Here is a 115,343-nt window from a genome sequence, read left to right as displayed (position 1 = left end):
CTGAATGTTAGAATATAATATTCAGATTCAAAAGAATCCAATAGTAAAATTATTTAGCAGTATTTCTAATTTTCTAAACAAATATATGTATGAGAAATCTATTTACTTTTCTATGTGCTTTGTGTCTTAGCTTTTGTGCTATTGCAACTTTTGCACAAACCCAAGAAACCGAACCTAATGACGGTTTTATTACAGCAAATATTATTAGTTTTGATTCTGAATTAAAAGGTACGAGTGTAAGTAGAAACGAAGATTTTTTTAAAATTACAGTTTCAAAACCAATGATTCTGAACATTTCCCTAAGTGGTATAAGCTTGGGACAATCAATACAAGTTCAACTTTATGACATCAATCAAAAGTCCATAGAATCTAAATTCTTTAAAAGTTCTGATGAAAAGGCAGTACTTAGCCAATTAGTTTGTAGCACAGGAATATATTACATTAAAGTAAACAGTGTTACAGGTTCATCAAATTATACGTTGAAGGTTAAAAGTGATGTTTCTGATATTTACGAATGTAACAATTCATTTAATGATGCCAAGGAAATTCCCTTAAATAAGGAAATTAAGGCTTCGATTAATAATGCTGGCGATGAAGATTTTTTTAAAATAAATGTTAGAGAACCATCAGTAATCAATATTTCTTTAGAAAATATTCCTGTGGATCAAAGAATGAATCTATACATATATGATTCCAATCAGGTATATATAGGTAAAGAGACAGCTTCTGAAAATGGTAAGAATGTATATTTTAGCAAATTAGTATGTGGAGGAACATACTATATTAAAATCTATTCGATAAATAATGTTGCCAACAATGCTCAATATACATTGAAGGTACAAATCGATGTTTCAGATGTTTATGAATGTAATAATTCTTTGAGTGATGCTAAACAAATTGCATTGAATACTGCTATAAAAGCTTCAATTAATAGTACCGAGGATGAAGATTTTTATAAGATAAATATTTCAAAACCAAGTGTAGTGAATGTTTCTGTTGAAGGTGTTGATGCAAATCAATTAATGTATATTGAAATGTATGATGCCAATCTGGTAAAATTAGGAAAGACTTATAGCAGTAAAGGGAAAAGTGTTTTTTATAATCAATTACAATGTAGTGCTGGAGTTTACTATATTAGGCTTTATACTTCAGCAGGTGTAGCGAGTACCTCCCAATACACAATGAAAGTACAAGCAGATGTTTCAGATGTATATGAGTGTAATAATACTTTTGACGAAGCAAAAGAAATAAAACTAAGTACAACAATTAAAGGGGCAATTAATCCAAGTGGGGATAAGGACTTTTATAAATTTACACTTCTCAAAAAAAGTACAGTTAATTTTAGCTTTGTAGATATACAGAGTGGTATGACAGCCTATTTGGACTTATATGACCAAAACCTGAAAAAGATTGTTGGTGGTACAAATCCTAATAATTTGTCGTCTATTCAAAAAGTAGTTTTAGATGCAGGTCAATATTTTATTAGAATATTTTCAAATCAAACTAACCCTGCACTATATAGCTTGACGGTAAACCCTGATGCATGTCCTCACACAGCTAAAATAAATACGCCGAATGGAACAAGCTTTTGTTCTGGGAGTTCAATAAATATAGTTGCAGAAGGAAGTGGCATTACATCACCTTTTACATATAAATGGAAACAAGGGAATACTGATGTTAGTACTGGAGCAACATTAAAAGTAACACAAGCTGGTACTTTTAATGTTGAAGTGACAGATAAAAATGGGTGTGTTGTTTTTTCATCCATTACAGTAAGTGAAATTGCCAAACCAACCCAACCCAAAATCACAGCGAGTAATAGTACAATATGTTTAGGCAGTAGTGTTACTTTAACTTCAACTACTTGCACAGGTGGAACATTAACATGGACAGGCGGAGTAACAGGCAGTTCAATAACCGTTTCGCCAACTGCTACTAAATCCTATAAAGTACTTTGTACGCAAGGAACGTGTAAAAGCGATTCAAGTTTAGCCACGACAATTACAGTGATTGCTAAACCCACTCAACCTAAAATCACAGCGAGTAATAGTACAATATGTGGAGGAAGTAGCACAACCTTAACTTCAACTGCTTGTGCAGGAGGAATCTCAACTTGGACTGGCGGCTTAACAGGCAGTTCAATTACAGTTTCGCCAAGTGTTACTAAATCCTATAAAGTACTTTGTACACAAGGAACTTGTAAAAGTGATTCAAGTTTAGCTACGACCATTACAGTGATTGCTAAACCAACTCAACCCAAAATCGCAGCGAGCAATAGTACAATATGTGCAGGCAGTAGTGTTACTTTAACTTCAACCGCTTGCACAAGTGGAATATTAACATGGACGGGTGGTTTAACAGGCAGTTCAATAACTGTTTCTCCGAATGTTAGCAAATCTTATAAAGTACTTTGTACGCAAGGGACTTGCAAAAGCGATTCCAGTGTAGCCACGACAATTACAGTAATTGCCAAACCAACACAACCCAAAATCACAGCGAGTAACAGTACAATATGTGCAGGAAGTAGCGTAACCTTAACTTCAACTGCTTGCACAGGTGGAGTATTGACTTGGACGGGTGGTTTAACAGGCAATTCAATAACTGTTTCGCCAACTGCTACCAAATCCTATAAAGTACTTTGTACGCAAGGAACGTGTAAAAGTGATTCAAGTTTAGCAACGACAATTACAGTGATTGCCAAACCCACACAACCCAAAATCACAGCCAGTAACAGTACAATATGTTCAGGAAATAGCACAACCTTAACTTCAACTGCTTGTGCAGGTGGAGTATTAACTTGGACAGGCGGAGCAACAGGTAGTTCAATTACAGTTACTCCCAATGTAACCAAATCTTATAAAGTGCTTTGTATGCAAGGGACTTGTAAAAGTGATTCCAGTATAGCCACAACAATTACTGTTACCCCCAAACCAACTCAACCCAAAATCACAGCGAGTAACAGTACGATTTGTGCAGGAAGTAGTGTTACTTTAACCTCAACTGCTTGTACAGGTGGAGTATTAACTTGGACAGGTGGAGCAACGGGTAGTACAATAACAGTTTCACCAACAGTTACCAAATCCTATAAAGTACTTTGTACGCAAGGAACTTGTAAAAGTGATTCAAGTTTAGCAACGACAATTACAGTGATTGCCAAACCTACCCAACCCAAAATCACGGTAAGTAATAGTACAATTTGTTTGGGAAGCAGTACGACATTGACTTCAAGTGCTTGCACAGGTGGAACATTAACTTGGACAGGCGGCTTAACAGGCAGTTCAATTACTGTTTCACCAACTATTAATAAATCCTATAAAGTACTTTGCACGCAAGGGACTTGTAAAAGTGATTCAAGTTTAGCCACGACAATTATTGTTATTGCTAAACCTACACAACCAAAAATCACAGCGAGTAGCAGTACAATATGTGGAGGAAGTAGCACAACCTTAACTTCAACTGCTTGTGCAGGTGGAGTATTAACTTGGACAGGCGGAGCAACAGGCAGTTCTATTACTGTTTCGCCAACTGCTACCAAATCCTATAAAGTACTCTGTACGCAAGCAGGTTGTAAAAGTGATTCAAGTTTAGCAACGACAATTACAGTAATTGCTAAACCTACTCAACCCAAAATCACAGCGAGTAACAGTACAATATGTGCAGGCAGTAGTGTTACTTTAACTTCTACCGCTTGCACAGGTGGAACATTAACTTGGACAGGTGGAGCAACAGGCAGTTCAATAACCGTTTCGCCAACTGCCACCAAATCGTATAAAGTACTTTGTACTGTAAATGGTTGTAAAAGTGATTCATCAACAATAATGAAAATCAATATTCTTTCTATCCCTAAATCACCTATTATATCCTCAAATATCTGTAATAATATATTAATTAAACAGTGGGATAAAACTTTTAAAGGAGATAAACACAGAATATTGACTTCCGTGCTAACAATTGCAAATGGTGAATATTTACTTGGTGGATATACATTGCCAGAAGAAGTAGCGACGGGAGATAAGTTAGGACTTGATTATTTAATTATTAAAATTGATTCAAAAGGAGAAAAGATTTGGGAAAAAACTTACGGGGGGAAAGATTATGATTATCTTACTTGTATGGTTGCAACTCCAGATGGTGGTTTTTTGCTAGGGGGAAATTCTTTCTCTGGAATTGGTTTAGATAAATCTGAAGGCAATAAAGGTTACATGGACTTCTGGGTAGTTAAAATTAATAAAGATGGGGTGAAAATGTGGGATAAAACATTTGGAGGTGATGACTATGACTATATTTCAACAATAGTAAATATTGATAATGGTGGTTTTTTGTTAGGTGGTTCAACTTTTTCAAGAGCTATTGATAAAACTGGGCCTTATGGTTTCATGGATTATTATGCAATTAAAATCAATGAAAACGGTATTAATATTTGGGAAAAGAAGATAGGGGGACGAGATTATGATTATTTAAAGAGTGTAGTAACAACTAATGATGGGGGTTTTTTATTAGGGGGGAAATCAATGTCTGGTATTGGGGGTGACAAATCTGATAACTCAAGGGGCTTAGATGATTATTGGGTGGTTAAAATTAGCAGTTCTGGTATTAAAGTTTGGGATAAGACTTTTGGAGGGGTAGGTTATGATAATCTTTCAAATATAGTTAAATCGGATGATGGAGGTTTTTTACTTGGAGGATATTCAGGTTCAACCATTAGTGGAGATAAGTTGGGTGCGTCAAAAGGGGATTATGATTTTTGGGTGGTTAAGATTAATAGTAATGGTGTTAAACTTTGGGATAAAACAATCGGAGGTAACTCTGTAGACTATTTGCTAACAACAATTAAAACTAATGATGGAGGTTTTTTACTTGGAGGATATTCTGAGTCAGGTTTAAGTGGTGATAAATCTGAAAAATTAATAGGTCAAGCGGATTATTGGGTGGTTAAAATAAGTTCGAGTGGGAATAAATTATGGGATAAAGCTTTTGGAGGAAGTGCTGAAGATATTTTAAAGGCTATGGTTATTACTAATGATAATGGTCTTTTATTGGGAGGATATTCTACTTCGTCTGATGGGGATAAATCAGAGATGTCATTAGGCTATGATTTTTGGATAATAAAATCGAAAATTTGTGACAATAAAGAACTCACCGCCACAGGCTGTACAGGTACAGTAAATTGGAGTAATGGAGCTACTGGGAATTCAATTACGGTAAGTCCTACGGTGGCTACAACTTATACGGCTACTTGTACTGTTAATACTTGTAAGAGTGCTACCAGTAATGCCATTACAGTAAGTCCAGATGTAATTCCGAATGGAAGAGTAGTGTCAGATATACCCAATGAACCCGAACCATCTTTCAATTTTAAAGTTTTCCCAAATCCAGCAAAAGATGAATTAACAATTCAGACAGATTTAGAAGGAGAAGCTACTTTCCATTTATATAATAGCATTGGTCAAAGTGTACTTGAAAGGACTTTTGAAAAACAGACAAAGATTGATGTGAAAAACCTGAGTAAAGGCTTATATATTTATTCAATCCAACACCAAGATGCCAAAACAAATGGAAAGGTTTTGTTGGAATAAAAGCAAAATATTTTAATTTTACTGATAGCATGGCGTTGGTCATGCTATCTTTTTTTCTTATCAGTTAATAGTATTTCACCCTTAAAACAAAAAACTATGTCCACTACACATGACACTGGGCATGCTACTAATCTTGCCAATTTCCAAAAGCTTATTTCCTATTGTTCTGCCATGGAAGAAGCTTATAATCCTTCAAATCCTGCTCTGTCTATTGCTCATTTACAAATGCTATCGTCGGAAGGTAGACGTATTCTTACAGAATGCGAGCATAAAAGAATAGATTTTAATAGTGCAGTTTATGTTAGGAAATCTGCCTTTAAGCATCTTAAAAGTTTGAGTACAAAAATTGTGAATTCCTTAGCCATTTCTGGAGTAAGCAATTCTACTATTGATAATGCCAAAAGAATTAATCGAAGAATACAGGGTAAACGTGCTAATGCTTCCAAGGCTAAAGTAGGAGTGGAGGATAATTCCGAAGACATCAAAACGATTTCAAGTTCTCAACTAAGTTTTAATTATTTAGTAGAGCATCTTTTTGCGATGATAAGTTTGCTTAAATCTCAACCAATGTATCAACCTAATGAAGTTGAATTAAAAGTAGAGACATTAGAAGCTTATTTAAGTGAATTAAGAGAGAAAAATACCACAGTCATGCAGGCACATACTACTTGGGCAATGATAAGAATGGAAAGAGTGAAACTTTTTTATCAAGAAAAAACGGGTTTAGTAGATACGGCTTTGGCTGTAAAGGCTTATTTTAAATCTGTTTATGGTACACAAAGCTATCAATATACCTTGGTGAAAGGAATAGCTTTTAGAAATATTAAACTTCGATAGCTTTTTGATAAACATTGAGGAGCAATTAGGAACTAAGACGTATTGATGCTGATTCTTGCTTACTAAGAATAAAAATGGATAACCAATAATTAGAAACACCTTACTGCTATAAAAAACAGATAATCCACTTTATGATAATGAAAGCGTGTATAAAAGAAATTCTTAGCCCGAACTTAGCATTAACTAAGCACTAAGAGGGAATAGATGAGTGCAATAAGGAAACTGTTTGTCTTATCAAAGAAATAAGCTTTAGCATCAAGAAAACTCTTTTACGCATAGTAGAAGTAATATTACTCATGAAGGAAATAAGTGTATTAATTAAGGAAGTAAATACATACATTAAGAAAATAGGCTTACTTAAAGAAGAAATAGACTAACGCATAAAGAAAATAAGCCAACGCACGAAGAGAATAGAGTATTGTAATAAAGAAATAGGCTTTCGTAACATTAATATAATGAAGTACTATCTAAATAAGAAAAGTCATTAGAGGAATATCTTCTAATGACTTTTTCATTTGGACTATCACTTAATTTATAAGCCTTGTTGATACTTATTCAACCGTTACCGATTTTGCCAAGTTTCTTGGTTGATCTACATTACAGCCTCTCAGTACAGCAATATGGTACGAAAGTAACTGCAATGGAATCGTTGCTACTAAAGGAATCAGAGCTTCGTGCATAGCAGGGATTTCGATGGTATAATCTGCCATAGTCGGAATCAATTTATCGCCTTCTGTAACGATGGCAATTACTTTTCCTTTTCTTGCTTTTACTTCCTGAATATTAGAAACCACTTTTTCATAAGAACTATCTTTGGTAGCGATGAAAACTACGGGCATTTCTTCGTCAATTAAGGCGATTGGCCCATGTTTCATTTCTGCCGCTGGATAGCCTTCTGCATGGATATAAGAAATTTCTTTGAGTTTTAAAGCTCCTTCTAAAGCCACTGGGAAATTATAGCCACGACCTAAATAAATAAAGTTTCTTGCATCTTTAAATTTTTCGGCTATGATTTTAATTTTCTCATCAGTTTTCAGAACTGTTTCTATTTTAGAAGGAATTCTTTCTAATTCAAACAATAATCTTCTGAAAGTATCTTCGTGCAAAGTTCCTTTTTTGCGTGCAACGGCAATTGCCATTAAAGCTAATACTGTTACTTGTGCTGTAAAGGCTTTGGTGGAAGCTACTCCAATTTCTGGCCCAGCATGAGTGTAAGCTCCTGCGTGTGTAGCTCTTGGAATAGACGAGCCAACTACATTACAAACACCAATGATAGTAGCTCCTTTTGATTTTGCCAGTTCTATCGCTGCCAAAGTATCGGCAGTTTCGCCAGACTGTGAAATAGCAATGACAAAATCACCTTCTTTGATGATTGGATTTCTGTAACGAAACTCCGAAGCATATTCTACTTCTACATTGATACGAGCCAATTCTTCAAAAATGTATTCAGCCACCAAGCCAGCGTGCCAAGAAGTGCCACAAGCTACGATAACGATACGTTTGGTCTTTGCTAATTTATCAACATAGTCACGAAGGCCGCCCAAAACCAAAAGTCCATTATCAGCATTTACTCTACCACGCATACAGTCGGCTACTGAACGAGGTTGCTCATAGATTTCCTTGAGCATGAAATGGTCATAACCACCTTTTTCGATTGCTTCTAATTCTAATTCTACGGTTTGGATATAAGGAGACTGAAGGATGTTATCTATATTTTTTACCGTCAATTCACCATCACGTACTACTGCCAATTCGTAGTCGTTTAGGTAAACTACTTCGTTGGTATATTCAATAATAGGTGTTGCGTCGGAAGCAAAGAAGAATTCTTTTTCGCCAACACCAATTACTAAAGGCGAACCTTTACGAGCCGCAATTAATTGAGAAGGGTTAGTAGCATCCATAATCACGATAGCATAAGCTCCAACTACTTCTTTCATTGCCAAACGAACGGCTTCTTCTAACAAACAACCAGTATTTTGTTGAATATCTTCAATGAAATGAATGAAAACTTCTGAGTCTGTATCTGAATAAAAAATATGTCCTTTTTTGATAAGATTCTTCTTGATAGAAGAGTAGTTTTCTATGATACCATTATGGATAATGGCTAAATTTCGAGAAGCAGAGTAATGAGGGTGAGCATTTACATCGTTTGGCTCGCCATGTGTTGCCCAACGAGTATGCCCAATACCAATGTGGCTTGATAAATTTTCTTTTAAAAGAACTTCTTCAAGGTCTTTTACTTTCCCTTTTTTCTTGTAAATGTTTAAGCCATCATTTAATAAAGCAATACCAGAACTGTCATAGCCACGATATTCTAAACGTTTTAATCCTTTAATAATCAAAGGATAGGCTTCACGATGCCCAATATAAGCCACAATGCCACACATATAATGATAGTTTATTGGTTATTATTTTCCCCAAATTTATTATTAAAAACATAAACATAACAAATATGTACAGAAATAATCAGTAATATATTGCCAAAAAAAAGAGCGTAGCACCATTTTAATGATACTATGCTCTAAATTTCTTTGGACTCTTCGGTATTTTTACTTGGCTACATAAGTATAATATACTTTGAGTTTGATATTACTTTTATCAAATATAGCTCTGGTTACTTCTTGTGCTAATACACTTTTTCCTAATGCAACAGACCTTACACCCGTAGTTGTATTTGTGGCAAATAACGTTGGCGTAATTATCCAACCATTATTTGAGATTCGTCCTGCTAAAATATTTTGTAAAGAACTGGTTACATTAAAAGTGTATAAATTACTCTTGCTTACATAAGAAGCTGAAGTACCTTCGCCTGTAACAAACTGTAAGCTTCCTTCGCCAGTAGTGGTACTTCTAAGCGGTCGATTACTACTGGTTGACTGAACGAGTACTAAATCTGTCGGGAAGGAGTATCCTCCGGGGTTTGACTTTGGTTCTAACACCAATTCAGCTTTGTTGAAAGCAATATCTTTACGATTTTTAAGATTCGTCAAAGTTGGGAATTTCACTTTCATTGCCAAACCTGTTCCTAATTGTAGGTAGGCTTCGTTGTTGGCATCTTTCGTTGATAGTCCGTCGCCTGCTTTGGTTAATTTTGTTAAAGCCCCAATGCGTGAAGCTGTAATTTTATTGAAACGAGCATTGAAAGTAGTCCCGTCTGAACTGGTGAGAGCTACATAGAAATTATTTGCTTTGGTAGTATCTACGGTAACGGTACTATCGGCTGTATCGGCACTGTTTCGTACTGTGTAAGTATATTTATAATGATAATACAATTTCAGTACTGCTTGTCCTGCCGCAAAACCTACAATCGCTGCATTTTTGGGACTTTCTGAAACCAAAGCAAAACCTTTTACCGCATCTTTAAAACCAGTACCTACTAAAGCCTCACTCTTGGCACCATCTCTTTGGCTTTCCAAAAACTTCACAAAAGATGGTTCGGTAATTGGAATTACTAAAGAATCATACTTGCCAGTAGTTCCAGAAACTACTCTGCTATCTCTGATTGGTCTAACTTTTACATTAGTCAATTGTCCGAGTGGAGTAGTTTTTAAAGTCGGAGCTGCACTATTGCTATAATAAGCAGTAGTTGGGTCTAAAGTTGAGCTTGAAGCAAACTGATATAATTTGAAAGTCTGATTTTGTAGTGTATCGCCTTGATAAAAACTATAAGGCAAAATAAAACGAATAGAGTCATTTAGCGTTGGGTACGTAATCCATTTTACGTTACTCTTGCTGGCTGTATCAACTTCTGAACGAATAGTATCAGATGATAAGTTGGCAATTTGAAAGTAGCAGGCAGCTTCAACAGTACCTAAATTTGGGTCTGACAAACGACCTACCAACATATTATTCGGACTGTATGTTGCAATAGAATCCAACAAAACAGTGGACGCATCAACAGTAAGCGTATCAGTGTAGAGTAGCCCAATATCTTGGACAAAAATCTCAGAGCCAATTTCTTTAGGGTCTTCACAAGCCGATAGAAATACGAAAAAAGAAAAGACAACACCAATAATGAATGCTTTACGCACTTGCCAATTCTGTGTAAATATTGTAGTAGCTGTCAATACTTTCTTCTGGAACGTATTCCAATTTTTTTTCGGGTAATTCATTAAAAATAGTGTTAAATTTCTCTGATACTTCTTCTTCCATCGTAATCACGACGTCGGCGTATTCAACGCCAATCTTAACAAAACCTTGATAATCTGCTGATTCCAAACTTCCGAGCATATCATCTTCTACATTCAACATTTTTACTTTTTCATAAAGCCCTTCAAAAGCGAATTTATGAGCAAACTCACTGTTAAATACAGAAAACACCGTTTTAGAGTCCTTGAACATTGGGTCATTTCTGTATGTAGTTTTTAGATACAAAGGTATCAAAGCTGTCATCCAGTCATTACAATGTACAATATCAGGCGACCAGCCCAATTTCTTTACAGTCTCTAAAGCACCTTTACAGAAAAAGATTGCTCGCTCGTCGTTATCAGCATAGAATTTATCTTCTTTGTCGGTAAAAACGTACTTTCTTTGAAAATAGTCTTCGTTATCTATGAAATATACCTGTAATTTTGCTGATGGCAAAGACGCTACTTTGATGGTCACGGGTTTATCATCGTCACCAACAGGTACTGTAAAACCTGATAATCTTACTACTTCATGAAGACGGTTTTTACGTTCGTTAATTAACCCAAAACGAGGTACTAAGATTCTGATTTCAAACCCTTTTTCCTGCATAGCAGCAGGTAGTTTTCTAACAAAATTAGCTACTTGAGTCGTAGAGAGAAAAGGGTCAACTTCACTGGCAACGTAAAGGATACGCAATTTAGACATTGTTGTCGTTGTTAGGAGCTTTGATGCTGTTAAAAAGTGTTAAAGTGAAAATGTTAGTCGTTGAAGAAATTCTTTCTATTCATAAATGATAAAATCATTCAACAACACTCCAATTATCAGCCCTTAAACGTTTCAAACAGAAAGCCAAAGCAAGAAGGATTCACATAAAAATTATGCAAAAATATAAAAATTTTATGGAAATTCCACAAAAAATCAAACGTGAATGTGTTTTGAGCAGTCTTGCAGCCTTTTTAATGAGAGGCTTTTTGTAGATTTGATTTTTTTATTGTAGCATTTCAGTCCATTATCATTGAGAAAAAACAAATTTATGCAAGTATTTTTCGAGATTCAAGCCTTACAAACATACCTCAATAAAGAGCGTCTTCAAGCCAAAACGATTGGTTTTGTACCCACAATGGGAGCTTTGCATGAAGGGCATTTATCGCTTATCCAAACCGCTAAAAGCCAGAATGATATTACGGTATGCAGTATTTTTGTGAATCCAACACAATTTAATAATCCAGACGATTTAGCTGTTTATCCGAGAACTTTAGAAGCCGATTGCCAACTACTCGAACAAGTACAATGCGATGTAGTATTTGCTCCGAGTGCCGCCGAAATGTACCCGAGTTTACCTAACATAAAATTTAATTTTGGAATTTTAGAAACGGTAATGGAAGGTAAATTCAGACCGGGGCATTTTAACGGCGTTGGAATTGTGGTGGCTAAATTATTCAATATCGTTCAGCCAACAAAAGCTTATTTCGGACAAAAAGACCTCCAGCAGTGTGCTGTAATCAATTGTTTGGTGCGTGATTTGAGTTTTTCTTTGGATTTAGTGATTTGTCCGACGCAAAGAGAGCAAGATGGTTTGGCGATGTCGTCACGAAATAGAAACCTTTCAACCGAACAGCGGGCTTTAGCTCCTGCCATTTATAAAGCACTTCAACAAGCCAGCCAACAACTCAGAACTCAACCTGCACAAGTAGTGAAAAAAGCGATTGACGATTACTTTGCTTCTACGGATGGGATTGAGTTAGAGTATTTTGAAATTTCAGATTTTGAAACATTATTACCCGTCGAGGAACTTTCAGAAGGGAAAACAGCTTTGTGTATTGCAGCTTATTTAGGCAAAACTCGTTTGATAGATAATGTAATTATTTGAAATAATGAGCAACCAAACAAGCGGTAAAAATACCTTATCTTTGTACTTTCATTGACAAGTGGTGTGAACCATTTGTTATTCCACGATTTTAAAATTTTGTTATGTTTCTTCATGTTATGAAATCTAAACTCCATCGGGTAAAAATTACTCAAGCGGAGTTGAATTATGTAGGGAGTGTCACTATCGACGAAGATTTAATGGACGCTGCCAATTTGATTGAGAACGAAAAAGTACAAATTGTAAACAATAATAACGGCGAACGATTTGAGACTTATGTTATCAAAGGTGAGCGTGGTTCTGGAATGGTTTGTTTAAATGGTGCGGCAGCTCGAAGAGCTCAGATTGGTGATATTGTTATTATTATTGCCTACGCAATGATGACTGCCGAGGAGGCTCGTGTTCACAAACCAAGTTTGGTTTTTCCTGATGATAACAATAGATTAGTAGGCTGATAAGAGATATGAATTATGAGTGATGAATGATAAAAGAAGAACCTTATCATCAATTGTTTAAATTTAAAACTTAACTCATAATTCAACATTCTTAATTTTGTATTTGCTTTGTTTGATTGAGTATCGGTATTAAGCTATTAAATATTTAAGATAAATTATACCGATACTCTAAACCTCTTTTGTTGACTTCTATTATGAAAAAGATTCTTCAGTACACCGTTTCGCTGGTTTTGGCTGGTGCTTTACTTTGGTTTGTCTTCAAAGACATTAGTTTGTCTGAAATGCTCGACCAATTCGCCAATGCTGATTATAGATGGCTTTTGCTTTCGGCTTTGTTTGCCATGACCGCCCACGTGAGTCGTGCTGCTCGTTGGAGAATTTTAATGAAACCACTTGGCTATCAGCCTTCGCTCTTTAATACTACTTTAGCCATTTTTATAGGTTATTTTGCCAATTACATCATTCCCCGAATGGGCGAAGTTTCTCGTTGTGGCAGTTTGAGAAAAACCGACAATATCCCTTTTGAAAAATCTTTTGGAACAGTACTTACCGAGCGAATTTTTGATTTAATCAGTTTGCTAATCGTACTTACACTCAATTTAATTTTTGAATTTAACAAACTACAAAATTTCTTCATGGAACAGTTTGCTTCTAAAGTTTACATACTTTTGGGCTTACTGGCTTTTTTGTTTGTGGGGGGTATCGTAGGTATTTATTTTTTCAGAAAATACCAAGAACAACTTTCTACTGTGCCGTTTCTTAGTAAAATCATTACTTTTATCAACGGACTTTTAGATGGTTTGATGAGTGTCCGCCACCTCGAAAACCCCATTGCTTTTGTGGTTTATTCTATCACAATTTGGGTGATGTATTTGCTTTCGGCTTATGTACTTTTCTTTGCTATTCCACAAACAGCCCATTTAGGTTTGTTGGCTGGCTTAACGGTACTTACGATGGGTTCTTTCGGAATGGCAGCTCCTACACAAGGCGGTATTGGTCCATTCCATTTTTTAGTTGGAAATGCTTTGGTACTTTATGGCTTACCTCAAAAAGATGGAATTATGTTGGCTACATTTATTCATGGCTCGCAAATGATTACTTTATTGGCATTAGGTGCTTTGAGTTTCCTGATTACTTTATTTATAAAACCGAAAACTAATGACTGAAAATAAAATTGTAAGCCTCGGCGAAGCCATCGAAAGAGTAAAGGCTTGGCAGAGTAAAGGCGAAAAGATTGTCTTTACAAATGGTTGTTTTGATATTGTTCATTTAGGGCATATTGATTATTTAGAAAAAGCCCGAAATTTAGGCAACAGATTGGTACTTGGCTTAAATACCGATGCTTCTGTAAAACGTTTGAAAGGAGAAAGTCGCCCCGTAGTGAACGAGTATGCTCGTGCAAGAATGATGTCGGCATTTGAATTTGTAGATGCTGTTGTACTTTTTGACGAACCCACACCGCTCACTTTAATTGAAGAAGTAAAACCTGATATTTTAGTGAAAGGAGATGATTATACAGTTGAAACTATTGTAGGAGCAGATTTCGTTATAGGAAAAGGAGGGGAAGTAAAGACAATTCCTTTGGTAAAAGGCTATTCAACTACTTCATTAATAGAGAAAATTAAACAAATTTAATAGCTATGATAGGCATATATTTAATTACTTTAGTTTTTGCAGGAATCGGGATGTTCGTGCAATGGAGATTAAAAAGCAAATTTCAACAATACTCTGAAATTGGTTTAGCCAATGGACTTTCAGGAAGAGAAATCGCTGAAAAAATGTTGCGTGATAATGGTATTTATGATGTAAGAATCATTTCGGTAGAAGGGCAATTAACAGACCACTATAATCCATCTGACAAAACCGTAAACCTAAGCCCAGATGTTTATTATGGTAGAAGTGCTTCGGCTGCGGCAGTTGCCTCTCACGAGTGCGGTCATGCGGTTCAACACGCAAGAGCTTATTCGATGTTAGAGTTTCGTAGTGCGATGGTACCTGTTTTAAGTATCGCTAACAATTTTATGCCAATTGCCTTGATGATTGGTATGATGTTGTTGTACTCAACAGGAAATAAATTAGTTTTAACAATCGGCGTAGCAATGTTTGCTTTGGCTACTTTGTTTAGTTTCATTACTTTACCCGTAGAATTTGATGCTTCAAGAAGAGCTTTAGCTTGGATGAGTGAAAGAAATATCGTAACTCAACGTGAACACGAAATGGCAAAAGACGCTCTTTGGTGGGCAGCTATGACTTACGTAGCAGCAGCTTTAGGAATGTTAGCTCAGTTACTTTACTATATGTCGCTACTTTCTGGTGGCAGACGAAGTGACGATTAAAGAAAATCAAGAGTAAAATACCGCAATCAAAAAAGCCTTTCAATACTCTTGAAAGGCTTTTTTGATGATAAATGATATACAACAATTATTTCGATAATTTACTGTGTTTGTAACCATACATGAAGTAAATCACTAAACCAATTGCCAACCAAATGATAAAGATTGTCCAGTTTGTAATACCTAATTCGGTCATTAAGTACAAATTGGTCAAAACACCTAAAACAGGTAACATTGAAAATTTGTGCATATAAGCCAATACTGACAAAACTAACCAAGTAAGCCAAAATACTACCAGTAAAGGTTTTTCGTGAATTTCACTAAAAAGTTTGTTTTCATAAAATACAAAACTGATAGTAATGACGAATAATATTCCTACCAAATACTGTCCATTCAAATAAGGAATCTTAAATTTTGCATCTTTAGATAAACCCTGATAGTCTAAGTACAAAACGCCACCACAAACTAAAATAAAGGCAAAGAAAGTACCCACACTGGTTAAGTCAACAAAAAAGCCCATATCCAAAAACAACGAAGGGATAGCTACCACCAAACCCGTAATAATAGTAGCAAAACTTGGTGTTTTGAATTTAGGGTGAATTTCAGAAAAACGTTTCCAAAGTAATCCATCACGACTCATTGCCATCCATATTCTTGGCTGTCCCATTTGATACACCAACAAAGCACTTGTAATAGCCACTACGGCAGAAACAGAAATAACACCTGCCATAAAGTTGAAGCCAATTTTTTGGAATACATAGGCCAATGGGTCATCTACTTTTAATTCAGTATAATTTACCATTCCTGTCAAAACCAAGGTAATGCAAACATAAAGTACCGCACAAATTACTAAGCAATAAATCATGGCTCTTGGTAAATCTCTTTGAGGGTTCTTACATTCTTCAGCCGTAGTTGAAATAGAATCGAAACCAATAAAAGCAAAGAAAACAGAGGCAACTCCCCCCAAAACTCCCTGAGCTCCATTCGGTGCAAAAGGTGACCAGTTTTCGGGTTTGATATAAAAAGCACCTACCGAAATCACTAATAATATTACAAGTAATTTTAGAACCACTAAAAAGTTACTGGCAGTTCTCGATTCTTTCATTCCTACATAAACCAATGAGGTTACTAAAATCGTAATTACACCAGCTGGAAGGTCAATTAAAAATTTAAAACTACCTAAAATAGGAGCGTGCTCATAGGCTTTTGCGGCAAACAAATCAGCATCAGTTAAAGTTGCGGAAGCGTTTTGGCTCGCTAAAAATGCCCGATGAGCTGTACCGTAGTCAATTGTCAGATAATCAGGAAAATTGATGCCGAAACCTGCGAGCATTCCCACAAAGTACTCCGACCAAGAAATTGCCACTACCATATTTGAAACAGCATATTCAAGAATCAAAGCCCAACCAATTATCCAAGCAAATATTTCACCGAAAGAAACATAAGCATAAGTATAGGCACTTCCCGAAACAGGAACCATTGAAGCAAACTGAGCATAACAAAGAGCCGTAAAAATACAGGCGATAGACACAAAGACAAAAAGTAAAGATACTGCGGGGCCACCTTCAAAACTTGCTCTACCAATTGTACTAAAAATACCAGCACCGATAATTGCCGCTACGCCAAAGGCTGTAAGGTCTCTTACTCCGAGAATTTTTACTAAACCACCGCCGCCGTGTGAATCATCATTCTGTTTTAAAACGTTTTGAATGGATTTACGCCTGAAAATTGAATTATTTATCATAATAGTTTGGTGTTATTGCTTGTTGACAAAGCTTTAATTGGGGTTATTTGAATTACAATAATTTGTGTTCGGTTCTTTTTCAAAAAATCGACTTAACTTTGTAAGCTAACATAATTAAACGTATTGAATTTTTAGAAGGTTAATTTCATGAAATAAGCGTGAAATTAATTAAACACAGATTTGGAATTAGCTCTAAAATAGCTAAAATAACTTTATGAATCAAATTGCAGTTGTCATTTTAAATTATAATGGACAAAAACACTTAACTGATTTTTTACCTTCCGTTATTCAAAACTCTTCAAATGCAGCGATTTACGTAGCTGATAACGCCTCGACAGATAAGTCATTAGAATTATTGAAGACAAATTTCCCTGAAGTAAAAGTGATTGCTCTTTCAGAAAATCATGGATTTGCTCAAGGCTACAACGAAGCCCTTAGTCAGATTGAAGCAGAGTATTATGTTTTGTTAAATTCAGATGTGGAAGTAACGCCAAACTGGATTGAGCCAATTATTGATTTGATGAAGAAAAACCCGACAATTGCAGCTTGTCAGCCCAAAATTAAAGCCTTTCATCAGAAAACTCACTTTGAGTACGCAGGTGCGGCAGGCGGTTTTATCGACCATCTCGGCTACCCTTTTTGTAGAGGAAGGATTTTCTTAGATTTAGAAGAAGATTTAGGGCAGTTCAACAATAATCAAGAAGTGTTCTGGGCAACGGGTGCTTGTATGTTTGTCAGAGCCGAAATATTTCATCAAGTAGGTGGCTTTGATGGTGATTTCTTCGCTCACATGGAAGAGATTGACCTTTGTTGGAGAATGCACCACGCAGGCTACCAAGTATTCGTTTGTGGCGAATCAGAAGTATATCATGTTGGCGGTGGTACTTTGCATAAATCAAATCCGTATAAAACTTTTTTGAATTTCAGAAATGGTTTAGCAATGTTGTATAAAAACCATCCTGACAAAGGTTTTGCAAAAGCAATTTTCTTGCGACTTGTCTTGGATGGTGTTGCGGGAGCAAAGTTTTTATTTTTTGATACTTGGCAAGACTGTTGGGCAGTAGTAAAGGCTCATTTCGATTTTTATGCTAATATCCGTAAATGGCACAATAAAAGAATATCAATCCAGAAAAGAAATAACATTAAAGCTATATTTCCTGAAAAGATAATTTGGCACTACTTCGTAAAAGGAAAAAAGAAGTTTAAAGATTTACCGAAGTTTTAGTTTAAAGTTCCCAAACGGTAGGATGATTACACTGACGAAGATGACGGCGAATGTTCATCCAAAAAGCCAGTACTAAATAAATGATAATCGGAGAGCCAACCGTGATGAAGGAAACATAAACAAAATATAAGCGAATGCTGCTGGTAGAGATACCAAGCTTTTCACCAATACGAGTACAAACACCAAATACATGATGCTCTACAAAGTACTTCAATTTTAGAATGTTTGTCATGGTAGTCGAAAGTAAATTTCTGAATATTAATCAATTACAGGATAAAACTCACATAAAGTTACTTTGTTTTCACCGTAAGTCAAAATATTTATTTTTTTATAAAAAGTTAAAAATGAAGACTAATACTATTTTAATCTTAAAGAATGGTGAAAATTTACAAAATATTATAAATATAGTTATATTTTAAATTTTTGTTTCAAAAAAAAAACGAGTTAAAAATAGGAATACACAAAATTATACTTACATTTGAGCATTAATAGTAAAAAGAGTGCCAAGTTTTTTAATGCAAAGTAATTAGTTTTCAAGAGTCCGTTGCTTCCCTTAGATTCACATTCTCCTTGATTATCACAATACTACCAGTATCAATCTTAGACTTTTAGGGCTATTAATTTGCAAAAGGTAAATTGCATACTTTACCCAGATGCAAACTTGTGTATCATTATCAACCATTCTTTTTTACGTCATGCAAACAGGAACAGTTAAATTTTTTAATGAAAGCAAAGGCTTCGGCTTTATCGTTGACAGTGCAAGTGGACAAGAGATTTTCGTTCACGTAACAGCTTTAGGTGGTATTCATTTACGCCAAGATGACAAAGTGTCATTCGATATCGTTGAAGGAAAAAGAGGTCTTAACGCTGCTAATGTTAAGAAATTGTAGTGTAATCAAGTGCTGTGAATTAATTCGAACAATCGAATTGTAGAGTAAAGTTCAGTACGAGTAAAATTTGTTGAATTATTAAAAGTTTTGGTTTCATTACAGATGTAGCAGAACTTATTTGAGAAACTGTTTGCTATGTTGTAAGAATTTTTTAAGTAGAATTCTAATTTTAGGTTAATATATTATTTTCATATCCGAGAATAAAACAGCGTATATTTACGAAAGCGAGATAAATCTTTTACCTAAAAGATTTTAACATATTAGTTTTGCATATATTGATACCAGTATAATCAGAACAAACCGATAGTATTTTTATTTTTTTTTAATTTTTTTTTATATCAATTTTTATGCAAACTGGTAAAGTTAAATTTTTCAACGAATCTAAAGGTTTTGGATTTATCGTTGATGACGAGTCTAATGAAGAAATCTTTGTTCACGTAACTGGATTATCTGGAACAACGATTCGTGAAAATGACTCTGTTTCTTTCGACGTACAAGAAGGAAAGCGTGGCTTAAATGCTGTGAATGTAAAGAGAATCTAATTTTTTTTAGATAGATAGTCATTTAAAACCCCTGCCTTTAGGTTGGGGTTTTTGTTTTTTGGCTATTTTCGCAAATAATAACAAAACAAAACCAATCAAATTTTTATGATGACACAAGTTGAACATATTGGTATTGCTGTCAAAGATTTGGCAGTATCCAATGAACTTTTCACCAAACTTTTGGGCGTAAAACCTTATAAAGAGGAGGGAGTTGCCTCTGAGGGCGTAATGACTTCTTTTTTTCAAGTTGGAAAAACAAAAATTGAATTACTTGAAGGTACAAGTCCCGAGAGTCCGATTACAAAATTTATTGAGAAAAAAGGCGAAGGTATTCATCATCTTGCTTTCGAGGTTGAGAATATTTATACCGAAATGGAACGCTTGAAAAATGAAGGATTTACTTTGTTGAATGAAGTGCCAAAACCGGGAGCTGATAATAAATTGGTGTGTTTTCTGCATCCGAAAGGGACAAATTCTGTATTGGTAGAACTTTGCCAAAATATAGATTAGGCTGGCTTAATTGAACATCAATCAAACCAGCCTAATACTTCTTAATATCTTTTTACTTTCAATTCTTGTAATCCACCATCAAAGTTGATATTGATTTTTTTGGTGGATTTCTCGAAATTAGGGGTTTCCCAATGTCCATTTTTCTGAATAAACCCATCAAAATCTTTTGAGTTTAAACCTCCATCAACATCAATTCTACAACCCACTGACTCGGGAATATTGAACTCTATTGACGTTAAACCTGATTCAACTTGCACATCCAAATTATTGACTTTATCACCCAATTTTACGTCTGTTTCAGTAACACCAGTTTTGATAGATAAATGCTTGATTTTATAGTCACTTAAATCAAAATCTGCTTTTCCTGCACCAAACTCAAAACTCATATCCCAAAGTACTGATGGATTAAGTTTTAAATTAATTTTGTTGTGATTGTCGTCACTAAAATTGATGTGGTCTTTTTTACCTTTCAAAGCAAATTTAATATCAGGGTTGGTAGAATCTCCTGTCTTTTTCAAAGAGATATTGCCAAAATTTAGGTCAGCATCAGCTTCTACTAAATCTTTAGAAGTACCTTTGATGATGAATTCAGCAGCACCTCCCGAAAAATCAAATTTAGCATTTTTGATTAATGGATTCATTGCTTCTACAAGTCGCTGTTGCGATTCTCGATTGCTGTAATCCTCATTATCTTCGTTGTCATCATTGTTATTATCGTCTTCATTTTCGTCCGTTCCGATATGAATATCGTGGTCGTTGAAGGCTGTTTCTACTTTTTCTTGACAACTTCTGATAAGTACCGTTGGAATAGCAACACATAAAAGTACAATGGTTACTACTGTTGCCGAGCGGCTACTTTTTCCCAAGAACGCTACTAAGCCCAAGTAAATTAATAAGAGTGGCCATAGTCTTGAGATTTCATGCCAATTGATATGAAACCAGCCAAACTCTTTTCCGAGAAAGAGCAAGCCGAGGAGAATTAAAAATCCGCCAGAAAATAAACTTTTAGAATTCATGGTTAAAGGATTTATGTGTTTTAGATACTTTCATGGTTTAGAGTAGTGCTAAGTTTATGGCTTAGAACTCACTTTTATCTTTGTTAAAATTGATTTTATCCTTGTCTTTGAAGATGATATAACCACCTACTGCAATTAAAATCAATGGCCAGAATTTACCAAAATCAAAGTCCGGAATCCATTCGTCTAAAAGGAAAATCGTACCGAGTACAATGAGGATAAGTCCCCAAACTTTATTTGAATCTTTTTTCATGTTAGTAAATGTTGAGTTAAAGGTTGAATCAAATGGTACTTCTGAAGTTTCCCATTGATGTTTTACTGGTAAAGCTATCCACAAGATAATATACATCCAGAAAAAAATACCATGTGTGAATATTAATCCTAAAAATAAAAGTACTCTGACAACGGCTACATCAAGCCCAAAACGCTCTGCTAAGCCAGCAGCCACACCTCCTAATTGTCCTTTTGAAGGTATGCGATAAAGTGATTCTTTCATGTTCTTATTGGTTAAAGTCTTTGTTTAGAGTTTATTTGAAAGTTTTGAGGTTTAAACAGATAATTTTTAACAGCTTTTGTTTTTTTATTTGTTTGATGGACGAAATTTATCACTGTACTGAGGAATGGCAACTCTAATTTGAACAGACGGTATGATTGTCTTTATGAATGGATTTTTTTGATGGCGAGTTTTTGAAATAAAAAAAACCTTTAAGCGTTTTACGTCTTAAAGGTTTTGGAAAGTGCTTATTCAAAATCAAGGTTTTGTGATTTTGGTCTTTACCTCATCAATTTTTTTCTTTTGGGTGGTCAAGCTTTCGTTGATATTCATTTGCTCTCTTCTGTTTAGCTCTACTTCCATTTGTAGTTTTTCGTACTCAACACGGTTTTCTTCTAATTTTTTCATCAATTTTTCTCTCTCTTTCAAATTACTTTCAATCGCACGATTGAGTTTATCAGAGTTGAAGGTAGCTTTTTGTTGTTTATCCTGCATCGCAGTGATATTTTCTTGCTCGGTTTTGATGGTTTGATGTTGCTTGAGCAACTCCACGAAATCAATCAGTATTTTTTCGGCTGCAAAAGTGCGTGGGTGCGAATTATTAATAAAAGTACCATCACTTTGTGCCAAAGACATAAATATCTTTGTTTTGCCTCTATCATAACTTACTTTACTCATCAGGGTCAAAGGATTCGCCGTAATAGTCGGAATCCTTGCATTCATTACCTGAAAAATATTTGTTTTTATCACTTCTACATAGCCGTACTTGTAAAGTTCTTTTTGCCAGAGTTGTCTAACGAAAGCATCATCTATGTTTACATAAGTATAAAAACCTTCTTTAGTAGCTCTATCAACTTCCTGAGTTCCACTCAATATTTGAGCAGTCTGTCCATAAGAGCGACTCAGCGTCAATAGAAAGAAGAGTATTAAAGCAACATTTTTCATATTTTCTAATTTTTAGTTAAGGGTTGTCAGAAAATCTTAAAGCAATTCAGAGGTACAATAAAAGTACTTCTTAAAACAAAGGATAACTATTAGGTAAATTACAAATTTAATAGAATCAGACAGCTTAGGATTGATAATAATATAATTTAAAATAGATTTACTTGAAATAATTCTCAAATACCATGAAAAAAATATTTATTCTTTTATTCAGTATTGTTACACAATCTTTACAAGCTCAGCAAAATGATTGGACTTTAGCTCCTTTTACGAAGCCTAAAGAGAATCCAATTTTATCAGCTGATTCAAGTTATGAATTTTTTTGCCCAATGAAAAATACTTCTGTAAAGTGGCAAAAAGCAGACGTTTTTAATCCTGCGGCTATCGTCAGAAACGGAAAAGTTTATCTTTTATTTCGAGCCGAGGATACTCCAGGCACAAATATCGGTTTTCGTACTTCAAGGATTGGTTTAGCGGTAAGTACAGACGGTATTCATTTCAAAAGACAAAAAACACCTGTACTTTTCCCGACCAAAGATGAATTTGCGAAATACGATAATCCGGGCGGTTGCGAAGACCCTCGCATTGTAGAAAGACCAGACGGTACTTATGTAGTAGCTTATACGGCTTGGAACAGAGATGTTGCTCGTTTGTGTATTGCATCGTCGAAAGATTTGGTTCATTGGAAAAAGCACGGCCCAGCCTTTGGAAAAGCCTATGATGGAAAGTTTGTGAATATCTGGTCGAAGTCTGGTTCAATTGTTACTCAAATGAAGAATGGGAAAATTACTGCTGTGAAAATCAAAGGAAAGTATTGGATGTATTGGGGCGAAAAAGGGGTAAACTTGGCTACTTCCGATGACTTGATAAATTGGACTCCTTTAGTAGAAAATGATGGTTCGTTGAAGTATGCTATCAATATCAGAGCAGGAAAGTTTGATAGTGATTTGACCGAACCCGGCCCGCCAGCTTTGCTAACCAAACAGGGCATTTTACTTTTGTATAATGGCAAAAATGCTTTGGGTGAAAATACAGACAAGAATCTTCCTGCCGAAACGTATTCAGGCGGACAAGTACTTTTCGATGCCAACGACCCTACTAAAGTATTAAAAAGAAGTGATAATTATTTTATCAAACCAGACTTGCCTCATGAAATGCGTGGACAGTACAAAGCTGGTACAACTTTTATTGAAGGCTTGGTCTATTTTCATAAAAAATGGTTTTTGTATTATGGCACAGCCGACAGTATGGTGGGTGTAGCTGTAAAAGATGCTTTGTAAATCAATGAAAATTTCAACACTTATTTTGGCGGCTGGAAGTTCGAGTCGCTTAGGTCGTCCAAAACAATTGCTCAGATTTGAAGGTAAAACCCTCATAGAAAGAATTACTCAAGTAGCCTTGAGTGTTTCAGACCAAGTATTAATTGTTTTAGGTGCGAACGAAACACTCATTCGTCCACATCTTGAAGCACTCGTTTTGGCAAATACATCAAAATTAGAGATTTCGTTCAATGCCGATTGGGAAGAAGGCATGGGCAAAACCTTGAGTTTTGGCGTAGAAAAACTTGCCAAAAATGCTGATGCAATACTTGTGTTACTCTCTGACCAGTTATTTGTCGATGAAGTACTTTTGCGGAAAATGATGCAAACTTTTGCAGAATCTAATTTGCCAATTGTTGCTTGTGAATATGCCGAACAATTGGCTGTTCCGATACTTTTTGATAAAACTGTATTCGCCGACCTGATGAGTTTGAATGGTGATAAGGGAGCAAAAGTACTCCTAAAAAAGTATAGTGATAAGCTGGGAAGTGTACCGTTTCCGTTGGGTATTTGTGATGTAGATACTCCTGAAGACTTGAAAAAATATGAATTATCTTGATTTAAAACAAAAAAGTCGAAGTTTTACCTTCGACTTTTTGAAAAATAACCTTTAAAAATTTAATCTTTATTTGGCGGAAAAAAAGACAAACAAGATTATTTTTTGTACTGTTGAATAATTAATTGTGGTTAAGTAGTTAGAAATCGGCTCTATCAAAATAATTATTTTTCTAAACCTTTGAAGAGTAATAGAATTAATTATTAAATTAATATAAACGTCTAAAGAGATTGCAAATTTATGCAAAGTTTTAAGACTCTCAAATAGTCAGTTTGGCTATTTATACGTTTAAATTACGCTTGTTCTCATACCCTTTATTATTTCTATGGAATCACTCTCTGAAAATTATTTAAGACAACTTTTACAGAAATGTTTGGACGCTGTTGGTCAATTGGCTGGCGAAGCGTCAGTAAAATCTGTGGAAAAATACTTAACAGACTTAGGTTATTTAGGTATTCGTTCTACACTTCCGAATGCTGTATTTCATATTCTTGATATGAAAACGCTCACTTTTAAATTTGTAGCCAATACAGAAGAAGCACTCGGTATCAGTCCCGACGAGCTTCTTCAAAAAGGTATGCCTTTGGTTTTTAAGACTATGGCTACACATTCGCAAAACATTAATGCTGTACCAGAACTGCTAAAGTTTATGTTTGATGCCATCAAAGACGCTCCACGAAATCTTCGTGAGAGTTTTATTTGTTATGGCTATGGCGTGCAGTATTATCGACCCAGTAAAAAAATCTTTCATTCTTTGGTACAAGTAATCGGTTTGGAATTTGACGAAAACGGATTGCCAACTTTATGTTTTGTCATCGACCAAGACGTTGAGCATTTAGTGAAAAAGTTAGACCATTTTTGGGGGCGAATTAGTTTTGGAAAAGGCAAGCGTATTGTTACTTACTCGTCTATCGAAAAGCAAACTAAAATACAGGATATTTTTACCGACCGAGAAGAGGATGTTTTGAAGTTGTTGCTGAAAGGAAACGAATCGAAACAGATTGCGGATAAATTATTTATTAGTCATAACACGGTAGATAATCACCGTAAAAATATGATTAGAAAACTTGATGCCAGAGATACCACCGCTTTGGTTCAACTTTCTAAATTGCTTGGGATTTTGAAATGAGCAAAGCAATAAAAAAATAGTCCTGAAGTATCATTTTTTAACTACTTCAGGACTATTTTTTTTAATACGAATCAGTTGCAAGTTTAGTCAATCTGATGATGTTTTTTGTTATACTCTACTGCAAAAACGATGATTTCACCAATAATTCCTACGGTTGCAACAAAAGTATCGCCTAACCAAATTAGGATGAATGCAAAAACAATAAAAAGTGTAATTAATTGAGCTGTCGAAAGCTCGTTATCCTCAGAATGATTTGATAAATTTGACATATTACTTTAAGAATTAGTTGGAAATAAATTTATAACAAGGTATGAAAAAATATGAAATTTTCAAGTGTTTTTTGCTTTTAATCTTTAGTTTTTTTCAGTTTATTTCCCCGTCAGTGGCTCAACGATATGATAGAAGTGTTTCAATTGGCAGTAGTAACTTAAAGCTCAAGAACTCGAATTTTTACATTGCCCACATTCTTGATGAACGTACTTTTAAACGAAGAATCGGTTTTGTTTTCAACGAAAATAAAGAAGAAATAGAATTGGATGTTGTTGGCGGACTTGTAAAATCAAGTACTGATTATTTATCGAATTTTTCTCGGAAAAGTACTAATGCTTATCCAATCGTTTTGAAAATTAAAGAATTGAAAGTATCTGAAAAAATGGTAAATAATAAACTTATCAATGGCGAAAGCAACATCAACCTTGATTTTTACTATTTAAGAGATACTTCACTTGTTCATTTAACGGCTTTTCAGTCAAAAATTACTTTTACTCGAAGTTTTGGAGAAGTAAATCACTACGACTATTTAATAGGAAGACTATTAGAAAAAGCTGTTATTTACTTCGATAAATGGATGAGTGCCAATTATGATAAAAATATTTTATTAGTAAAATCACTGAAATTAAATATTAAACCCGACTGGCGAACGGATAACCCTGTGAGTGGCGATACTGTGTTTTGGTCACCCAATTATCAATTGGCTTGGAAAGATTTTCAAGGTACAAAGCCGCCTACTTCAAAATATACAGCACAGGTTTTTACCAATTTTGAGTACAGTGCCAAAGCCGATATTAAAGAAGGTGTATTGATAATTGATGTACAATTCAAAACTTATATGCTGAAAAGTTCTTCGTGGACAACTGAAACAATTTCAGCTTACGGGCTTGCACACGAGCAATTGCACTTTGATATTACGAAGCTGGTTGTGGAGAGATTTAAACAAAAAATAAGAGATAAACTCACTATTGAAGATTACGACAGCGAATTACAGCTTACTTTTATAGAAATGTACCGAGAAATGAATCGTTTACAAAAAGAGTATGATGCAGAAAGTAATCATAGTATTAATTTTGTAGGTCAGCAAAAGTGGCAATCATTGGTGGCTGGCGAACTAAGAACGATTCGATAGAAAATTTAAGAAAAAATGCGAAAATTATCCATGGATGACCTCAACCGACTTTCGGCAGAGGAATTCCAACAAGTAGAAAAATTTCCTTACTATTTAATTTTAGATGACATCAGAAGTATGAACAATGTCGGTTCTGTATTTAGAACGGGCGATGCTTTCAAAGTCGAGAAAGTTTATTTAGGAGGTATCACAGCTACACCACCACATCGTGAAATTCAGAAAACCGCTTTGGGGGCAGACGAAACCGTAGCTTGGGAACACGTAGAAGACGTACTGACTTTAATAAAACAGCTTCAAGCCGAAGGTATTATTGTTGTGGCGGTTGAACAAGTAGAAAATAGTGTATCTTTACTTAGCTTTGAGCCAGAAGTCGATAAAAAATATGCGTTTATTTTTGGTAATGAAGTATTTGGCGTAAATCAACAAATTGTAGAACAAGCCAATTTTTGTTTGGAAGTACCCCAGTTCGGAACGAAGCACTCTTTGAATATTTCAGTGACCACAGGCGTAATCTGTTGGGACTTTGTAAGCAAATATTTAAAAGGAAAAAATAATTAATATCACTTATTCAAAAACTTAACACAAAAAATTTTTTTGGAAAGAACCTTATTGATACCTTCGTTTTTATAAATAACAATTATTTAACATTAAATTAATATTGAATATGAAATCGACCAACGAGATTCTTGCCAATGAAATTTCAGCCTTTATTTTAGGTAAGTTGAAGGGCCTAAATACAAAAAGTGCAAAGAAGTTAGTGAAAACTGTGGATGGTGCTGCGAAAGAAGTGGTAAAGAAATATGCTAAATTGAAGAAAGACGAGATAGAGGAAAAAGAGAAAGAAGCCAAAAAAGAAGCTAAAAAAGCAAAAGAAAAGGCCGAAAAAGCAGAAAAAGAAAAGGCAAAAGCTGCTGCCAAAGCCGCTAAAGATGCTAAGATTTCACTTGTAACAAGTAGCGAAGAAGTATCTGAGAAAAAAACAGGAAAAGCTGCTAAAGCGAAAAAACAAGCCGAGGAAGCTGCACCCGCAGTAGAATCAGAAGCTACCTCTACCGAAGAAGTTTAAGAGCCGATTCATACCGACTATCAAAGAAAAGAAAGAGTTTATCAAAAATCTATATCATTTTTGATAAACTCTTTTTGTTTTGTGTCGTCGTTGTAATTCTTTTTGCTTTTGAACGACTAAAGTGAAAACATACTTAAACCAAACTCACCAATGTCCAACATTTTAGAAGCTCACAATGTTGTCAAACGCTATGCAGGACATACTGCTTTGAATGACGTAAGTATTGAAGTGCCTAAAGGTTCTATTTTTGGCTTACTGGGGCCAAATGGAGCAGGGAAAACCTCTTTAATTAGAATTATTAACCAAATTACTGCACCTGACGAAGGCTACATTTTACTTGGTGGTGAAAAGCTACAACCCAAACACATTGAAGCCATTGGCTATTTGCCAGAAGAGCGTGGCTTGTATAAAAAGATGAAAGTAGGGGAGCAACTTTTGTACTTAGCTCAGTTGAAAGGCATGAGTAAAGCAGAAGCCACTGAGAAACTCAAACAATGGTTTATCAAATTTGATATTAAAGATTGGTGGAATAAAAATGTGGAAGACCTTTCAAAAGGAATGCAACAAAAAACACAGTTTATTGCTACGATTGTTCACGAACCACAACTGATTATTTTGGATGAACCTTTTTCTGGTTTCGACCCAATCAATGCCAACCTACTGAAAGACGAAATTTTAGAACTCAAAGAAAAAGGAACAACGATTATTTTTTCGACACACAGAATGGAGTCTGTCGAAGAACTTTGCGACCACATTGCCCTCATCAATAAATCAAAAGTAGTACTTCATGGAGCAAAAAAAGAAGTAAAAAACCGCTTTAGAGACAATTCTTATACCGCAACTTTTGAAGGTACTTTACAAGAATCACCTTTCTTTAGCGTAGTTGATACTAAACCTTTAGAAGATAATATCACACAAGTACACTTGAAACTACAAGATGATGTATCTGTAAATCAATTGATTAATGCTTTGATTCAGCAAGTTTCTTTAAAATCATTCAATGAAAATATTCCTTCTTTCAACGAGATTTTTATCAAAGTTGTAGGCGGTGAGGCAAATGATATTCTTTAAGCATTATTTTACGATTTTAAAATTCCCAAAACTATGAATAAGATTTTACTCATCATCCAAAGAGAATACAGTACAAGAGTACGCAAAAAATCCTTTTGGATTGCTTCAATATTAGTACCTATTTTGATAGCTGGCGTATATGCTATTCCGCTTTATTTATTTTTGAATTCAAACGATAGCAAAACCGTAGAAGTGATAGATGAAAGTGGTTTGTTCAAAAACAAATTACAGTCGGAAGAAGAACTTTCTTTCAAATTTATCAATCTTAGCTTTGAACAAGCCAAGAAAAAACTTTATGAAGGCGATGCCGATATTGTTGTAGAGATTCCCAAAGACATTCTGGATAATCCGAATGGCGTAAAAATGGTTGGGAAAAAGAGTATTGGACTTTCTACACAGTTCAGTATTCAAGGAAAAATTCAGAATGAACTTCGCAATATTAAATTGCAAAGAGCCAACATTGACTTAAAAATATTAGAGGCGAATAAAGTAAACGTAAATGCTCAAACTTTTACGCTGGATGAAAACGGTGGCGAGCAAAGTAGTAGCTCGACTGGAGCGATGATTTTGGCAGGTGTTTTTGGAATGATTCTTTATATTTCAGCCTTCTTATACGGTTCGCAAGTAATGAACGGCGTAATTGAAGAGAAAAGCAACCGAATTATTGAAGTAATGATTTCGTCGGTTCGACCTTTTCAGTTGATGATGGGCAAAATCATTGGTGTTGGTTTGGTGGGTCTTACACAGTTTTTATTGTGGGGAACGCTTACTTTTGCGGCTTCAAGTGCTACCACAAGTATTATGTCTGGCAAAATTCAAGAGAAGATAGAAACCTTACAAAAATCTGGTGCAGGCAAAGATGAAATCAAAAAATACCAAGACAGCGTAAAAGATAGTAACCCACTTTCAAGCGTAGCCCAAACGGTTGAAAATATTTCTTTAGCCAAAATTGTTATTTGTTTCTTCTTGTTCTATTTGGGCGGATACTTGTTGTACAGTTCGCTTTTTGCAGCCATTGGCTCGGCAGTCGAGAATGCTACGGAAGCACAGCAATTTATGTTTCCAGTAACTATTCCCATCATTTTATCTTTCATTTTAGCACAAGTAATTATCCAAAAACCAGATAGCTCAATTGCGTTTTGGGCATCTATTTTCCCTTTAACTTCACCGATTGATATGATGGTTCGTTTGCCATTTGGTGTACCAAACTGGGAAATTGCCCTGTCGTTTGCTCTTTTGGTATTAGGATTTTTTGGTACAACTTGGTTTGCAGGCAAAGTATATCGTGTAGGAATTTTGATGTATGGCAAAAAGCCAACTTGGAAAGAAATCGGCAAATGGGTGTTTTATAAAGGCTAATCAAGTTTAGTATTTAACTTTCATAAAAAAGGCTTTTAAGAATCAATTTCTTAAAAGCCTTTTTTATGAAAGTAGCGAAGATTATTTCGTATGATTCAGCAATCCTAAGTCTGGTTGCGAGTACTTTAGGATTTTTATATACATATCTGTTTTGGTTTGATACACGCCTTCAATACTTGGAATACGTTGATTGATAACCTCCAATAAGTGATTATTGTCACGGCACATCACATCTACTTGAATATCAAAATCACCTGATGTAATAGCTAAAAAACTTACTTCTCTGAATTCCTGTAATTGAGCCGCTACTGATTCAATCATATTGGCAGGACGCACAGAAATTTTTACATGAACATAAGCATGAAAGCCCACTCTTGCTGTATTTACACGTCCTACAATCTGGATAGTTTTGTCTTCAATTAATTTACTGGCTCGGCTACGAATGGTGCTGGCAGAAGTTTTTAAGTTTTCAGCCATGTCGGTAAAAGAACGCCGACCATCTTCTTGCAACTGTCCCAAGATGGCAAAATCTAATTCATCAAGTTCCACAGCTGGATCATTTGTATTCGTTGGTTGTGTTAGGCTCATAAATTTTGGAAAGGTAAGGAATGAAAATCCGTATTTGAAAATATGTAGTAAAATAAAGCGTTCCTACATTAATATTTTCAAAACTTAGACGAAAAAATTTCAAATATTTTAAAAATTTATTTAAAATAGGGTATTATAAGTAATTTTTACTAATTTTTTGAAGCTGTTTTTTGAGGAAAAATTAAAATCGAATCTTTTGATGTGCTTGAACCTATGAAGACTTTTCGGAGTTGAATAAGTATGCCTCTTACTAAAAATAGATTAAAAGCATAATGAAATTTGATATGACTTCCACTGCCACTACATACCAAGCCGCTACAACGGTGGCCGAAATTGTTGAAAATCACTTTATTTTTCATCATCAAAAAGCAATTAATTTTGATGGAAAAGCTTTCGCTTATTTGCCCAATGCCCAAGTAATTGAAGCAATGGTCGATGTAGCATTTTGGGCAAGTCTTCGTAGAGAAGAAGGTCGTTCGCCCAGAATTTCTATTGCCTTTCTTGCTCCAGAGCAATCTGAACAACCTTTTGTTTTTCAAGAAAGATTAGCTTTTACTTCGGATATTCTTACCAAACTTGCTCCTGCCGTAGAGCATTCAGGGATTCACCTTGGCGTTTGGGAAGAAAATGGTGAACTCTATTTATGGGGAACAACTACCAGTATTCCAAGTTTATGTTTTGTATTAGAAGTAGTAGAACCCGGACTTTTAGTAATCAAACATCGTAGAACAGACGGTTTCGGAAAATTCATCAACGTTGCCGTTCTGAAAGGCGACCAAATCAAAATTATTGATGAAAATAGCGGTGCTTTGCCCGATTGCCCAGCTTTGTTAGGTTCAATGATTGGAATTGCTTCTACTACTTCTTGGAACGACTCATTAAACGTACTCGTACAATTGGCGGTTGCTATGCGTCAGCATCAGCGTGGAGGTACTTTATTGATTGTACCTGCCAAAAGCGAGCGTTGGCGAGAGTCAATCATTTCACCAATTTTATACAAAATAAACCCTGTTTATTCTGGGCTTTCTATTTTACAGAAAGAAGTGTTGGTTGGTCAGCAACAAGAAATTTGGCAAGGAAGGCTCAATCAGGTAATCAATGGTTTGGCTGGTTTGACCGCCGTTGATGGAGCAACTATTATCAATGACCAATTTGAAGTATTGGCTTTTGGTGCAAAGATTAGTCGTTTGCCTTTAGGGAAATCTGTCGAAAAAGTTTTAGTGACTGAACCCGTTTTTGGAAATGAACCAGTAGTGATTCATCCAGCCCAAAATGGTGGAACAAGGCATTTGTCAGCAGCACAATTTGTTTTTGACCAAAAGGATTGTATCGCTTTGGTGGCCTCGCAAGACGGTAGATTTACGATTTTTTCTTGGTCGCCGTGCGAACAAATTGTTCATGCACACCAAGTAGATGCTTTGCTGATTTAACAAGTAATACTGAGACCGTCGTAGGCTAAACGAACAAAGGGAGGAAGTTCTTCTTCTACTTCACGATGCAAGCCCATTTGATGACTGATGTGCGTAATGAATCCTTGTTCTGGCTGTACTTTCTTGAATACTTCTATGGCTTCGTCTAAAGTAAAATGAGAAATGTGTTTTTCTTTTCTCAATGCTCCAATTACTAACACTTTCGAGCCTTTTACTTTTTCTAAAGCTTGGTCAGAAATATAATTTACATCAGTAATATACGTGAAGTCGCCAACTCGAAAACCATATACAGGAAGTTTGTAATGCAACACTTCAATAGGATTAAAAGTGATGCCTTCTACAACAAATGGCGAGTGATAAATTTCGTTGAGCGTAATTTGTGGCGTACCGGGATATTTAATTTCGGCAAAAGCATAAGCAAATTCTTGCTGAATTTGTTCTAAAACTGTTGGGCGAGCATAAATAGGCATATCCTTTTTCTGCGAAAAGTTGTATGCACGTACATCGTCTAAGCCTGCTGTATGGTCTTTGTGTTCGTGAGTGAAGATAACTGCATCTAAATTTTGGATGCGTTCACGAAGCATTTGCTGACGAAAATCTGGGCCAGTATCAATTACAAAACTTTTGCCTTCGATTTCGATATGGATAGAAACTCTGAGACGTTTGTCTCGGAAGTCAAGAGAACGACACACTTCACATCCGCAAGCAATTACAGGTACGCCCTGAGATGTTCCAGTGCCTAAGAAGGTGATTCTCATAAAGTGATGAATTATGAGTTATGAATTATGAATTATGAAAATATGTTCTTCTTTAATTCTTGATAATTCATAACTCATCTTTAGAAACCTATTCGGTAAGAGATTTTACTTGAGCAACCAGTGCGTCAAAATTAAGCGGTTTCGCTAACATATCATCAAAACCAGCTTCTTTGAAATCTTCCATTGAATAGTTGCGAGCATTACCAGTAATGGCAATCATCGGTATTTTTGCTTTAGCTTCATCTTTCAAACCACGAACCGCTTTGGCACATTCCATACCGTCCATAACGGGCATATTGATGTCGAGTAAGATGATGTCAAAATCTTCTTTTTCAAGAGCATCTAATACTTGTTGTCCATTCTTAACAGAATGAATTTCAAAATTCTGAAACTCTAAAATCTTTTTAGCAAGGTTCTGGATAACTGAGCTATCTTCGGCAATCAGGACTTTCTTCATATTAAGGTTAATGATTGATTAATGTGGTAAAGATAAGTAACAGGAAACAATTATCAATTATCAATTATTAATTAAGCGTGTTTTTTTGTGATATTTCTTGATTTTCTACACGAGTTTTTCACTCTATCAAGTATCAGATTTCGCCTAAATTATGAAAAATATTTAAAATATCATTCATTTAGTTTCCGCCTCTACGCTATTAAAGTTGTACAATTTGAAAAATACCTACGATTTTGGGGAGTTTTTTCACAAAAAAGTCGCTTATCTTTCGATAAACGACCTTTTACTAAAAAATAAGAATTTACTTTACAGTGAATGGAACGGCAACTTTGTCCCACAATAAAGTTACTTCACCTTTATCAGTAGCTGAAATAGTGAAACGTTCTGTCATATCATGGGCTTGTGCTGGAGCAGTTACTCTGAGTACGTCTTCCGATTCTTTGTAGTCGTAAGCACCCCATTGTTTAGCTACTTTATTAAAAATAATTACCCATTCTTTTTCACCAGGAATTGTGAAAAAGCCATATTTGCCAGCTTTCAAGGTTTTTCCTTGTACTGTTACGTCTTTTGATACTTCAAAAGTGGTAGCTTCGTTTGCTCCTGTTCTCCAAACTTTACCATAAGGTGCTAAGCTGCCAGCCCATACATTTCTACCTTTTACGCCTGGTTGAGAGTATTTAATTTCTAAAGTAGTTCCACCAATTTTGGCAACAGTTACGGCAGGGGGTGAGGGCATTTTAGCTTTGTCGCTGTTCATGTCGTGTTGAGCGTTGCTCACAAAAGCCACTAAGGCAAAAAAGCTAAATAAAAGTAGTTTTTTCATGTTGTTAAGAAAAAGTTTAATTTTTAATAGATTACTTCAGCAAAGTAAACGTATAAGTTTTTATAAAGTTTTACTAAAATGGAGTTATTTTCTTCTCTTTTTGTTATTTTAACACATATCAATATTTTATCCGAGTAAATGAAGAAATCTCTTACTTTTAATAACCCTGTATTAACCTATTTTGATGCACAATTTGAGCAAGAAAATGTTCGGCGAGAACGACAAAGAGCTGGGGTTCTCTTTCTGTTTTTTTTTAGTAGCCTTGTAGGCTATGGTTTGTTTGCTAAAACTGTTTATCAGTTGAATTATTTGAATGGACATGAAAATGTGCCTCAAATAGTTTTTATATACTTAGCTTTTATGACTTTCTATGAGCTAACTTTTTGGCTTACGATGAAGTACCTCTTAAAAGTGATGAATCAAGTACCCATACTGGCAAAATTCGGTAATGCTACTTTAGAAATTTCATTACTTACTTTAGTGACGTACATGGCTGGGCAAGAGTACAACCATCCGATTCTCGCAGTACTTTCGCCTTTAATTTACATTTATTTTATTTTTATCATTCTTTCAACGCTGAGGCTGAGTTTTGCTATTTCGTTGTGGACAGGCGTTTTGGCGGGTGTCGAGTACTTTATTCTTAGTTATCATTTTATCGAAACTGGAACAATTGTTTCAGAGCATGATATTTATACCAAGCAATTATTCCCTTACTTATTGAAAGGACTTTTTCTGTTTTTTGGTGGATTGGCCGCTGGTTATGTAGCTATACAAATTCGGAAAAGTATTCAGCTTTCTATCGAAAGAATGGAAACCCAAGAACATATTGTAGAAATGTTTGGGCAACAAGTTTCGCCAGAGGTAGCACAATTGATGCTGGAACAAAATGGAATTTTGAAAGCCAAACACGAAAAAGTAAGTATTATGTTTTTGGATATTCGCAATTTTACGGTGTATGCCGATACGCATTCGGCAGAAGATGTAATGACTTATCAAAATGCTTTTTTTGAAGTAGTTGCCAATACTGTAAACGAGTATAATGGTATCGTAAATCAGTTTTTGGGTGATGGCTGTATGGTTACTTTTGGAGCTCCCATTCATTTAGAAAATCCTTCTGACAATGCTGTGAAGGCGGCTTTGAGTATCATTGAAAAAATTCAAGGAATGAATGAAGCCGCACTTATTCCACAAACGGGTATCGGCATTGGTATTCATACGGGCGATGCCGTGGTGGGAAATATTGGTACTGATGCTCGTCAGCAGTATAATATTACTGGAAATGTGGTGATTCAGGCTTCGAGAATTGAGCAATTGAATAAGAAGTATCAATCTCAATTGTTGATTAGTCAGGAAGTAATGGATGAAATCACAGCGATTCCGATTGATACCGTCCAAGTTGGTTCTGTAAAACTAAAAGGAATGGCGAATGAAATGTTTTTGTGGAAATTAGCGTAAAAGAGAGTGATTGGTAATTAGTATTTTAAGGTTTTGATTTTCAGTAATTTGAAAAAAATAAGGCTTTCTTGAATAGATTTTATTAGTAAAGTAAGTGGTTAAAATTAATTTAATTTTAACCACTCAAGGATAAGGATTAAGCTAAAAATAAAGTACAGTTTTTGAAAATTTAATAGCCATTTTGCCTACTGCCTACTGCTTACAGCCTAAAGCGTGCATGAGTAATTTTAGAAAAACAATCCTGCTTTTACAGAAAATAAATTATCTTCTTCTGAAATTCCATACATTCCCGTAATCACAACCATGTTGAAAGGGGCAAGCCAAACGCCTGCACCGTAGCCATGATGCCACTTTTCAGAATTTTCTTTAGGATTCCATACTCTACCAATATCATTAAATGCCAAAACGCCTGCATAAGCTGGGAATAAATATGATTTGATATTGAGTACTTTTATCCGTACTTCGGTGTTGTTATAAAATGACGATTTCCCTGAAAAACGAGTACGTCTTAGACCTCTTAAATTGGTTAAACCGCCTAAAGTATTTGCTTGATACAGTTCATAGTCGGCAAGGTTCATGCCGCCGCCAAAGCGTGTGGCTAAACTCACAACGGCTGGTAACTTGAAAGTATAATAAAACGATAAATCAGTTTTTAAATTGGCATAATCATTTTTGGTAAGGTCATTCGCTCCTCTTTGTAAAGTAGCATCAAAATTCCATAAAATACCTCTGGTCGGGAAGATGATATTATCACGGTTATCGAGTACAAAACCTGTTTTTAGACCAATGTAAAATTTGTCTTCATAGATTTCATTGCCATGCGGAGCAAAATCATTGATAAAACGTTTTGGATTTTCTTTAATGTGCCATTCGTTTTTGATAGCTCCATAATACAAGGTCAGCTTATTGAATCTACTTTTAAAAAGTGCCGTAATTTCCTCGTTTTCGTATTGAATCCTGTAATAATCAATGCCCTTTTCTTTTTTGTAAACCGATTCATTGCTGAGTCCGAAGAAGTTATCGACCAAACCGCCTTGTTGTAAATTAGCTTTTAATTCAAAATCTGTTTTGCCAATTACGTCCATAAATTCGCCTTTGTAAAAAATATTATAAGAATTTGTGCCAAAAGCATAATTTCCAGAAATACTGTGTTGCGAAGCAAAAGGCTCTTTTCTGAAACCCTGACGTGTCCACTGAAAACCAGTTCCTACAAAAATACCATCATCAACGTTGTAGTTGAAAGAAGCCAAGGGAGCGAGTCTGTCATATTTAAAAGCCTCACGATTGTAGTCGTTTACATTTTTCTTTTTACTGGTCAGGTCTTTACTTTCGTTGCCAAGATTCAGTACTGTATTTTCTTTTTTATCATAAATCAGTGTTTTTTTGCCAAAGCCAGCCACAGAAGATGAATCACTGAAAACATCTTTTCCTTTTCCGCCTATCAAGCGTACTTTAATACCTCTGTTAGCAGCCCCAAAAACCCTGAAATTGTCTTCGCCGTCTAATCCCCAAATCCTAATTTCCTTCGTTAATTTGGGGTCAAAAGTTCTTTCATAAATTATTCTACCAATTTCTCCGTGTTTCTTTTGGTCAAAAACGGTCACTTTCGTTACGCCATTTTCCAATCGGTTTACCCAAAAATACTCATCTTTGTCACTTCCTAAAATATCTACTTCTTTGCTCAAAAACTCATATAATTCTTTGGTATAAAGTGGTAAATCATCTCGGCGTTGTTTAAGTTTTTTGGCAATAATTTCAGAATGTGCAGGAAAATTTGGGAAATGCGTAACGGCTGAATCTATCACCGCATCGCTCATTCGTGCTTGCAATTCCTTTGCCATCGAAAGCCAGTCGTTTTCAGAAGATTGAGTTAAAAACGAGCGGTCGAAGTAACGGGCATTAAAAGCCAAACCTGCTACATCACGGATTTTGTAATTGAAACCTTGAATTTTGGGTAAAATCCATTTTCTCGAAATAATACTTGGCAAAAGTCCTTCATTCACAAAAAAAGCTTGGTCACGGTCACGAGGAATCGGTCTGAATGTCAAACCTTTGTCTTTTCCGTTTTCGTAGCCAGCCCAACGCCATTGGTCTTCGTGGCGGTCCCAGTCGCCAATCAGCATATCCAATAATCTTGCCCTAATTACTTCTTTTTCGTCAATGGTGTTGTGGTTATCTTCTGCTAATTTTTCAATTACTTTTTGTGTATTCTGGATTTTTTTTGAACCTGCAAAATTTCCTTCTGGACGTTCTTCAAAAAGAGCTAATTGGTTAGTAAATAGTCTTTTATAGTTGCCTAAAACATTGCTTTCTGGAATAATCACCAAAGAAGGATTGGTATGCAAAACGCCTGCGGCTTCTGCCAAGTGCGAGGCAACCAAAGCCGCATAGGGATGCGATGCCGAAATTTGGTCTGAAACAATATCAGTTGTAAATCGGCTACGAATGGCTTCGGGAACGGCTCTTTCTGGATACTTTTCTACCGAGCGAGTTACAAATTGTTCGCCTTTTTTATTCTGATAACGCAATGAAAGCGTTTGATAGCCACCACCTCTTTGTATTACTTTTAAGCCTCCTTGTTCTTGTTCAAAATCAAGTGTTTTGGGTTTGATGGCGGTTGTCCAAACATCACGATAATTTTTACCCAATAACCAATTTTTTAATTTACTTCCCTTGTAGTGTGGATTTGGTACGATTCCTTCCGTTTTGATTTTCGCCGTTTCAATGTCTTTTGGGTCAATTTCATGTGTATTCAAGGTGATTTCACTACGGTAAAGCTCTTTACCATTTTCGCCATCACCAGCAAAAAAAGTGATGGTAGTTTGATTATCATAAAAATCTAAACGAGCAAAACCTACTTGTGAACTGGCAAATTTTGAATCTTTACCCTTTTTCACGGGCGTATTTTTTGAACCTGCCCCCGAAGTAATATAATTGATAGAGTCTCGCTGAATCAATTGCAAATTATGTTCGTGTCCGTTGGCATAAATTACATTTTTGTATTGTTTGAAAATACCTACCAAACCATCACGCATCTGTTTATACTTAGGGTGCGGGATGTCTTGTATATTGCCAATCAGCGTTCTGTATAAGGGATAAATTGAACCTACGGCAGGCAAAGGAATATTTACGCCTAATTCATGAAAGGGCAAAAGATGGTCTTGTAAAGTAAAATATCCGCCATGCGAACCATGTGAGTACATCGGGTGATGCCCAACAATTAATACTTTTTTATGACGGTTTCTATCTAAAATATCATTTACACTCACCAGCATTTCTTCCAGTGATTTTACTTCACATTCAGAAGTAGCTTCTGGTTTTTGCCACGGATGAAGCCACCACTGCGTATCTAAAATTACAGCCGTAATTTGCTCGTTCAAGATTACTTCGTGGGGTGTCGGACAGCCTCCTTTAGGATAAAAAACGTCTTCTCTTTGTAAAAACTCTGAAACAAATTTTTCTTGATTTTTAATGTACTCCCAACCTTTTTTTCCGCCTTGCTGCCAATCGTGATTACCGGGAATGATAAAAGGCTTTCCATCGTAGTTTTTCAGAATACTCAATTGGTCTGCCAAACGTTCTTCGTCCACTTTACGAGTAGGTTCGTCGAGGTTACTCAAACCTTTTGGATATACATTATCGCCAAGAAAAATTACCGAAGAGTTTTTTCCTGCTTCTTGCATCTGTCTTTTCAGTGGCGTGAGTACTTGGTTTTTGCCCGTTTTAGGCGGTTCGCCTGCATCACCAATCAAGAAAATAGAATAATTAGCTTTGTTTTGTGCAAAGCTAATCGTCACATTCAACAATATAAAAGCAAATATTGCTATACTTTTGAATATGTACTTTTGTAAAATCTGTTTCATATTTTAGAGAATTAATAGCTTTATATGGTTTAGTAATACTTATTTTAATTGTGAGTTAGTGAGTTGTGAATTAGTGAATTAATTATTAGTTCATTTCTCATTCACAACTTAATTGTGTACGAAAGTTTTAAGGCAATTTGGGATTTCTGATTTCGGATAAATATTTCCTCCAAAAACGTTTTGTTAAGCTGAAATCCGAAAACAATAGTTTTTATAATCTTTCGTACAGCCCTAATTCACAACTCACTAATTCACAATTCACCAACTCACTCAATCACTTCTTATAATCAAAAGCTAAAATATAGCCATCGCCGCCGTCGCCTTCTGAAGAAATATAAAGATTACCGTTTGGCGTAAAGCAAATGCCTTCGGGTTGTCTGAATAGCGAAGAGTTCAAATCAATTAAGACTTCTTTTTCGCCATCTTTTGATAAAATCAACAGTTTTTTTCCTTGCGAAGCGACGATAAAAATCTCTTGAGTAAGCGGATGAATGGCTATGCCCGAAGGACGAAAAAGTTTTCCTCCAATTTTTGTTTTTACTGCTTCTTCTGGAATTGAAATGTATTTTGACAATACTTGATTTTTGAAACTATAAGCGTAAATCGTTTTTTTATCGTCTTTGTCTTTAATGCGAACTTTGGCAGCTAAAAGTAAATTATCGGTAGTGGGGTCGTAGCTAAGTCCTTCGTATTCAAGTACATCAGGATTAGTACAGTCGATTTGTCTTTCAAAAGCTTCACCAATTTTAAAGCCCTTTATCATACCGTTACTTTTCAGTACAAATACCTCATTTCCAACTACTTCTATGCCTTCGTAGTCGCCTGTTTTGCCAAAGGGAATTTTTTCGCTGATTTCTTTTTTATCTAAATCAAAAATAAATACTTTGCCTTGTTCGTCATTAATGCAGGCTAATTGATTAGTTTTATAGAATGACAAGCCCGAAATTTCTTGAAGACTGTTAGGGAGCTTAATTTTTTGACTTGGATTTTCCAAATCATATCTCACAGAATATGCGTCCATGGTTTCTTCACTGAGTTTTTTTTCGTGATGCTTTTTCTCTGAATTACAAGAAGTAAAAGCTAATGGAACAAAAGTAAGTAGAAGTAGAGTTTTGAAAGAAATCATCATATTTTAATTAATTACAAGTTGATTATGCAAACTGAATTGCTGATAAAGGTACAAGAATATGCCGAAGGAATTTTAAAGAAATTACCTGTTGAATTGATTTATCACAATGCACAGCATACTCATCATGTGGTAAAGAAAGCGGAGGAAATTGGTAAAGCATCTGACCTTTCGGATAAATCTCTTGAAACCATACTAATTGCTGCTTGGCTACACGATATTGGCTATCAAGAAGGTTGTATCAACCACGAGGAAAGAAGTAAACTTATGGCGAAAACGTTTTTGTTGGGGCTGGAAGTTCCAGAAAAACGTATTGAAAAAGTTTTAGGTTGTATAGAAGCAACCAAAATGCCACAAAATCCACAAAATAAAAAAGAAATGATTTTGTGTGATGCCGATTTGTCGCATTTGGCTTCGCCTGATTTTATGAATTATTCCGAGGCTCTTCGAGTAGAATTATGTTCTATTTTGAAAGCGATTGACGAGAAAAAATGGTGGGAATCAACTGTTGATTTAATTCAAAATCATCAATATTATACCGAATATGCCCGTGAACATTTTGAACCTTTGAAACAAGAAAATTTAAAAAAGGGAATTACTAAATTGGCTGAATTTCAGCAAATGAATTTAGACAATGTTTCAACAGAAAATATTTCATTAAAATTTGAGGAATTACAGGAAACAAAGTCGGAGAAAAAATTAAGAAAAGAAGAAAAAATAAAAAAACCTGAGCGTGGTATAGAAACCATGTTTAGAACTACTTCGGCAAATCATTTACAGTTGTCGGCAATGGCTGATAACAAAGCAAACATAATGATTTCCGTCAATTCAATTATTATTTCTTTGGTGCTAAGTGTGTTGGTAAGAAAACTGGAAGATTGGCCAAATCTAATCATTCCTACGGCTTTATTAACAACGGTTTGCTTGATTGCTACGATTTTTGCTATTCTGGCGGTTCGTCCGAATGTTACTTCTGGTAAATTTTCACGAGAAGATATTGAGCAGAAAAGTGCCAATTTGTTGTTTTTTGGCAATTTCCACCAAATGGAATTGAACGATTATGAATGGGGAATGAAAGAAATGATGAATGATTCTGATTTCCTCTACGCCAGCATGACCCGTGATATTTATTATTTAGGTAAAGTATTGGGCGAAAAATACAAATTTCTTCGTTTTTCTTATACGGTATTTATGTTTGGTTTTGTAGCATCGGTTATTTCTTTTGCTATTGCCGTTACTTTTTTTAAGTAGATTTTTTATCAGAATGTCCTAAACTTTTTTCAGGACAAACTCTGTCTCTTACAATTTGTTTGAGTTCTTTTGCTTCTGGAAAATGACCTTCTCTTTTTCTATCAAAAATAAGGTCATTTTCTAAAAACACTTGAAATCGCCCCGATACTTCGCTTGGGCGTAAACTTACTTCTCCTAATTCCTCAACAAAAGTCGTCAGTAATTCCTGTGCCATCCAAGCCGAACGCATCAGCCAGTTGCATTTTGGGCAGTATTCTATGGTTATTTTGGGTTTCATATTTTAGCTTTTTAGCTGTGAGCCGTGAGCTATGAGCTACGAGCTTTTTATTTTTTGATAAATAAGCAATTTAAAAAGCTCACAGCTCAAGGCTCATAGCTGATATCACAAATTCCACCAATAAGTAAGCTTCAATACAATCGCTCGGTTTTTGATATTTAGGTTTCCCGGAATGTAATTATCGGTATAAACCAAAAATATATCCGAAGCAGGTTTGTAACGCCATTGTACACGGCTATTGATATTTACGTTTTGTACTTGTTCGTTGTACTGAATAAAAGTAGTCCAGAACAATCGGTTGGTAAAAGTAATATCAATTTTCGGACTTACTAACCAGAATTTTGATTTTAGTATTTGGTCAGCTTGGTCTTTCACAGGTACTTTCACATCTTCGATACTCACATAATTTATGTTTGCCGATAAACTTACGTAAGGCTGAAAACGGTAGCCCACATCTCCCGAAAGACTGAGTAACTTGCCATTGCCATAATAGCCACCATAAGTACCCGTAAAACCAAAAGTATATCTTTTTCGTGGCGTAGAAAGATAATTTACATTGAATGTATTGAATCTATGCTCGCTTCCTTCAGCCAGTAAATATTTGTTGCCTTCATTAGTCGGGTCGAAGGCAAAAGGTAAGCGAATATAATTAGTTTCGTAAAAAGCATAAAAGCTACTTCTATCTTTTAAAGCAACGATATAATAAAACTGATTTTGTAAATCCGTCATTACTTTATCGGTGTTCCAGTAAGCATAAGAAGCAATCGCTGGGGCATGATATTGGATTTTGCTACTTGGCGTTTGGGTATAAATATTATACTGAATCGGAATGTTTACTTTATGATAACCCGTTCGAGGCACATAACCGATTTCTGGATTATAATTTTTACCCACGTATTCGTATTGAACTGAGCCGTTAAATGTTAAACCATTGTAAAAAACATTGAAGGCACTTACATAATCATCATTTTTGACATTCGGGCTATATGATTTTAAGTACATGGCTTTCCCCAACCATAAATTACTTGAAGAAGCTAAATTGTACTCTAAACCAATGTTGCGGTTGTAATCTGAAAAGTCTTTGTTGATATTGGCATCATAATTTAAGGATTGCTTATTCAGCATCATCAAGCCAATATTCGAGCGTTTGAATACTTTTTGTTGAAGTACCAAAGCCGAAAAATTTTGAGCAGGACGGTTTTCTGCTGAATTTATTCCTGTTTGGATATTCATCGCACCGATTCTAAGGTTGTTGTTGATTTTACCACTCAGCCTTGCACCGTAGTCAATCGGAACACCCAAACCGATTCTTCTTGAGAAAAATGGACGAATGCTACTCAAACCAAAATTATTGAAGAGGTCGGCATTTTCTAAGAAAAACTGTCTTCTTTCTGGAAAAAACAATTCAAAACGGCTAAGGTTGGTTACTTGTTTATCGACATCAACTTGCGAAAAGTCGGGATTGATTGTTAAATCTAAATTCAACGCAGACGAAACGGCAATCTTGGCATCTAAGCCAAAATCTTTTCGGAAAGTAGTAGCCGAGCCATCTTGAAAGTTTTTGCTCATTCCCCCCAAAGTATAGGGAATTACCGAAATGTTGTTTTTGGGAGTAGGAGGGGGAGTATCCCAAATCAGCACGCCTGTATATGCCAAGGTAATGCTAAAGTATTGTCGTGGAATTTTTGCCCAAGTAGATTTTTCTCCAGATTTTAAATCTAATCTACTAAAATTTATGCCCCAACGGGTTTCTCCAGCTTTGTAGCGTAAAGTTTTGAATGGAATAGCAGCCTCGAAAGTCCAGTGGTCGCCATGATATTTAGTTTCAGAATGCCATTTATTGTCCCAATTGGCATTCAAGTTTGTACCTTCCGAAATGATACCATCAAATTGTGCTCCTGCGGCATTTACACCAAAAACAAAACCATTGGTTAAATCATTGAAAGGCTCTAAAATCAGCCAAAGGTTGTCATTATTACCAAAGCTAAAATCTCTTTTCAAAGATTCTACCACAAAACCTTTGTTTTTTACTTGTTCGTAGCAAATGGCACTTACGTACAAAAAGTTATCGTCGTAAGTTAATTTTACTTCAGTTGGTACATGGCTCAAGGAAGTATCCATTGGTGTCATCATCCAAAAGTCTTTTCCAGTTTCTGTATTTTTCCAAGCTTCATCATCCAAAATACCATCAATTCTAATTTTAGAGTGAGTAGGTTTGATATGATATTGAAACGATTCGTTTATCTTTTGAGCAAAGGAAGGTAAGCTAAATATGAGGAATAAGTAAGGTAATAGTTTTTTCATTGTTGACGGACTAAGCGGTTGAAATATAGACAAAGTTATTAAAATTATTGTTAATTAAAGAAAATAAGTGTTAAGCTGAGTGTCTGTCCTGACTCAGGTCAGTGAAACATTATTATTCCCAAGCATTTTTTTTATATTACAGATTTCTGAGTGTTGAGTTTGGCGAGTTTTTTTGCTATTCTTGGCATAGTTGATTAATTTGTATAAAATATTCATCCTAAAAACCACATAATATGACTCCCACTCCTCCGAATCAAGGAAAATTAGTTCGTTCTATTGGACTAACGTCTGCCACTGTACTTATCATTAGTTCTGTGATTGGTACAGGTGTTTTCAAAAAAGTAGCACCCATGTCAGCAGAGTTACAATCGCCATCTTTAGTATTGATTGCTTGGTTGGTAGCCGGATTAATCAGCTTGGCGGGAACGCTTTCTAATGCCGAAGTAGCCAGTATGTTGGCAGATTCTGGTGGAGAATTTGTTTACTTTCGTAAAATCTACAATCGTTTTTTTGCCTTTTTATTCGGTTGGACAAATTTTGCTGTTATTCGTACCGCTTCAATCGCTTCTATTGCTTATGTTTTTTCACAATCTTTAAATAGCGTATTTCCTTTTCCGACCACTGCTGCTTCTTTATCCGAAATCTCCTTTATAGGTTTACATCCTTTCGATAACCTCAGTGTTAAGATAGTTGCCATTTCTTTAATTATTTTCTTGACGTATTTCAATTATAAAGGATTAAAACTGGGCGAGAATTTGAGTAGAGTACTAACAACCCTGATGATTACGGTGATGTTGCTAATTATCGTTTTGGGTTTATTATCAAGTGTCGGAAGCTTAGAAAATATTACAACCAATAGTGTAAGATATAATGCTGATGAGATGTCGGGTGCTACGCTTTTCAAAGCATTGGCATTGGCTTGTTTGAGTGCTTTTTGGGGTTATGAAGGTTGGGCGAGCGTTGGTTTTATTGGTGGTGAAATGAAAAACCCACAGAAAAATTTACCTTTAGCACTCATCATTGGTACGCTAATTATCATGGCATTGTATATGTCGATGAACTTTGTGTATTTGTATATTTTACCAATTGATGAATTTATTCAAATTTACGAATCTAAAAATGGGATTGCAGCCGTTGCAGTGGTTAATCACTTTTTAGGTTCTTGGGGAGGAATACTGATTTCTGGGTTGATTTTAGTAACCACTTTCAATTGTGCAAGTACTACACTGTTGTTGGCTTCGAGGTTGTTTTATGCGATGGCAAATGATAAACTCTTTTTCAAAAGCGTAGATTATATTCATCCCAAGTATAATACGCCTTCAAGAGCCTTGTTTATTCAAGCTATTTGGACTTCCCTGTTAGTGATGTCGGGAACATTCGACCAGTTGACAGATATGTTGATTTTTGCAGCCTTTATTTTTTATGGTGCAACCGCTTTTGGGGTTTTTGTTTTGCGTAAAAAAATGCCCGATGCACATCGCCCCTACAAAGTAATAGGCTATCCAATTGTGCCAGCTATTTTTGTACTTTTTTGTATTGTATTAATCGTAAATACATTAATTGAAAAACCAGAAGAAGCACTTAGTGGATTAGGGTTAATGGCAACAGGTTTACCATTTTACTTTTATTGGACAAAAAATAGTAAAGCTGATAGCGAGGAGCAATAATTGTTTATGTGAGAAGTGATTAGCACTTTTATGTATTTATACAATTGTAGATGGTTGAAGTTGGTGAAACGTTTTAAGTTTATACATATCAAAACAATACTCACCATATCGCCAAGCTTTTTACGTTGTGCGTAATGCAATTAGCGACCATACAAAATTGGACTGTGAAACCTGACATAGACAAAATTTGTTTAAATTTGTCTAAATGTATTAGCTAAGTACGATGAGAGCAAAATATATAAATCCCTTTACAGACTTTGGATTTAAAAAAATCTTTGGTGAAGAAGCCAGTAAGCCTTTGCTTATTGACTTCTTGAATGCTCTTTTACCTCAAACCAACAAAATTATTGACCTTAATTTTAAAAATACCGAACAATTAGGACAAACCGATTCCGACCGAAAAGCGATTTATGACATCTATTGCGAAAATGAAAATGGTGAGAAGTTTATTGTAGAACTTCAGAAAGCCAAACAAAACTATTTCAAGGAAAGGACTATTTATTATTCGACTTTTCCAATTCGTGAACAAGCAGAAAAAGGGGAGTGGAACTATAATTTGAAAGCTGTTTATTGTGTTGGGATTTTAGATTTTAAGTTTGGGGACTATGAGAGTGAACATGAACGAAGTGAATTTGTTCACAGCATCAAACTTAAAAACCAAAATGGCAAGGTATTTTACGAGAAACTGACTTACATTTATCTTGAAATGCCAAATTTCAATCTGAGCGAATCTGACTTAGAAACCCGTTTGGATAAATGGTTGTATTTCATCAAACATTTGGAAGACTTTCAAACAATCCCAACAATATTTAGTGATGAAGTATTTACTCAAGCTTTTGAGAAGGCAGAATTGGCAAATTATGGACAAGCAGATTTGGATAGTTACGAAAATAGTTTGAAAACTTACCGAGATTTGAAAGGTGTTATAGATACTGCTTTTGATGAGGGAAAGTCAGAAGGAAAGATAGAAAGAAGTGTAGAGGTTGCGAAAGCTGCCAAGCAAATGGGGCTTTCGACAGCAGACATAATAAAGCTTACAGGACTTTCTGAAAGCGAAATCAATCAATTGTAGAACACAAATACACAAGCTCAACATTAGCCTGTCGCTATGGTGTTGGTACTTCATGATTTGGTGTACTTACTTCAAGGTTTGAAAATGAGTATTCATGCTAAAATTCAAAACTTATCACTTCAAGAAACAAAAAATCGTCAGCCTATCATAAAGATAAACTGACGATTTTTTTATATTAAAGAGATTACTCTTGAGCATCAAGAATAAACTATTTCTTGTAAGTAACAGATTTCACTGCTTCAATAGTACGAGCAACGCTTGGAAGAATGGCTTCTAACAAAGTTGGTGCATAAGGAAGTGGTAAATCTAATGAGTTTACACGAATTACTGGTGCATCCATGAAATCAAAAGCCCAACGCTGAACGTTGTAAGCGATTTCTGATGATAATGCAGCAATTGGGTTTGCTTCTTCTACTACTACGCAACGGTTTGTTTTCTTCACTGAATTAATCACTGTTTCGTAATCAATTGGTCTAACCGTTCTTAAATCAATTACCTCAGCATTGATTCCCATTTTAGTCAACTCTGCTACTGCTGGCATTACTACTCTTGAAAGCATTTTACCAAAAGTAACGATTGTAACGTCTGTACCTTCTTTTACGATATGTGCTTTTCCGATTGGTGTTAGGTATTCGCCATCTGGTACAAGACCTTTATCGCCATACATCAATTCAGATTCCATGAAAATAACAGGGTCATTATCACGGATTGAAGATTTTAATAAACCTTTTGCATCAGCAGGATTTGAAGGAACTACAACTTTCAAACCAGGAGTATTGGCATACCAGTTTTCAAAGTTTGAAGAGTGCTGTGACGACAATTGACCTGCGTTTCCAGTTGGGCCACGGAAAACGATTGGACAAGAGTACTGTCCACCAGACATTGACATCATTTTGGCAGCCGAGTTGATTACTTGGTCGATGGCTACCAACGAGAAGTTAAAAGTCATAAACTCAACTATTGGACGCAAACCATTAGCGGCTGCACCAACAGCAATACCCGCAAAACCTAATTCTGCGATAGGTGTATCAATAACACGGTCTGGACCAAATTCATCCAACATACCTTGTGATACTTTGTAAGCACCATTGTATTCGGCTACTTCTTCGCCCATCAAAAGCACTGACTGGTCTCTACGCATTTCTTCGTTTAATGCTTCACGAAGTGCCTCTCTGAATTGTATTTCTCTCATTGGTTATTTTTATCGTTGTGAGGTTGAGAATCGCCGAAACGATTCTGTCTTCAAAATCTGCGTAAAATTAGATAACAAACCTCAGACTGCCAACGCCCAAATCAGTAAATTATCACTTAAATTGATTGAAATGATTTTTTGAATTTTGAAAAGTATGGAATTGTATTGTAATGTTGAGTTTATAGAAGTATCTTTTTCTTAGATTGCTTGTTTGATTTTTTCTATTTTAGGGAATTAAAATTGGTTTTTTACAATAATTCAAGATAATTGCAAACCCAAAAATCGATATCAGAACTGATTAATACCGATTTTTGGGTTGAAGGTTTTTGGGAAGAATACCTTTGATTGGACAATTTTTACTAAATTCTACTTACAATTACTTATAGTAATTTTTCCATTAACTTTCAATGTATTGGTCGAAGTATTATAAGTTGAAGTTGCAGTAATACTCTTTTCAGCAGGGAAAGTAGTAGTGCCTTTACTTGGAGTAAATGTAGTAGTATAAACTTTTCCATCGTAAGGAACTTCCACTACATAAGGAACATTATTTTCTAATACAACAGTTGTTGTTCCCTCCTTCACGTAGGCATTAATCGCTTTACTAATATTCTCACTTTGTTTATAAAGAGAAACATAGCCTGAGTATTTAATCGTAACATTTTTGTTGCTACACTTAGCATCCATTACAAAATTTACATTGATTTTTTCTGGAATTACAGGAGGTGCAACAGTAACTGTAATAGAACCTTTATTACATGGATTAAAGAGTTCAGTTTCTGTTACTTTATCATATCCTCTGCCATTGAAGACAACTATTCTTACGTTTGTATTTGGAACACGTGGAATAGTTGTAATAAAACCATCATATAATTCTACTCCAGCACTCCAGCTTGTATTATAATAAAGACCACTTAAATATTGACCACGAGCATCTAAAATTTCAACCCAATAAACCTTTCTGGCATTAGGGTTGGGCATTTTTATGGTCATAGTAAGAGGCGTATTACAAGTTGCCGACCACCAGTCAACATTCCAAGCAGACAAGTGCGTTACTTTAAAATCAGCTTTCAATTTACCATCTGAACCAGAGGTAACAGTTGCTAAACTTTCATATTTCCACTGACCTGTTTCTTCGTTTAAGCTCCAAACAGGAATAGTTTCGCCTGCTTTAACAGTGCCTCCAGTTGTCGGATTAATCAATCCACTGTTTAAATCCATTTTTACATCTACCGGTTTTGAGAAGCTTTTAACTTCTTTTCCACCTACGAACATATCAACATTCAAAAAGCCTGCTGTTTGAAAGACAACTCCTCCATTGATGGCATTACCATTTTCTCCAATGACATTCGGAGCTGCAAAACCGCCGGGGAATGATAATACAGAGTTTTCTGTGTTTGTTCCGTAGTGTACAATTCTCGACTCAAGTTGATTACCAGTCAAAACATTTCCAGAAGCATCTAACAATTGTGTACCAGATGTTAATGAAACATTTGAAGATTCTGTCATTGTTGACGTTTTTGGCGTAACAATAGATATTTCAGGAGTTGTATTGTTGGTTAAAGAAGATTGTTTCACTAATGCAGAAGTTCCTTCAGCAGGATTAGCATACTCTACTGCTTGTACTTGGAATTCCATAGCATCTGCACTCGTAATCGTAATCTGCTGTGAGACAGGTGTAAACCCTGAAATTTCGGCAGATACTGTAAAAGAAATGGGATTTGCTGGTGTCGGTATCGCTTTTGTATCTAATGCTAAAGTAATCAAACCATTCGTGGCTTTAAAATCCTTACTACCTTCACTCATAACAACTAATGCTGCATCTTTTCCGCTAATTTTTACAGAAAAATTAGTGGGTTGATTTGTAGCAGTAGTTTTAGCATTAACAAATCGAATTAATACTGGGGAGGTATAAATATCTGAGTTTACGACTAATCCAACATCATCTAAAGGGTTTATTTTTTGACAAGCAAGTACCAATGAGAGTCCTAATACTAAAAATAACATAGGACGAATGAGAGATATGAGTTTAGTTTTCATGTTCTAAAGAAGAATGTGTTAATAATAATTTGTTTAATCTAATCTGAAAGCAATTCTTAAATTCATAATTGGCCAATAATGCCAATCTTTCATGTTTTCCTGTACTTTTGATTGTTGTTCGCTCATGCTACTTAAACGTTCTTTTCCTGTTAGGCTAACTTTAGGCGTATTCATATAGTATGAACCCAATTCAAAGCCAAAACCAATTCTACTTTTAGGAATGGTTCGCCCCAATCCAATACCTGCAAATGGAGCGATAGACTTACCATAATCTACTGTAAGGGTAACATTTCCAATTTCATCAGGAGTAAATGTTTTGCTACCAAAAGTATAAGTACCCTTTGGAGTAACCACTACCGATAAATCTCCTTTATCAATATAAGACGCACCACCAAATATTTTAAAACTACTTTTCTTGAAGGGAAAGAACTCGGCTGAAAGCCCTAAAACCGACATATTAGCACTTCCACCAAGTTTAACTTCTTCATTTGAAGCTTTTGCACTGGTATTTAAGTCGTATTTAAAATAACTGTAACCTAATCTAAGAGCCAATTGAGGACTAAGACCATAAGCAAGCGTAACGCCTGGGGTTGTTCCCAGATTTAGAGCAAGCCCTAATTTAGAAGATGTTGACTTTTGAGAAATGCTTCTCTGTGTTGAGTCTTGAGCAACAACGATGTTGATGCTACTTATCAAACCTACACAAAAGAGAAATAGATTAATAGTAAATTTTCTTTTCATGAAATTATTTTGTTTTAGTTTTTATTACTTACTCCACTTTTAGGTATTAATAATACCGATATTGAATTTTCAAAATGATGTACGGGTAGTTTCAAACGATTTAGGATATGGAGGGTATTGAATCAATAAAATCTTGAAAAACTTTTGATTTATATGAGTGTTCATAAACTTAATCTTTGCTTTAAATACAAAGCCCTACATAAACTCTTACAAAGAATATTGTGATGAGCCATGTAGAGCTTAATGATGTGTTAGAGATTAATAATAAAGAATAAGTGTTTATAATCCTAATCTATCATAGTTGTATTCAGTTTATTGAAATGATGAGTAAAGGACTTTGTGATATATTCAAACGGCTACTACTTGAATATTTTTATTTATTCATTTTACTTTTTTACTTGGATAGAAATTGTAGTAGGTCTTGATTTGATAGGACAAAGATTATATTAATAAATAGTTTTATACAAAAAAAAGGCATGACAAAAAGATGACAAAATATAACTTTCTGGTATATAGCGTTTTGTATTAACTATCTATGCTCTGTCATTTGTTTTTCGGCGGAGTCGTAGCCGGGTTTGATGAATGGTATTTTTATTTACGCCAATCATATTTGCCATTTCTTGAGTACTTAGACCAAGTTTTTCGAGCATCAACAAGCGTGTTTCTGCATTAGTGAGTTCTGGGGTTTTTTCTTTTTGGATTTGAATATAGCCGGGATATACTTTTTCAAATATAATTTTGAAGTTTGTCCAGCCTTCATCTGTGAGGATAGTGGATGTAATGAGTTGTTGTAAGTATTCGCTCTGGCTATCATTGGCAGACAGCTTTTCATTTTCTTGTCTGAGATTTTCCATTAATTCAGACATTTTACGGAAATGATTGGTAAGAGAGTTTAGTTCATTTTGGGCTGTTTGTAATTCTATTTCTTTTTGACGGTGTTGTTGATGTAAGCGACGTAGATTTACATAAGCAAAAGCAATAACCAATAATAGTATGGCAAGTACTGCGTTACGGAGGTATTTTTGTAATTGTTTTTCATTTTCTACCATTTTTAAATGCCCAACATACTTCTCCATTTCGTATCGAAGTTTTATTTGAGATAGCTTTTGGGTATCATTACGTCGATAAAGACTGTCTTGAAGTGTTTGTGCAAGATGTGTATAGCGTAGTGCATTAGCAAAACTACCTTGTTTTTCGTGATATTCTGCTAAGTATTTGTACAGTCTGAGAGGCTTAAAATAATCTAACAGACCTTTTGGCCTTAGATTATTTTTGATTGATACGGCTCGTTCCAAGAGTAAATTAACTTCATTTATTTTTCCCAATTTTAATTTAATTGGAATAAGTACCAACAAAGCATCAAACTCAGCTTGTTGCGAAACAGTAGTATCTACTGAAAGCTGTGTTTTGATAAGTCTATATCCTTTACTTGCATAAATTTCACTTTCATCAAATTTACCTTGTTCTATAAGCAGAGAAGCAATGTCAATCGAGGCAAAATTGAGCCAAAAATAATTCCAGTGTTGACGCTCCGGATTATCGGTATGAAAGTTTTGATGATACTTTAATATTCTTTTGGCATACGCTATGGATTTATTATAGTCCTTTTTATCTTTCCAATAGGTTTGTAGATAACTTAATACTTGTGTATAATGAAAACCTCCTTCAGTAGTTGGTTCTATAAATTGTTCAGCTATATGGAGATATTCGTACGCCTTGTCAAAATCTCCTAAATCCCATAGAGATTTACCAAAGTTGAAAAGTATCGCTGTAATATTATACTCCCTAAACTTTTCAAAACCAATACTTTTTAGCTGTTCAAAGTTATTTTGTACTTCAACATAATACTGTTCATTCGATAATTTTTTACCCAAATACAAACTGTTTATTAAATAACATGAGGCTACTATTTGTTCTACCTTATACCCATGTTCGCTTGCCAGCCTTTGCATTTCAGTTAAAACATCATTGAAATTCACACCTTTTGATACTCTAAAACCTTTCTTACCAGATACAAGATAGGTATAATATTTTAAAGCCAGTTCTGTATGATAATCATTCTCGCTCTGGGCGATGTTTTCCATTTTTGTGATGATATCAGATAATTGCTTTACATCTTCTATTTTCCAAAATTGATATAAATGAACAAAATGATAACGTTCAGCAGGAGTCATTTTACGAAAACTACTTTCGTTAAATGAAGTTTGTGAGAAAGATAAATGCCTTGAATAGCCAATAAATAGCAAAATTGTGATGAAGTAAAATAACGTTTTTTGAGAGAGTATTTTAAAGAATAAACAATTTTCCATTTTCTAATTAGTAGTAAAAACATATTTAATTAAATAGATTTTACTTAGGCCTTTACTCTGAATTTAGCTTAAAGATTTGCAAAAGTACTATTAAGTCTATTACCAAAATTCTTTTTCTTTAGTTTTGTCTTTATAAAATACAATATTATTGTGATAAAACGTATAGTTTTTGACATGACAAGGATAAATATAGCTCTGCAATGTCTTCAAAGAATCTACGCTGAGAATACCAATTAGTATCTACCATCAGTTTGCGATGAATCAATGAAGTAAGTTAAACAAAATAAAGGAAACAGTTAATTTCATCAATGAGCCGAATACACATTTTAATCGGCATTATGTATAATTGGCAATTTGACAAATGGATTCAGTTTTACCAGATTTAGTACAAAAAAATATCTTGGTTCAAACAGGAGGCGGACGAAGTACGAACTATTATATTTGTTTGGAGTAAGGATTCCCCCCACTTGACGTTTGTTTCATTACACCAAGGGGTAAGCCTAATTGAAATAGATTTTCTTTAATAAAGTTTTGCAATTCGACAAATTTTAAAATACGTTGCATTTTTGCAATGTAACATTGCAGTTCACAACGACGTAGTGAAACACTACGCCGAGCGGGGGAATAATACTCTCCAAATTCTTCTTCACTTGTCGGAATGATTTTGATAATCTCATCATCAGTTAGTCTTTTTTCTTTATAAAACTTTTCTAATAAAGGGTATAAAACTTTAGCATAATCTCTTTTAGTTTGCCCTTTGATATGAACGATTTCTGTGTCGATGTTTAGTTGATTATAACCTAAACAAAGAAGAGTACAAATAATTAGAAGAGTTTTCATTCACTTAGATATGATAGATTCCCTATCACGTATTTTTTATTCTTTAAATTTATGTTTGGTATTCTAACGCTAACAAAACCATTCTTAGTAGAAAGTATGTCATCTTCATGAATTATTGTTGGTTGAACATTCGAAAAATAAAATAATTCATTTTTACATGGTTCAAAGACTAAAACTGTATCTCTCTCGTCATCAAAGTAACACAAGTATAAATTAGCATTTATGGTATCACCTTCACAATTTTGAAAATTTGGATATGATTCAATCAATTTTAATTCGGCAATATGGATAATTTCTTTCTGTACCATATTTTTTAAATCTATGGTTTGAACTTCTGACTTATTACATCCAAAGATTAACAAGCAGTAATACAACAGTAAGAATCTTTTCATTTTATCTTTCATTTTTGGTTGATTCTTAAAAAATGAATAGTATATGTCTGTAAATAACCGTATTGATATTTTATCTTTATGTACCCAGCAATAAATTTAAAAGTTATGAAATACCTATATATCCTTTTAGTTCTTTTTTGCAATGCTTGTAATAACGAAAATAATAAATTGGAATGTTATCAGCTATTATTAACAAAACTCAAGAACGAAAAAAAGTATAATGAAGTGATGAGTACAGCCATGATTAATTTACCTAATATAGTTAACTCGGACAGCAAAAGGAAGCTTAATGACCCATCCTATATAGAAACTACATTGATCGATGATGCAGTATTTTTTAACACCAATAGAAATAAATGTTTGCTATTAGTATTACAGAAGACCTCAAAGGATTTGAAATTGGACCAAGTATTAATTATACAAGGAACATATAATAGAAACAAATGGGAATTCTCATACGATAGATTGCCCTTAGTTCCAGAAGTTATTTACTCGGTAAATAAAACTATCAAAGGAGGAAAGCCTATTTCGAATTCATTTGAATATTTATCAAATGAAGGACGAAAATTTGTATTAACAGCGGGTGTAATTAAAAGTAATGTTTGTGAAATTGATAATAATTATTGGTTTGGAGAATAGAATAATTCTGTTATTGGTAGTAGCGTCCGCTACGACTCCAAAGAAAAAAGAACATCACGCTTGAATATAAATATTTATTTCTAAACCTTACTGCGAGCGTGACGCCCTTTACCATTTTAGGTCGTAGCCGATGCTATGATCAGTTTGGGTTTGGGTGATTTTGGTAAAATTTTATATTAATTGATAGCTCCAATATACGGATAGTCACTGACCAGTTTTAAAATATGTTTTTTTAGATTTTCGTCATTATTCACTTTCTCAAAAAGAATATCAATAGATTTATCTAAATCTGAAATAAAATCATCTAAGATAAATAGACAAGCATCTCGAACACCTTCACAAGAGAAATTATCAAGATGATTTAAATTATTATCTTCCTTAAAGCCAAGTATTATTGAACGGTCTCTACCACCTTTCCCTTTTGCCTTATTATCAGGAATAAGTGAGAATGAATGAACAAACCCACACCTTAAAACATGATACATCTGAGTGGGCAAATTATTCTTTTCATCGGTATCATAATTTATAGTATATCTAAATGTTTTATATTTAGGATTAACTTCTGCCATTATTTCATTAATAAAATTTTTATATTTATCACTACCACTGCTATTACTTTTATCATATAGCTTTGATAAATAGTCAATTAAACATAATGGAACAATATACCTTGCAGCAATTTCAAGATCTACTGTACTCTCCATGTATTTTACTATATCTTTTAAATGTTTTTTTACCTCATTGAGGTCTGAAAATTGTTGTGTACTCATTGTTTTTTTTGTTAATTTTTATTTAAACGATTCTAATGAAAGTATCGATTACATTAATTAAATATAGAGTATGACTACTCCATATTTAATTTGGTACTTCATACAATTATATATATGTAGCTTTTCATTCTACCATTAAACTTTAATGAAAAGTTTATATAGATTCTTTATAATGTTACATTTCATTAAAGGAAAGATAGAATTGCTAATTCGCTAGTCTGAGTAAAGTTTATACAAGAAAATAAAACAAGTACTACAAATAAAATTTCTCCCCTCACTCAAAACAAAATCCCCTCACAATCCACCGCCACGGTAATATCCAAATCCCTAAAAGTATTGATTAAACATACTTTCTGAAAAAATGCGAGGTCGCTTGCTTGGATGATTCTTTCTTTTACTAATCCTTTGTCTAATAATTGTTGTCGGCGAGTGCCTTTCAGCAGTGGCGTTGACGGCACAAACCATTGGTTTCCATCATAAAAAGCCAAACAGGCAATGGTGCAATCTGTTATCAAACCATTTTGTAGAATAATTACTTCATCGGCTTCGGGGTTTTGTTGAAGTAAATCGCCAAATACTTGTCTATCAGCATATTTATACGAGTAATCAATAATGGGAACAGTTACTACTTTTAGCTTTGTAATATTTTTAAAAGTATAAGGAGCAAAAGTGATTTCTTGAATTTCGCTTTCGTAAAGTACTCTACAACGTACAATTCCTTCACAAAAATTCGCAGGAATTTGGATTATTGCTTCCAAGTTCACAGCCTCTTCTATTTGAAATAAAGCTTTTCTGGAAGCATTAAATCGTTGGTTGTGGTATTCGATATGCTGAAATTTTCCGTCTTTGATTTGTATGGTTTCTAATAATTGCATAGCTTGTAAACATCTGTTCGTCAATCAAACCCAAAGATATGAAACATCTGAATGATTTATTGTTACTCGGCGACCCTCGCTTGTACGAAACTTGCGAGCCTGTATTCAAAGAAGAATTACCTTTAGTAAAAGAATGGGTAGCGGATTTGCATAATGTAATGGAGGAAATCAGGGCGAAGTACAATTTTGGCAGAGCCATCGCTGCTCCGCAACTGGGCATTATGAAAAGAGTAATTTACATGAATATTGATAAACCTGTGGTTTTTATCAATCCTGTTTTTGAAAACCTTAGTGAAGAAATGTTTGAACTTTGGGACGATTGTATGAGTTTCCCCAACCTTTTGGTAAAAGTAAAACGCCATAAATCGCTCACGATAAATTACTTAAACGAGCATTGGCAGGAACAATCTTGGCACATGGAAGATGCTTTGTCGGAATTACTCCAACACGAGTACGACCATCTGAACGGCATACTTTGCACAATGCGAGCCATTGACGATAAGTCTTTTCAGTGGAGAGCTTAGTCTTTGACCGTAGGACGAGTTTCCAACTCGTCCACGCTTTACGAGTTGGAAACTCGTGTTACTTCTGTTAGGTTTCCACTCGTCCACACTTTACGAGTTGGAAACTCGTGTTACTTCTGTTAGGTTTCCAACTCGTCCACACTTTACGAGTTGGAAACTCGTGTTACTTTTTTGCAAATAATGACAATCTTTTGATTTTTTGCATCAGTCGTAGCAAAAAGGTAATGTTCTCCGCCTTCGTTGATTTTGAGTTTTTCCCTGATTTGCTTTACCGTTAGCGGAAAATTACGAATGGTAATATTGGCTTTGTTGCCACTAAGGTATCGGCTGATTTCTTTTTTATCTAATTTACAAACACCTTGTACTTGGAAACTTCTTCCTTGAAAATCTTCGACTAATTCGGCGGAGGTATAAAGATGACTATGCGGAGCGATTTTTTGTAAACCAAAGTGTTGAGTTGTCATTCTGAAAGCTCCTGATTTTAAGATAGCGGCATTGGGTTCGTACAAAAATGCTTGGGCTTCGCTAAATTGGATAATAGCCGTTTTTTCTTCTGACTTTCGGAAAGAAAAAATCTGTTTTTCCAATTCATTGATGTCAGTAGTATTGCTTGACTTGGGGAAATTTACAGCAGTGATAGTGGCTTCGCCCTCATAGTTTTTTTGAAGTTGAAATAGGATTTCTTTTACTTCATTTTCTACGGCTACGATATAGACCTTGATGACGTTTTTCAACTCTAAAATCGCCAAGTCAATATCCAACATGGGCGATACTTTTAATAAAATGTTATCACTCTTTTCAAAAATCAAATCTTTGATTTTTAATATATTAGGTTCACAATCTTGTAGTTTTACTACTTTATTGCCAGTGTCGTCTCGGCGATGTGGGTCAAGGTAAATCCAAGAAAATTTTCGCTCATTTTCTTGCAACCAAGACTCAGAATTTCCAGTAAAAAATTGGACATTCTGAATGCCCAATACTTGATAATTATATTGCGTGATTTTGGCTAAATCGGGGTTTTGTTCGGCATAAAAAGCATTTTGAAAACTTTTGCTCAAGTACGAAAGGTCAATTCCCATGCCGCCCGTGAGGTCTAAAATACTTTCGCCTTTGATTAATTCAGCTTTGAATTTTGCTGTAATTTCAGAAGAAGATTGTTCCAAAGAGAGCATTTTCGGGAAAAATACTTCGATATTTTCCGTCCATTCAGGCAATTTGTTTTTAGCTTTTTGTCTTGCCTGAATTTGTGCTACCAAGTACGGAATTTGAAGTGTTGGAAAGCGTTTGGCTTGTAGTAATAGTTGATTCACATCGTCGTTGAGATGTGTTCTGATAAAGTTTTTTTCTTCTTGTGAAAGAAAGTATGTGGCTGACGATTCGATATGCTTGTGAATTTAAGCCACAAAATTAAGGGACAGGTTTTTGCTCAAAAAATAATATGCCGTATTTATTCTTGTTTTGAGGCTACTTTTTTCTTTTTCTTAAAAGGTTTTTTCTTGAAACTATCAGGACCAACTCTTCTATTGGGCTGATAAGCTGGGCCTTCGCCTAAGCCTTCGGGTAAAGGTAATTTAGGAATTTCTTTGCCGATAAGTGCCTCAATAGCCGCAAATTTACGTTGGTCTTTGTCGTTGATAAAAGTAATGGCTACGCCCGTTGTGGCAGCACGTGCCGTTCGTCCGATGCGGTGAATGTAATCTTCTGGGTCGTGTGGGGTATTGAAATTGACTACCAAATTGATACCTTCAACATCAATTCCTCTCGAAAGTATGTCTGTTCCAATCAGAATCGGCAACGATTTACTTTTAAATTCTCGTAAGATTTCCTCTCTTTCTTTTTGTTCTAAATCAGAGTGAAAAGCTTTGGCTTTTAGCCCCACTTGCTTCAATTCTTTGTCTAATTTCTTAACGTTTTCTTTGGTTGATGCAAAAATAATGACGCTACTGTACTTTTCATCGGCTAAAATACTCGTCAGTAATTTTAGTTTTTGTGCATCAAAAACCAAGTAAGCTTGTTGAAGAATTCCCTCAGAAGGTTTTGAAATCGAAATATTTACTTGCTCAGGATTTTTGGCGATGGTATTTGCCAATAAACGAATTTTCGGGGGCATCGTAGCCGAGAAAAGTATCGTTTGGCGTTCGGCGGGCAAGTATTTAATGATTTTCAGAATGTCATCATAAAAACCCATGTCCAACATTCTGTCGGCTTCGTCCAGAATCAAGTGTTTTAAATGAGCAAAATTAATTTTGCCCATTTGCAACAAAGCGATAAGTCGTCCGGGCGTTGCAATGATGATTTCCGCTCCATCTTCCAAAGCTTTGCGTTGCTGATTCCATGCTGCACCGTCGCCACCACCATAAATTGAAATGGAACTGATGCCTGTAAAATAGCCCAAACCCTCTACTTGCTGGTCGATTTGTGTGGCTAATTCACGAGTTGGCGAAATAATGAGCGTGTTGAGATGCCTTTGTTTGTCGGGCGTGTTGATGATTTTATGCAAAATCGGCAACAAAAAAGCCGCCGTTTTTCCTGTACCAGTCTGAGCACAGGCAATTAAATCTTTATTTTGAAGAATCAGCGGAATGGCTTGTTCTTGTATGGCAGTTGGTTTGGTGTACCCCATCGACGCTAAACCTTCTAATAGTTTTTCGTCAAAGTTAAAATCTTGAAATGTCAATTTGAATTTGTTTAAAATTTTGTTTCTATTATAAATTTTGTCCGCAACTTGTTGGTTCTAAGCATCCTTTTCATGCTCAGTATCAATAAATCCTATTATATAATTTTGAAAAGATAACAAAATTTTACGTGAAAAGCAAATTGACATCCCAAGCCTTTTCTGCAAAAATCTTTATAATAATTCTGTTAAACCCGCCGTATAAGCCAAATTGGCTAAGGCTTTTTCGTATTTACTTTTCAAGGATTCTACTTTAATTTTCATATCAATCAATTTACTTTCTCTTGAATTGATTAGAAAAAGTGTACTCTCGCCAATTTCAAATTTTCTTTGTTCGGCTTTTGTGAGCAACGCCTGATTTTGAGCGGCATCTTGCTGAATTTTTAGCTGACGCTCAAAATTTTTCACATCGTTATAAGCCGAATACACATCGTTCATAATTTCACGACGAGCCAGCGTAAGTTCAAAACCAGTACTTTGTTGCTTAATTCTGATTTGTTGTAATTTCCCTCTTTCTTTTCGTAAAAAAAGTGGCATCGAAAATTCAAAACCAAGTTTATGATTATTGGTCGAAAATGAATTTTCATAAGCAGAACCCGGCTTCGAGCTAAAGCTATCCGCAATAAAGTTGATGTTGGCATTTAAAGTAGGCTTCAACATTTCTTTTCTAAATTTCTCTTCTATGACCAATTGCTGAATTTTTAAGTCATATTTTTGAATTTCAGGATGTTGCGTTTTTGCCTGTGCAATCAAACTTTGAAGCGTAGTTTCGTCCACTTTTCTCACAGCCGACAAAGGCGGAAAAGCATCTTCGGGCAATTCCAAAGGATTTTCTTTATCGTCCCACAAGTAATTAGACAGTGCCAATCTTGCATTTTGTAAATCTACTTTGGCTTGTTCCATCGCCACTTCACGGTCTTGTAAAGTAATTTTGGCTTCTACCGAATCTATCGTTGCTTGTTCACCAATTCTTGAACGCTCACGAGTAGCGATAAATCTTTGGTTTGCCAATTCATAACCTTCACGAATGTACTGCAATTGCTGATAACTAAACCACCATTCCCAATAGCTTTTGGCAGCGTATAAAATGGTTTTGTTGATAAGCTTTTGGCGTTCGGCTTGAGCAATATTTTTGGCTAAATTGGCTTGTTTCAACGTATTTCTACGAGCATCAATTACCAAACCTTGGGCAATCGGAACGCTTAAACCTGCCACGAACAATTGTGAAGATTCTTCTGGCAACAGTTTTTTACCGTTATTTTGTTCGTAACCTACTTTAAAATCTACGCCCGACCAAGTAGGAACTTTTAAGGCATTAATCCAACGATTGTAGTACTCATCGCCTTTAAAGGCTTTTCTATCAAAATTTGAAGACAATTTTGGGTCGAAAGCACCTTTAGCCTGCATGATTTCGGCATCAGCATCCGACAAGTACAAATTGGCTTGCTTGACAGTTGGGTGATTTTTCAAGACTAAACTCTTAAAATCTTCATAACCAAAAGTTACCTGAGCATTGCTATTTACAATGCTCAGTATGAAAAATAAGACGTAAAGTCCTAACGTTTGAAAAGCTTTTTTTGGCAAAATAGAGCTGTTGCAAACGCTAATATTGATAGTGTGCTTCATTTTTATTTTGCTTTTTCGGTTTTTAGAGCTGCTTCTGGTTCTTGTTTCAAAGTAGGAGGGAAGGCGTTCAGTTGTCGCCAGATTTCGTACCAAACAGGTACATCGTTCAACATTACCCAGCCTACTACGCCCGAGCCCATTCTCAATTGTTTTGGCCACTCTTGTTCGCCTTTATGAATTTTTGGTACAATCAGTAAACGGTATTCGCCTTTACTGTTGTCGATGCGGTCGATTACTTTTACGATACCGCCAAAAGTACCCACCGTAGCCGAAGGCCAACCCGAAAATACTAAGGAAGGCCAACCTTCAAATTGCAAACGTACTTCTCTGCCTTCGGTAATTAATGGAACGTCCATGGCTTTTACGTATAATTCTACCGCCATTTCAGGAGCAAAAGGTTGAAGCGTACAAATAGATTCACCTTCTTTAATCATTTCACCAATCCCTGCTTTTAATGAACGCACTACATAACCTTCTTGCGGAGCTTTGATGAAGTACTGATTTCTACGAATGCCAACATTAGTGATTTTGTTGTTCAATTGCGACAATTCGTATTGTCCAGCGGCTAAAGCCGAAAGTGCCGAACTTCTGTCGGACTGTGCTTTTGAGATTTTTTCAGCGTACTCGGCATTGATGGAATTTAATTCAATTTGTGCATTGATTAATTCCTGACGTGAAATCGCTAATTTGTTTTGTGTTGAAACCAATTTGGCCCTTGTTTCTTGCAATTTTAATCTTCGAGATTCCAATTCGCTTAATGAAACCAAACCGCCATTCTTATATTGGTCTTCGCCTCGGTCGTAACGAGTCTGGGCGATATTAAACTGTACTTGTTCGGCAAGGGCATCCGTGCTATCAGAAGTTACTTTCAAAAAGCCTTGCTTTACTTTGTTGCGGGCTTTCTGCAAACTAAATTTCTGATTTTGTTCCAAAGCTGCGATTTGTTGGTCTAAAGCTTCGATTTTTAGACGATAGCTCGTTAGTCCGTCCTGTTTAGCACTCAATTGTTCTTTCAATCGAGAAGGCAAGTTGGGGTCGAAGTAATCGTCTTTCGTTTCAGAAATTACTAATAAAGTATCGCCAGCTTGTACTAAATCTCCTTCTTTTACCATCCATTTTTCTATTCTTCCCGAAATAATATTTTGTATATTTTGCGGGCGGTCTTTGGGTGTAAAAGCCGAAATATCACCTTTTCCCGTTACGTTTTGTTGCCAGGGTAAAAAGAGTACAGCAATTAAAATTATTCCGATAACCATTAGCCAACGCTTTAAAATCACAGCCGAGCGTGGCGTATGCAAAGTATTGAGCGAGTATAATTCAAACTGCTCGTTGATTTGCTTACTGGTACTTTGTTTTGATAAATTCAACATATCTTTAGTCTATTGCTTCTTGAAAGTGAATGTCTTTGATTAATTCTTGGTACGTGCCTTGTAATACAATTTCGCCTTCGTTCAAAACGATTACTCTGTCGCAAGCCGCCATTACCATTGGGTCGTTTGAAATCGTAAGTAATGACCACGGATTGGCTTTATCGGTCAAGAAAGCAATCGTTTTTAATCTTTCAGCTTTGTGAAGTTCACGGTAGATGTCGGTAATCATCAACAATTTTGGTTTTTCTACCACACATCTTGCCACAGAAATTTTGGCAATAAAGCTTTCAGAAAAACGCTTTCCGCCTGCAATCATTGGCGTGCTGAGTCCTTCGGGTAATTCGGCAATAAAATCGTTGAGGTTCAGATTATCCAAAGCCCATTGAATATCGCTAAACTTCACACTTGAGCGACCCATCGCAATGTTTTCTAAAAGCGACCCATCGAAAATGGCATCCAATGCCAAGTTTCTTTCAATGGCATCCCGAATTGAATCTAACTTTACATCACGAATAGAAATACCGTTATAAGTAATTGCTCCTTCAAAATCGGTGAAAATCGCTGAAAGAATTTTCAATAAAGTTTCTTTTCCTGAGCCATTCGTACCCGTGATACAAATACTTTCTTTAGGATTTATCTTTAAGTTGAGGTTCTTCAAAACATACTTTTCGCCGTCGGGATAACGATAGCTAACATTTTTCAACTCGATGTCTAAATCTTTATTGTTTTCGTGGAAATCAATATTCAATCCTGTTGAGCGTTCGAGTGGTAAATCCGTAACGTGTCCCATTTTTTCAACAGCCGTTAGTAAATCAAAAACGGTATCAGTACCAGAAATTAATTTTTCTACTGAATTGACAACCAATACGATAATGATTTCAGAAGCTACAAATTGTCCTAAAGAAATTTGTCTGTCAATTACCAAAGAAGTACCCAAAACCAACAAAATCCCAGTAATAAAGGCTTTGAAAAATAAGGCATTTCCATACAAAATCATGAGTACTTTGAAGTGTTTTTTACGATACTTCAAGTAATTATCTACCAAATAATCCATTTTCTGCATGGGCAAATTGGTAGAACCAGCCGATTTGAAAGCATATAAAGTACGGGCGATGTCTTCTAACCACTGAGCTACTTTATACTTGTATTTCGACTCAGCCAAACTGGTTTCCATTCCTTTTGAGGCATTTAAAACCACCACAATCGTAACGATAGTAATTGTAAGAAAACCAAAAGCGATGAAGTATGGGTGATAAAGCGAAAGCAGAATGATTCCAAAAAGAATCTGAATTAATGCCGCCGTGATGTCGATAAGTACTTTTGGAAGTGCTTTTTGTACATTCAGAATATCAAAAAAGCGGTTCATTAATTCTGGAGCGTAGGCATTTAAAAGGGCTTCAGATTTTACTCTTGGAATACGATAAGTAAATTCAAAAGCGGCTTTGGCGAATACCCTTCGTTGAAGGATTTCGACTAAAGTTTGCTGATAAATCTGCAAAATCCCAGAAATCGTAACGCCTAAAATCACGACCGTAATCAATACATAAACCGAACTAAATGCTAAACCACCCGAAACCAAACCGATAATAGCCTGAATACCAAGTGGCAGTGTTAAGCTAATAATCCCGATTACGATGGCGTAAATGTAAATATAACCGATGTCTTTACTCTCGGCACTTAGCATTCTAAACAAACGTTGAAGTGGCGTAAGGTGGTCGTGCGAAGGAACATCATGAATATTTTCAAGCGGATACACTTTCAGAAAACGTACTTTTCCATCTTTATTTTTATCCGCATTGTCGAAGATTTTGCTTGGTTTAAAAAATTGATTTTCATCTATTTCTTGCTCTTCTTGGTCGTCGGCGAACTCATAAAAGAAAGCTTTGTCATCTTTTAAGGTTCTTCCAGCCAAAACTGTATTTACTTTACCGTTTCTTTCGTTAAAGAAAATTAAAGGATGATTGTTTTTTCTGATAAGTTCTTGAAAATCTTGCTCGGTAGCATAATTTTCAACCATTAGTAAATCTTGTTTACGGGCAGCTTGAATCAGTGCATTTACAAAAGCATCCATTTCATCTGACGAATAGGTTTTCGAGCCAGATAAAGGTGATTTGTAAGCAAAGTTGTCAAAACGTGTTCCGTAAAACTCTGTTAGTTTCTTAACAATAAGGCTTAACTGAGTGGATTGCATAGTCGCTTTGTTTGAGTGAAATATATGTTTGTATGTAATGTTTCCTTTTTAACTTGATAGCTCAAAATTAATTGTTATAACAACTATTTTTTCTTGTTAGTTTAGAAATATTCTAAATAATGTGATAAAAGGTCTTAGGAAAGGATAGATATGGCTTAAGAATTGTTCGTTCGCAAATCATTGTACCAAAGTTTGTTCGTAAATTTGCGACCTTGTTGTTTGCTCAGAATTTAAAATAGGCATAATATTGGTCATATTAAATTTATCAATATTTAAAAAAAAACTAACAAATCTCCATTCCTATACATTTGAAACTTATGCTGATATAGAAACAAAACAATTAATATGTTCCAAAAACTCTCGTCGATAATTTTATTTGTATTTGCTAATTGCTTTCAGGATTTATATGCTACTTCCAAGATTTCAAAAGATTCCCCTGTTACATCAGTAAACGCAATCATCGAACAAGCCATTAAGCTTGCACCTGCTCATGATAAAGCTTATGCCAATTATCAGGCAGAAGTATTTATACAAAACACAGGCAAGTGGACTCGAATTCCGGGCTTATGGAAAGCCATTCTTTCAGAAGAAGGCGTTGAAGAAAATCTTCCTTATCAGTCAGAATCGTATGCTAAATTTTCGGTTAGCAATGATAACACTTATTCTTTTAAGCTTGAAGCTATTCGGAATAATTATCACGTAGAACCCCGCCCTGATAAATATGTTAATCCTAATTTTTATAAAAATGTTTTAGGAACAGATGCCATTTCGCCACTTTCGCCCAAAGCTTTTCAATATTATCAATTTCAATTAATAGATTCTTTGACGGAAGCAGGCGTAAAAATTTATCGAATTCGGGTAATTCCTAAAAACGATAATGATGAAAAAGTATTTAGTGGTACAATCTCAATTACAGCAGGTGATTTTGCTTTACAAAGTGTTGATTTGAAGGTAAAGAATTATAATGTATCCTACCAAATTATGATTCATTATCAACCTTTTGGGGCTGAATGGTTTCCGGTACAGTACAAAATATCGGCTTCGGGCAGTTTGATGGGCTTTGAAGGTACTTATACTTATGCCGCCAAAGTTTGGAATTACCAAGCCATCGAAGCAAAGAATTTTCCCGATTTAGCTCGTCCAGACGAGAAAAGTTTTAAAGAAATTGTAAACGTTCAAGAGCGAAATTTTGAAGTACAACAATTCAAACAAGTAATGTCTGCATTGGGTACAAACCTAAAAAGTCAGTGGAGTGATGCCAACATTGCTTCGGGTTTGAGGCGTTATGACAAAGTAGATATTTCAGAAAATGCAGAATTTCAGACCAATGATTTTTGGTATCAATTGAAGCAAGCTACTCAATTTGAATCTTTTACGCCTGATTTGCCTATTAGTTATTTGAATAAAAACTCATTGCCAACCCAACCCGACGAGTTTTCTACTTATCGCCAAGCAAATCAGAAATTTGGTATTGGTAGCGTACTTTTTAGTCGCTCGTACTTTTGGGGAAAGACCAAAAAAGGATTTTATCCTTACGAAATCTATTATAAATCACCTGTGTTAGATTTTAATTTCAATACGGTTGAAGGTTTCGTGTATAATACTGGGGCTTTGTTTCGCTATCGTCGCAATCGTTATGATTGGTGGGAAATAGACCCAACTTGGCGTTATTCAGTTACGCAAAATCGCTCAATGGGGATGTTGAAAGTACGCTGGAAAACCCAAAAAGAAGAAATAAGTGTTTCGGGTGGTGAATTCATTTCACAGTACAACGTAGATACGCCTGTGGCTCTTGATTTGAACTCGCTGTCAACCCTTTTATTGAAGAAAAACTTTGTGAAAATCTACGAAAAAGATTTTATCAATATTTCTTTCAGTGACCGTTTTTCAAATACACTGGGGATTAAAACCTCTTTGGAATGGGCGAGGCGTTATCCTTTAGAAAACACAACAAATTATTACTGGATTAATTTTGGAGGCGATGCTTACTTGCCCAATTTCCCACAGAATCAAGAAATGGGGAAGAGCAATTTTAATATCAACGACGCTTTTTTAGCAAGTTTTCAAATCAATTACCGTCCTACTTTAAAAAAACAGTATCGTAATAATATCCGTTACGTAGATTTTTCTTCGTCGCCACTGATTACTTTTAAATACCGTGGAGCAATTCCAAAGCTTTTTGGTAGCGAAATGGATTTTCATACCATCGAATTGGGCATTACACACAATTTCCCTTTGAGTATCAATACCAATTTCAATTATATCGCACAAGTCGGAACATTTTTAAGTGCCAATAAAATGACTTTTGCAGATTATAAGCACTTCAACGGAAACAATAATATGATTTCTATTGGCGATGCCCTCACGACGCACCGTTTGGTTGGTTTTTATGATAATTATGTTTGGGGAGTAAGTAAAAAGTTGATTGACCCATTTTATTTTTCTACCAATGGTTCATACATAGACATTATGACGATGGTAGGTTTGCGAAAGTTTGCTCTAACGCAATTGATGGGAGTCAGAAATTTGGGGATTCGTGAGGAACTTTTTGCCAATTACCTTTACACTGCCAACAATAATATACACAATGTAGAATTTGGCTATGGTGTAGATGGCATTCTAAGAATTCTAAGAGTAGAAGCCGTATTTGCTTACAACAGTGTTGGTTATCCCGACAAGAATTTCAATCATGTAAAAAATACACAAATCGGTATAAGGATTTCTCTTAATTCAAGAGTGAGAGGAGGAGTAACGCCAGATTGGTGATAGAATAGTTTTAAAGCTATTGTTTATTTTTTGTATGAATTTTTAAGTTGGTCATAATTCAATGGTAGAATTATCAAGTAAAATGGATAAAAGGTCTTGGTTTCTTCCATTTTCAAACTCAATTAAAACACTACTGTCAACAAAAACTCTCATTGTTCGTAGAATTCAGATTTGGGTGGATAATAACTATTGTTTGTATTTAGAATACCTTTAAATTTAGCCAGTCCAGCTTTACGATGATTATGCTCTGAGTTTGTCAATGCTTCTGAGTCCTTCAAGGTAAAATGTTTAATATTCAATTGTTGAGCAATTGCCAATATTGATACCAAATCATTTTCATTTTCTATTTCTAATACGATTTGTGTCATAGATATGATGGCTTATTATTAATCAAATATAAGTAAAAAAATGGCAGACTCAAATAAGTACTTTCGCAAGCTTGACTACAACTTCTTTTGCTTTAAAATTAAAATATAAGCTAATTCCCTTCAAGATAAAAAAAAGGCAAATCTCTAAATTTGCCTTTTTTTTTGCCCTTTATAGTGAATAGTGTAATTTTGTGCATCTTCAAGAAAACCATCACAAGAAATGTTCTTCAAGATGCCAAATTAATCAATGATTATTGGCTCACTGAATTCAATACCGATAAATGCAAGATAAGATTAACAACATTCATCAGCAGATTGCTGATTTTCAAATTTCCACTAAGGAACAACTTGAAGCCTTCCGTATTGCTTATGTTGGACGCAAGGGCGTGATTGGGGAACTTTTTGACGGACTAAAAAACGTTGCCCAAGAAGAACGCCGTGCGGTTGGACAAGCATTGAATACTTTGAAAGATGCAGCACAGCAAAAATTTAATGAGTTTCAGACTTTGATGGAGGCTTCTTCGGATAAAGCTGTGGCTATTGAATTTGACCTCACTTTACCGAATGTTCCTTTTGAAAATGGAAGTATTCATCCATTGACTTTGGTGCGTGCCAGAATTATTGAAATCTTTGCTAAAATGGGTTTCAATGTATCGGATGGCCCAGAAATTGAATCTGATTTTTATAATTTCACGGCTTTGAATTTCGCAGAAAATCACCCTGCTCGTGAAATGCAAGATACTTTCTTTATCGAGAAAAAAGGCGGAAACGTAGCTGACGATATTTTGTTGAGAACGCATACTTCAAACGTTCAGATTCGTTTGATGCAAAATCAGAAACCGCCGTTGCGTTCTATCATGCCGGGGCGAGTGTATCGTAATGAAGCCATTTCTGCCAGAGCTCACTGTTTGTTTCACCAAGTAGAAGGCTTGTATGTAGATAAAAATGTAGGCTTCAAAGATTTGAAAGATACGCTTTATTACTTTGCCAAAGAGATGTTTGGACAAGACACTAAAGTACGTTATCGTCCTTCGTATTTCCCATTTACAGAACCTTCTGCCGAAATCGACATTACTTGTTTAATCTGTAAAGGCAAAGGCTGTAATGTTTGTAAATATTCGGGTTGGGTAGAAATTGCTGGTTCTGGAATGGTTGACCCCAATGTACTTGAACAATGCGGTATTGATTCACAAGAATACACAGGTTTCGCCTTCGGAATGGGAATTGAAAGAATCACGATGTTGAAATATCAAATCAAAGATTTACGATTATTCACCGAAAACGATGTAAGATTCTTACGTCAGTTTGAAGGTTTATAACAAAAGGAAATGATTTGGGCATTCATCCTAAAAAGACCTGTAACACAAACAGGTCTTTTTATTTTAAAAACCCCTTACTTCGTGGCTGAATTAACACATTTTAACAGCTTCCGACTCAGTAAGCCAATCTAATTTAGTATTTTTGATTTCAAATTTGTCTTTTTTGTAAGAGTTATGAATGTTTGATACATCTTCGTTCATAGTCAATAACTGATAACGTACCCTCAATGAACAATTTTAAACGAATAAACGACTTAATAGGCTGGGCCGTTTTTGCTATTTCACTTTTTGTTTTCACCGCAACCGTTGAACGTACTGCTTCTTTTTGGGATTGTGGCGAGTTCATCGCTTGTGCTTTTAAACTGCAAGTTCCACACCCTCCAGGTGCTCCTCTATTTCTTTTATTAGGAAGAATGTTCTCTTTATTGGCAGGTTCTGATACTACTCAGGTAGCTTATTGGGTAAACATGATGTCGGTACTTTCGAGTGCTTTAACAATCCTGTTTATGCACTGGACTATCGTACTTATCGGACGTAAAGTGTATAACAAGAAATTTGAAGAACTTTCAAAAGGAGAAGCCATTACTTTGTTAGGGGCAGGTGTTGTGGGTTCTTTGGCTTATGCTTTCTCTGATACTTTTTGGTTCTCGGCAGTAGAAGCCGAAGTATATGCCATGTCTTCTTTCTTTACTGCTTTGGTAGTATGGGCAGCTTTCAAATGGGAGCTTATCGAGGATGAAGCGTCAGCAAACCGTTGGTTGATTTTAATTGCTTATATCGTTGGGCTTTCAATCGGTGTTCACTTATTGAACTTGGTGACTGTTCCTGCGTTGGCATTATTATACTATTTCAAAAAATATCCCAAACCTACTTATAAAGGTGGTTTTATTGCTTTGTTTATTGGTTTGGTGATTCTGGGAGTAATTAACTCGGCTATTATTCCGGGGATTCCTTCAATGGCATTTCAGTTTGAATTAATCTTCACAAATGGCTTTGGCTTACCTTATGGCGTAGGAGCTACGATATTCTTGATTATTTTGGTTGGAGCAATCGTTTGGGGAATTTTACATTCAATCAAAAAAGAAAAAGTAACCTTAAACGTATCGTTATTATCGCTTGTATTTGTTTTAATTGGTTACTTGTCGTACAATTTGGCTTTTGTTCGCTCTACTTTCAATACGCCAATCAATGAAAACGACCCAAGTAATATTTTAAATTACGTAAAATATTTGAAGCGTGAACAATACGGCGAACGTTCATTATTGTATGGCCCAATCTATACTGCTACTGTTGAAAATGTAGAGCAGGGTGCTCCTGTTTACAAAATGAAAGATGGTAAATATGAAGTATATGACCACAAACAAAAATTGATTTATTCAAAAGATGGACAAATGTTGTTGCCACGTGTTTACAGTAGCTCGCCACAGCATATTCAGCTTTATGAAGAAATGTTAGGTTTGGCTGCGGGCGAAAAACCAAGTTTTGGCGATAACCTCAAGTTTATGTTTACGCACCAGATGGGTCACATGTACATGAGATATTTACTCTGGAATTTTGTTGGTCGTGAAAGTGATATTCAAAATGCAGGCGTAATTGATTATAGTCGTAAAGGAGAATTACCTGAACTTTTGGCAAACAATAAAGCTCGCAACAATTACTTCTGGTTGCCATTGATTTTGGGCTTGTTTGGTTTTGTTCTTTTAGTTCGTAAAAACGAAAATGATTTCTTAGTAACCACTTTGATGTTCTTGCTGACAGGTTTGGCATTGGTTGTATTCCTCAACTCGCCACCAGTTGAACCTCGTGAACGTGACTATATTTATGTAGGTTCATTCTACTTCTTTGCTATCTGGATTGGTCTTGGAGTAATTCAAATTGCGGAGTGGCTTGGAAAAGCATTGAAAAATCCAATGGTTACGGGTACAGTTGCCACAGCCATTACTGCGGTTGTTCCTGTGATTATGATTCAACAAAACTGGGATGACCACGACCGTAATCACCGTTATCATCAAGTAGATTTCGCCAAGAATATGTTAAATTCTTGTGCTCCGAATGCGATTTTATTTACAGGTGGCGATAACGATACTTTCCCATTGTGGTATGTACAAGAAGTAGAAGGTTATCGTACAGACGTGCGTGTTTGTAACCTTTCTCTTTTAGGAACAGATTGGTATATCGACCAAATGAAACGTAAAACATATCAGTCGCAAGCACTTCCAATTTCTTTACCAAAAGACCGTTTCTTGGAAGGATTGAACGAGCAAATTATGTTTTATGAAAATCCGAATGTAAAATCTGGAATCAATTTAATTGAATACTTGAAATTAATCAGAGACGATAATCCAGCGATTAAAGTACCTTTAACGGATGGTTCGATGATTAATACTTTGCCAACGGAAAATCTTTTCTTACCAATTGATGTTGAAGCGGTGAAAAAAGCAGGTTTTGTACCAAAAGAGTACGAATCACTGGTTACGCCACAAATGGCATGGTCGGCAGGAAAAAGCGGTGTGATGAAACCAGAATTGATTCAGTTTGACATTATCGCTCAGAATGCTGCAACAGGTTGGAAACGTCCAGTGTATTTTGCTTCTACGCTTCCTTCGGCAAGCTATTTGAACTTGAAAGAATACATGCAATTAGAAGGTTATGCGTACAGACTAATGCCATTCAAAATTCCTGAAGCAAAAGATGGTTTTGTCAATAGCGACATTATGTTTGACAATCTTACCAAGAAAATGTTCTGGAGAGATTTAGACAACGCCAATACTTATTATCATTCAGATTTCTATTTAGAAGTACCAGTGGTAACGGCTCGTTTGGCTTTCTTGCGTTTGGCAGACCAATTGGTTCGTGAAGGTAAATTTGCGAAAGCAAAAGCAGCTTTGGATTATTGCTTGAAAGTAATGCCAGATAAAACCATTCCTTACGACCAGCTTTCAGCTAATTTTGTTGCCTTGTACCTTGCCGCTGGCGATAAGAAAACAGGTTTACAAATGGCTGATACCATTATGAATAGAAATAGCAAAGCTTTGGATTATTACTTAAACGACCGTAGAAATAGTGATTCTCGTGAGGTACAGACCAATCTTTACGAAATGCAAATTATCGTTGAAGGAGTAAAAAATGCCAAACTACCAGAAGCAGCGAAGTACGAAGAAATGTTTAATAAACAGATGATTAAAGCAAATTCATAATTTGCTTTATTACTGAAATCAATAAAAAAACTCCCTTGTTCATCATTGAATAAGGGAGTTTTTTTATGCAATTGTTGGGTACTTAAATATCAATATGAAATTGTGAATTGTCAATTGTGAATTAGTGTTTTGATTCGCATAAACTTACTTGATTTATGTAATTTGATAAATGAAATACTAATTATAATACCAATCAACTTGTCTAATCACTACCTATGTTTCAATTCCTCCTTTTCCTTCGCCTCAGCCAATTTCCACCAAGGCAAGTAGGGATAAGCGTGATGTTCGTGATGATAACCAAAGAAGTAACATGAAATAAAAGCCATAAAATGATTGAGTTTCTGACTTCGAGATTTATAAATATCATTTGCCTCATGTTCGCCACGGTGCGGAAGATAAGTACCAAAATAAAAAAGTTGTAGCGTACTCAAAATCGCTGGCACTTCCCAAAAGACAATCAGGTTTTCCATCGGAAAAACTAATTTCAATAGATTATAAGTAATTGCCATCAACAAAATCTGCCAGAAGGTAACGTACTCCAACGCAAATTTTAAATACCATCTAAAAAAGTTTCCATTATAATAATCTGGGTCATCGTCAGTTACTACGTTTTTATGATGTAAGTGATGTTTCTTTGATAATTTTTCATAATTATTATAAGCAAAAAGTGTAGCACACAAAAAACCAATGGCATAGTTGAGTTTTTTATTATGCGGAGCAACAACGCCATGAATAGCATCATGTGCAGTAATAAAAACGCCTGTATAAAGTTGCATTTGCAACAACATAAAAACATAGACCAAAGGATTATAAAAATCTATCGGATAATTCAACAAGTAGGCAAGCGAAATGCCCCAAAGTGAAATAATACTGATGGCAAAAAAGAGTCCTTTATACTTCATAAAACTGAGTGGCTGCACAAGTAATTTGAGAATGATACTTTAAAAACTCATTTATCCGTAACTTTGTTACAAAGATAAGATAAATCATTAGCATCCAGTTTTGCATTGAGCATGGCAAAAATAGAAAAAGAATTACAGCAGGCGATTGTGGCGATGCCTCAGAAAGAGAAAGATAAATTATTGTTGAGACTCATCGGTAAAGATGATATTTTGATTCAACAATTGACTTTTACTTTGGTGGAAGAAAGCCTAACGATGGAGTCGAGAAGAGACGAGATAAAAGTATTGATTGATAAATTATACGATACTACCAATTACTCTTCGGGCTATTTGATGATGGATATGCGTTATACCAATGCAGAAATTACTCGCCATGTAAAAGTAACCAAGGACAAATACGGAGAAGTAGAATTGACCTTGAAATTACTGAAAGAGTGCTTTGAAAAACAATTGAAATGGATTGAAAAATACTCTTCAAAGTCAGATACTTTGGCACTTTATGTAGTGAAAAGAACAGATTTTCTGTTAAAAAAAGTGGTGAAAATGCACCCAGATATTCAATTTGATTTTCATGCAGATATGAATACTTTATTAGAATATCTCCACAAATACGCTACTGCTTATTATGCCAAAGAATTAAAAATGCCAAAAACTTATGAAATCGCTGAGTCAGATATATAGTTGATGTTAAAACAAGCAAAGCTAATTACTTGACAATTTTCATACACAGAGTTTAACAGAGGTTTATGGAGTTTCACAGAGTATTTGTTACAATGTTTCTCTGTGAAACTCTTGTATTCTCTGAGGTTCTCTGTGTTTTTTATAAGATTGTCCATTTGTTGGAACATAATGTCACAATGTACTTTAAAGTCTTGTTAGTTAATGTTTTAAGTTTTACACATATCATAATTTATAACTCATATTTAGCATTACCATGAATCAACAAGAACACTTAGCGACTTTTATCAAGACTTTCTCTGAAAGTCTGCAAGATAATTCCTTTGTAAAAATCTCTTTGGGCAATTATAAAGGCACAGAAGAACAACTCAAGAATATTTATATCAAAAGAGTTTTAATCAAAAAAGAAGAAAAACTCAGTTTTACTTATCGCTACAAAACTCGTGATATTGTAAAGAATTTTTCACTGTCGGAAGGTATCAAAGATGTCGAAAAAGCATTGCAAGAAGGTTTTAATATTGCAACGCTTTTTACAAACAAATTTGATTTGATTATTGAAAAGTTAAATCAAAAAACCGTTTTACGTAAAACTGATTCAAGTAATCCAAAAGCCATTTCTTTGGAACATGACAAAGTGAAAAATCGCTTGATAAAGCCACAGGAAAAACCGTATTTGCATGAATTAAAGATTACCGATGAAGCAGGAAATGTCTATAAAAATGCACAAGATAAGTATCGTCAGATTAATCATTATGTTGAAATCTTGAGTACTTTAATCAAAGATATTCCTACGCAAAATCAGTTAAAAGTAGCCGATATGGGTTCTGGCAAAGGCTATTTAACTTTTGCTTTGTACGATTATTTGATAAATGTCTTAAAAGTTGAAGCAACAGTAACAGGCGTTGAATTCCGCCCAGACATGGTGGCACTTTGTAATAACATTGCCCAAAATACAGGTTTTTCAACACTCAATTTTGTAGAAGGAACAATTGAAGATTATGACAGTACAGGTACTAATATTTTAATTGCTCTGCACGCTTGCGACACTGCCACCGATGATGCCATTTACAAAGGAATCACCGCCAATGCCGATTTGATTGTAGTTGCACCTTGTTGTCATAAACAAATCAGAAGAGAAATTGAAAAACATAAAGCATCCAACGAATTAGATTTCTTGACGAAGTACGGCATCTTTTTAGAGCGACAAGCAGAAATGGTAACGGACGGAATAAGAGCGATGATTTTGGAATACTTCGGCTATAAAACTAAAGTGTTTCAATTTATATCAGATGCTCATACGCCTAAAAATGTATTAGTTGTAGGAATTAAAAATCCGAATGCAGTATCTAAAAAAGAAGAAATTTTGGCAAAGCTAAAAGCCACAAAAGAGTACTTTGGTATAGAATATCATCATTTAGAAAGATTGTTTCAATTGTAAATAATTGTAAAATAAAAGCGTTAGCCAATCACAAATAAATTAATGATTCGCTAACGCTTTTATTTTATTCACAGATTGTAATTATTTGGACTCAAAACTCCACACTCGCAATTCATCACTACTCTTTAAGGCGATAATCTTTCGATTTTCCAAGTATGCTCTTCTAATTTTGTATAGGCGATGCGGTCGTGTAATCTTGATGGGCGACCTTGCCAAAATTCTACATATTCAGGAATCAAACGATAGCCGCCCCAATGTGGAGGTCTTGGAATGGGTTCATTCCCAAATTTTTCCTTCAAATGTTTTTCTCTTTCTTCTAATACTTCTCGGCTTTCAATCACCATACTTTGGTTAGAAACCCAAGCCCCAATTTGGCTTCCCAGAGGACGAACTTGAAAATATGCGTCAGATTCTTCGGCTGAAACTTTTTCCATTTTGCCTTCAATACGTACTTGTCGCTCTAATTCTACCCAAAAAAAAGTAATACAAGCATGAGGGTTTTCGGCTAATTCAGCACCTTTTCTACTGAGATAATTGGTATAAAAAGTAAAACCTTCGTCGATTCCTTTCAACAAAACTACTCTCGCAGACGGCTTTCCGTCGGCTGAAACCGTAGAAACCAACATGGCGTTGGGTTCTGGTAATTTACTTTCAATGGCTTCATGAAACCATTTTTTGAATTGTTCGAGTGGAGAAGCGTTTACATCTTCTACATCCAAACTCCCTTTTGTGTAATTTTCACGTAGGGCAGCAATATTAATATGTGTCATAATACTGGTGACGATTTCTTAATGATTGTTGAATAGAATTTTTGTTTTTTCTATGATGATGCCAATTTCGTTAAAATTAAACAAAGCAACAATGAGGAATGTTATTGTTGGATTTTAAATTTTATAATATTGAATAGCATTGTAAAAAAAAGTGTTTGCTTTTCCTTGAAAAACAAACACTTGATCTATCGTCATTATTAATCTTCAATGCTAAAATCTATTCTAAAAATCACCAAACATAAGTAGCCACTACGCCAGCTTCAAGCGTTTGGGTGATTTTTTTACCTTGGAATGAAATATTAAAAGATTGAGCTTTGTTACTTTCGTTTTGAACGATTAAAACTTTTTTGCCTGAAAGGGTTTTAAAAGCAACATTCGGTAAAGTCATCGTTACGTTCGAGGCAATTCTTACCGCATTGGGACGAACAAATTTTGAAGCCTGTGCTACAATATAATAGGCAGGATTACGAGTAATCTTGTTGCCATCAATCGTAATTGCTCCCAAGCATTGCGTACAACCACCTTCGGTATGCGGATTTTGTTGTGGGTCGGCAGCCAAATTCCATTCCAATACTGTTTTTGCCCAATTGCGAGAAGCACCAATGATTAAATTTTTAATGTGCCAAGCAAAATCTCCTGCAAAGTTTCCTGGACTTCCAATCCATTGTTCAGTGAAATAGACATTTTTGTCTGGATGAGCATTATGAACATCCGAAAGAGCTTCAATACTTCCGCCATACAAATGAAAAGCCGAGCCGTCAATATATTTTCTGGCTTCGGGGTCATTCAAAATTGAGATAGGATAATCTGGTCGGTCGGCATTGTGGTCATAAATCAAGATTTTTGTCGCAATCTTGCCAGCTTTGAATGTTGGCCCTAAATATTTTTTTACAAAGAGTAATTGTTCTTCGGGCAACATCAATAAGCTTGGATTGTTTCCGGGATGAAGTGGTTCGTTCTGCACCGTGATGGCATCAATCTTGATACCTTCTTTTTTCATTTCTTGGATGTACTTGGCTAAATATTGGGCATAAACGCCATAATATTCTGGTTTCAAACTTCCACCTTTTGAATTATCATTACTTTTCATCCAAGTTGGTGGCGACCACGGCGAACCTAAAATTTTGATTTCAGGATTGATTGCCAAAATTAGTTTTAATACAGGAATAAGGTCTTTTTTATCGGGAGCTAATGAAAATTGGCTAAGTTTCGGGTCGCTTTCTCCTTGTTTTAAATCATTATATGAAAAAACATGGTCGTCTAAATCAGAAGCTCCAATGCTGATTCTGAGATAGCTTACGCCAATATTGTTGGCATTGGTCGTGAAGAGTTCTTTTAGCAAAGCATTTTTTTCGGCAATGCCCATTTGGTTGATTAACGTAGCACTTCCGCCCGTAAGCGTAAAGCCAAAACCATCCATTTTTTGAAAAGATTTGGTCTCGTCCACAAAAATTGTGGGGAGGAGGTTATCAATTTTTTCAAAAGAGAAAGTTTTGGCTTGTTTTTGCAACAAAGCAGATTTGTCGGGACTTGTCAGCCAGACTTCTACATTTTTGCCTTGAGCAATACTATAAAAATGGTTAATGCCAGCGAAACAGAAAAGGAGGAGTACTCTAAGCATATTTTTCATAAAAGGAAGATTGTTTTGATGTCAGCTTGATTCACAAGAGTCTGCAAAATAATCTCTTTTTCGTTTGTAGGGGTATCCTGTTTTGTCCTTGCCAATTAGGTAAAATCAGTTTTCAAATCGTACATATCTCAAAGTTGATAAGGATTTACACAATGGAGATTTTGTATATTCTGAAAATCTTTCATGTTACGAGAAACAAGAGTAAGATTTAGTGCAATGGCGGTTGCAGCAATGATGGCATCAGGAAGTTTTATTTTCTTTTGTTTTCTAATATTAATCGTTTGCTCTTCAATTTCTTGAGAAATTGAATGTGTAGTAGCTAAATCCATGAATTCTTTCAGTTCTTTTGTGGCAGATTCATGTCCAAGTATTTCAATACGATTAATTACAGATACATTAAAGTCGTTGTTTAATGCACTTTCCAAAAAAAGATGAGCATCAGAAGGGAGTGAACCCGAAAGGTATTCCAATATGACATTGGTGTCAATTAAATATTGCGTTCCCATTGTTCTCTACTACTTTCAATATCATCAATCATTTTTTGTGCTGTCTCTTTCGTTATACATCCTACAAAGTCTGATGGCTTCTTTTTCGTGAGTTCATTTAATTTCAAATCATTGAGTTGTGCCGATATTTTATGCCATTCTTCAATCGGAATTACCACAGCCGTGTGTTTTCCGTCGCTATCAGTTATATAATGTAATGCCATGTTAATAGCTGTTTGATACTATTCATAAAAATAGGCTTTTCTACTGACATTTTATATATTTCATAGAGTCAATTTCTGTACTCTATGAAATATATGCTTTGTTTTCACTACGTTACATTCATAAGTTGTTCCATCATGCTGGCGTGGAAGCTTTCTAAATTGTTTTGTAAAGTATTTACTAATTTCTGAGAGCCTAAATAGGCAATATTTCGTTGATGAAGTGTTTTTGGTTGAATATCTAAAATACTTTGAGTTCCGTCTGAGGATACGCCACCTGCTTGCTCAATCACGAAAGCCAATGGGTAACATTCGTAAAGTAAACGTAGTTTCCCATCTTTTGCTTTGCGTGTTGGCGGGTAAATGTAAATGCCACCTTTTAATAAATTTCTATGGAAATCTCCCACCAACGAACCAATATAACGTGCCATACAGCCTGATTCTTGACGCATTTTATTGATAAAATCTTTGATAGGATTCTGAAATTCATCATAATAAGCATCGTTGACCGAATAAATTTTCCCATCTTCTGGCATTTTCATATCAGGATGTGAAAGGAAATACTCGCCCAGAGAATTTTCATAAGTAAAACCGTTTACGCCTTTGCCTGTGGTATAAACCATGATGGTCGAAGAACCATAAAGGATGTACCCCGCCGCTACTTGTTTACGTCCGCCTTGTAAAAAATCGGCTTCGATGGCTGGCGTTCCGATAGGGCTGATTCTGCGATAAATTGAAAAAATTGTTCCGATAGAAACGTTTACATCAATATTCGACGAGCCGTCTAAAGGGTCCATCGCTACCACGTACTTTGCGTTCAGATTACCCGTTTGGATAATTTCGTCATCTTCTTCCGAGACTATGCCCACCACTTCTCCGCCATTAATCAAAGCCCTGATAAAGCGAATATTGGCAATCATATCTAATTTTTGCTGTGATTCACCTTGAACATTTTCAGTTCCTAAAGCACCCGTAATGTCGATTAATCCTGCCCGATTAATTTCACGATTGATGATTTTTGAAGCCAAAGCAATGTCCCTCAACAACTGAGAAAGTTCTCCTTTGGCATAAGGAAAAGCTTCTTGCTGGCGATTGATAAACCTGTCGAGCGTTGTGCCAACAGGTAAAGCGAGATTAAGGTTGTTGGTCATAGTTTTTGTAAGCTATCAGCCGTGAGCTATGAGCTTTGAGTATTAAGCTGTGAGTTATGAGCTTTGAGCTTTTTTGGTCTTTTTTTAAAATTAAAAATCAAAAATCTCATGGCTCAAGGCTCATAGCTCAAAGCTGGTAGCTCACAGCTAAGAAGCTATTTACCACTAATTCTAAGATAGTTTTCTTCAAATGATATGGCTAAATTTTTAGCCTTTGTGTCATAAGCTTCTTTGTCTGCCCAAGTATTTTTTGGATTTAATAATTCTTGCGGAACATTTGGGCAACTTTCTGGCATTTCTAAACCGAAAACCTCGTGTTTGATGAAATTAATTCTTTCAAAATCACCCTTCAAAGCTGCGTGAATCATAGCACGAGTATAAGAAAGTTTCATTCTTGAACCGACGCCATAGCCACCGCCCGACCAGCCTGTATTAATCAACCATACTTTTACATCGCCAGCTTTGATTTTTTCGCCTAATAAATCAGCATATTTTAGCGGATGTAATGGTAAAAATGCTGCACCAAAACAAGCCGAGAAAGTAGCTTGTGGTTCTTTAACGCCCATTTCTGTTCCTGCCAATTTTGAAGTATAACCAGCCACAAAGTAGTACATGGCTTGTTCTGTACTCAATTTTGAAATTGGAGGTAAAACCCCGAAAGCATCTGCCGTAAGGAAGAAAATGTTTTTTGGAGCATTACCAACCGACGGCACAGCTACATTCGGAATATAATTAATTGGATAAGCAGTACGAGTATTTTCGGTAACACTTTGGTTGGTATAATCAACACTGGTAGTGCCTTCGATAAAACGAGTATTTTCTAAAATAGCACCGTAGCGAATAGCTCCAAAAATTTCAGGTTCTTGTTCTTGACTAAGGTTGATTACTTTGGCATAACAACCACCTTCAAAATTAAAGACTTGTTTATCGTCCCAGCCATGCTCGTCGTCGCCGATGAGTTTTCTGTATGGGTCGGCGGAAAGCGTTGTTTTACCTGTACCCGACAAACCGAAGAATAAAGCTGTATCGCCATCTTTGCCAATATTGGCAGAACAGTGCATTGAAAGTACTTTTTTCTCTTCGGGCAAAATATAATTCAGTACTGTAAAAATTCCTTTTTTCATTTCACCTGCATAAGCCGTTCCACCGATTAAAATGATTTTTCTCGTGAAATCAATAATTGTAAAATTGCCTTGACGAGTACCATCTATGGCAGGGTTAGCTTCAAATTCTGGCACATTTAAAATCAACCATTCAGGTTCAAAGTTTTCCATTTCGCTTTCATCTGGGCGAAGAAACAAGTGATTACAGAATAGGTTATGCCAAGCTAAAGTATTGACAACTAAAATATTGGTTCGGTGTTCGGGTGCAGCACAAGCATAAACGTAACGAGCGTAGAGTTTTTTGTTGGCAACGAAAGTCAACATCTTTTGGTAAAGAGCTTCAAATTTATCAGCCTCAAAAGCCTGATTGATTTCTCCCCAAGCTACTGTTTCAGCGGTTTTATCGTCATATACCGAAAACTTATCTTTCGGCGAACGTCCCGTGAATTTACCAGTGTCGCACATAAAAGCACCTGTATCCGTAAGTGTACCTTCACCATTTTTCAGAGCTTCCTCGATGAGTGTTGATACTCTAAGGTTGAGGTGAATGTCGGTGTGGAGGCTTAAAATTGGATGATTAACTGTTGGTTTTGCAGTTGTGCTAAAGTCAGACGTAAGAATGTCGTGTTTCATAATATATCATTTTAAAAGACCAATAATCAATTTGTTTTGTTTTTGATAATTATCATACACAAAGATATATTTGCGTAAAATTACAAACAAGCGAAAATTCGCTAAATTATATATTTACACTGATTTCTTTAAATAATACCATGAAATAGGAGTAATTGACAGGTTTTTGAGCTTTTAAATATTGGAATATTCGAGTATGAGCTTACAAGAATTGAAAGAAAATCAAAATGGTTATATTAAATAGCCTATTTTAAACTTTGGTAGTTTAATGTTTTTTGTGTAAATTCAACTATGGATTTACTTTATACAGAAGAGCAACTATTTATTCCAATCATCTCAGATTACGGATTTAAGGCAACTTTTGGCAACGAAGGTAATACGCTTTTTTTACGTAAAGGTTTACAAGCTTTAATTAAGTCTGATGTGCCAATAACGGATGTTCAATTCGATAAAAATACTTTTGAAGGTATCACACAAGATGCTCGTGGTGGTATTTTTGATTTAGCATGTACAGATGAAAATGGTAATCAATTTATTGTCGAAATGCAATATGGAGAAGCTCCCAACTTTGTTCAAAGAATGAAGTTTTATGTTCTTCATAAATTTAATGCCATGGTTAAAAAAGGTAAATTTGATTATGGAGGACTTTCAAAAATTTATTGTATTGCCATTTTGGCAAATAATATTTTACCTTATCCTTTTTACCATAGTATAGCTAATTTACGATGCGAAAACGGAGAACTTTTTGACGAACAAATGACGTTTATAACGATAGAATTAGAAAAGTTTTCTTTAGAAGAGTTGAATGTTAAGAGTGATTTAGAAAAGCTAATTTATACTATGAAAAAGATACATACAGTGACAACGCCAGCTCAATTTCCAACATTTTGGGACGAAGAATGGCTAAAAGTAGCGATTGATGAGTTGGATAGACGAAAGATGACTCCTGATGAAAGAGCGTCATTTGAGATTTTGATAGCCAGAAATGCTGAAGCTGTAAAAGCTGAAAATAGAAAAATTAAAGAAGCACAAGATGAGGTGAAATTTGAGACGGTAAAAAATCTAATAAATTTAGGTATATTAACTTCCTCTCAAATTGCCCAGACCGTTGGAGTTAGTGAAGCATTTGTTCTGAGTATTATGAATAAATAATAACTACAAAAAGCCTGTCACACAAAGTGGACAGGCTTTTTTTCATCCCCAAGACTAATCAATCAATTAATGAAATTGTTCTTCCTCTGTCGAGCCTTTTAATGCTCCAGTTGAACTTAAGCCATTGGTAACAGTATTTTGGATAGCATCAAAATAACCTGTTCCTACAAAAGCTTGATGTTTTATAGCTTTGAAACCTTTGCTTTGTAAAGCAAATTCTCTTTGTTGTAATTGCGAGAAACCAGCCATTCCACGAGCTACGTAGTCAGATGAAAGCTCGAACATAGCCGTATTAAGGGCATGGAAACCAGCCAAAGTAATAAACTGGAATTTATAACCCATGGCTGCTAATTCTTCACGGAAAGTTTCCATTTGTTTTTCATCCATAAATTTCGCCCAGTTGAACGAAGGCGAGCAGTTGTATGCCAACATTTTACCCGGAAATTTAGCATGAATACCTTCGGCAAAAGCACGAGCCATTTCTAAATCTGGATTTCCCGTTTCCATCCAAATCAAGTCGGCATAAGGTGCGTAGCTCAATCCTCTGTCGATACCTTGTTGTAAACCATTTTTTACATGATAGAAACCTTCTGAAGTTCTACCTTTTTCATACTCTACAAAAGGTTTGTCTCGGTCATCTACATCAGAAGTAATCAAATTGGCTGCTTCTGCATCTGTACGAGCAATCACCAAAGTAGGTACGCCACAAACGTCTGCTGCCAAACGTGCGGCAATTAATTTATTGATAGCTTCTTGCGTAGGTACTAATACTTTACCGCCCAAGTGTCCACATTTTTTGGCAGAGGATAATTGGTCTTCAAAGTGTACGCCCGAAGCTCCTGCTTCAATCATCCATTTCATCAATTCAAAGGCATTCAAGTTCCCACCAAAACCAGCTTCTGCATCCGCTACGATGGGTACCATCCAATGTATATCTCCTTCGCCACTTACCGACTGAATTTGGTCTGCACGCAACAAAGCGTTGTTGATTCTTTTTACCACGTTTGGCACGCTATCGGCAGGATATAAACTTTGGTCTGGGTACATATTGCCCGAAAGGTTGGCATCTGCTGCCACTTGCCAGCCGCTCAAGTAAATGGCTTTCATCCCTGCTTGTACTTCTTGCACAGCCTGATTTCCCGTCAAAGCACCCAAGCCTGCTACCCATTCGTCTGTATGTAACAAGTTCCAAAGACGTTCAGCACCCATGCGAGCGATACTGTAATCAAACTGATACGAACCTGCTAAACGTGCTACTTCAGTAGCTGTGTAAGGTCTTTCTACGCCTTTCCAGCGTGGATTGGTTGTCCAATCAGTTATCAACTGTTGGATTCTGTCTTCTTGTGAAATTTTCATGGTTTTGTTTTGTTATAAGAATTTATAATAGCTATGAGTTTTGAATGATGAATTTGTAATGTCCGAAGGAATATGAAGGTCATTGATTTCGGCTTTCAGGTGTCGGATTTCGGCTTTATCAAATGCTTTTTTATTAGAGATAACCTCTAATGAAGACTTTTTCTAAAATTTCCGAAATCAGAAAGCCCAAATCCTAAATAGCTAATTTTCGCCTAACTATCTCATAATTCATAATTCAAAACTCATAATTCACTCACACTGTTTCTACTTCTTCTGTTGTCAAAAGCGTTGTATATGCCTCTGTGGTTAGGAATAAATCAAAATTTTCTTGCGTAACAAGTTTATCGAAAAGGTTAATAGCATCGAAGAATTTTCCGTTGAAATAATTATCATCGCCTACCATGTGTTTAATCTTTTGGATTTCGTCAGCCAATAAAAACTTAAACATCGAAATATCAATCGTTACGCCATAATAGGTTTTTGCTTTATGGTGAATCCACTGCCAAAGTTGAGCTCTCGAAATTTCGGCAGTGGCAGCATCTTCCATAAGGTTATGAATAGCTGCTGCACCGATGCCTCTCAACCAAGATTCAATGTACAAAATGCCTACTTGTATGTTCATTCTGATACCTGCTTCAGTAATTGAAGCGTCAGGAATGTTGAAATTGGTCAATTCTGACGCCTGAATTACTTCGTTTTCAAGTAAAATATGTTTTTGATTCGGTTTGTCTCCTAAAGCTTTATTGAACGGAATCAATGCCACAGGTACTAAGTCTGGATGTGCCACCCAAGTACCATCAAAACCCGTTTTTGCTTCTAATTCTTTATCGGCATTTACTTTCTCGAAAGCAAGTTTATTGATGTTTTCGTCCTTACGGCTTGGAATATACGCCGACATTCCGCCCATCGCATGTGCTTTTCTTCTATGACAAGTTTTTACCAAAAGTTTAGCATAAGCTCGCATAAATGGTACTGACATCGTTACTTGCGAACGGTCGGGCAGGATGCAGTCTGAAAAACGATGGAATTTTTTGATACACGAGAAAATATAATCCCAACGCCCAGCATTCAAGCCTGCAATGTGTTGGCGGAGTTCGTATAAAATTTCGTCCATTTCAAAAGCCGCCGTAATGGTTTCAATCAAAACGGTTACTTTAATTGTCCCTTGTGGCATTTCTATGGCTTCTTGTGCGAAAATAAATACCTCGTTCCAAAGTCTTGCTTCGAGGTGGCTTTCCATTTTTGGAAGATAAAAGTATGGGCCACTTCCACGTTTTACCAATTCCCAAGCATTATGAAAAAAGAATAAACCAAAGTCAAAAAGGGAAGCTGACATCGGTTCGCCATCAATCAAAACATGGTTTTCTTCCATGTGCCAACCTCTTGGACGTACTTTCAAAACGGCTACTTTTTCTTTCAAACTATAAAATTTCCCATTTTCTGCGGTGAAATCAATTTGTTTTCTGATGGCATCGTGCAAATTGATTTGTCCGTCTAAGACATTATTCCAAGACGGCGTATTGGCATCTTCAAAATCCGCCATAAATACTTTTGCACCAGAGTTCAAGGCATTGATTACCATTCTGCGGTCAACTGGGCCTGTAATTTCGGTACGTCTGTCTTGCAAATCCGCTGGAATAGGAGCGACCGACCAATCCGACGAGCGTATCGCTGCTGTACTTTCCAAGAAATCTAATTTCTTTCCATTGTTTATTTCTTCTTGAAGACTTTCACGTTTTGCCAAAAGTGTTTTACGCTGTTTGTTGAAAACTCTGTGTAAGTCTCTTATAAAAATCAAGGCATCTTCACTAAGGATTTCCGCTTGAGCTAAAGTAATTTCTTTGAGTATCTCTACTCCTGTGACTGGCTTCATCATGGCTTTTTTTTGCTTTGTTATGATTGATAATTTTTTAACTATATTCTTTATGTATTTTAAACAAGAAGAATAATAGAAAAGAAGATTTGTCTTGTTGTTATTTCTTTGACAAACTTAGTAAAGCGAAAAATATAAAACAAGCGAAATTTCGCTAAAATAAAAATACATGGATTTTTATTTGAAAATTTATATTTATTTTTGATAAAGTCTAATTAAATGGCGTGAAAACTTGTCTTTATAGGTATAAAAGGATAAGCTTCTCTTTTGTATATTTTTGAGCGAAATTTCGCTAAATTTTAAATTTTATTATTTGTTTTAATAAATATTATTAGTTTTGTAAAAATTATATAGCTATGAGCGTAAACAGTGATAAAGTAAAAATAATATTTGGGCTAAAAATCCGACAATTACGTTTGGATAAAAAACTTTCGTTGAGTGAAGTAGCCGAAAAATCAAATCTTTCTATTTCCTACTTAAATGAAATAGAAAAAGGGAAAAAATATCCCAAAACCGAGAAAATCATGGCTTTGTCGGAAGCACTCGAAATTGACTATGATTCATTGGTGTCGCTCAAGCTCAGCAAGCAATTAGAACCCATTGCTGAATTGCTAAACTCAAATATTTTAACAGAATTACCCTTAGAAATCTTTGGCGTAGAACCTTCCGACTTCATCGAATTGATGTCCGAAGCTCCTGCTAAAATCAGTGCGTTTATTAGTACGATTATCGAAATTAGTCGTAATTATGATATGCGTGTGGAGCAGTTTTACTTTTCGGTATTGCGTTCATATCAAGAAATGTATGATAATTACTTTGAAGATTTAGAACAATCTGCACAGCAATTTAGAAGACTTTTCGAGATAACGCCTACGACTTCGCCCAACGAAAAGTTATTGGCTGAAATCTTAGAGAATTTCTATGGCTATCATATTGAGGAATTTTCAAAAGAAGAATATCCCGATTTGGTAACGATTCGTTCGGTTTATGACCCAAAAACTTCCAAATTATTAATCAATAAAGATTTAAGTACCGAACAGAAAACCTTTACTTATGGTCGTGAGATTGGCTACCAATTCTTGCAACTAAAAAAACGTTCGTACATCTCGTCGGTAATTGAAGTAGATTCTTTCGAACAAGTACTTAATAACTTCAAGGCTTCGTACTTCGCTGGGGCAATTTTGATTAACAAAAATATTTTGGTGGACAGACTTACCTATTTCTTCGCTTCGCCGAAATGGGACGAAAATATGTTGCTAAGTATTATGCGTTTGTTCAATGTTACGCCTGAAGTATTTATGCACCGCTTGTCGAACTTGATGACGAGCCATTTTAAAATTAATAACCTTTTCTTTTTACGTTTCAACAATCAAGTGGGCGACGATTTGTTTTATCTCACCAAAGAAATGCACTTGGCAAAATTGCATACGCCCCACGGAACGGCTTTGAACGAGCATTATTGTAGAAGATGGATGTCGCTGACGGTGTTGAAAGATTTGGAAAAAAGCCAAAAAGAAAATGGCTACAATCCAGAAGAGGTTTTGTGTAAAGCACAGATTTCAGAATATATCGACACAGGCAATAATTACTTGGTGATTTGTTTGGCAAAACCTTCACCACCGAATTTGAAGATGAACAGTAGTGTTACTTTAGGTTTTGCGATTGACGATAATCTGAAAAGTATCGCCAATTTCTTGCCTGATTCATCTTTGATTCACAGAAAAGTAAATGAAACCTGCGAGCGTTGCGGAGCGGTTGACTGTGCCGACAGAATGAAGCCGCCTTATGTCTTGCAAAAACGCCAAGCGAGAGAAAAAATTAAGGAAGCTATTTTAAAATTGAACCTGTAAATTTCTTAAAATACTCATAAAGAGATTTTTAAGGTAAATCATTCTGAAAATTTTCGCCAAGTAGTCAATTTTTTCTTTGATTTGTACAATGAATTGCGAAATTATTGTACTTAAAGAATAAAATTTCGATATTTTTAAAATTACAGAATAATATTTTGAGTAATAGCTATTTTTGTAGCTTTTTCCATCGAAAAAAAATGTTTACTAAAATTATTGTATTGTTGCTTAATTGATATATATTTGCTAAATATACTATATCGCATAATTTCTATGAAAAATCCAAATTGTCCTCGCTGCGACTCTCAGAATGTCACAAAAAGCGGCGTTATCAAAGAAAAACAACGTTTTAAATGTAAGGATTGTAATTATAATTTTACAGTTGAAAAGCTCGGAAAAGGCATTTCTGCCTATTATGTTATCAAGGCCTTACAATTGTACATTGAGGGAGTTAGCTACCGTGAAATCGAGCGACTTTTGGGCGTTTCGCACGTGTCGGTGATGAACTGGGTGAAGAAATATCAAATCAAAATTCCTAAAAATTCAGATTATTATCCTACTTATAAAATAATGAATCATAAGGAGTTAGCTGCATTTTATGCTGATAGAGAGAATTTGAGAGATTCAGGAATGATTGTGACAGAATTAGGCGATAAGTTTATGTTGATTAAGTGGGAGAGGCTAAAGCATTAAAATTATCTTATGATAATTTATAGAGTTTTTTGGCAAAAATGAGTAGCTTTTGTTGAAATCTTGTAATATCGAAATTTTAAAAACTATACTTAAATAGCGTGGCTATACCATTGCTATTGACAGTATAGTTTTTTTTATGACCTTTGACCTGTACTTATACAAAAAAAACACGTTAAAGTACAAAATAGGACAAAACAAGACAAAACAAAACCACAAAAAACCATTTAGTGCCATGAAGAGAATATTACTTTGTTTGTTGCTCGGAATGCTGGGCAAAAACCAGCTTTCCGCTCAACAAACACCAGCCGCCACTCCTCCAGCGGAACAAAAAGTTACTGTGTATGGATTCTTGAGAAACGATGTTTACTACAATTCTCGTAGAAATTTAGATTTAAGAGATGGTGTGTTGGATGTCTATCCTCTGGATGCTACCAATTTACCAACCAGAACAGGAACAAGCCTTACACCCAATGCCAATGACGACGCCAACGCTATTCCACAATTAGGTTATTCAGCAATTGTGACTCGTCTGGGAGTAAAAATAGGGGGTATCACTGCTTTCGGAGCAAAAGCTTCGGGTACTTTAGAAACCGACTTCTTCGGAATTACCAACGGAGCATCTGGTACTTCGGGCGGTGGAACAGAAAACTTACTTCGTTTGCGTCATGCTTATGTAGCTTTAGATTGGACCAAAGATCAGTTGATGATTGGTCAATATTGGAATCCGAATTTTATTCCTAAATGTTTCCCCGGAACAGCCAACTTTAGTACAGGTATTCCTTTCAATCCGTTCTCATTTGTTCCTCAAGTACGTTTGACGCACAAAATGGGCAAAGAGTTTTCTTTAATGGGAATGATGTACGGCTACAATTTAGCAGGCTTTAGCCCTGCTGGTACTTTCGGAGCAGGAACGGGCGTAGATGCTCAGAAGTTTTCAACTACTCCAGCTTTTGCTACACAATTGGGTTTTGAAAACAAGAAATTTTTAGCAACGGTAGGTTTAGAAGGCAATACTTTAACGCCAAGAATTACAGATACTTATAATTCTTCAACAGGCGTTTGGGGTGGAACTGGTGCAGGAAATGTTCAGAAAAACATCTCTACAAGCCTATTCACTTTGAATTTATTAGCATTTGCTAAATTAACGACAGATAAAGCTACCGTGAAATTCCATACTACTTATGGCAAAAGCTATACACAATACGTAGGAATGGGTGGATTTGCAGAATACAGAGACGCAACTACTGGTCAATGGAAATACGAAGCACAAAGCCAATTGAATATGTGGGGTGAAATTATCTCTACTACTTCTAAGAAAGTACAGCCTGCTATTTTCATCGGTTATTTACAAAACTTAGGTTTATCGAACCCAATTTTAGCAAGTAGCGTAAAATCAGGAACATTAGCCTTCCAAGGAAGGGGAATAAGCACTGCTACTTCTCGTACATTCGATAACTTATTGAGAATCTCGCCAAGAGTAGATATTTATTCTGGAAAAATGAAGTTTGCCTTTGAATACGAATTATCATTAATGAAATGGGCTGACATCGACGCTACTGTGCCAAATGCAGACGGTTCGTTGCCAACAAATATTTCGTTCAAAGCAGGAACAGGTAGTTTAGCAAGACCTTTCGACGCAACAAATAGCAGAATTTCAGCAGTAATGGTGTATAACTTTTAAGCTGTGAGCTGTGAGCTGTGAGCTGTGAGCTGTGAGCTGTGAGCTGTGAGCTGTGAGCTGTGAAAAGTTTTAAATAGTAAAATTACAGAGAATAGCTGAATACAAAAAAACTCAAAGCTGAAAACTCAAAGCTGAAAGCTCAAGGCTCAAAGCTGATAGCTAACAGCGAATAACAAATGAATCACTCAATCAAAAAATAAACCCTTATAACAAATGTCAAATACTCACAAAACTTCTACTAAAGGATTAGCGGCCATTATCGGGGCTTCTTCAGTAGGAACACTCATTGAATGGTACGATTTTTACATTTTTGGTAGCTTAGCAACCATCATCTCAACGCAGTTTTTTCCAAAAGATAATCCTACTGCGGCATTCCTTTCTACTTTGGCCACTTTTGCGGCTGGTTTCGTAGTTCGTCCTTTTGGGGCATTATTCTTTGGTCGTTTGGGCGACTTGATTGGTAGAAAATATACTTTCATGGTTACCTTGGTATTGATGGGTGGAGCTACTTTTGCCATCGGTTTAGTACCAAAATATGAAACGATTGGTTTCTTTGCTCCTTTATTAGTATTGATACTCAGACTTTTACAAGGACTTGCTTTAGGTGGTGAATACGGTGGTGCAGCTACTTATGTGGCAGAACACTCGCCAGCAAATGCAAGAGGTTTCTGGACTTCATGGATTCAGATTACGGCTACTGCTGGTTTGTTTATCTCTTTGGGCGTTATCTTGATTACTAAAAACTCAATGACCAAAGAATCTTGGGAAGATTGGGGATGGCGTTTACCTTTCTTAGCTTCATTAATCATGGTTTATGTTTCGGTATTGATTCGTAAGAATATGTCTGAATCGCCATTATTTGCCAAAGCTAAAGCAGAAGGAAAAACTTCTACTAATCCTTTGAAAGAATCTTTCGGAAATAAATTGAACTTCAAATTTGTATTGTTAGCATTATTTGGTGCTACCATGGGACAAGGTGTGGTTTGGTACACAGGTCAGTTTTATGCTCAGACTTTCTTGTTGAAAATCATGAACCTTGATTTCGACCAAGCGAACACTTTATTGATTATCGCTTTGATGCTTGGTACTCCTTTGTTTGTATTTTTTGGTTGGTTGTCAGATAGAGTAGGGCGTAAGCCAATCATGTTGGCAGGTATGTTGTTAGCGGTATTGGCTTATCGTCCGATTTACGAAAAAATGTACCAAACAGCGAACTTGAAAAACAAAGAAGAAATCGTAGCACAAACTACGGTAGAAGTAAAACGTGATTTAGCTCCTGCTTCAACTTCAGATTCTTTGATTACGACTACTACCAAGAAAGTATATACAGACGGTGCTACTTATAAAGAAGTTAAAAAACAAACAATTGTAGCTGGTAAAGCAGAAGCCGACCAAGCAAAACCAGAAGTAACTAAAACGGTGAAACTGAACAGTTCAGACGAATGGACTTTGATTTGGTTAGTATTTATTCAGTTGTTATTTGTAACAATGGCTTATGGTCCAATTGCAGCCTTCTTAGTAGAAATGTTCCCAGTGAAAATTCGCTACACATCAATGTCACTTCCATACCACATTGGTAATGGTGTATTCGGTGGTTTGATGCCAGCAATCGCTACTTACTTGGTAACAAAAGCAAAAGACGCTAACGATGCAGCCGAAAAAGCAGGCGAAGCAATTATCAATACTCAGCCATACTTAGAAGGTTTGAACTACCCAATCTTGATTGCAGGCGTATGTTTTGTAATTGGTTTATTGTACATCAAAGAAGATAGAAGTATCAGAGACTAATCTTCAAAAATTATTTAGAAAATTTCATAAAGAACTCATTTTAAACGATATACAGAAATGAACGGAATTAAAAAAATATTAGGCATTGTGTGGATTCTTTTAGGTCTTGCAACAGCTTACTTCGGAATCTTCGAATTAGGTATTCCAAAATTCGCCTCAGGTAAACAAGAAGATTTGGTATTTGGAATCATTATCATGATAGTGCTTACGCCTATCATTACGGGAGGATTACTAATTTTTGGTAAGTATTCACTTAGTGGAGAGTACGACAACTAAGCCACTTATAAGTATGAGTGCAGAATTGAGAACGGTTCGCCGTAGCGATGCTGAGTTTTGAGTTTATAATGCTGCATGATTACTTACTTATACGAATTATTTGTTGCTGTACAGGGTAAAGAAAAAGGCGGAAATTTTCAATACAAACGCAAAAACAAATAATTCGTGTGAGGGTTAAATCTATAGTTTAAGTTTTAGGGATTTGGTGTTGGATAATGTATGCTTGTGATTAGGCTTTTTGCGGTACTCCAAGCATACATTTTTTTAAATCTATAATTGTTTAGCAAGTATCTTTTGCCTATTCTGAGAATAATTAAATTTTTCAGGTAAATTGTGATAGAATTACTGCCTCTGAGGGCAGAGATGAATCACTATCATGAAACAAAATCATAAGGAAATAAAATACCTAATTTCGAGTGTTATTTTTATGGTACTCCTCAATTTCCCTATTTTATCTATTTTCAATAAAAATAGTACCATAAATGGAATACCAGCTTTGTTTTTTTATGTGTTTACGGTGTGGGCAGTTTTTATTGGGTTTTTATATTGGAGTGTAAAAAAAGAAGAACAACAAGCAGAAAAAGATGAATAGCTCAATACTGATACTTGCTTCTCTACTTTATTTATCATTCTTATTTGGAGTAGCATATTGGGCAGAGAAACAATCGGAAAAAGGTAAAAGTTTAGTAACAAACCCATACATCTACGCCCTTTCTTTGGCAGTTTATTGTACCGCTTGGACTTTCTACGGTTCTGTCGGGCGAGTAGTTACTAATGGAATTGAATTTTTAGCCGTCTTCATCGGCCCAAGTATTATGATGCCGATTTGGTGGATTGTACTTCGGAAAATTATCAGAATTTGCAAAGCTCAAAGAATCACTTCTATTGCAGATTTCATCTCTTCAAGATACGGGAAAAATGCCACATTGGGAGTTTTAGTAACCCTCATGTGTATTTTGGGCATTTTACCTTATATCGCTATTCAGATAAAGGCTATTTCTAATAGTTTTATGATAGCCATGCGTTCGTCGCCAAATGAAAACTTGGACAAATTTTTCTTGAATGATTTGTCATTTTACTTTGTCATCGCTCTTTCGATTTTCACTATTATTTTCGGAACACGCAAAATTGATTCTACCGAACGCCACGAAGGCATGGTGGCGACTATCGCTGTTGAATCTATTATCAAATTAGTGGCTTTTGTAACGGTAGGTATTTTTGTTACTTACTATATTTTTAATGGTTTTTCAGACATTTTTTCCAAAGCATCACACATTCCTGAGCTTAGTAAATCATTCATTTTCAATTCAACTACTGAATCATCTACTTGGCTTTGGCATACGCTACTTTCGGTAATGGCAATTATGTTTTTACCTCGCCAGTTTCAATTGGCGGTGGTCGAAAACGTAAACGAAAAACACCTCAATACTGCCATTTGGCTGTTTCCTCTGTACCTGATTGTCATTAATATTTTTGTGATTCCAATTGCCATGGGTGGACATATTTTGTTTCCCTACAATACCGTCAATTCTGACGAATACGTACTGGCAATACCGTTGAGATTCAACGAAAAATTACTCACGCTTTTTACATATATCGGTGGGTTTTCGGCAGCTACCAGTATGATTATTGTTGAAACTATTGCACTTAGTGTAATGATTTCCAATAACTTAGTGATACCAACTATCTTGAAAAATAGTAAGCTTCAAGATAAATTCGGCGGAAACATCAGTGGTTTAGTAAAGATTATCAGACGTACTTCTATCGTCTTGATTATTCTTTTATCGTATATCTATTACAAAACCATTGCTGGGCATTATTCACTGGTGTCAAACGGGATGGTGTCGTTTTCGGCAGTTGCACAATTTACGCCAGCCATTATTGGCGGAATTTTCTGGAAAGGTGGAACACAAAAAGGTGCTTTAATTGGTTTATTGGTTGGTTCATTATTTTGGTTTTATACCTTAATGTTGCCTTCTATTGTAGGAGCAGGCTTTTTCCCACAGTCTATTATGGATCATGGGCTTTTTGGTTGGTCTATCCTAAAACCTTTTGCTTTGTTTGGTTTAAAAGGTATGGACAGTATTTCGCATGGTTTGTTCTGGAGTTTATTGTTTAACACTTTATGTTATTTATATTTTTCTATCAAAAGTACTCCTTCGTCTATCGAACATAGCCAAGCCGTAATTTTTGTAGATATTTATGAATACTCCAATCATGTAGAAAGTGCTTCCATTTGGCGAGGCACAGCTTATTTGAATGACATTCAATTATTATTAAGTAATTTTTTGGGAGAAAGAAAAGCCGAAAAAGTACTGAGATTATATACTCAAAAACATAATATTAAACTGAATTCAGAAAAAGCCGACCCGCAAGTAGTAAGTTATGTAGAAAAACTATTGGCAGGAATCATCGGTTCGGCGTCGGCTCGGATTATGATTTCTTCGGTATCAAAAGAAGAAAAAATTTCTACCGAAGAAGTAATCAGTATTTTGAAATCATCGCAAAGTTTACTTTCTGCCAACAAAGAGCTAAAAAGAAAATCAGTGGCATTGGAAAAAGCTACTTCTGAACTGAAAGAAGCCAACGAGATTTTGAAAAAAACGGATAAACTCAAAGACGATTTTTTATCGACCGTTGCCCACGAAATCAGAACGCCATTGACTTCTATTCGAGCTTTATCTGAAATTGTGTATGATAATCCAGACATGGATGTAACGGAAAGAGAGTATTTTTTGGGAACAGTCGTGAAAGAATCTGACCGACTCAGTAGATTAATCAACCAAGTATTAGACTTAGAAAAATACGAATCAGGCAAGCAAAAACTTATTTTAGAAGAAGTAGATATGCAAGAAATCGTGAAAGATTCGATTGATGCACTTTACCAACAAGCCAAAGAAAAAGAAATAAAAGTAGTGTTTTTGCCAGACCGTTTTGCTCCGAGATTTATGGCGGATAGAGATAAACTAATACAAGTAGTCGTAAATTTATTATCAAACGCCATCAAATTCTGTGAACCTCAAAAAGGCGAAATCGTTTTGGCAACCCATTATGTAGAAGGCTGTATTTATACCAGTGTACAAGATAATGGAGCAGGAATTGATAAGAATTTTCAAAGATTGATTTTTGATAAATTTTTTCAAGCCGAAGACCAAACCATCAAAAAGCCAAAAGGAAGCGGTTTAGGCTTGGCGATTTCAAAGAAAATCATCGCATTGCATCAAGGCGAAATTTGGGTTGAAAGCGAAGTTGGCAAAGGCTCTAAATTTACCTTTATGATTTCGGTAGTTTAAGGAGTGATTTGTTTTCAGTTACCTGATTACCAGTAATTTATTAAAATAAAGTTTTTCTTGAATTATCTTTTTTACTAAACAAGAAACCATTTTATAAACCATATACTAAGAGAGTAAAAATTGCTATCAGTTATCGGATTTCGGCTTTGAGCTAAAAGTATTGATTGAGTTTTTGGAATGTCAATAAGATTTTTGTAAGAAGAATCTTTATTAGTAATAATCTGACTGCTGATTGCTAAAAGCTGATAGCTAAGAATTTTAAATCTAATTTGCTCTCATACTTGAATAATGATAACTCGAAATTATCCATCCTTGAAAAATGAAAACAGCTATCAAAGTATTAATCGTTGATGACGAACCCAGCATATTAATGTCATTAGAATTTCTAATGAAAAAAGAAGGCTACCAAGTATTCATTGCCCGAGATGGCTCTGAGGCTTTAGATATCATAGAAAAAGAAGTACCTGCAATTATCCTTTTAGATATTATGATGCCACGAGTAGATGGCTACGAAGTATGCCGCATGATAAAAGAAAGTTTCAGGTTTCAGCATATTAAAATTGTTTTTTTGAGTGCAAAAAACAAAGAAATGGACATCGAAAAAGGATATGCTTTGGGTGCAGACCTCTATGTATCTAAACCTTTTTCTACTCGAACCTTAGTTGCCAAAATCAATGCTTTGGCTTTGGGATTAGTTTCTGGATAGAATTTCGGAAATAAATTACTTGATGTATATCTCTGAAAAGCCCAAAATCTGAATCTGGAGGCTTTTCAAAGCTAAAATTTAAAGTATCTATGAAAAAATATACTTTATTTAGTAAAGATAGATATACTAAATTAGCCTAAAACCTTGAAATGTGCATCCAAATAAGAAAAATCTCTTGTACTTTTACGGTAGAAAATATTAAATTCTGAAGCAATTCATAACCATCACAAATTTCAATTTTCAAAGCAACAATGAATTTACAAATAAGCTCTTTTGATGACTACCAAGCAGCCTATACGCACTCAGTAGAAGACCCTGAAGGATTTTGGGCGGAAATTGCACAGAACTTTCAATGGCGTAAGCCCTGGAAAAAAACTTTAGAATGGGATTTTTCTAAGGGTTCAACAAAATGGTTTTCGGGAGGAAAAATGAACATTACCGAGAATGCTCTCGACCGTCATTTAGCCACTCGTGGCGACCAGCCTGCTATCATTTGGGAATCAAACGACCCTCATGAAGAATCAGTAACGTTGACCTACAAGATGTTGCATCAAAGAGTTTGTCAGTTTGCGAATGTGTTGAAAAAACATGGTGCTAAAAAAGGCGACAGAATCTGTATTTATATGCCAATGATTCCTGAATTGGCAATTGCCGTATTGGCTTGTGCCAGAATCGGAGCGATTCACTCGGTTGTTTTTGGCGGTTTTTCGGCACAATCTATCGCCGACCGTATCAACGATGCCCAGTGTAATATCGTTATTACTTCTGATGGCTCTTTCAGAGGTAACAAAGAAATCGCCTTGAAATCAACGGTTGATGACGCTTTAATTCAGTGTCCGTCAGTTCAAAAAGTAATCGTTTCTACTCGTACTCGCACACCAGTTTCGATGTTGAAAGGTCGTGATGTTTGGTGGGAGAACGAAGTAAAAACAGTTTCTTCTGAATGTCCAGCCGAAGAAATGGACGCAGAAGATATGCTATTTATTTTATATACTTCTGGTTCAACGGGTAAACCAAAAGGCGTAGTGCATACTTGCGGTGGCTACATGGTTTATGCTACTTATACTTTTGCCAATGTATTCCAGTACCAGCCCGGTCAAGTACATTTCTGTACGGCTGATATAGGTTGGATTACGGGTCATTCGTATATAGTTTACGGCCCACTTTGCTATGGTGCTACTTCATTAATGTTTGAAGGAATCCCGACTTACCCTGATGCTGGACGTTTCTGGGATGTGATTGAAAAACACAAAGTTGACATTCTTTATACTGCACCAACGGCTATTCGTTCATTGATGGGCTTTGGTAATCAGTATGTAGAAGGCAAAGATTTAAGCTCATTGAAAGTATTAGGTTCAGTAGGCGAGCCAATCAACGAAGAAGCTTGGAATTGGTACAACGAAAATATCGGAAAAGGAAACTGTCCGATTGTAGATACTTGGTGGCAAACTGAAACAGGTGGTATTTTGATTTCACCTATTGCAGGAATCACCAAAACAAAACCATCTTACGCTACTTTACCATTGCCGGGCGTTCAGCCAATTTTAGTAGATGAAAAAGGCGAAGAGATTGTAGGAAATGATGTTTCGGGTAATTTGTGTATCAAATTCCCTTGGCCGGGTATTATTCGTACTACTTATGGCGACCACGAACGTTGTATCCAAACTTACTTCTCTACTTATAAAAACTTGTACTTCACTGGCGACGGTTGTATGCGTGATGAAGACGGTTATTATAGAATTACAGGACGTGTGGATGACGTAATTAACGTTTCTGGACACAGAATCGGTACTGCCGAGGTTGAAAATGCCATCAATATGCACTTGGGCGTAGTAGAATCGGCAGTTGTGGGTTATCCTCACGACATCAAAGGGCAAGGCATTTATGCGTATGTCATTTGTGAAAAATCGCCAGGGCATGACTCAGACCTTACTCGCAGAGATATTTTAGCAACGGTTACTCGTGTAATCGGGCCAATTGCTAAACCTGATAAAATTCAGTTTGTGAGTGGCTTGCCTAAAACTCGTTCTGGAAAAATTATGAGAAGAATTTTAAGAAAAGTAGCCGAAGGTGAAACTGGAAATTTAGGTGATACTTCTACTTTATTAGACCCTACGGTTGTAGATGAAATTAAAGCAGGAGCTTTATAAATATTAATGTTGATGTAATTTAAAAGAGGCTTTGCAAGTGCGAAGCCTCTTTTATGTTGTTTGGTAGCACGATTTTTGACGCTACTGTTTTCCGAAAAACAACTAAGAAAAGCCTGAAAATTGCTAAAAAGCTATCTTTTTGAAAGATTAGAGAGATTTTTTTCAAGCTTATTCTGAAATATTTTTATCAAATAATGTCCAGAATCTTTTATTTGTTAAAAAACTAAAAAATGAAGGCTGTCAGTTTTTTCTTAAAAAAGAGTGAAGTTTTTAAACAAAAAAAAGCATTTCAGTCCTGTTTTTTTGCGAAAAATAAAAAAAGTTTAGTTTTTCCATTTGTTGAGTGATAGAGTAGAAAAGCTGCTTATTCGTTTATTTATCAGGCTCTTAAAATGAAATTTATCTTGTTCTTCAAGTAGGTTTAACAACGCTTTTAAGCAATTTTTCCGTAAAATTGTTTAACTTTGCAGGCTAAGAGTAATTATTAATTTGTGCCTAAAACGATTGTCTTGCATCTAATACAATTTTTTAAGGTTTATGTTCACGGTATCGTATCTGAACATTAGATGATTGTTCAACGAAATCTGTTCTCCAAAATATTGATTGGATATGATAAGTGAATTTTTTGAATTCTTTGTCCAAAAAGTCTTTTGAAATTGATTTCTAAATTTGTGCTTATGATTTTAAAAACGGTTTTCCTACTTTTAACTGCCTCTATTACTGCATTAACGACTCCTTCCAACCCGACGACCAAAGTAATCCACGGAAAGATTTCTTACTATGCCAGTAAATTTGAAGGGAGACGTACTTCAAGTGGGCAGCGTTATCGAGCTAATCGCCGAACTGCCGCACATCGTACTTTTCCGTTTGGGACTTTATTAGAAGTTACCAACAAAGCAAATGGCTCAACGACCGTCGTAAAAGTAAACGACAGAGGCCCACACAAACGCTCAAGAGTATTAGATGTATCTTACTCGGCAGCCAAAGATTTAGGGCTTCTTCGGTCTGGAACGGCATTAGTTTCAATCAAAGTTTTGTCACTGGGGGATGGACTTGTAAAATTAGATGAGGAGGAAGAAGAAGAATTAATCGCTACTGTTGACAGTACTTTAAAGTCGAATGGTATTGAAGAATTACTAAATAAGAAAAGAATGTATTTGATGGTAGTGAAAGATGCAGAGGGGAGAATCAGAGTAGATTCGTCGGCAGTGAATCCATTAAATGCTGAGGCTCATAGATAAAAGCGAAAATCTTTTAACAAAAAAGGCAACGAATTCAATCGTTGCCTTTTTTATTGTATGTAAGTATTCTGGTAAAATTCGGCTTTAGGCTGTAAGCAGTAGGCAATAAGCTAAAAATGTACATTTTATTTTTTACTTAATGATTATTGCCTAAAGCACTGAAGTTAAAGAGCCTATTTCACTACTTCTAATAAGTCGGCATCGTGATGATACTTGATTTCGCAAGTATTGTCGAAAAACATAGTTGCTCCTTTTTCAACTGTGTATGGTTGCCATTTTGGTAATTTTGGATTGCTTGGATTTCCGAAGCGAGCAAAATTAATCCACGACTGACTTACTTTATCTGCCAAAGCATAAGCTTCTTTTGTACCGCCAGTCATTTCTTCGCAACGAGCAATATTATCAAAAACAAAAGGAATTTCTACGCAGTGAATAGCCTTGTATTTACCATCTAACACGGGCGATTGCCACGAGAACATGTACATAAACACTGGTGCAGCTCCACCAGTCAATGATGCTTTTGTATTAGCTTGGAAAACAGCTCCCGGACGGAAACGAGTATCAACGTCGATTAAATCAGAAGGTTTGGTATCTTTTGGAAACGCTTTTTTCACGGCTTGTAAATAAGCGTCAGCTTTATCGCCATATTGTTTTTTGATAAAGTCTTTTACTTGTGTTTCGTTGGCATTACTCAAACCAGCAAACAACGAAGCCATGAATTCATTTTTTACAGTACCAATCAAAAGCGGAATATTTTTCGATAATTCAAATGCTTCTGGCGAAAATAATTGATAAGGCAATAAATCACCATCAACACTTGGCCCCCAGCTTAAACCAAAACCTCCAACAGGTCTGCCTTCTGCTTTTAATTTATCAGCTACTACTTTCAAGGCTGTTTTTCCAGCAGCACTTAATGCGGTAAAAGGTACTTTTTGTAAACTATCTGCTTGGTTTGGTTGAAGTTTTAAGGCTTTTAATACTTCAGCAGTAATGGCTTGCGTCGTTGATTTATCCAACATATTACTTCTGAACGCTCCACTTTGGTTAATTGCTTTGTGGAATAAACCTTTTGCAGAAGGCATCGACATCAAAGTATTTACTTTTGCACCACCGCCTGATTGTCCGAAAATGGTAACATTATTAGGGTCGCCGCCAAAGTTTTCAATATTTGCTTTTACCCATTCCAAAGCTACTCTCATGTCCAAAACGCTTAGGTTTGCCGAGTACTTGTACTTTTCACCATAAGCAGAAAGGTCTAAATAGCCCAAAATATTCAAACGGTGATTGATTGAAACGACAATTACGTCTCCCTTTTTAGCTAAATTTTCGCCATCATAAGAAGGTAATTCTTGTGAAGAACCAGCCGTAAAACCTCCACCATGAATCCAAAACATTACTGGACGTTTTTTGCCATCTGTAATATTTGGTGACCAAACGTTTAAGCGTAAACAATCTTCGCTTGTATAGCCCCAGTCGTGGTGAAATACAAATTCACTTTCGTCTTGTACGCTTGTAGTAGGGTCTAACAAAGGAGCAACTGGGCCATAAGCCAATGAACTACGCACACCCGACCAAGCCTTTGGTTTGTGCGGAGCTTCGAAGCGTTCAGCTTCAGCATAAGGGATTCCTTTGTAAGTAAAAACGCCATTATGAATATAGCCACGTACTTTGCCCGATTCGGTATTGGTTACGGCAACATTTGCACCCGTGACTAACTGTGCCTTTGCACCCACTGCAATTCCGCAGGCAAGTAAAAGACTTAAAATCTGCTTTTTCATGTTTTAATTAAATAGTTAATATGAATTGAAAGGTTAAAAATTCTTATTTATACATTTTATCTAAAAACTCATAACGAGCATCAGCAGGAGCTTTGATTTCTTTTGATTCTACATCAATCACCATTACTGGAGGCGTTTTGTCGCCTGATTTTGCTACTGACCAATTAGGAAGTTTTCCACCGTTTGGATTACCCGTTTTGATGAAATTGGCAAAGTAATTAAACATCGTTTCAGACACTTTGAAATCGTCGGCTGTCCAAGCGTAGTCTTTCACCAAATGTAAATTGCCCATGCAGTATTCGATTTCGCAAGCGTGCGGAGCACCCACAGCTTTTGGAGCAGGAGGAGTAGGCGTATTAGCATCTTTTTTCACTGTACCACCAGCCAAACCAGAAGCCAAAGTTTTGTCAACCAACTCAGGACGTAATTTGCTATACAAATAGCGATACACTGGTTGCGAGCTATTGTTACGGTGTAAATCAAACCATTTCCAAGTACTAAAAGCAATGAATCTATCAGAAGCCAAAGCCGTAGCCGATACTTCAACGTCTCTGTCTGTGCTACCTGTTGGGTATAATTGTAATACTTCTTCGTGGTTGTTTGGATACTCTTTTTTCACACGATTTGTGAATTGTTCAGCATTCGCTGGGCCTTGTAAAAATGCACCGCCGGGAATTTCTGCTGAGTTCCAACCCAATAATAAAGGTACTTGTGCTTGTTGTTTTGCTTCAAAAATTTTGGTAATAGTGTTAGGCAAAAAATACCCATCAATTACTACTGGAAAACCAAAACGTTTTGATTCGTTGTAAATTTCATATACTTCTCTGGTCGATAATGCACGCAATTGTTTCAAAGTAGGAACCCCCGCATTTTTAGCAAACTCAGCACCGATTTTTTCTCCTTCAGCCAAAGGAACAGGGTCTAATGTAGGCTTGATACCAGCACCACTTTCGCCGATAGCACCAGCAATTAAGTTTTTAGAAAGTGGTGAAGCCATTTGATAACTCACTGAGATTGAGCCTGCTGACTCGCCTGCAATGGTTACTTTTTTAGGGTCGCCACCGAAAGCCGCAATGTTTTTTTGTACCCAAGCCAAAGCTGCTTGTTGGTCAAGTAAACCATAGTTTCCAGAAGCTTTGTAAGGCGACTCCGCCGAAAGTTCAGGGTGAGCCAAGAAACCAAAAATATTCAAACGATAGTTTACCGTTACGGCCACAATTCCTTGTTTCGCCATTGCTTCGCCATCATAACGTGGCTCAGAAGCATCACCTGCTACATTACCACCTCCGTAGAAATATACCAAAACAGGAAGGTTTTTAGTATTGCGTTTCGCTGGTGTCCATACGTTTAAGTACAAACAGTCTTCGCTTACACCGTTTGAACGTGACTGCATATCGCCGAAAACCATTGTTTGCATTGGGCGTGGACCAAATTTCTTGGTTTCTTTTACTCCCGTCCAATTAGTTAAAGGTTGTGGAGCTTTCCAACGTAAATCGCCAACGGGTGGTTTCGCAAATGGAACACCAAAATAAGTTTGAATACCCGTATGAGTATCATAATTTCCTTCAATGACTCCATTTTCGATTTTCACCTGTACGGAAAAGGCATTGGTTTGAGCTTTCAGTTCTGTTTGCATAAACGCAAAAAACAAAAATAAGTAAGTGATTTTTTTCATGTTTTTGAAAGGTAAAATTCTATTGTCGCAATTTGCGACAATAATAATTCGTTTTTTAAAAAAATCCTATTTATTTTTGAAAAAATTACAATAAGTAGCTTTTTAAAAAGAAAAAATCATGTTTTATTCATAAAAATGATGTAATTAAGAAGCCAAAGTCCTTTATTTGTTGGATTAGCCACTAAAGAGTTGTTTGTTGAAATTTTTAGATAAACTATTTAAAACACATTATAATTTTGAGAAATTTCCTTTCACATATTGCTTTCGATTCTGTGATTTTTGGTTTTTCTGGCGAGAAACTCAAAATCCTTATTATGAAATATCATAACACTGGGTTGTACGCCTTGCCGGGTGGTTTTGTTGATTTGAATGAAAACTTGAATGATGCCGTTAGGAGAGGACTAAAAGAACGAACAGGCTTAGATAATATTTATTTAGAGCAATTTTATACTTTCGGAGATGTGGCTCGGTATAAACCTGAAATCATGCAAACGATTTTGGAAGCTAACGGCAAAAGTTTGGAAGAAAACCATTGGATGCTCGAACGCTTTATTTCGGTAGCCTATTATGCCTTGATTAATTACGACAAAGTAGTACCTACGCCCGATACACTTTCGGACTCATGTACTTGGTATGCCGTGGATGAATTGCCTAATTTGATGCTCGACCACCGAGAAATCGTACAAAGAGCCTTGAAAACTTTGGGTGAAAATTTAGATAAAAAATTAGTTGGAGCGAACCTTTTGCCGACAAGGTTTACTATTCCTACTTTGCAAAAAGTATATGAGGCGATTTTGGGAGAAAAGCTCAATAGAACAGCTTTTCAGCGTAAAATTTTGAGCTTGGGGATTCTCAAACGCCATGAAAAAGAGTATTCTGGCAAAGCCCACAAAGCTCCTTATTTGTACAGTTTTGAAAGTGAAGCAAAGTAATAAGTAGTAATTAGTAAAAAGTGATTGGTGAACGGTCCGCCGTTGCGGTAGATTTTCACATACCTAATAATCAAATATTTACACAAATAGAGAACGTTGCATAAATTATATTCATTACTTAAAATACAGTCGGTAAACAGTAAATACACCTGCCAAATCGTTCATAATTTTATTATTAAATACTTACCTCTGAAAGTAAAGGATATTTCTCAACAATAACTATCTTTAGTTTAAAGTTGAAAATCATACATACCAAAATAAAACAATAAATCTATGAATCCTATCAAACGATTACTCCTAAAAATTAGGGGTAGTGATATGAACGAAACAAAACCTGTAAAAACCCAAACCCAACAAAAAACAAAAAAAGTTTCTAACGATAACTTCAAGATTCTAAACTACATAGAAGACGATAGTAAACTCCACCGAGATATTACACGCAACACACTTGCGTATTTGTGCAATCGTTTAGAGCCATTTGAAGAAGTAAAAATAGAATGTAAGGCAGATTCGATGGCCTATTTTATTAGAAAACATTATGCTTCAAGCCATGTATTAGCAGAATATTTTGGAAAACACCTGTACCGAAATATGCTTCAAATAATTCAAGAAAAGAAAACGCCCATCGGCTACGTGAAAAGTGAAAATTATACGGGCTACTTCAAGATACATATAGAGGATGAGTACGAAGAAATAAACGAGTATAATCATTTGATTTCAAAAGAGTTATATGAATTTCACTTTCAGGACGTTACGCATATTTTTTATAAAAAAAGAATAGTAATAAAAGGTAAATTGCATCAGCTTACCGAAGAAAAAATAAAAGAGTGTTTTCTGAAAATTGCCGCAGTATTGGACGCTTCTTTGTCGATTAATACAGATTACCTGGTGATTGGCAATGCTGATAAGACTGATTATTCTGAAATAGAGCAAATTGCCAAAGGCTTGGGAATACCTGTACTGAGTGAAGATGCTTTTATTCATTTCTTAAAATCATAGCAGGCTCATTTCGCCTCAGCAAAACCGCTTAATTGTAGCAATTAGGCGGTTTTTTTATTGAAAAATCTTATTAAAGAAGTAAAGCATTTGATTAAAATATATCCAAAAACCTTAACTTGTGAAAATAAAACTTGATAGGTAAATTGCGATAGTAAGACTATGCTATCAGCTATCAGTTTTTGGCTTTCAGCCTGATTTCTTTACTCTGTTTGAGCTAACACTTTTAAAGGCTAATCACTACTAAATATAAATAAGAGTAATTAGAAAAAATATTTTTTAATCTGAACGCTGACCGCTAAATGCTTATAGCTAATTAAATAAAAATTTAAAACATAAAACAATCTCCTAATGTCTAATTCAAGAATTTTTAAAGCCAGAAAAAGAATTGCTCTCATTGCCCACGACAATAAAAAAGCAGAATTAATAGATTGGGTTTATTATAATCGTGGGGTGTTATCAAGACATGAATTATTTGCTACTGGTACTACGGGAAGATTGGTAGAGGAGGCAATTGACCGCCCTGTAACAAAATTATTGAGTGGGCCTTTGGGGGGCGACCAACAAATCGGTGCTTTGGTAGCCGAAGGGGCGGTTGATTTGATTATTTTCTTTTGGGACCCAATGGCTTCACAACCTCATGACCCCGACATTAAGGCATTACTACGTTTGGGAGTTGTTTGGAATATCCCAATGGCTTGTAACCGTGCCTCTGCAGATTTTATGCTGACATCGCCTTTGATGAACGATGAGTACGAATCGTCACTGACGGATTATTCGGTTTATTTATCGAGGAAGGTATAGTTTTTTGATTTGAAGATGTGTGAATTTGAAGATTTGAAAATTATATATTTTTGATTTGAAGATGCGTGAATTTGAAGATTTGAAAATTATATTTTTTTGATTTGAAGATGCGTGAATTTGAAGATTTGAAAATTATTTTTTTGATTTGAAGATGTGTGAATTTGAAGATTTGAAAATTATATTTTTCTGATTTGAAAATTTAGAAACTTGTAAATGAGAAATTTAATTATTTCTGCCACATTTTCAAATTTTCAAATCCCCATATCCCCAAATTTTCAAATCTTCAAATTCATTTATATCCCATACATCGCCTTTATTTTATTGACAAGTACTTGATTGATTTTGAAATAACTTTCTTTTGTCCAGCCAGCTACGTGAGGCGTAAATATCACATTTTTCATGCTGAACAATTCGTTGTACATGATTTCTTGTTCAGAATTGATTTTGAGTTGGTGCATTTTTTCATTTTCAAGTACATCCAAACACGCCCCTCTGAGTTTTCCTGTTTTCAAAGCATTCAATACCGCTCGAATTGAAGCCACTTCTCCTCTTGAAGTATTCACCAAGAAAATATCTTTGTGAAACTTCACCAAAAAAGCTTCATCCACCAATTGTCGAGTTTTATCTGTCAGCGGAACGTGTAAAGAAAGCACATCCGTTTTCTCGAAAATCTCCTCCATTGTTGCTTCTTTTACCAATTCCGAACCAAAGTCTTGTTTGTAAAGGTCATAAGCCAGCACTTCTACGCCAAAACCTTTTAGGCGTTGAGCAACCGCCTTTCCCATATTTCCGTAGCCAATAATGCCCACAGTCATGCCCATCAATTCAATACCACGATTGGCTTCACGCAACCAAACTTTCTGGCGTACTTCGGCATCCGCCCAGTTGATTTTATTGAACAAATTCAGAATCATTCCTAAAGTATGTTCACCCACGGCGTCGGAATTACCTTCGTTAGCGGCAAAAAGTTGAATTTTCATTTTTTCAACTGCTGGAATATCAATCAAGTCAAGTCCAGCACCAGCTCTTCCGATAAATTCTAATTTTGAAGTATAAGTCAAAAACTCTTTATCAACTTTGGTTTTATTTCTGATAAGCAAACCCTCATAATTTTTGATGATATCCAAGATTTCTTCACGCTGAATACTTGGTTGGTAATCAGGAACAAATCCGATTTCCTCCAGCATCGGAAGGATACTTGGGTGCATATCATCAACAATCAAAACTTTCTTCATATTCATTTTTCTCCAAACCTCAATCAAATTTTAAAGAGGTATTAATAAAAAACCTGCCAAACAGGTGGCAGGTTCAAATTTTGCATACAAAATTAATATTTCCTGAGTATTTCTAATAGAAAATTAGAATTTCAATTTCTTGAGGTTATTCAAACCAATCTCGATGCCTTCCATTGGAGTACGTTTGTAGTTTTCTAATTCTACTACAAAATATTTTGTACCAGCAATTTTAGCCGCATTGAAAATCTCTTGGAAATTAATATCGCCTTCGCCTACTTCAACCGTTACATTTTTCACAGGGTCGTGGTCTTTTACGTGGAAATGCGTAAATCTTCCTTGGTGTTTTTTGAACCATTCAACTGGTTTTTCACCACCTACAACTACCCAATACAAATCCATTTCAAATGTTACTAAATGCTTGTCAGTATTATTCAAAAGTGTTGTATAAAGTTGTTCTCCGTTATACTTTTTAAATTCAAAATCATGGTTATGGTAGCCAAATTTCACGCCAGCAGCTTTGCAATACTCTCCAGCTTTATTGAAAATCTCAGCCATTTTTTTGCCTTGCAAACGGTCTTCGTCAACCATGTACGGAGCAATCACATATTTTTGACCAACGCTGATAGCATCTTCTACCAATTTTTTAAAACCGTCAGAAAGTTGTCCGCCAGCATAGTCTTTAGACGTTACCATTGCGTGTGCCGAAGGCATCGTTAAGCCATTGTCTGCCAAAGTTTTTGAATAATCAGCAGGTGTCAAACCAAAGAATTTACCATCAGAATAACCAAAACCTTCTACTTCTTTGTAGCCCATTTTAGCAATTTTTGCTAAAGTACCTTTGGCATCTATTTTGATGGCATCACGAACAGAATATAACTGTACTCCAATATGACGTGGCGATGGTTTTTTTGGCCCAGCCCATAATTCGTTTGTTAAGAGAGTCGCACCAGCAGTAGCCAACAAGCTATTTTTCAAAAAGTCACGACGAGATTGTTGTTCGATTGACATTGTTCTATTAAGGTTGAAAAGATTGAATAATTGATATTTTCGAGAGAAATTACCCAACAAAAAAAAACTGTATTTTGATTGAGTGAAAACCCGATGGCAAACTGAAAATGAGCAACGAAGGAATTAGAAAGATAAATTTCAAAAGCCTTTTTTCGTAAATCGCACATTTGCAGTATGCCAAATTAAGTTTTTTTTTATTTTTTCTTATACTGGATTAACATTTTCTTTTCTGTTATCTACAACATCAATAGCCGTAAAAATAGCTTGTAGCATCGAAGAAGCTTTGGCTACATTTTTTCCTGCAATGTCATAAGCCGTTCCGTGGTCGGGCGAAGTACGCACAATGGGCAAACCTGCTGTAAAGTTTACGCCAGTTTCAAATGAAATGTATTTGAAAGGAATCAAGCCTTGGTCGTGATACATTGCCAAAACGGCATCAAAATGTTTGAATTGAGCATTTCCGAAGAAACCATCTGCTGGGAATGGCCCAAAAACTAAATTACCTTTTGATTTAAATTCTTCTAAAACTGGCGAAATCACTTCTTTTTCTTCGCTACCCAATAAGCCATTTTCGCCAGCATGAGGGTTTAGCCCCAACACCGCAATTTTAGGTTTTTGAATACCAAAATCTTCTTTCAAAGAAGTAAACATAAGGTTAAGTTTCTGAGTAATTCTTTCTTGTGTGATTGAGCTACGTACTCGTCCCAAAGGAATGTGTCCAGTTACTACTCCTACACGCAAAACATCCGAAACCAAAAACATTAAGGAATCTTTTGCCTCGAAAGTCTCGGTAAAAAATTCGGTATGCCCCGGAAATTTAAACTCTTCTGACTGAATATTATCTTTATTAATCGGAGCTGTTACGATGGCGTGAATATGCCCAGCTTTCAAATCTTCAGTAGCTTTTTGCAAACAAGCCAGAGCCGCAGCACCAGCTTCGGCAGTTACTTTTCCCGGATTTACATCGGTTTGTTTATCATCCCAGCAAGTAATTACATTGGTTAATTTAGGATTGATTTGCTCTACACTTTGAATACTGTGAAGTGTCCAATCTTTTAAATCTAAAGCTTTTCTATAAAAACTAAATACACGCTGAGAGCCATAAATAACTGGAGTACAAAGTTTTAAGATTCGATTACTGGTTAGTGCTTTCAAGATGACCTCTGGCCCGATGCCATTATAATCACCCAAAGTAATTCCTATGATTGGTTTTTGTTGTTCCATTGTTTTTGTAGTGAAAAGAATCTGCGGAAATTTTTTCTTTGATTCTGTAAATTAGACTTGCAAGTTATCGTAAAAGAAGGGGAAATAAAAAAGGTTCAGCGAATTGCTTCGCCAAACCCATGATGAATTTCAGAAGAAATGCTCGACTCAGAGCGATGATTTTTTCAGAAAAGCTTGCCATTTCAAGTAAGTAGCCGAACGCCAAAGCCATTCCATTGGGCCGTAATTAAATTTCTCAAGCCACCACTTACTGATAAAAAGTTGCAAAGTAAAAATGCCTAATCCAATCAGATAGCACCAAGCTGGACTGATGTCGCCTGCCAAACCAAATCCAATGCCATAAAACAAAGTGACACCAATGGCACTTTGGAGTAAATAATTGCTCAGTACCATTTTGCCAATGCCAGCCAAGTAAAGCATTACTTTTTCCATTGATTTTTTATGCAACAACAAAGCCATTCCTGAAATATAAAAGAGCGTCATCAGTAAAGAATGAACTGAAAATAAGAAATTGCCCACTAAGCCAAACCATTTGGGGAATTTGTCCCAGAGTTGTCCCAATTCAACCGTAAGGAAAAAGGCAATGATGAAAAAATTAACCCCAAGCGACCACCACATGACTTTTTTGATAAGTACTTTATGGGTTTCGATGTCCTCCAGATATTTACGTTTACCCACAAAAAGTCCTAACAAGAAAAATCCAAAAGTAACGAAAATCCTACCTGAGTACAATTGAAACTCTACTTTGAACTTGAAGTCTTTGAAATTTTGTGCAACGATTTCGGTATAAGTACCTTTTTTCAAAGTAAAATAGCTTTTGGCGTTTTCTTTTTCATTTTTTTCAAATTCAGCTTTTTGTTCTTTTTCGGTTTTTGGTTTTTCGGGAGCTTTATTAAAGGCAATTATTTCATGAACGAAATTGGGAATATTGAGGGCGAAAATCAAAATGGCTACCAGCAATACTTTGTCGCTTGCCTTGTAAAAAAGCAACAAGAAAAAACCAAGAAATGCGTAAATACCCAAAATATCGCCTTTCCAGTGAAGGTGATGAATAAAACCAATGATAAACAAAATGACCAATCGCCAAGCGAATCTCGGTAGAAAACGAGAGTCATCTTCTTTACGTTGTAGTAATTGAATAGCGAAACTTACCCCAAAAAAGAACGAGAAGTAAGTAAAAAATTTTCCAGAAATAAAGATACCATCAATAAAACTCACGATGGTACTGGCTGTATCGCTTTGATACTTTTGCCAAACTTCACTGGGCATTGCACCAGCAATAAACCAACCGCCAATGTGGGCTAATACGATACCAAGTAGTGCAAATCCCCGAAGGGCATCAACTAATAAGATTCTTTGTTTTTGAGAGGTCATTTTTATTTGTTTATAGTTAAATTTATTGCTTAGATGCTTCAATGAAGAATGGGGTTGCAGGAGATATAAATTAAATTTTTATTGAAGAATTTAGCCACCGAATAAGCATTTGGCTTACTTTTAGAAAATATTAGAAAGAGTATTTTTTAAAAATAGCAACTAATCAAAACAAAATTGTATCTTTCTAATATAGACCAAATTTTCTTGCGTATTCGTAACCAAATACCCAATTTATTTTTGATTTTTGTATGATTTAATATGTTTTTGTTTTGTAGATTACGATTTAATAACAATTTGGCTTAAAACAGAAACTTGTTAAACAAAAGCCCTTTCACTAAAAGCATTTACCAATAACCGACAACCAATTTCTGAAATATGGCTCAGCCTTACGTCCAAAAAATCAACAGTCTCTTGGTAGCCAATCGTGGCGAGATTGCTATCCGTATCATGCGTGCTGCCTCTGAATTAGGTATTCGCACCGTTGCCGTTTATACGTTTGAAGACCGTTATTCTCTTCACCGATACAAAGCCGATGAAGCTTACCAAATCGGAAAAGATGATGAGCCTTTAAAGCCTTATTTGGATATTGAAGGAATTATTAAACTTTGTAAGGAGAAGAAAATTGATGCGATTCACCCAGGCTATGGTTTCCTTTCTGAAAACGTTACTTTAGCTCGTCGTTGCCGTGAAGAAGGCATTAAATTTATTGGTCCTTCACCAGAAGCAATGGACGCTTTGGGCGATAAAGTAGCTGCAAAAGTGGCTGCAAGAATTGCACAAGTACCGATGATTGAAGATTCAAAAGAAGATTTAGTCAATTTCGACATTGCTCTTTCTGAAGCTCGCAAAATTGGTTTTCCAGTAATGGTAAAAGCTGCTGCGGGTGGTGGTGGACGTGGTATGCGTGTAGTGCGTGAAGAAGAAGCTTTAGAAAAAGCTTTCAGTGAAGCGAAAAACGAAGCGAAAAATGCTTTTGGCGACGATACCATTTTTATCGAAAAATTCATCGACCAACCTAAACACATTGAAGTACAGTTATTAGGTGACCAACATGGCAATTTAGTTCACCTTTACGAGCGTGACTGTTCAGTACAAAGACGTTTCCAAAAAGTAGTAGAAGTAGCTCCTTCTTTTGGTTTGAAAGAAGAAACTCGCCAGAAATTGTATAAGTACGCTTTGGCAATCGGTAAAGCTGTAAATTATTACAATGCTGGTACGGTTGAATTCTTGGTGGACAAAGATGAAAATATTTACTTTATTGAAGTAAACCCACGTATTCAAGTAGAACATACTATTACGGAAGAAGTAACAGGTATCGACATCGTTCGTACACAGATTTTGATTGCTCAAAACTATAAACTTTCTGATAGTAATATCTTCATCCTTAAACAAGAAGATATTCCTTTGAATGGTTATGCAATTCAATGTCGTATCACCACAGAAGACCCAGCTAACGGTTTCAAACCAGATTTCGGAACGATTATCGCCTACCGAAATGCTGCAGGTTATGGCATTCGTTTGGACGAAGGTTCATCATATCCGGGTGTGAAAATTTCTCCATACTTCGACTCGATGTTGGTGAAAGTATCTGCTCGTGGTAGAACTTTGAAAGGAGCTTCACAACGTCTTTCTCGTGCCTTGACGGAGTTCCGTATTCGTGGTGTAAAAACCAATATTCCATTCTTGAAAAATGTAATTACGCACCCAGTTTTCCAACAAGGAAAATGCGTAGTACAATTCATAGATTCACATCCTGAATTATTTAACTTCAAAACTTCAAGAGACCGCTCTACAAAAGTACTTCGCTATTTAGGTGATGTAGTGGTAAATGGTAATCCTGATGTAAAAGTTAAAAACGATAGAACTTTCCGTACTCCAGTTGTTCCAGCATTCGACCCATTCGCTGAATATCCAACAGGTAATAAACAATTGTTGGATTCGATGGGGGCTGATAAATTTGCTCAGTACATCAAAGAACAAAAGCAAATTCTTTATACAGATACTACTTTCAGAGACGGACACCAGTCATTATTGGCAACACGTGTACGTACTAAAGACATGGTAGCTGTGGCAGAAAGTTATGCTAAAAACTTCCCTCAATTGTTCTCAATGGAAGTTTGGGGCGGTGCTACTTTCGACGTAGCGATGCGTTTCTTGAACGAATCGCCGTGGAAACGTTTGGAAGCATTCCGTGAAGCCATGCCGAATATGCTTTTACAGATGTTATTCCGTGGTTCAAATGCAGTAGGCTATTCGGCTTATCCAGACAATTTAATTGAAAAATTTGTAGAAAAATCTGCGGCAACAGGGATTGATGTCTTCCGTATTTTCGACTCTTTGAACTGGGTTGAAGCCATGAAAGTATCTATCAAAGCTGTTCGTGAGCGTACAAATGCCATTGCAGAAGCTTCCATTTGTTATACAGGTGATGTCTTTACCAATGAAAAGTATTCATTACAGTATTACTTAGATATGGCTCGTCAGTTAGAAGACGAAGGAGCTCACATCTTAGCAATTAAAGACATGGCTGGTTTGCTCAGACCATTCCAAGCACAATTGTTAGTAACAGAATTGAAGAAAGCACTTTCAATTCCTGTACACTTACATACACACGATACAGCTTCGATTCAAGCGGCAACTTATTTGAAAGCTATTGAAGCAGGTGTTGATATTGTAGATTGTTCTTTAGGTTCGATGTCTGGTTTAACGGCTCAACCAAACTTCAACTCAATAGTAGCAATGATGCAAGGACATGAGCGTGAATGTGCTATGAACTTGCCTTTATTGAACCAGTACTCAAACTATTGGGAAGATGTTCGCCAGATGTACTATCCATTTGAATCTGAATTGAAAGCAGGTACTGCCGAAGTATATGATAACGAAATTCCGGGTGGACAATACACCAACTTGCGTGGACAAGCCATTGCTTTGGGTGTAGGTGATAAATTTGAATTGATGAAGCACAATTACGTGGAAGCTAACAAATTGTTTGGCGACATCGTAAAAGTAACGCCATCGTCAAAAGTAGTAGGGGATATGGCAATCTTTATGACTGCCAATTCATTAACGGCTGAAGATGTGTATGCTCGTGGTGCTACTCTTTCATTCCCTGAATCTGTAAAAGATTTCTTTAAAGGTGGCTTAGGACAGCCTCATGGAGGTTTCCCGAAACAATTGCAAGAGATTATCTTGAAAGGTGAAACACCATTAACAAGCCGTCCGAACGATACTATTCCTCCGATTGATTTTGAAAAAGATTTCGAGGCATTCAAAGCGAAATTCCCAGAAAATGAGCAAGGTGAATTAGATTATCTTTCATACAAAATGTATCCGAAAGTATATGAAGATTACTACAAAGCTCAACAACTTTATGGTGAAGTTTCATTGATTCCAACGCCAGCATTCTTCTATGGTTTGAAATCTGACGAAGAGATTTTGATTACAATTGATGAAGGAAAAACCATCATTGTTAAATACTTGTACAAATCAGAGCCAGACGAATCAGGACTTCGTACAGTTACTTTTGAATTGAACGGACAGGCTCGTAGAATTAAAGTATTAGACAAGAATATCAAAGTTGAGCGTCCGCAACACGTAAAAGCCTCGGCAAAAGGTGATATTGGAGCTCCACTACAAGGTCGTTTAAGTAGAATCTTGGTGAAACCGGGCGATGAAGTGAAGAAAAATGCACCATTGTATGTGATTGAAGCTATGAAAATGGAATCAATCGTTTCTTCTCCATTTGAAGGTATCATTTCAAGAGTTGTATTGAACGAAGGTACAGTAGTTGAACAAGAAGACTTAGTATTGGCAGTAGAAGAAGCAACTTTGCCAGAACCTGATAAAGAAGAGTTCTTGTTTGTTTACGGAACATTAAGAAAAGATTTCG

The 115,343-nt window shown here is 35.7% G+C and carries 92 protein-coding genes (1 of these 92 only partly in view); 46 read left to right on the top strand and 46 right to left on the bottom strand.

Going from position 1 to position 115,343, the window contains the following annotated elements:
* The first annotated feature begins 89 nt into the window (after positions 1 to 89).
* Both VB248_RS10490 and VB248_RS10485 read left to right on the top strand, forming a co-directional pair.
* Complete coding sequence (locus tag VB248_RS10490) at positions 90 to 5,576, top strand: T9SS type A sorting domain-containing protein (protein WP_323296720.1); 5,487 nt, start codon at positions 90 to 92, stop codon at positions 5,574 to 5,576.
* Between the two features lie 96 nt (positions 5,577 to 5,672).
* The gene (locus VB248_RS10485) at positions 5,673 to 6,413 is read left to right on the top strand and encodes a hypothetical protein (protein ID WP_323296719.1); all 741 of its coding nucleotides are present in this window, start codon (positions 5,673 to 5,675) and stop codon (positions 6,411 to 6,413) included.
* Positions 6,414 to 6,964: 551 nt separating this feature from the next.
* Here the strand turns inward: VB248_RS10485 and glmS are convergent.
* The 3 genes from glmS to VB248_RS10470 form a co-directional block, all read right to left on the bottom strand.
* On the bottom strand, positions 6,965 to 8,800 hold the full coding sequence (glmS, locus tag VB248_RS10480) for a glutamine--fructose-6-phosphate transaminase (isomerizing) (protein WP_323296718.1): 1,836 nt from the start codon (positions 8,798 to 8,800) through the stop codon (positions 6,965 to 6,967).
* Positions 8,801 to 8,962: 162 nt separating this feature from the next.
* Positions 8,963 to 10,525 carry a DUF4270 family protein gene (locus VB248_RS10475; RefSeq protein ID WP_323296717.1) on the bottom strand — a complete coding sequence of 521 codons (1,563 nt, stop codon included), beginning with the start codon at positions 10,523 to 10,525 and terminating at the stop codon, positions 8,963 to 8,965.
* Positions 10,437 to 11,246 (bottom strand): glycogen/starch synthase, encoded by an 810-nt coding sequence (locus VB248_RS10470; protein WP_323296716.1) that lies wholly within the window; start codon positions 11,244 to 11,246, stop codon positions 10,437 to 10,439. Before VB248_RS10470 ends, VB248_RS10475 begins: the two co-directional genes overlap by 89 nt.
* 328 nt (positions 11,247 to 11,574) lie before the next feature.
* Here VB248_RS10470 and panC point away from each other — a divergent pair, with 328 nt between their 5' ends.
* From panC to VB248_RS10445, 5 genes are all read left to right on the top strand, one after another.
* Positions 11,575 to 12,411, top strand: a complete 837-nt coding sequence (gene panC / locus VB248_RS10465; RefSeq protein WP_323296715.1) for a pantoate--beta-alanine ligase — start codon at positions 11,575 to 11,577, stop codon at positions 12,409 to 12,411.
* A gap of 101 nt (positions 12,412 to 12,512) precedes the next feature.
* On the top strand, positions 12,513 to 12,863 hold the full coding sequence (gene panD / locus VB248_RS10460; protein ID WP_323296714.1) for an aspartate 1-decarboxylase: 351 nt from the start codon (positions 12,513 to 12,515) through the stop codon (positions 12,861 to 12,863).
* 194 nt (positions 12,864 to 13,057) lie between these two features.
* Positions 13,058 to 14,029, top strand: a complete 972-nt coding sequence (locus tag VB248_RS10455) for a lysylphosphatidylglycerol synthase transmembrane domain-containing protein (RefSeq protein WP_323296713.1) — start codon at positions 13,058 to 13,060, stop codon at positions 14,027 to 14,029.
* On the top strand, positions 14,022 to 14,498 hold the full coding sequence (rfaE2, locus tag VB248_RS10450) for a D-glycero-beta-D-manno-heptose 1-phosphate adenylyltransferase (protein ID WP_323296712.1): 477 nt from the start codon (positions 14,022 to 14,024) through the stop codon (positions 14,496 to 14,498). The genes VB248_RS10455 and rfaE2 overlap by 8 nt, the downstream gene beginning before the upstream one ends.
* A gap of 5 nt (positions 14,499 to 14,503) precedes the next feature.
* Positions 14,504 to 15,199, top strand: a complete 696-nt coding sequence (locus VB248_RS10445) for a zinc metallopeptidase (RefSeq protein WP_323296711.1) — start codon at positions 14,504 to 14,506, stop codon at positions 15,197 to 15,199.
* Positions 15,200 to 15,284: 85 nt separating this feature from the next.
* Here the strand turns inward: VB248_RS10445 and VB248_RS10440 are convergent, their stop codons facing one another.
* Complete coding sequence (locus tag VB248_RS10440; RefSeq protein ID WP_323296710.1) at positions 15,285 to 16,940, bottom strand: APC family permease; 1,656 nt, start codon at positions 16,938 to 16,940, stop codon at positions 15,285 to 15,287.
* Between the two features lie 214 nt (positions 16,941 to 17,154).
* Between VB248_RS10440 and VB248_RS10435 the strand changes: the two genes are divergently transcribed.
* Positions 17,155 to 18,165 carry a glycosyltransferase family 2 protein gene (locus VB248_RS10435; RefSeq protein WP_323296709.1) on the top strand — a complete coding sequence of 337 codons (1,011 nt, stop codon included), beginning with the start codon at positions 17,155 to 17,157 and terminating at the stop codon, positions 18,163 to 18,165.
* 1 nt (position 18,166) lies between these two features.
* Here VB248_RS10435 and VB248_RS10430 read toward each other — a convergent pair whose 3' ends face one another.
* Positions 18,167 to 18,388 (bottom strand): PspC domain-containing protein, encoded by a 222-nt coding sequence (locus tag VB248_RS10430; protein WP_323296775.1) that lies wholly within the window; start codon positions 18,386 to 18,388, stop codon positions 18,167 to 18,169.
* 472 nt (positions 18,389 to 18,860) lie between these two features.
* Here VB248_RS10430 and VB248_RS10425 point away from each other — a divergent pair, with 472 nt between their 5' ends.
* From VB248_RS10425 to mce, 3 genes are all read left to right on the top strand, one after another.
* Positions 18,861 to 19,055, top strand: coding sequence for a cold-shock protein (locus VB248_RS10425; RefSeq protein WP_323296708.1), 195 nt, complete (start codon positions 18,861 to 18,863; stop codon positions 19,053 to 19,055).
* 347 nt (positions 19,056 to 19,402) lie between these two features.
* Positions 19,403 to 19,597, top strand: a complete 195-nt coding sequence (locus VB248_RS10420; protein WP_184132988.1) for a cold-shock protein — start codon at positions 19,403 to 19,405, stop codon at positions 19,595 to 19,597.
* A gap of 105 nt (positions 19,598 to 19,702) precedes the next feature.
* The gene (gene mce, locus VB248_RS10415) at positions 19,703 to 20,107 is read left to right on the top strand and encodes a methylmalonyl-CoA epimerase (RefSeq protein ID WP_323296707.1); all 405 of its coding nucleotides are present in this window, start codon (positions 19,703 to 19,705) and stop codon (positions 20,105 to 20,107) included.
* A 41-nt stretch (positions 20,108 to 20,148) separates the two neighbouring features.
* Here the strand turns inward: mce and VB248_RS10410 are convergent, their stop codons facing one another.
* From VB248_RS10410 to VB248_RS10400, 3 genes are all read right to left on the bottom strand, one after another.
* Positions 20,149 to 21,123, bottom strand: coding sequence for a LiaI-LiaF-like domain-containing protein (locus tag VB248_RS10410; RefSeq protein ID WP_323296706.1), 975 nt, complete (start codon positions 21,121 to 21,123; stop codon positions 20,149 to 20,151).
* Between the two features lie 61 nt (positions 21,124 to 21,184).
* Positions 21,185 to 21,619 (bottom strand): PspC domain-containing protein, encoded by a 435-nt coding sequence (locus VB248_RS10405; protein ID WP_323296705.1) that lies wholly within the window; start codon positions 21,617 to 21,619, stop codon positions 21,185 to 21,187.
* Positions 21,620 to 21,874: 255 nt separating this feature from the next.
* Positions 21,875 to 22,561 (bottom strand): hypothetical protein, encoded by a 687-nt coding sequence (locus VB248_RS10400; protein WP_323296704.1) that lies wholly within the window; start codon positions 22,559 to 22,561, stop codon positions 21,875 to 21,877.
* A gap of 182 nt (positions 22,562 to 22,743) precedes the next feature.
* Between VB248_RS10400 and VB248_RS10395 the strand changes: the two genes are divergently transcribed.
* The 3 genes from VB248_RS10395 to VB248_RS10385 all read left to right on the top strand — a co-directional run bounded on the left by VB248_RS10395 (position 22,744) and on the right by VB248_RS10385 (position 25,562).
* Positions 22,744 to 23,838, top strand: a complete 1,095-nt coding sequence (locus tag VB248_RS10395; protein ID WP_323296703.1) for a glycoside hydrolase family 130 protein — start codon at positions 22,744 to 22,746, stop codon at positions 23,836 to 23,838.
* Between the two features lie 4 nt (positions 23,839 to 23,842).
* Complete coding sequence (locus tag VB248_RS10390) at positions 23,843 to 24,436, top strand: nucleotidyltransferase family protein (protein WP_323296702.1); 594 nt, start codon at positions 23,843 to 23,845, stop codon at positions 24,434 to 24,436.
* A 322-nt stretch (positions 24,437 to 24,758) separates the two neighbouring features.
* On the top strand, positions 24,759 to 25,562 hold the full coding sequence (locus VB248_RS10385; protein ID WP_323296701.1) for a response regulator transcription factor: 804 nt from the start codon (positions 24,759 to 24,761) through the stop codon (positions 25,560 to 25,562).
* An 83-nt stretch (positions 25,563 to 25,645) separates the two neighbouring features.
* Here VB248_RS10385 and VB248_RS10380 read toward each other — a convergent pair whose 3' ends face one another.
* Positions 25,646 to 25,831, bottom strand: coding sequence for a hypothetical protein (locus tag VB248_RS10380; protein ID WP_323296700.1), 186 nt, complete (start codon positions 25,829 to 25,831; stop codon positions 25,646 to 25,648).
* Positions 25,832 to 25,872: 41 nt separating this feature from the next.
* Between VB248_RS10380 and VB248_RS10375 the strand changes: the two genes are divergently transcribed.
* The 5 genes from VB248_RS10375 (at position 25,873) to VB248_RS10355 (ending at position 30,460) form a co-directional block, all read left to right on the top strand.
* Positions 25,873 to 26,964, top strand: coding sequence for a hypothetical protein (locus VB248_RS10375; RefSeq protein WP_323296699.1), 1,092 nt, complete (start codon positions 25,873 to 25,875; stop codon positions 26,962 to 26,964).
* A gap of 15 nt (positions 26,965 to 26,979) precedes the next feature.
* Positions 26,980 to 27,522: an RNA methyltransferase gene (locus tag VB248_RS10370; protein ID WP_323296698.1), complete on the top strand. Its 543-nt coding sequence runs from the start codon at positions 26,980 to 26,982 to the stop codon at positions 27,520 to 27,522.
* Between the two features lie 106 nt (positions 27,523 to 27,628).
* Positions 27,629 to 28,030 carry a hypothetical protein gene (locus tag VB248_RS10365; RefSeq protein WP_323296697.1) on the top strand — a complete coding sequence of 134 codons (402 nt, stop codon included), beginning with the start codon at positions 27,629 to 27,631 and terminating at the stop codon, positions 28,028 to 28,030.
* A 150-nt stretch (positions 28,031 to 28,180) separates the two neighbouring features.
* On the top strand, positions 28,181 to 29,101 hold the full coding sequence (locus VB248_RS10360) for an ABC transporter ATP-binding protein (RefSeq protein ID WP_323296696.1): 921 nt from the start codon (positions 28,181 to 28,183) through the stop codon (positions 29,099 to 29,101).
* A gap of 33 nt (positions 29,102 to 29,134) precedes the next feature.
* On the top strand, positions 29,135 to 30,460 hold the full coding sequence (locus tag VB248_RS10355) for an ABC transporter permease (protein WP_323296695.1): 1,326 nt from the start codon (positions 29,135 to 29,137) through the stop codon (positions 30,458 to 30,460).
* Positions 30,461 to 30,541: 81 nt separating this feature from the next.
* Here VB248_RS10355 and VB248_RS10350 read toward each other — a convergent pair whose 3' ends face one another.
* Positions 30,542 to 31,048 (bottom strand): Lrp/AsnC family transcriptional regulator, encoded by a 507-nt coding sequence (locus tag VB248_RS10350; RefSeq protein ID WP_323296694.1) that lies wholly within the window; start codon positions 31,046 to 31,048, stop codon positions 30,542 to 30,544.
* 272 nt (positions 31,049 to 31,320) lie between these two features.
* Between VB248_RS10350 and VB248_RS10345 the strand changes: the two genes are divergently transcribed.
* A complete protein-coding gene (locus VB248_RS10345; RefSeq protein ID WP_323296693.1) occupies positions 31,321 to 32,478 on the top strand; it encodes a putative sensor domain DACNV-containing protein in 1,158 nt (385 codons plus the stop codon).
* Here VB248_RS10345 and VB248_RS10340 read toward each other — a convergent pair.
* From VB248_RS10340 to VB248_RS10330, 3 genes are all read right to left on the bottom strand, one after another.
* The gene (locus VB248_RS10340; protein ID WP_323296692.1) at positions 32,475 to 33,236 is read right to left on the bottom strand and encodes an MBL fold metallo-hydrolase; all 762 of its coding nucleotides are present in this window, start codon (positions 33,234 to 33,236) and stop codon (positions 32,475 to 32,477) included. The genes VB248_RS10345 and VB248_RS10340 overlap by 4 nt on opposite strands.
* 88 nt (positions 33,237 to 33,324) lie before the next feature.
* Positions 33,325 to 33,693, bottom strand: coding sequence for a response regulator (locus tag VB248_RS10335; RefSeq protein WP_184133038.1), 369 nt, complete (start codon positions 33,691 to 33,693; stop codon positions 33,325 to 33,327).
* 301 nt (positions 33,694 to 33,994) lie between these two features.
* Positions 33,995 to 34,516 carry a DUF2911 domain-containing protein gene (locus VB248_RS10330; protein ID WP_323296691.1) on the bottom strand — a complete coding sequence of 174 codons (522 nt, stop codon included), beginning with the start codon at positions 34,514 to 34,516 and terminating at the stop codon, positions 33,995 to 33,997.
* Positions 34,517 to 34,654: 138 nt separating this feature from the next.
* Between VB248_RS10330 and VB248_RS10325 the strand changes: the two genes are divergently transcribed.
* Positions 34,655 to 35,971, top strand: a complete 1,317-nt coding sequence (locus VB248_RS10325; protein ID WP_323296690.1) for an adenylate/guanylate cyclase domain-containing protein — start codon at positions 34,655 to 34,657, stop codon at positions 35,969 to 35,971.
* 227 nt (positions 35,972 to 36,198) lie between these two features.
* Here the strand turns inward: VB248_RS10325 and VB248_RS10320 are convergent, their stop codons facing one another.
* Positions 36,199 to 39,834, bottom strand: a complete 3,636-nt coding sequence (locus tag VB248_RS10320; RefSeq protein ID WP_323296689.1) for a BamA/TamA family outer membrane protein — start codon at positions 39,832 to 39,834, stop codon at positions 36,199 to 36,201.
* 274 nt (positions 39,835 to 40,108) lie between these two features.
* Positions 40,109 to 40,963 carry an SdiA-regulated domain-containing protein gene (locus VB248_RS10315; protein ID WP_323296688.1) on the bottom strand — a complete coding sequence of 285 codons (855 nt, stop codon included), beginning with the start codon at positions 40,961 to 40,963 and terminating at the stop codon, positions 40,109 to 40,111.
* Between the two features lie 24 nt (positions 40,964 to 40,987).
* Between VB248_RS10315 and VB248_RS10310 the strand changes: the two genes are divergently transcribed.
* Positions 40,988 to 42,211 carry a Pycsar system effector family protein gene (locus VB248_RS10310; RefSeq protein ID WP_323296687.1) on the top strand — a complete coding sequence of 408 codons (1,224 nt, stop codon included), beginning with the start codon at positions 40,988 to 40,990 and terminating at the stop codon, positions 42,209 to 42,211.
* Here VB248_RS10310 and VB248_RS10305 read toward each other — a convergent pair.
* Together VB248_RS10305 and VB248_RS10300 are read right to left on the bottom strand one after the other, a co-directional pair.
* Complete coding sequence (locus tag VB248_RS10305; protein WP_323296686.1) at positions 42,204 to 42,488, bottom strand: SelT/SelW/SelH family protein; 285 nt, start codon at positions 42,486 to 42,488, stop codon at positions 42,204 to 42,206. The two genes, VB248_RS10310 and VB248_RS10305, sit on opposite strands and share 8 nt — an antisense overlap.
* Before the next feature lie 105 nt (positions 42,489 to 42,593).
* Positions 42,594 to 44,792 (bottom strand): DUF5916 domain-containing protein, encoded by a 2,199-nt coding sequence (locus VB248_RS10300; protein ID WP_323296685.1) that lies wholly within the window; start codon positions 44,790 to 44,792, stop codon positions 42,594 to 42,596.
* 233 nt (positions 44,793 to 45,025) lie between these two features.
* Between VB248_RS10300 and VB248_RS10295 the strand changes: the two genes are divergently transcribed.
* Together VB248_RS10295 and VB248_RS10290 are read left to right on the top strand one after the other, a co-directional pair.
* A complete protein-coding gene (locus tag VB248_RS10295) occupies positions 45,026 to 46,459 on the top strand; it encodes an APC family permease (RefSeq protein WP_323296684.1) in 1,434 nt (477 codons plus the stop codon).
* Between the two features lie 223 nt (positions 46,460 to 46,682).
* Positions 46,683 to 47,531, top strand: a complete 849-nt coding sequence (locus VB248_RS10290; protein WP_323296683.1) for an Rpn family recombination-promoting nuclease/putative transposase — start codon at positions 46,683 to 46,685, stop codon at positions 47,529 to 47,531.
* 208 nt (positions 47,532 to 47,739) lie between these two features.
* On the opposite strand, the gene VB248_RS10285 is transcribed toward VB248_RS10290, so the two are convergent.
* From VB248_RS10285 to VB248_RS10260, 6 genes are all read right to left on the bottom strand, one after another.
* On the bottom strand, positions 47,740 to 48,723 hold the full coding sequence (locus tag VB248_RS10285; protein WP_323296682.1) for a pyruvate dehydrogenase complex E1 component subunit beta: 984 nt from the start codon (positions 48,721 to 48,723) through the stop codon (positions 47,740 to 47,742).
* 366 nt (positions 48,724 to 49,089) lie between these two features.
* The gene (locus tag VB248_RS10280) at positions 49,090 to 50,760 is read right to left on the bottom strand and encodes a hypothetical protein (protein ID WP_323296681.1); all 1,671 of its coding nucleotides are present in this window, start codon (positions 50,758 to 50,760) and stop codon (positions 49,090 to 49,092) included.
* 33 nt (positions 50,761 to 50,793) lie between these two features.
* On the bottom strand, positions 50,794 to 51,501 hold the full coding sequence (locus tag VB248_RS10275) for a hypothetical protein (protein WP_323296680.1): 708 nt from the start codon (positions 51,499 to 51,501) through the stop codon (positions 50,794 to 50,796).
* Between the two features lie 533 nt (positions 51,502 to 52,034).
* Entirely contained in the window at positions 52,035 to 53,585 is a 1,551-nt protein-coding gene (locus VB248_RS10270) for a helix-turn-helix transcriptional regulator (RefSeq protein ID WP_323296679.1), read from the bottom strand.
* Between the two features lie 660 nt (positions 53,586 to 54,245).
* A complete protein-coding gene (locus VB248_RS10265) occupies positions 54,246 to 54,650 on the bottom strand; it encodes a hypothetical protein (protein WP_323296678.1) in 405 nt (134 codons plus the stop codon).
* Entirely contained in the window at positions 54,647 to 55,054 is a 408-nt protein-coding gene (locus tag VB248_RS10260; RefSeq protein ID WP_323296677.1) for a hypothetical protein, read from the bottom strand. Before VB248_RS10260 ends, VB248_RS10265 begins: the two co-directional genes overlap by 4 nt.
* A gap of 93 nt (positions 55,055 to 55,147) precedes the next feature.
* Between VB248_RS10260 and VB248_RS10255 the strand changes: the two genes are divergently transcribed.
* Positions 55,148 to 55,681, top strand: coding sequence for a hypothetical protein (locus VB248_RS10255; protein WP_323296676.1), 534 nt, complete (start codon positions 55,148 to 55,150; stop codon positions 55,679 to 55,681).
* 176 nt (positions 55,682 to 55,857) lie between these two features.
* On the opposite strand, the gene VB248_RS10250 is transcribed toward VB248_RS10255, so the two are convergent.
* Both VB248_RS10250 and VB248_RS10245 read right to left on the bottom strand, forming a co-directional pair.
* A complete protein-coding gene (locus VB248_RS10250) occupies positions 55,858 to 56,451 on the bottom strand; it encodes a hypothetical protein (protein WP_323296675.1) in 594 nt (197 codons plus the stop codon).
* 278 nt (positions 56,452 to 56,729) lie between these two features.
* Entirely contained in the window at positions 56,730 to 57,326 is a 597-nt protein-coding gene (locus VB248_RS10245; protein ID WP_323296674.1) for an aminotransferase class IV, read from the bottom strand.
* A gap of 38 nt (positions 57,327 to 57,364) precedes the next feature.
* Between VB248_RS10245 and VB248_RS10240 the strand changes: the two genes are divergently transcribed.
* Positions 57,365 to 57,850 carry a peptide deformylase gene (locus VB248_RS10240; RefSeq protein WP_323296673.1) on the top strand — a complete coding sequence of 162 codons (486 nt, stop codon included), beginning with the start codon at positions 57,365 to 57,367 and terminating at the stop codon, positions 57,848 to 57,850.
* Positions 57,851 to 57,993: 143 nt separating this feature from the next.
* On the opposite strand, the gene VB248_RS10235 is transcribed toward VB248_RS10240, so the two are convergent.
* From VB248_RS10235 to VB248_RS10215, 5 genes are all read right to left on the bottom strand, one after another.
* Positions 57,994 to 59,160 carry a class I SAM-dependent methyltransferase gene (locus VB248_RS10235; RefSeq protein WP_323296672.1) on the bottom strand — a complete coding sequence of 389 codons (1,167 nt, stop codon included), beginning with the start codon at positions 59,158 to 59,160 and terminating at the stop codon, positions 57,994 to 57,996.
* Between the two features lie 137 nt (positions 59,161 to 59,297).
* Positions 59,298 to 60,527, bottom strand: coding sequence for a DEAD/DEAH box helicase (locus tag VB248_RS10230; RefSeq protein WP_323296671.1), 1,230 nt, complete (start codon positions 60,525 to 60,527; stop codon positions 59,298 to 59,300).
* A gap of 171 nt (positions 60,528 to 60,698) precedes the next feature.
* Complete coding sequence (locus tag VB248_RS10225) at positions 60,699 to 62,150, bottom strand: TolC family protein (RefSeq protein ID WP_323296670.1); 1,452 nt, start codon at positions 62,148 to 62,150, stop codon at positions 60,699 to 60,701.
* A 2-nt stretch (positions 62,151 to 62,152) separates the two neighbouring features.
* Entirely contained in the window at positions 62,153 to 63,520 is a 1,368-nt protein-coding gene (locus VB248_RS10220) for an HlyD family secretion protein (RefSeq protein WP_323296669.1), read from the bottom strand.
* A 4-nt stretch (positions 63,521 to 63,524) separates the two neighbouring features.
* Positions 63,525 to 65,711 carry a peptidase domain-containing ABC transporter gene (locus VB248_RS10215; protein WP_323296668.1) on the bottom strand — a complete coding sequence of 729 codons (2,187 nt, stop codon included), beginning with the start codon at positions 65,709 to 65,711 and terminating at the stop codon, positions 63,525 to 63,527.
* 345 nt (positions 65,712 to 66,056) lie between these two features.
* Between VB248_RS10215 and VB248_RS10210 the strand changes: the two genes are divergently transcribed.
* Positions 66,057 to 68,477 carry a DUF5686 family protein gene (locus VB248_RS10210; RefSeq protein ID WP_323296667.1) on the top strand — a complete coding sequence of 807 codons (2,421 nt, stop codon included), beginning with the start codon at positions 66,057 to 66,059 and terminating at the stop codon, positions 68,475 to 68,477.
* Positions 68,478 to 68,626: 149 nt separating this feature from the next.
* On the opposite strand, the gene VB248_RS10205 is transcribed toward VB248_RS10210, so the two are convergent.
* Positions 68,627 to 68,845, bottom strand: coding sequence for a hypothetical protein (locus VB248_RS10205; RefSeq protein WP_323296666.1), 219 nt, complete (start codon positions 68,843 to 68,845; stop codon positions 68,627 to 68,629).
* A 281-nt stretch (positions 68,846 to 69,126) separates the two neighbouring features.
* Here VB248_RS10205 and pheS point away from each other — a divergent pair, with 281 nt between their 5' ends.
* Entirely contained in the window at positions 69,127 to 70,164 is a 1,038-nt protein-coding gene (gene pheS, locus VB248_RS10200; RefSeq protein WP_323296665.1) for a phenylalanine--tRNA ligase subunit alpha, read from the top strand.
* Between the two features lie 227 nt (positions 70,165 to 70,391).
* A complete protein-coding gene (locus tag VB248_RS10195; protein ID WP_323296664.1) occupies positions 70,392 to 73,361 on the top strand; it encodes a glycosyltransferase family 117 protein in 2,970 nt (989 codons plus the stop codon).
* A 209-nt stretch (positions 73,362 to 73,570) separates the two neighbouring features.
* Here VB248_RS10195 and VB248_RS10190 read toward each other — a convergent pair whose 3' ends face one another.
* Positions 73,571 to 74,263 (bottom strand): fatty acid desaturase, encoded by a 693-nt coding sequence (locus VB248_RS10190; RefSeq protein ID WP_323296663.1) that lies wholly within the window; start codon positions 74,261 to 74,263, stop codon positions 73,571 to 73,573.
* A 111-nt stretch (positions 74,264 to 74,374) separates the two neighbouring features.
* Here VB248_RS10190 and VB248_RS10185 point away from each other — a divergent pair, with 111 nt between their 5' ends.
* Both VB248_RS10185 and VB248_RS10180 read left to right on the top strand, forming a co-directional pair.
* Positions 74,375 to 74,944: a hypothetical protein gene (locus tag VB248_RS10185; RefSeq protein ID WP_323296662.1), complete on the top strand. Its 570-nt coding sequence runs from the start codon at positions 74,375 to 74,377 to the stop codon at positions 74,942 to 74,944.
* Between the two features lie 253 nt (positions 74,945 to 75,197).
* On the top strand, positions 75,198 to 76,379 hold the full coding sequence (locus VB248_RS10180) for a class I SAM-dependent methyltransferase (RefSeq protein ID WP_323296661.1): 1,182 nt from the start codon (positions 75,198 to 75,200) through the stop codon (positions 76,377 to 76,379).
* 125 nt (positions 76,380 to 76,504) lie between these two features.
* Here the strand turns inward: VB248_RS10180 and pdxH are convergent, their stop codons facing one another.
* The 6 genes from pdxH to pckA form a co-directional block, all read right to left on the bottom strand.
* Positions 76,505 to 77,149 (bottom strand): pyridoxamine 5'-phosphate oxidase, encoded by a 645-nt coding sequence (gene pdxH / locus VB248_RS10175; RefSeq protein ID WP_323296660.1) that lies wholly within the window; start codon positions 77,147 to 77,149, stop codon positions 76,505 to 76,507.
* A gap of 229 nt (positions 77,150 to 77,378) precedes the next feature.
* Entirely contained in the window at positions 77,379 to 78,770 is a 1,392-nt protein-coding gene (locus VB248_RS10170) for a glycoside hydrolase family 30 protein (protein WP_323296774.1), read from the bottom strand.
* A gap of 137 nt (positions 78,771 to 78,907) precedes the next feature.
* A complete protein-coding gene (locus VB248_RS10165; RefSeq protein WP_323296659.1) occupies positions 78,908 to 79,285 on the bottom strand; it encodes a type II toxin-antitoxin system VapC family toxin in 378 nt (125 codons plus the stop codon).
* Positions 79,267 to 79,488: a hypothetical protein gene (locus VB248_RS10160; RefSeq protein WP_323296658.1), complete on the bottom strand. Its 222-nt coding sequence runs from the start codon at positions 79,486 to 79,488 to the stop codon at positions 79,267 to 79,269. Before VB248_RS10160 ends, VB248_RS10165 begins: the two co-directional genes overlap by 19 nt.
* Before the next feature lie 107 nt (positions 79,489 to 79,595).
* Positions 79,596 to 80,636, bottom strand: coding sequence for a class 1 fructose-bisphosphatase (gene fbp, locus VB248_RS10155; RefSeq protein WP_323296657.1), 1,041 nt, complete (start codon positions 80,634 to 80,636; stop codon positions 79,596 to 79,598).
* A gap of 155 nt (positions 80,637 to 80,791) precedes the next feature.
* Entirely contained in the window at positions 80,792 to 82,372 is a 1,581-nt protein-coding gene (pckA, locus tag VB248_RS10150) for a phosphoenolpyruvate carboxykinase (ATP) (protein ID WP_323296656.1), read from the bottom strand.
* A gap of 291 nt (positions 82,373 to 82,663) precedes the next feature.
* On the opposite strand from pckA, the gene VB248_RS10145 reads away from it, so the two are divergent.
* Positions 82,664 to 83,524: an Rpn family recombination-promoting nuclease/putative transposase gene (locus VB248_RS10145; RefSeq protein ID WP_323296655.1), complete on the top strand. Its 861-nt coding sequence runs from the start codon at positions 82,664 to 82,666 to the stop codon at positions 83,522 to 83,524.
* Between the two features lie 66 nt (positions 83,525 to 83,590).
* Here the strand turns inward: VB248_RS10145 and aceA are convergent, their stop codons facing one another.
* Together aceA and aceB are read right to left on the bottom strand one after the other, a co-directional pair.
* Entirely contained in the window at positions 83,591 to 84,880 is a 1,290-nt protein-coding gene (gene aceA / locus VB248_RS10140) for an isocitrate lyase (RefSeq protein WP_407652905.1), read from the bottom strand.
* A gap of 253 nt (positions 84,881 to 85,133) precedes the next feature.
* Positions 85,134 to 86,756 carry a malate synthase A gene (gene aceB / locus VB248_RS10135; protein ID WP_323296654.1) on the bottom strand — a complete coding sequence of 541 codons (1,623 nt, stop codon included), beginning with the start codon at positions 86,754 to 86,756 and terminating at the stop codon, positions 85,134 to 85,136.
* Between the two features lie 353 nt (positions 86,757 to 87,109).
* Here aceB and VB248_RS10130 point away from each other — a divergent pair, with 353 nt between their 5' ends.
* From VB248_RS10130 to VB248_RS10085, 10 genes are all read left to right on the top strand, one after another.
* Positions 87,110 to 88,603, top strand: a complete 1,494-nt coding sequence (locus VB248_RS10130) for a helix-turn-helix domain-containing protein (RefSeq protein WP_323296653.1) — start codon at positions 87,110 to 87,112, stop codon at positions 88,601 to 88,603.
* 270 nt (positions 88,604 to 88,873) lie between these two features.
* A complete protein-coding gene (locus VB248_RS10125) occupies positions 88,874 to 89,293 on the top strand; it encodes an IS1/IS1595 family N-terminal zinc-binding domain-containing protein (protein WP_309914468.1) in 420 nt (139 codons plus the stop codon).
* Between the two features lie 232 nt (positions 89,294 to 89,525).
* A complete protein-coding gene (locus VB248_RS10120) occupies positions 89,526 to 90,974 on the top strand; it encodes a hypothetical protein (RefSeq protein WP_323296652.1) in 1,449 nt (482 codons plus the stop codon).
* A 213-nt stretch (positions 90,975 to 91,187) separates the two neighbouring features.
* Positions 91,188 to 92,762 carry an MFS transporter gene (locus VB248_RS10115; protein ID WP_323296651.1) on the top strand — a complete coding sequence of 525 codons (1,575 nt, stop codon included), beginning with the start codon at positions 91,188 to 91,190 and terminating at the stop codon, positions 92,760 to 92,762.
* A 57-nt stretch (positions 92,763 to 92,819) separates the two neighbouring features.
* Positions 92,820 to 93,038, top strand: coding sequence for a DUF6814 family protein (locus tag VB248_RS10110; RefSeq protein ID WP_323296650.1), 219 nt, complete (start codon positions 92,820 to 92,822; stop codon positions 93,036 to 93,038).
* Positions 93,039 to 93,414: 376 nt separating this feature from the next.
* On the top strand, positions 93,415 to 93,630 hold the full coding sequence (locus VB248_RS10105) for a hypothetical protein (protein ID WP_323296649.1): 216 nt from the start codon (positions 93,415 to 93,417) through the stop codon (positions 93,628 to 93,630).
* Positions 93,623 to 96,331 (top strand): ATP-binding protein, encoded by a 2,709-nt coding sequence (locus VB248_RS10100; RefSeq protein ID WP_323296648.1) that lies wholly within the window; start codon positions 93,623 to 93,625, stop codon positions 96,329 to 96,331. Before VB248_RS10105 ends, VB248_RS10100 begins: the two co-directional genes overlap by 8 nt.
* Positions 96,332 to 96,650: 319 nt before the next feature.
* The gene (locus VB248_RS10095; RefSeq protein ID WP_323296647.1) at positions 96,651 to 97,037 is read left to right on the top strand and encodes a response regulator transcription factor; all 387 of its coding nucleotides are present in this window, start codon (positions 96,651 to 96,653) and stop codon (positions 97,035 to 97,037) included.
* A gap of 251 nt (positions 97,038 to 97,288) precedes the next feature.
* Positions 97,289 to 99,187 (top strand): acetate--CoA ligase, encoded by a 1,899-nt coding sequence (gene acs, locus VB248_RS10090; protein WP_323296646.1) that lies wholly within the window; start codon positions 97,289 to 97,291, stop codon positions 99,185 to 99,187.
* A 677-nt stretch (positions 99,188 to 99,864) separates the two neighbouring features.
* Complete coding sequence (locus VB248_RS10085) at positions 99,865 to 100,428, top strand: septal ring lytic transglycosylase RlpA family protein (RefSeq protein WP_323296645.1); 564 nt, start codon at positions 99,865 to 99,867, stop codon at positions 100,426 to 100,428.
* A gap of 173 nt (positions 100,429 to 100,601) precedes the next feature.
* Here the strand turns inward: VB248_RS10085 and VB248_RS10080 are convergent, their stop codons facing one another.
* Both VB248_RS10080 and VB248_RS10075 read right to left on the bottom strand, forming a co-directional pair.
* Positions 100,602 to 102,206, bottom strand: a complete 1,605-nt coding sequence (locus VB248_RS10080; protein ID WP_323296644.1) for a carboxylesterase/lipase family protein — start codon at positions 102,204 to 102,206, stop codon at positions 100,602 to 100,604.
* A gap of 43 nt (positions 102,207 to 102,249) precedes the next feature.
* Positions 102,250 to 103,881 carry a carboxylesterase/lipase family protein gene (locus VB248_RS10075; RefSeq protein ID WP_407652904.1) on the bottom strand — a complete coding sequence of 544 codons (1,632 nt, stop codon included), beginning with the start codon at positions 103,879 to 103,881 and terminating at the stop codon, positions 102,250 to 102,252.
* A gap of 209 nt (positions 103,882 to 104,090) precedes the next feature.
* Between VB248_RS10075 and VB248_RS10070 the strand changes: the two genes are divergently transcribed.
* The 3 genes from VB248_RS10070 (at position 104,091) to VB248_RS10060 (ending at position 106,613) form a co-directional block, all read left to right on the top strand.
* Positions 104,091 to 104,813 carry an NUDIX hydrolase gene (locus VB248_RS10070; protein ID WP_323296771.1) on the top strand — a complete coding sequence of 241 codons (723 nt, stop codon included), beginning with the start codon at positions 104,091 to 104,093 and terminating at the stop codon, positions 104,811 to 104,813.
* Positions 104,814 to 105,086: 273 nt separating this feature from the next.
* Complete coding sequence (locus tag VB248_RS10065) at positions 105,087 to 105,812, top strand: BRCT domain-containing protein (RefSeq protein WP_323296643.1); 726 nt, start codon at positions 105,087 to 105,089, stop codon at positions 105,810 to 105,812.
* Between the two features lie 348 nt (positions 105,813 to 106,160).
* Positions 106,161 to 106,613: a methylglyoxal synthase gene (locus VB248_RS10060; protein ID WP_323296642.1), complete on the top strand. Its 453-nt coding sequence runs from the start codon at positions 106,161 to 106,163 to the stop codon at positions 106,611 to 106,613.
* A gap of 293 nt (positions 106,614 to 106,906) precedes the next feature.
* Here VB248_RS10060 and VB248_RS10055 read toward each other — a convergent pair whose 3' ends face one another.
* From VB248_RS10055 to VB248_RS10040, 4 genes are all read right to left on the bottom strand, one after another.
* Positions 106,907 to 107,854 carry an NAD(P)-dependent oxidoreductase gene (locus tag VB248_RS10055; protein ID WP_323296641.1) on the bottom strand — a complete coding sequence of 316 codons (948 nt, stop codon included), beginning with the start codon at positions 107,852 to 107,854 and terminating at the stop codon, positions 106,907 to 106,909.
* Positions 107,855 to 107,971: 117 nt separating this feature from the next.
* Positions 107,972 to 108,856, bottom strand: a complete 885-nt coding sequence (locus tag VB248_RS10050; RefSeq protein ID WP_323296640.1) for a sugar phosphate isomerase/epimerase family protein — start codon at positions 108,854 to 108,856, stop codon at positions 107,972 to 107,974.
* A 204-nt stretch (positions 108,857 to 109,060) separates the two neighbouring features.
* Positions 109,061 to 110,080 carry a 4-hydroxythreonine-4-phosphate dehydrogenase PdxA gene (gene pdxA / locus VB248_RS10045; RefSeq protein WP_323296639.1) on the bottom strand — a complete coding sequence of 340 codons (1,020 nt, stop codon included), beginning with the start codon at positions 110,078 to 110,080 and terminating at the stop codon, positions 109,061 to 109,063.
* Positions 110,081 to 110,227: 147 nt separating this feature from the next.
* Positions 110,228 to 111,454 (bottom strand): DUF418 domain-containing protein, encoded by a 1,227-nt coding sequence (locus tag VB248_RS10040; RefSeq protein ID WP_323296638.1) that lies wholly within the window; start codon positions 111,452 to 111,454, stop codon positions 110,228 to 110,230.
* A gap of 375 nt (positions 111,455 to 111,829) precedes the next feature.
* On the opposite strand from VB248_RS10040, the gene VB248_RS10035 reads away from it, so the two are divergent.
* Positions 111,830 to 115,343, top strand: the 5' portion of a protein-coding gene (locus tag VB248_RS10035) for a pyruvate carboxylase (protein ID WP_323296637.1). It continues 347 nt past the right edge of the window; 3,514 of the gene's 3,861 nt are visible here — the first part of the coding sequence; its start codon is at positions 111,830 to 111,832; the stop codon falls past the right edge of the window.

Origin of the sequence: Arcicella rigui (assembly GCF_034929435.1) — a bacterium.
GTDB classification, from domain to species: Bacteria; Bacteroidota; Bacteroidia; order Cytophagales; family Spirosomataceae; genus Arcicella; species Arcicella rigui.
Note: the sequence above shows the minus strand (reverse complement) of the source record. Positions and strands in the feature narration are given on the sequence as shown.

Coding starts and splice junctions, on each gene's coding strand:
- VB248_RS10490 (WP_323296720.1), top strand. CDS start 90: ATGAGAAATCTATTTACTTTTCTATGTGCTTTGTGTCTTAGCTTTTGT.
- VB248_RS10485 (WP_323296719.1), top strand. CDS start 5,673: ATGTCCACTACACATGACACTGGGCATGCTACTAATCTTGCCAATTTC.
- glmS (WP_323296718.1), bottom strand. CDS start 8,800: ATGTGTGGCATTGTGGCTTATATTGGGCATCGTGAAGCCTATCCTTTG.
- VB248_RS10475 (WP_323296717.1), bottom strand. CDS start 10,525: ATGAATTACCCGAAAAAAAATTGGAATACGTTCCAGAAGAAAGTATTG.
- VB248_RS10470 (WP_323296716.1), bottom strand. CDS start 11,246: ATGTCTAAATTGCGTATCCTTTACGTTGCCAGTGAAGTTGACCCTTTT.
- panC (WP_323296715.1), top strand. CDS start 11,575: ATGCAAGTATTTTTCGAGATTCAAGCCTTACAAACATACCTCAATAAA.
- panD (WP_323296714.1), top strand. CDS start 12,513: ATGTTTCTTCATGTTATGAAATCTAAACTCCATCGGGTAAAAATTACT.
- VB248_RS10455 (WP_323296713.1), top strand. CDS start 13,058: ATGAAAAAGATTCTTCAGTACACCGTTTCGCTGGTTTTGGCTGGTGCT.
- rfaE2 (WP_323296712.1), top strand. CDS start 14,022: ATGACTGAAAATAAAATTGTAAGCCTCGGCGAAGCCATCGAAAGAGTA.
- VB248_RS10445 (WP_323296711.1), top strand. CDS start 14,504: ATGATAGGCATATATTTAATTACTTTAGTTTTTGCAGGAATCGGGATG.
- VB248_RS10440 (WP_323296710.1), bottom strand. CDS start 16,940: ATGATAAATAATTCAATTTTCAGGCGTAAATCCATTCAAAACGTTTTA.
- VB248_RS10435 (WP_323296709.1), top strand. CDS start 17,155: ATGAATCAAATTGCAGTTGTCATTTTAAATTATAATGGACAAAAACAC.
- VB248_RS10425 (WP_323296708.1), top strand. CDS start 18,861: ATGCAAACAGGAACAGTTAAATTTTTTAATGAAAGCAAAGGCTTCGGC.
- VB248_RS10420 (WP_184132988.1), top strand. CDS start 19,403: ATGCAAACTGGTAAAGTTAAATTTTTCAACGAATCTAAAGGTTTTGGA.
- mce (WP_323296707.1), top strand. CDS start 19,703: ATGATGACACAAGTTGAACATATTGGTATTGCTGTCAAAGATTTGGCA.
- VB248_RS10410 (WP_323296706.1), bottom strand. CDS start 21,123: ATGAATTCTAAAAGTTTATTTTCTGGCGGATTTTTAATTCTCCTCGGC.
- VB248_RS10405 (WP_323296705.1), bottom strand. CDS start 21,619: ATGAAAGAATCACTTTATCGCATACCTTCAAAAGGACAATTAGGAGGT.
- VB248_RS10400 (WP_323296704.1), bottom strand. CDS start 22,561: ATGAAAAATGTTGCTTTAATACTCTTCTTTCTATTGACGCTGAGTCGC.
- VB248_RS10395 (WP_323296703.1), top strand. CDS start 22,744: ATGAAAAAAATATTTATTCTTTTATTCAGTATTGTTACACAATCTTTA.
- VB248_RS10390 (WP_323296702.1), top strand. CDS start 23,843: ATGAAAATTTCAACACTTATTTTGGCGGCTGGAAGTTCGAGTCGCTTA.
- VB248_RS10385 (WP_323296701.1), top strand. CDS start 24,759: ATGGAATCACTCTCTGAAAATTATTTAAGACAACTTTTACAGAAATGT.
- VB248_RS10380 (WP_323296700.1), bottom strand. CDS start 25,831: ATGTCAAATTTATCAAATCATTCTGAGGATAACGAGCTTTCGACAGCT.
- VB248_RS10375 (WP_323296699.1), top strand. CDS start 25,873: ATGAAAAAATATGAAATTTTCAAGTGTTTTTTGCTTTTAATCTTTAGT.
- VB248_RS10370 (WP_323296698.1), top strand. CDS start 26,980: ATGCGAAAATTATCCATGGATGACCTCAACCGACTTTCGGCAGAGGAA.
- VB248_RS10365 (WP_323296697.1), top strand. CDS start 27,629: ATGAAATCGACCAACGAGATTCTTGCCAATGAAATTTCAGCCTTTATT.
- VB248_RS10360 (WP_323296696.1), top strand. CDS start 28,181: ATGTCCAACATTTTAGAAGCTCACAATGTTGTCAAACGCTATGCAGGA.
- VB248_RS10355 (WP_323296695.1), top strand. CDS start 29,135: ATGAATAAGATTTTACTCATCATCCAAAGAGAATACAGTACAAGAGTA.
- VB248_RS10350 (WP_323296694.1), bottom strand. CDS start 31,048: ATGAGCCTAACACAACCAACGAATACAAATGATCCAGCTGTGGAACTT.
- VB248_RS10345 (WP_323296693.1), top strand. CDS start 31,321: ATGAAATTTGATATGACTTCCACTGCCACTACATACCAAGCCGCTACA.
- VB248_RS10340 (WP_323296692.1), bottom strand. CDS start 33,236: ATGAGAATCACCTTCTTAGGCACTGGAACATCTCAGGGCGTACCTGTA.
- VB248_RS10335 (WP_184133038.1), bottom strand. CDS start 33,693: ATGAAGAAAGTCCTGATTGCCGAAGATAGCTCAGTTATCCAGAACCTT.
- VB248_RS10330 (WP_323296691.1), bottom strand. CDS start 34,516: ATGAAAAAACTACTTTTATTTAGCTTTTTTGCCTTAGTGGCTTTTGTG.
- VB248_RS10325 (WP_323296690.1), top strand. CDS start 34,655: ATGAAGAAATCTCTTACTTTTAATAACCCTGTATTAACCTATTTTGAT.
- VB248_RS10320 (WP_323296689.1), bottom strand. CDS start 39,834: ATGAAACAGATTTTACAAAAGTACATATTCAAAAGTATAGCAATATTT.
- VB248_RS10315 (WP_323296688.1), bottom strand. CDS start 40,963: ATGATGATTTCTTTCAAAACTCTACTTCTACTTACTTTTGTTCCATTA.
- VB248_RS10310 (WP_323296687.1), top strand. CDS start 40,988: ATGCAAACTGAATTGCTGATAAAGGTACAAGAATATGCCGAAGGAATT.
- VB248_RS10305 (WP_323296686.1), bottom strand. CDS start 42,488: ATGAAACCCAAAATAACCATAGAATACTGCCCAAAATGCAACTGGCTG.
- VB248_RS10300 (WP_323296685.1), bottom strand. CDS start 44,792: ATGAAAAAACTATTACCTTACTTATTCCTCATATTTAGCTTACCTTCC.
- VB248_RS10295 (WP_323296684.1), top strand. CDS start 45,026: ATGACTCCCACTCCTCCGAATCAAGGAAAATTAGTTCGTTCTATTGGA.
- VB248_RS10290 (WP_323296683.1), top strand. CDS start 46,683: ATGAGAGCAAAATATATAAATCCCTTTACAGACTTTGGATTTAAAAAA.
- VB248_RS10285 (WP_323296682.1), bottom strand. CDS start 48,723: ATGAGAGAAATACAATTCAGAGAGGCACTTCGTGAAGCATTAAACGAA.
- VB248_RS10280 (WP_323296681.1), bottom strand. CDS start 50,760: ATGAAAACTAAACTCATATCTCTCATTCGTCCTATGTTATTTTTAGTA.
- VB248_RS10275 (WP_323296680.1), bottom strand. CDS start 51,501: ATGAAAAGAAAATTTACTATTAATCTATTTCTCTTTTGTGTAGGTTTG.
- VB248_RS10270 (WP_323296679.1), bottom strand. CDS start 53,585: ATGGAAAACATCGCCCAGAGCGAGAATGATTATCATACAGAACTGGCT.
- VB248_RS10265 (WP_323296678.1), bottom strand. CDS start 54,650: ATGAAAACTCTTCTAATTATTTGTACTCTTCTTTGTTTAGGTTATAAT.
- VB248_RS10260 (WP_323296677.1), bottom strand. CDS start 55,054: ATGAAAGATAAAATGAAAAGATTCTTACTGTTGTATTACTGCTTGTTA.
- VB248_RS10255 (WP_323296676.1), top strand. CDS start 55,148: ATGAAATACCTATATATCCTTTTAGTTCTTTTTTGCAATGCTTGTAAT.
- VB248_RS10250 (WP_323296675.1), bottom strand. CDS start 56,451: ATGAGTACACAACAATTTTCAGACCTCAATGAGGTAAAAAAACATTTA.
- VB248_RS10245 (WP_323296674.1), bottom strand. CDS start 57,326: ATGCAATTATTAGAAACCATACAAATCAAAGACGGAAAATTTCAGCAT.
- VB248_RS10240 (WP_323296673.1), top strand. CDS start 57,365: ATGAAACATCTGAATGATTTATTGTTACTCGGCGACCCTCGCTTGTAC.
- VB248_RS10225 (WP_323296670.1), bottom strand. CDS start 62,150: ATGAAGCACACTATCAATATTAGCGTTTGCAACAGCTCTATTTTGCCA.
- VB248_RS10220 (WP_323296669.1), bottom strand. CDS start 63,520: ATGTTGAATTTATCAAAACAAAGTACCAGTAAGCAAATCAACGAGCAG.
- VB248_RS10215 (WP_323296668.1), bottom strand. CDS start 65,711: ATGCAATCCACTCAGTTAAGCCTTATTGTTAAGAAACTAACAGAGTTT.
- VB248_RS10210 (WP_323296667.1), top strand. CDS start 66,057: ATGTTCCAAAAACTCTCGTCGATAATTTTATTTGTATTTGCTAATTGC.
- VB248_RS10205 (WP_323296666.1), bottom strand. CDS start 68,845: ATGACACAAATCGTATTAGAAATAGAAAATGAAAATGATTTGGTATCA.
- pheS (WP_323296665.1), top strand. CDS start 69,127: ATGCAAGATAAGATTAACAACATTCATCAGCAGATTGCTGATTTTCAA.
- VB248_RS10195 (WP_323296664.1), top strand. CDS start 70,392: ATGAACAATTTTAAACGAATAAACGACTTAATAGGCTGGGCCGTTTTT.
- VB248_RS10190 (WP_323296663.1), bottom strand. CDS start 74,263: ATGAAGTATAAAGGACTCTTTTTTGCCATCAGTATTATTTCACTTTGG.
- VB248_RS10185 (WP_323296662.1), top strand. CDS start 74,375: ATGGCAAAAATAGAAAAAGAATTACAGCAGGCGATTGTGGCGATGCCT.
- VB248_RS10180 (WP_323296661.1), top strand. CDS start 75,198: ATGAATCAACAAGAACACTTAGCGACTTTTATCAAGACTTTCTCTGAA.
- pdxH (WP_323296660.1), bottom strand. CDS start 77,149: ATGACACATATTAATATTGCTGCCCTACGTGAAAATTACACAAAAGGG.
- VB248_RS10170 (WP_323296774.1), bottom strand. CDS start 78,770: ATGCTTAGAGTACTCCTCCTTTTCTGTTTCGCTGGCATTAACCATTTT.
- VB248_RS10165 (WP_323296659.1), bottom strand. CDS start 79,285: ATGGGAACGCAATATTTAATTGACACCAATGTCATATTGGAATACCTT.
- VB248_RS10160 (WP_323296658.1), bottom strand. CDS start 79,488: ATGGCATTACATTATATAACTGATAGCGACGGAAAACACACGGCTGTG.
- fbp (WP_323296657.1), bottom strand. CDS start 80,636: ATGACCAACAACCTTAATCTCGCTTTACCTGTTGGCACAACGCTCGAC.
- pckA (WP_323296656.1), bottom strand. CDS start 82,372: ATGAAACACGACATTCTTACGTCTGACTTTAGCACAACTGCAAAACCA.
- VB248_RS10145 (WP_323296655.1), top strand. CDS start 82,664: ATGGATTTACTTTATACAGAAGAGCAACTATTTATTCCAATCATCTCA.
- aceA (WP_407652905.1), bottom strand. CDS start 84,880: ATGAAAATTTCACAAGAAGACAGAATCCAACAGTTGATAACTGATTGG.
- aceB (WP_323296654.1), bottom strand. CDS start 86,756: ATGATGAAGCCAGTCACAGGAGTAGAGATACTCAAAGAAATTACTTTA.
- VB248_RS10130 (WP_323296653.1), top strand. CDS start 87,110: ATGAGCGTAAACAGTGATAAAGTAAAAATAATATTTGGGCTAAAAATC.
- VB248_RS10125 (WP_309914468.1), top strand. CDS start 88,874: ATGAAAAATCCAAATTGTCCTCGCTGCGACTCTCAGAATGTCACAAAA.
- VB248_RS10120 (WP_323296652.1), top strand. CDS start 89,526: ATGAAGAGAATATTACTTTGTTTGTTGCTCGGAATGCTGGGCAAAAAC.
- VB248_RS10115 (WP_323296651.1), top strand. CDS start 91,188: ATGTCAAATACTCACAAAACTTCTACTAAAGGATTAGCGGCCATTATC.
- VB248_RS10110 (WP_323296650.1), top strand. CDS start 92,820: ATGAACGGAATTAAAAAAATATTAGGCATTGTGTGGATTCTTTTAGGT.
- VB248_RS10105 (WP_323296649.1), top strand. CDS start 93,415: ATGAAACAAAATCATAAGGAAATAAAATACCTAATTTCGAGTGTTATT.
- VB248_RS10100 (WP_323296648.1), top strand. CDS start 93,623: ATGAATAGCTCAATACTGATACTTGCTTCTCTACTTTATTTATCATTC.
- VB248_RS10095 (WP_323296647.1), top strand. CDS start 96,651: ATGAAAACAGCTATCAAAGTATTAATCGTTGATGACGAACCCAGCATA.
- acs (WP_323296646.1), top strand. CDS start 97,289: ATGAATTTACAAATAAGCTCTTTTGATGACTACCAAGCAGCCTATACG.
- VB248_RS10085 (WP_323296645.1), top strand. CDS start 99,865: ATGATTTTAAAAACGGTTTTCCTACTTTTAACTGCCTCTATTACTGCA.
- VB248_RS10080 (WP_323296644.1), bottom strand. CDS start 102,206: ATGAAAAAGCAGATTTTAAGTCTTTTACTTGCCTGCGGAATTGCAGTG.
- VB248_RS10075 (WP_407652904.1), bottom strand. CDS start 103,881: ATGAAAAAAATCACTTACTTATTTTTGTTTTTTGCGTTTATGCAAACA.
- VB248_RS10065 (WP_323296643.1), top strand. CDS start 105,087: ATGAATCCTATCAAACGATTACTCCTAAAAATTAGGGGTAGTGATATG.
- VB248_RS10060 (WP_323296642.1), top strand. CDS start 106,161: ATGTCTAATTCAAGAATTTTTAAAGCCAGAAAAAGAATTGCTCTCATT.
- VB248_RS10055 (WP_323296641.1), bottom strand. CDS start 107,854: ATGAATATGAAGAAAGTTTTGATTGTTGATGATATGCACCCAAGTATC.
- VB248_RS10050 (WP_323296640.1), bottom strand. CDS start 108,856: ATGTCAATCGAACAACAATCTCGTCGTGACTTTTTGAAAAATAGCTTG.
- pdxA (WP_323296639.1), bottom strand. CDS start 110,080: ATGGAACAACAAAAACCAATCATAGGAATTACTTTGGGTGATTATAAT.
- VB248_RS10040 (WP_323296638.1), bottom strand. CDS start 111,454: ATGACCTCTCAAAAACAAAGAATCTTATTAGTTGATGCCCTTCGGGGA.